This is a genomic window from Methanobacterium aggregans (assembly GCF_017874455.1).
GTDB classification, from domain to species: Archaea; Methanobacteriota; Methanobacteria; order Methanobacteriales; family Methanobacteriaceae; genus Methanobacterium_C; species Methanobacterium_C aggregans.
Genome location: NZ_JAGGLN010000001.1, coordinates 402,500 through 517,842 on the forward strand (window position 1 = coordinate 402,500; position 115,343 = coordinate 517,842).

At 37.5% G+C, this 115,343-nt stretch carries 100 protein-coding genes and 2 tRNA genes (1 of these 102 cut by a window edge); 43 read left to right on the plus strand and 59 right to left on the minus strand.

The genetic code is table 11. From position 1 onward, the window contains the following. Positions 1-163 precede the first annotated feature (163 nt). Positions 164-382, plus strand: a complete 219-nt coding sequence (locus J2756_RS02000; RefSeq protein WP_209581872.1) for a tautomerase family protein — start codon at positions 164-166, stop codon at positions 380-382. 111 nt (positions 383-493) lie between these two features. Here J2756_RS02000 and gshAB read toward each other — a convergent pair whose 3' ends face one another. Beyond that, positions 494-1,483 carry a bifunctional glutamate--cysteine ligase GshA/glutathione synthetase GshB gene (gshAB, locus tag J2756_RS02005; RefSeq protein ID WP_209581874.1) on the minus strand — a complete coding sequence of 330 codons (990 nt, stop codon included), beginning with the start codon at positions 1,481-1,483 and terminating at the stop codon, positions 494-496. Positions 1,484-1,485: 2 nt separating this feature from the next. Then, positions 1,486-2,958: a glutamate--cysteine ligase gene (locus J2756_RS02010; protein WP_209581876.1), complete on the minus strand. Its 1,473-nt coding sequence runs from the start codon at positions 2,956-2,958 to the stop codon at positions 1,486-1,488. Between the two features lie 429 nt (positions 2,959-3,387). Between J2756_RS02010 and J2756_RS02015 the strand changes: the two genes are divergently transcribed. The 3 genes from J2756_RS02015 to J2756_RS02025 all read left to right on the plus strand — a co-directional run bounded on the left by J2756_RS02015 (position 3,388) and on the right by J2756_RS02025 (position 7,065). After that, entirely contained in the window at positions 3,388-4,749 is a 1,362-nt protein-coding gene (locus J2756_RS02015) for an MFS transporter (RefSeq protein WP_245315882.1), read from the plus strand. Between the two features lie 147 nt (positions 4,750-4,896). Beyond that, a complete protein-coding gene (locus tag J2756_RS02020; protein WP_209581880.1) occupies positions 4,897-5,499 on the plus strand; it encodes a TetR/AcrR family transcriptional regulator in 603 nt (200 codons plus the stop codon). 132 nt (positions 5,500-5,631) lie between these two features. Then, positions 5,632-7,065: a DHA2 family efflux MFS transporter permease subunit gene (locus J2756_RS02025; protein ID WP_209581881.1), complete on the plus strand. Its 1,434-nt coding sequence runs from the start codon at positions 5,632-5,634 to the stop codon at positions 7,063-7,065. A gap of 171 nt (positions 7,066-7,236) precedes the next feature. Here J2756_RS02025 and pheS read toward each other — a convergent pair whose 3' ends face one another. The 5 genes from pheS to J2756_RS02050 all read right to left on the minus strand — a co-directional run bounded on the left by pheS (position 7,237) and on the right by J2756_RS02050 (position 12,651). Continuing rightward, the gene (pheS, locus tag J2756_RS02030; RefSeq protein WP_209581883.1) at positions 7,237-8,787 is read right to left on the minus strand and encodes a phenylalanine--tRNA ligase subunit alpha; all 1,551 of its coding nucleotides are present in this window, start codon (positions 8,785-8,787) and stop codon (positions 7,237-7,239) included. A 37-nt stretch (positions 8,788-8,824) separates the two neighbouring features. Continuing rightward, complete coding sequence (locus J2756_RS02035; RefSeq protein ID WP_209581887.1) at positions 8,825-9,739, minus strand: triphosphoribosyl-dephospho-CoA synthase; 915 nt, start codon at positions 9,737-9,739, stop codon at positions 8,825-8,827. 136 nt (positions 9,740-9,875) lie between these two features. After that, complete coding sequence (gene hemB, locus J2756_RS02040) at positions 9,876-10,856, minus strand: porphobilinogen synthase (RefSeq protein ID WP_209581889.1); 981 nt, start codon at positions 10,854-10,856, stop codon at positions 9,876-9,878. Positions 10,857-11,007: 151 nt separating this feature from the next. Then, the gene (locus J2756_RS02045) at positions 11,008-11,868 is read right to left on the minus strand and encodes a 4Fe-4S ferredoxin (protein ID WP_209581892.1); all 861 of its coding nucleotides are present in this window, start codon (positions 11,866-11,868) and stop codon (positions 11,008-11,010) included. A 78-nt stretch (positions 11,869-11,946) separates the two neighbouring features. Then, on the minus strand, positions 11,947-12,651 hold the full coding sequence (locus tag J2756_RS02050; RefSeq protein ID WP_209581896.1) for an endonuclease III domain-containing protein: 705 nt from the start codon (positions 12,649-12,651) through the stop codon (positions 11,947-11,949). 162 nt (positions 12,652-12,813) lie between these two features. On the opposite strand from J2756_RS02050, the gene J2756_RS02055 reads away from it, so the two are divergent. The 3 genes from J2756_RS02055 to J2756_RS02065 all read left to right on the plus strand — a co-directional run bounded on the left by J2756_RS02055 (position 12,814) and on the right by J2756_RS02065 (position 15,975). Continuing rightward, a complete protein-coding gene (locus tag J2756_RS02055) occupies positions 12,814-13,320 on the plus strand; it encodes a GNAT family N-acetyltransferase (protein ID WP_209581899.1) in 507 nt (168 codons plus the stop codon). Positions 13,321-13,345: 25 nt separating this feature from the next. After that, a complete protein-coding gene (gene aroC, locus J2756_RS02060) occupies positions 13,346-14,437 on the plus strand; it encodes a chorismate synthase (protein ID WP_209581902.1) in 1,092 nt (363 codons plus the stop codon). A 137-nt stretch (positions 14,438-14,574) separates the two neighbouring features. Next, complete coding sequence (locus tag J2756_RS02065) at positions 14,575-15,975, plus strand: AlbA family DNA-binding domain-containing protein (RefSeq protein ID WP_209581907.1); 1,401 nt, start codon at positions 14,575-14,577, stop codon at positions 15,973-15,975. A 66-nt stretch (positions 15,976-16,041) separates the two neighbouring features. On the opposite strand, the gene J2756_RS02070 is transcribed toward J2756_RS02065, so the two are convergent. Then, positions 16,042-16,115: transfer RNA gene (locus tag J2756_RS02070), tRNA-Thr, on the minus strand. A 567-nt stretch (positions 16,116-16,682) separates the two neighbouring features. On the opposite strand from J2756_RS02070, the gene J2756_RS02075 reads away from it, so the two are divergent. From J2756_RS02075 to J2756_RS02085, 3 genes are all read left to right on the plus strand, one after another. After that, complete coding sequence (locus J2756_RS02075; RefSeq protein WP_209581911.1) at positions 16,683-17,627, plus strand: ATP-binding cassette domain-containing protein; 945 nt, start codon at positions 16,683-16,685, stop codon at positions 17,625-17,627. After that, a complete protein-coding gene (locus J2756_RS02080) occupies positions 17,624-18,352 on the plus strand; it encodes an ABC transporter permease (protein ID WP_209581914.1) in 729 nt (242 codons plus the stop codon). The genes J2756_RS02075 and J2756_RS02080 overlap by 4 nt, the downstream gene beginning before the upstream one ends. 89 nt (positions 18,353-18,441) lie before the next feature. After that, positions 18,442-19,068, plus strand: a complete 627-nt coding sequence (locus J2756_RS02085; RefSeq protein WP_209581917.1) for a TetR/AcrR family transcriptional regulator — start codon at positions 18,442-18,444, stop codon at positions 19,066-19,068. Between the two features lie 134 nt (positions 19,069-19,202). Here J2756_RS02085 and J2756_RS02090 read toward each other — a convergent pair whose 3' ends face one another. From J2756_RS02090 to uvrB, 4 genes are all read right to left on the minus strand, one after another. Further along, positions 19,203-19,979: an MBL fold metallo-hydrolase gene (locus tag J2756_RS02090; RefSeq protein WP_209582309.1), complete on the minus strand. Its 777-nt coding sequence runs from the start codon at positions 19,977-19,979 to the stop codon at positions 19,203-19,205. A gap of 184 nt (positions 19,980-20,163) precedes the next feature. After that, positions 20,164-21,093, minus strand: a complete 930-nt coding sequence (locus J2756_RS02095; RefSeq protein WP_209581933.1) for a DUF2121 family protein — start codon at positions 21,091-21,093, stop codon at positions 20,164-20,166. A gap of 495 nt (positions 21,094-21,588) precedes the next feature. Continuing rightward, positions 21,589-24,489, minus strand: coding sequence for an excinuclease ABC subunit UvrA (gene uvrA, locus J2756_RS02100; RefSeq protein WP_209581935.1), 2,901 nt, complete (start codon positions 24,487-24,489; stop codon positions 21,589-21,591). A gap of 266 nt (positions 24,490-24,755) precedes the next feature. Continuing rightward, complete coding sequence (gene uvrB, locus J2756_RS02105) at positions 24,756-26,717, minus strand: excinuclease ABC subunit UvrB (protein WP_209581938.1); 1,962 nt, start codon at positions 26,715-26,717, stop codon at positions 24,756-24,758. A gap of 551 nt (positions 26,718-27,268) precedes the next feature. Between uvrB and uvrC the strand changes: the two genes are divergently transcribed. The 3 genes from uvrC to J2756_RS02120 all read left to right on the plus strand — a co-directional run bounded on the left by uvrC (position 27,269) and on the right by J2756_RS02120 (position 31,334). Then, positions 27,269-29,044 (plus strand): excinuclease ABC subunit UvrC, encoded by a 1,776-nt coding sequence (gene uvrC, locus J2756_RS02110; RefSeq protein WP_209581941.1) that lies wholly within the window; start codon positions 27,269-27,271, stop codon positions 29,042-29,044. A 157-nt stretch (positions 29,045-29,201) separates the two neighbouring features. Beyond that, entirely contained in the window at positions 29,202-30,461 is a 1,260-nt protein-coding gene (locus tag J2756_RS02115; RefSeq protein ID WP_209581944.1) for a methanogen output domain 1-containing protein, read from the plus strand. Positions 30,462-30,617: 156 nt separating this feature from the next. Then, positions 30,618-31,334, plus strand: a complete 717-nt coding sequence (locus J2756_RS02120) for an ATPase domain-containing protein (protein ID WP_209581947.1) — start codon at positions 30,618-30,620, stop codon at positions 31,332-31,334. Positions 31,335-31,574: 240 nt separating this feature from the next. On the opposite strand, the gene J2756_RS02125 is transcribed toward J2756_RS02120, so the two are convergent. The 4 genes from J2756_RS02125 to J2756_RS02140 form a co-directional block, all read right to left on the minus strand. Next, positions 31,575-32,051, minus strand: coding sequence for a hypothetical protein (locus J2756_RS02125; RefSeq protein WP_209581951.1), 477 nt, complete (start codon positions 32,049-32,051; stop codon positions 31,575-31,577). A 756-nt stretch (positions 32,052-32,807) separates the two neighbouring features. Then, on the minus strand, positions 32,808-33,836 hold the full coding sequence (locus tag J2756_RS02130) for a M42 family metallopeptidase (RefSeq protein WP_209581954.1): 1,029 nt from the start codon (positions 33,834-33,836) through the stop codon (positions 32,808-32,810). Positions 33,837-34,062: 226 nt separating this feature from the next. Beyond that, complete coding sequence (locus J2756_RS02135) at positions 34,063-34,278, minus strand: hypothetical protein (RefSeq protein ID WP_209581957.1); 216 nt, start codon at positions 34,276-34,278, stop codon at positions 34,063-34,065. Positions 34,279-34,383: 105 nt separating this feature from the next. Continuing rightward, entirely contained in the window at positions 34,384-34,797 is a 414-nt protein-coding gene (locus tag J2756_RS02140) for a class III signal peptide-containing protein (RefSeq protein ID WP_209581958.1), read from the minus strand. Between the two features lie 231 nt (positions 34,798-35,028). On the opposite strand from J2756_RS02140, the gene J2756_RS02145 reads away from it, so the two are divergent. From J2756_RS02145 to J2756_RS02180, 8 genes are all read left to right on the plus strand, one after another. Next, on the plus strand, positions 35,029-35,928 hold the full coding sequence (locus J2756_RS02145) for a hypothetical protein (RefSeq protein ID WP_209581960.1): 900 nt from the start codon (positions 35,029-35,031) through the stop codon (positions 35,926-35,928). Between the two features lie 30 nt (positions 35,929-35,958). Then, positions 35,959-38,040, plus strand: coding sequence for a hypothetical protein (locus J2756_RS02150; protein WP_209581962.1), 2,082 nt, complete (start codon positions 35,959-35,961; stop codon positions 38,038-38,040). Between the two features lie 11 nt (positions 38,041-38,051). Next, positions 38,052-39,119 (plus strand): hypothetical protein, encoded by a 1,068-nt coding sequence (locus tag J2756_RS02155; RefSeq protein ID WP_209581963.1) that lies wholly within the window; start codon positions 38,052-38,054, stop codon positions 39,117-39,119. A gap of 8 nt (positions 39,120-39,127) precedes the next feature. Continuing rightward, positions 39,128-39,559: a hypothetical protein gene (locus J2756_RS02160; protein ID WP_209581965.1), complete on the plus strand. Its 432-nt coding sequence runs from the start codon at positions 39,128-39,130 to the stop codon at positions 39,557-39,559. A gap of 9 nt (positions 39,560-39,568) precedes the next feature. Continuing rightward, positions 39,569-39,988 carry a PepSY domain-containing protein gene (locus J2756_RS02165; protein ID WP_209581968.1) on the plus strand — a complete coding sequence of 140 codons (420 nt, stop codon included), beginning with the start codon at positions 39,569-39,571 and terminating at the stop codon, positions 39,986-39,988. Positions 39,989-40,061: 73 nt separating this feature from the next. Beyond that, positions 40,062-40,865, plus strand: a complete 804-nt coding sequence (locus J2756_RS02170; RefSeq protein WP_209581972.1) for a hypothetical protein — start codon at positions 40,062-40,064, stop codon at positions 40,863-40,865. A gap of 230 nt (positions 40,866-41,095) precedes the next feature. Beyond that, on the plus strand, positions 41,096-41,779 hold the full coding sequence (locus J2756_RS02175) for a diphthine--ammonia ligase (RefSeq protein ID WP_209581975.1): 684 nt from the start codon (positions 41,096-41,098) through the stop codon (positions 41,777-41,779). 116 nt (positions 41,780-41,895) lie between these two features. Then, positions 41,896-42,285, plus strand: coding sequence for a DUF5518 domain-containing protein (locus tag J2756_RS02180; RefSeq protein WP_245315884.1), 390 nt, complete (start codon positions 41,896-41,898; stop codon positions 42,283-42,285). A 14-nt stretch (positions 42,286-42,299) separates the two neighbouring features. Here J2756_RS02180 and J2756_RS02185 read toward each other — a convergent pair whose 3' ends face one another. From J2756_RS02185 to J2756_RS11685, 17 genes are all read right to left on the minus strand, one after another. Then, positions 42,300-42,674 (minus strand): RNA-binding domain-containing protein, encoded by a 375-nt coding sequence (locus J2756_RS02185; protein WP_209581977.1) that lies wholly within the window; start codon positions 42,672-42,674, stop codon positions 42,300-42,302. Continuing rightward, positions 42,652-43,230, minus strand: a complete 579-nt coding sequence (locus tag J2756_RS02190; RefSeq protein ID WP_209581981.1) for an AAA family ATPase — start codon at positions 43,228-43,230, stop codon at positions 42,652-42,654. Before J2756_RS02190 ends, J2756_RS02185 begins: the two co-directional genes overlap by 23 nt. Positions 43,231-43,232: 2 nt before the next feature. Next, positions 43,233-43,982, minus strand: a complete 750-nt coding sequence (locus J2756_RS02195) for a 4-phosphopantoate--beta-alanine ligase (RefSeq protein ID WP_209581985.1) — start codon at positions 43,980-43,982, stop codon at positions 43,233-43,235. A 211-nt stretch (positions 43,983-44,193) separates the two neighbouring features. Next, positions 44,194-45,105 (minus strand): DUF2101 family protein, encoded by a 912-nt coding sequence (locus tag J2756_RS02200; protein WP_209581988.1) that lies wholly within the window; start codon positions 45,103-45,105, stop codon positions 44,194-44,196. Positions 45,106-45,148: 43 nt separating this feature from the next. Then, positions 45,149-45,598 (minus strand): class III signal peptide-containing protein, encoded by a 450-nt coding sequence (locus tag J2756_RS02205; protein WP_245315886.1) that lies wholly within the window; start codon positions 45,596-45,598, stop codon positions 45,149-45,151. 50 nt (positions 45,599-45,648) lie between these two features. Next, positions 45,649-46,806: an A24 family peptidase C-terminal domain-containing protein gene (locus J2756_RS02210; RefSeq protein ID WP_209581990.1), complete on the minus strand. Its 1,158-nt coding sequence runs from the start codon at positions 46,804-46,806 to the stop codon at positions 45,649-45,651. A gap of 163 nt (positions 46,807-46,969) precedes the next feature. Beyond that, positions 46,970-48,601: a glutamine hydrolyzing CTP synthase gene (gene pyrG, locus J2756_RS02215; RefSeq protein ID WP_281063372.1), complete on the minus strand. Its 1,632-nt coding sequence runs from the start codon at positions 48,599-48,601 to the stop codon at positions 46,970-46,972. A 359-nt stretch (positions 48,602-48,960) separates the two neighbouring features. Further along, a complete protein-coding gene (locus J2756_RS02220; protein ID WP_209581992.1) occupies positions 48,961-50,166 on the minus strand; it encodes a cofactor-independent phosphoglycerate mutase in 1,206 nt (401 codons plus the stop codon). Positions 50,167-50,338: 172 nt separating this feature from the next. Continuing rightward, entirely contained in the window at positions 50,339-51,349 is a 1,011-nt protein-coding gene (locus J2756_RS02225; RefSeq protein WP_209581994.1) for a homoserine dehydrogenase, read from the minus strand. 164 nt (positions 51,350-51,513) lie between these two features. Next, positions 51,514-52,002: an amino acid-binding protein gene (locus tag J2756_RS02230; RefSeq protein WP_209581996.1), complete on the minus strand. Its 489-nt coding sequence runs from the start codon at positions 52,000-52,002 to the stop codon at positions 51,514-51,516. A gap of 151 nt (positions 52,003-52,153) precedes the next feature. Next, positions 52,154-52,369 carry an Asp-tRNA(Asn) amidotransferase subunit GatC gene (gene gatC, locus J2756_RS02235; RefSeq protein ID WP_209581998.1) on the minus strand — a complete coding sequence of 72 codons (216 nt, stop codon included), beginning with the start codon at positions 52,367-52,369 and terminating at the stop codon, positions 52,154-52,156. Between the two features lie 226 nt (positions 52,370-52,595). Continuing rightward, positions 52,596-54,116: an asparagine synthase (glutamine-hydrolyzing) gene (gene asnB, locus J2756_RS02240; RefSeq protein ID WP_245315889.1), complete on the minus strand. Its 1,521-nt coding sequence runs from the start codon at positions 54,114-54,116 to the stop codon at positions 52,596-52,598. A gap of 294 nt (positions 54,117-54,410) precedes the next feature. Continuing rightward, positions 54,411-54,806: a transcriptional regulator gene (locus tag J2756_RS02245; protein WP_209582000.1), complete on the minus strand. Its 396-nt coding sequence runs from the start codon at positions 54,804-54,806 to the stop codon at positions 54,411-54,413. Positions 54,807-55,256: 450 nt separating this feature from the next. Continuing rightward, positions 55,257-55,970, minus strand: a complete 714-nt coding sequence (gene cysE, locus J2756_RS02250) for a serine O-acetyltransferase (protein ID WP_209582004.1) — start codon at positions 55,968-55,970, stop codon at positions 55,257-55,259. 118 nt (positions 55,971-56,088) lie between these two features. Then, positions 56,089-57,069 (minus strand): cysteine synthase A, encoded by a 981-nt coding sequence (gene cysK / locus J2756_RS02255; protein ID WP_209582007.1) that lies wholly within the window; start codon positions 57,067-57,069, stop codon positions 56,089-56,091. Positions 57,070-57,215: 146 nt separating this feature from the next. Beyond that, positions 57,216-57,440, minus strand: coding sequence for a NifB/NifX family molybdenum-iron cluster-binding protein (locus J2756_RS02260; RefSeq protein WP_209582010.1), 225 nt, complete (start codon positions 57,438-57,440; stop codon positions 57,216-57,218). Next, a complete protein-coding gene (locus J2756_RS11685) occupies positions 57,419-57,622 on the minus strand; it encodes a NifB/NifX family molybdenum-iron cluster-binding protein (RefSeq protein WP_342593087.1) in 204 nt (67 codons plus the stop codon). The genes J2756_RS02260 and J2756_RS11685 overlap by 22 nt, the downstream gene beginning before the upstream one ends. A 321-nt stretch (positions 57,623-57,943) precedes the next feature. Here J2756_RS11685 and J2756_RS02270 point away from each other — a divergent pair, with 321 nt between their 5' ends. From J2756_RS02270 to J2756_RS02280, 3 genes are all read left to right on the plus strand, one after another. After that, complete coding sequence (locus J2756_RS02270; RefSeq protein WP_209582013.1) at positions 57,944-58,219, plus strand: MoaD family protein; 276 nt, start codon at positions 57,944-57,946, stop codon at positions 58,217-58,219. Between the two features lie 89 nt (positions 58,220-58,308). Further along, entirely contained in the window at positions 58,309-58,608 is a 300-nt protein-coding gene (locus tag J2756_RS02275) for a hypothetical protein (RefSeq protein WP_209582017.1), read from the plus strand. 326 nt (positions 58,609-58,934) lie between these two features. Beyond that, the gene (locus J2756_RS02280) at positions 58,935-59,834 is read left to right on the plus strand and encodes an ABC transporter substrate-binding protein (RefSeq protein WP_209582021.1); all 900 of its coding nucleotides are present in this window, start codon (positions 58,935-58,937) and stop codon (positions 59,832-59,834) included. Positions 59,835-59,969: 135 nt separating this feature from the next. On the opposite strand, the gene J2756_RS02285 is transcribed toward J2756_RS02280, so the two are convergent. Beyond that, positions 59,970-60,737, minus strand: a complete 768-nt coding sequence (locus J2756_RS02285; RefSeq protein WP_209582024.1) for a hypothetical protein — start codon at positions 60,735-60,737, stop codon at positions 59,970-59,972. A 183-nt stretch (positions 60,738-60,920) separates the two neighbouring features. On the opposite strand from J2756_RS02285, the gene J2756_RS02290 reads away from it, so the two are divergent. Continuing rightward, complete coding sequence (locus J2756_RS02290; protein ID WP_209582026.1) at positions 60,921-61,745, plus strand: hypothetical protein; 825 nt, start codon at positions 60,921-60,923, stop codon at positions 61,743-61,745. 265 nt (positions 61,746-62,010) lie between these two features. On the opposite strand, the gene hdrA is transcribed toward J2756_RS02290, so the two are convergent. From hdrA to J2756_RS02330, 8 genes are all read right to left on the minus strand, one after another. Beyond that, entirely contained in the window at positions 62,011-64,362 is a 2,352-nt protein-coding gene (hdrA, locus tag J2756_RS02295) for a ferredoxin:CoB-CoM heterodisulfide reductase subunit HdrA (RefSeq protein ID WP_209582029.1), read from the minus strand. 169 nt (positions 64,363-64,531) lie between these two features. Continuing rightward, the gene (gene hdrB, locus J2756_RS02300; protein ID WP_209582030.1) at positions 64,532-65,479 is read right to left on the minus strand and encodes a ferredoxin:CoB-CoM heterodisulfide reductase subunit HdrB; all 948 of its coding nucleotides are present in this window, start codon (positions 65,477-65,479) and stop codon (positions 64,532-64,534) included. A gap of 140 nt (positions 65,480-65,619) precedes the next feature. Continuing rightward, a complete protein-coding gene (gene hdrC / locus J2756_RS02305) occupies positions 65,620-66,243 on the minus strand; it encodes a ferredoxin:CoB-CoM heterodisulfide reductase subunit HdrC (RefSeq protein WP_209582033.1) in 624 nt (207 codons plus the stop codon). Then, positions 66,240-67,256, minus strand: coding sequence for a ThiF family adenylyltransferase (locus J2756_RS02310; RefSeq protein ID WP_209582038.1), 1,017 nt, complete (start codon positions 67,254-67,256; stop codon positions 66,240-66,242). The genes hdrC and J2756_RS02310 overlap by 4 nt, the downstream gene beginning before the upstream one ends. 136 nt (positions 67,257-67,392) lie before the next feature. Continuing rightward, positions 67,393-68,742: a GMC family oxidoreductase N-terminal domain-containing protein gene (locus J2756_RS02315; RefSeq protein ID WP_209582041.1), complete on the minus strand. Its 1,350-nt coding sequence runs from the start codon at positions 68,740-68,742 to the stop codon at positions 67,393-67,395. A 294-nt stretch (positions 68,743-69,036) separates the two neighbouring features. Next, positions 69,037-70,422: a cysteine--tRNA ligase gene (gene cysS, locus J2756_RS02320; RefSeq protein ID WP_209582044.1), complete on the minus strand. Its 1,386-nt coding sequence runs from the start codon at positions 70,420-70,422 to the stop codon at positions 69,037-69,039. Between the two features lie 227 nt (positions 70,423-70,649). Further along, a tRNA-Cys gene (locus J2756_RS02325) sits at positions 70,650-70,720 on the minus strand. A 273-nt stretch (positions 70,721-70,993) separates the two neighbouring features. After that, positions 70,994-71,389 (minus strand): pyridoxamine 5'-phosphate oxidase family protein, encoded by a 396-nt coding sequence (locus tag J2756_RS02330; protein WP_209582047.1) that lies wholly within the window; start codon positions 71,387-71,389, stop codon positions 70,994-70,996. A 531-nt stretch (positions 71,390-71,920) separates the two neighbouring features. On the opposite strand from J2756_RS02330, the gene J2756_RS02335 reads away from it, so the two are divergent. The 4 genes from J2756_RS02335 (at position 71,921) to nifU (ending at position 76,692) form a co-directional block, all read left to right on the plus strand. Next, entirely contained in the window at positions 71,921-73,228 is a 1,308-nt protein-coding gene (locus J2756_RS02335) for an O-acetylhomoserine aminocarboxypropyltransferase/cysteine synthase family protein (RefSeq protein WP_342593088.1), read from the plus strand. A gap of 269 nt (positions 73,229-73,497) precedes the next feature. Continuing rightward, positions 73,498-74,967, plus strand: a complete 1,470-nt coding sequence (metX, locus tag J2756_RS02340; RefSeq protein WP_209582053.1) for a homoserine O-acetyltransferase MetX — start codon at positions 73,498-73,500, stop codon at positions 74,965-74,967. A gap of 173 nt (positions 74,968-75,140) precedes the next feature. Next, complete coding sequence (gene nifS / locus J2756_RS02345) at positions 75,141-76,301, plus strand: cysteine desulfurase NifS (RefSeq protein ID WP_342593092.1); 1,161 nt, start codon at positions 75,141-75,143, stop codon at positions 76,299-76,301. Between the two features lies 1 nt (position 76,302). Continuing rightward, the gene (gene nifU, locus J2756_RS02350; RefSeq protein WP_209582071.1) at positions 76,303-76,692 is read left to right on the plus strand and encodes a Fe-S cluster assembly scaffold protein NifU; all 390 of its coding nucleotides are present in this window, start codon (positions 76,303-76,305) and stop codon (positions 76,690-76,692) included. A 59-nt stretch (positions 76,693-76,751) separates the two neighbouring features. On the opposite strand, the gene J2756_RS02355 is transcribed toward nifU, so the two are convergent. From J2756_RS02355 to J2756_RS02380, 6 genes are all read right to left on the minus strand, one after another. Continuing rightward, positions 76,752-77,468 (minus strand): methyltransferase family protein, encoded by a 717-nt coding sequence (locus J2756_RS02355; RefSeq protein WP_209582074.1) that lies wholly within the window; start codon positions 77,466-77,468, stop codon positions 76,752-76,754. A gap of 776 nt (positions 77,469-78,244) precedes the next feature. Next, positions 78,245-78,397: a hypothetical protein gene (locus tag J2756_RS02360; RefSeq protein ID WP_209582077.1), complete on the minus strand. Its 153-nt coding sequence runs from the start codon at positions 78,395-78,397 to the stop codon at positions 78,245-78,247. An 882-nt stretch (positions 78,398-79,279) separates the two neighbouring features. Next, entirely contained in the window at positions 79,280-80,239 is a 960-nt protein-coding gene (locus J2756_RS02365) for a succinylglutamate desuccinylase/aspartoacylase family protein (RefSeq protein WP_209582080.1), read from the minus strand. Between the two features lie 263 nt (positions 80,240-80,502). After that, a complete protein-coding gene (locus J2756_RS02370) occupies positions 80,503-80,787 on the minus strand; it encodes a putative quinol monooxygenase (RefSeq protein WP_209582083.1) in 285 nt (94 codons plus the stop codon). A 153-nt stretch (positions 80,788-80,940) separates the two neighbouring features. After that, positions 80,941-81,918, minus strand: a complete 978-nt coding sequence (locus J2756_RS02375; RefSeq protein WP_209582086.1) for an ARPP-1 family domain-containing protein — start codon at positions 81,916-81,918, stop codon at positions 80,941-80,943. A 292-nt stretch (positions 81,919-82,210) separates the two neighbouring features. After that, positions 82,211-82,666, minus strand: coding sequence for a hypothetical protein (locus tag J2756_RS02380; RefSeq protein WP_245315890.1), 456 nt, complete (start codon positions 82,664-82,666; stop codon positions 82,211-82,213). Positions 82,667-82,870: 204 nt separating this feature from the next. On the opposite strand from J2756_RS02380, the gene J2756_RS02385 reads away from it, so the two are divergent. After that, positions 82,871-83,029: a hypothetical protein gene (locus tag J2756_RS02385; RefSeq protein ID WP_209582090.1), complete on the plus strand. Its 159-nt coding sequence runs from the start codon at positions 82,871-82,873 to the stop codon at positions 83,027-83,029. A 126-nt stretch (positions 83,030-83,155) separates the two neighbouring features. Here J2756_RS02385 and J2756_RS02390 read toward each other — a convergent pair whose 3' ends face one another. After that, positions 83,156-85,219 (minus strand): Coenzyme F420 hydrogenase/dehydrogenase, beta subunit C-terminal domain, encoded by a 2,064-nt coding sequence (locus J2756_RS02390; protein WP_209582094.1) that lies wholly within the window; start codon positions 85,217-85,219, stop codon positions 83,156-83,158. Between the two features lie 3 nt (positions 85,220-85,222). Then, entirely contained in the window at positions 85,223-85,570 is a 348-nt protein-coding gene (locus J2756_RS02395; RefSeq protein WP_209582096.1) for a PadR family transcriptional regulator, read from the minus strand. 495 nt (positions 85,571-86,065) lie between these two features. Between J2756_RS02395 and J2756_RS02400 the strand changes: the two genes are divergently transcribed. From J2756_RS02400 to J2756_RS11625, 5 genes are all read left to right on the plus strand, one after another. Further along, entirely contained in the window at positions 86,066-87,331 is a 1,266-nt protein-coding gene (locus tag J2756_RS02400) for a tetratricopeptide repeat protein (protein ID WP_209582098.1), read from the plus strand. Between the two features lie 286 nt (positions 87,332-87,617). Continuing rightward, a complete protein-coding gene (locus J2756_RS02405) occupies positions 87,618-87,806 on the plus strand; it encodes a hypothetical protein (protein ID WP_209582100.1) in 189 nt (62 codons plus the stop codon). Between the two features lie 210 nt (positions 87,807-88,016). Next, the gene (locus tag J2756_RS02410; RefSeq protein ID WP_209582108.1) at positions 88,017-88,721 is read left to right on the plus strand and encodes a tetratricopeptide repeat protein; all 705 of its coding nucleotides are present in this window, start codon (positions 88,017-88,019) and stop codon (positions 88,719-88,721) included. 741 nt (positions 88,722-89,462) lie between these two features. Next, positions 89,463-89,777, plus strand: a complete 315-nt coding sequence (locus J2756_RS02415) for a hypothetical protein (protein ID WP_209582110.1) — start codon at positions 89,463-89,465, stop codon at positions 89,775-89,777. Between the two features lie 914 nt (positions 89,778-90,691). After that, positions 90,692-90,823 carry a hypothetical protein gene (locus J2756_RS11625; protein WP_281063373.1) on the plus strand — a complete coding sequence of 44 codons (132 nt, stop codon included), beginning with the start codon at positions 90,692-90,694 and terminating at the stop codon, positions 90,821-90,823. Between the two features lie 243 nt (positions 90,824-91,066). Here the strand turns inward: J2756_RS11625 and J2756_RS02420 are convergent, their stop codons facing one another. The 6 genes from J2756_RS02420 to J2756_RS02445 form a co-directional block, all read right to left on the minus strand. Next, complete coding sequence (locus J2756_RS02420; protein ID WP_209582112.1) at positions 91,067-93,343, minus strand: Ig-like domain repeat protein; 2,277 nt, start codon at positions 93,341-93,343, stop codon at positions 91,067-91,069. 682 nt (positions 93,344-94,025) lie between these two features. Then, positions 94,026-96,998, minus strand: a complete 2,973-nt coding sequence (locus J2756_RS02425) for a beta strand repeat-containing protein (protein ID WP_209582114.1) — start codon at positions 96,996-96,998, stop codon at positions 94,026-94,028. 396 nt (positions 96,999-97,394) lie between these two features. Further along, positions 97,395-99,662 (minus strand): beta strand repeat-containing protein, encoded by a 2,268-nt coding sequence (locus J2756_RS02430; RefSeq protein ID WP_209582117.1) that lies wholly within the window; start codon positions 99,660-99,662, stop codon positions 97,395-97,397. 683 nt (positions 99,663-100,345) lie between these two features. Then, positions 100,346-103,105 (minus strand): beta strand repeat-containing protein, encoded by a 2,760-nt coding sequence (locus J2756_RS02435; protein ID WP_209582120.1) that lies wholly within the window; start codon positions 103,103-103,105, stop codon positions 100,346-100,348. A gap of 633 nt (positions 103,106-103,738) precedes the next feature. Then, the gene (locus tag J2756_RS02440) at positions 103,739-105,736 is read right to left on the minus strand and encodes a beta strand repeat-containing protein (RefSeq protein WP_209582123.1); all 1,998 of its coding nucleotides are present in this window, start codon (positions 105,734-105,736) and stop codon (positions 103,739-103,741) included. Positions 105,737-106,040: 304 nt separating this feature from the next. Continuing rightward, positions 106,041-106,475, minus strand: coding sequence for a hypothetical protein (locus J2756_RS02445; RefSeq protein WP_209582126.1), 435 nt, complete (start codon positions 106,473-106,475; stop codon positions 106,041-106,043). A gap of 264 nt (positions 106,476-106,739) precedes the next feature. On the opposite strand from J2756_RS02445, the gene J2756_RS02450 reads away from it, so the two are divergent. Then, positions 106,740-106,931, plus strand: a complete 192-nt coding sequence (locus J2756_RS02450) for a hypothetical protein (protein WP_209582128.1) — start codon at positions 106,740-106,742, stop codon at positions 106,929-106,931. A 111-nt stretch (positions 106,932-107,042) separates the two neighbouring features. On the opposite strand, the gene J2756_RS02455 is transcribed toward J2756_RS02450, so the two are convergent. After that, positions 107,043-107,438, minus strand: a complete 396-nt coding sequence (locus J2756_RS02455) for a winged helix-turn-helix transcriptional regulator (RefSeq protein ID WP_209582129.1) — start codon at positions 107,436-107,438, stop codon at positions 107,043-107,045. 185 nt (positions 107,439-107,623) lie between these two features. On the opposite strand from J2756_RS02455, the gene J2756_RS02460 reads away from it, so the two are divergent. The 4 genes from J2756_RS02460 (at position 107,624) to J2756_RS02475 (ending at position 110,790) form a co-directional block, all read left to right on the plus strand. Beyond that, positions 107,624-108,409, plus strand: a complete 786-nt coding sequence (locus J2756_RS02460; protein ID WP_209582131.1) for a carboxymuconolactone decarboxylase family protein — start codon at positions 107,624-107,626, stop codon at positions 108,407-108,409. A 188-nt stretch (positions 108,410-108,597) separates the two neighbouring features. Continuing rightward, on the plus strand, positions 108,598-108,813 hold the full coding sequence (locus tag J2756_RS02465) for a hypothetical protein (protein ID WP_209582134.1): 216 nt from the start codon (positions 108,598-108,600) through the stop codon (positions 108,811-108,813). A 77-nt stretch (positions 108,814-108,890) separates the two neighbouring features. Continuing rightward, positions 108,891-109,838 (plus strand): abortive infection family protein, encoded by a 948-nt coding sequence (locus J2756_RS02470; protein WP_209582136.1) that lies wholly within the window; start codon positions 108,891-108,893, stop codon positions 109,836-109,838. Positions 109,839-109,848: 10 nt separating this feature from the next. Next, entirely contained in the window at positions 109,849-110,790 is a 942-nt protein-coding gene (locus J2756_RS02475) for a hypothetical protein (RefSeq protein WP_209582138.1), read from the plus strand. Between the two features lie 343 nt (positions 110,791-111,133). Here the strand turns inward: J2756_RS02475 and J2756_RS02480 are convergent, their stop codons facing one another. Together J2756_RS02480 and J2756_RS02485 are read right to left on the minus strand one after the other, a co-directional pair. Beyond that, positions 111,134-112,675, minus strand: coding sequence for a hypothetical protein (locus J2756_RS02480; RefSeq protein ID WP_209582140.1), 1,542 nt, complete (start codon positions 112,673-112,675; stop codon positions 111,134-111,136). 61 nt (positions 112,676-112,736) lie between these two features. After that, positions 112,737-113,093 (minus strand): hypothetical protein, encoded by a 357-nt coding sequence (locus J2756_RS02485; protein WP_209582142.1) that lies wholly within the window; start codon positions 113,091-113,093, stop codon positions 112,737-112,739. Between the two features lie 279 nt (positions 113,094-113,372). Between J2756_RS02485 and J2756_RS02490 the strand changes: the two genes are divergently transcribed. From J2756_RS02490 to J2756_RS02500, 3 genes are all read left to right on the plus strand, one after another. Then, on the plus strand, positions 113,373-114,191 hold the full coding sequence (locus J2756_RS02490; RefSeq protein ID WP_209582144.1) for an outer membrane protein assembly factor BamB family protein: 819 nt from the start codon (positions 113,373-113,375) through the stop codon (positions 114,189-114,191). 90 nt (positions 114,192-114,281) lie between these two features. Next, positions 114,282-114,830 (plus strand): hypothetical protein, encoded by a 549-nt coding sequence (locus J2756_RS02495; protein WP_209582146.1) that lies wholly within the window; start codon positions 114,282-114,284, stop codon positions 114,828-114,830. Between the two features lie 34 nt (positions 114,831-114,864). Next, on the plus strand, positions 114,865-115,343 hold the 5' portion of the coding sequence (locus J2756_RS02500) for a transglutaminase domain-containing protein (protein WP_209582148.1). The gene runs 142 nt beyond the window's last position; 479 of the gene's 621 nt are visible here — the first part of the coding sequence; the start codon lies at positions 114,865-114,867; the stop codon falls past the right edge of the window.

Consider the following 115,343-nt stretch of genomic DNA (forward strand, 5'->3'; position numbering starts at 1 on the left):
TTTTTTTTTGAAAATAATGGAAACATTTTCTAATATTTTACAGATTTACTCTTTTCATGTTAAATTTAATAGATTTTTTTTTTGATTAGTAATTATTTGAATAGGAAATTACATATTTTATTTTTAATAAGTGAAAAATATCATAATATGGGAGTGTGATAAAATGCCAGTGGTTCATGTAAATGTGTGGAAGGGTTTTGAGCAGGAAAAAATCGACTATTTAATTGAAAACTTGACTAAAGTCTTTGTGGATATAGATATTCCAGCAGAAGCCGTGGAGATATTAGTACATGAGGTACCTCAATCCCACTGGGGAATAGGTGGAGTACCAGCTTCAGAAAAATTTAAGGGTGTGGACGTACCTGGATGGACCAAAAAATAATAATCCAAATCTTTTTTTGATTAAAACTCTGGAAAATTTTAGGGATTCATTTGGTTATCCCATTAAAGATCTCCAAAAATTTAGGAGCACGAGGTAGCCAAACTTATAATCTCAAAATCCTAATAAATCAAGTAGCTTCTTCTCAACGTGTCTGTTCTGACCCTGACATGGGAAATTGTGTGGATACAGTACCGGGTTAAAATTCAGTTCAATGATACTGTGATTGTGTTGATCAGGCTTTGCTTTTACATCCTGGATGATCATATCTGCCCCACATATCTTTGCACCTACAGCCCTTGCAGACTTCACAGCAATGATCTTGTACTCTTCTAACATCTCATCTGTAAAATCAATGCTGTCACCACCTGTACTGATGTTGGAATTTTCCCTGAGATACACAACCTCACCATTTTGTGGAACGTAATCTGTGTCTTTCCCCTGAGAAGCCAGGTGATTCACTTCTACAGTTCCTATGCTGATTTTTTCAAGCGGAGTAACATGGCCCTTACCCCTTAATGGGCTTTTATTTTTTTCAGAAACCAGTTCCCTGATACTGTGGAGTCCATCCCCCACAACATTTGCTGGAACTCGGTGCATTACTGCCACCACCTCATCCTTGATTACCAGAAACCTGTACTCCCTGCCAGGTATGAATTCTTCAATCATAACGGAACTATCGTATTCTAAGGCCTGTGCAACTGCACTTTTATAATCCTCCTGTGATTTCAGGTCCTTGAGTATCAAAACACCTTCTCCAAAATTAGTGGATTTAGGTTTTATCACGATATCCTTACCAAGGACGTCAGAATACTTTTTTAAAGCTTCATCCAGATCTTTCACATTTATACTCTCAGGCACATTGATACCCTGCTCCTTAAGAATTAACTTGGTCACTTCTTTGTTTCCCATGATTGATGGACTTATATATGTGTCTGCAGAGGTTTTTGTCGCCTGTTTCACATATTCAACCTTACTACCTTTTTTTAAACGGATGAAATTATCATCCCGGTCAAGTACATCAACCTCTACACCCCTAGTTAATGCTTCAGTTATAACAATCTGTGTTGAAAGTTCAAGTCCTTCATAGCTTTTTAGTGACATGATCAAGTCTTCCTCATGATATTTTTCTGTGAATTTTTTATCGCATATCTGGTTCCAAATTCTAAAAAGTTTTCATTGTTCTTTTTCATTTCCCTGTGCATCATTTCAGACGGCAGCAATGAAATATCAAAAAGCTTTTTGTATTCCTTTTCAACGCTCCTAAGATATCTTTCATTCCCGGTGCCTTCAGAAATCAGCTCTGCTACATCTTTAAGCCTTTCAAATATTTCTTCTCCCCACAATTTCAGACCAACTGCTCCTTTATTATATTTTTGGAGCATTAAATCCTCCTTCCTTCCATAGAGTGCCACTAAATGGTGATTTAAATTTATTACTCCATGTTCCTCCTCGGTGATGGTGGCACTTCCTTCAAACAAACAGAAAAGCATGAAAACTTGAAGGAAATACATCTCATCAATGCTTAAACCCATTTTTTCAAATGGATTCAAATCCAAAATCCTTAGCTCTACATATTTCACTCCTCGTTTTTCCAGTGCATCCAGCTGGGTTTCCCCTTTGTTGATATTTTGCTTCAGTCGAATTGAAGAGTAAAATTCGTTTTCTTTTTGCAAAGTATTCCCATTCAGCTGTATTTGAGAACCATTCCTGTATATGCCCAACTTTGAATACTCTGTATTTTTGGTTGCCATCAACTTACGAAGCTTTGCAGAGTATTCCTCCAAACCATTGAAATAAATACTATGCTTGTGTTTAAAAGTATTTGAGTACCCAAATCTGCTTACGCGTAGAGATGTTGCATATTTATTGAAATTTTCAATAACATCCACACAGCACTGACTGCATTTTTGGATTAACTTAATTTCATTGTTTATGACTGAATAATAGGTAGAATGGTAGAATGGTGATGCACCGAAAAGGTAAATCAACATCCAACGATAGCGCAAAAAGTTTCTTGCAAGTGCAAAATGCATTTCATCAATGAATAAACGTTTATCCTTTTCATTTCCAAATTGTTCATATAGATAATCAACCATTCCTTTGCCAAAGGAAAAATTATAGTGAATTCCTGATATCATCTGCATTTTCTTGCCATAACGCAGTGCCAACCCTTTTCTATATGTTTCCATATTTACTCCGTCCTCAGAATCAGAAAACCTTGCAATGGGGATACTATCTTCATTTGGAAGCTTTGGAGGCATACTAAGTGGCCAGAGCAGTTCATTGCCGATACCATCCTCAACCTCAATACTTATTGCATTTAATTCATCATATGCTTCTTCAATTGAATTGAAGGTTGGTGTTATCATCTCAATCTGACTTTCAGAAAAGTCCGTGGTGATACGTGGATTTTCGGTTTTATCCCCAAATACTGAGGGGTGGGGTGTCAGGGCAAGATCACCTGAGGACACAATCCTCTGACACTCTTTTTCTATGCCGAAATTGCCATCTACCAGTAGCTTTCCTTTATCCTCTTTTAAAAAAGACTTTGATACTTCTGAAAAATTCCAGTTCATAAAATCCTCTTTTTAGTTTTGGTAAAGTCCTACTCCAATTCAGCAAGAAAACGCTTGAAATAAAGAGAGGCATAAAAAAAATCGTGTGATACATTTGGTTTTGCGCTTAATTTGTCAATTGTATCCAAAATCAATGTTCTGGATACCAATGAATTGTTTTTAACCTGTTGACATTATGTGAGCGATTTAATTGAACATAGCTTGCAAAAGGAGATGTTGCTCAATTACAGGTGTTACTAATAATAATTGTATTAAAACATCAGTTTTCTTAACTATCGGTTATCCAATATTTATATTTATCGGTTACACATTACTGATCATCCTATAAATTAATGGCATAATTTCAGCAAAAAAATAAAAAACAAACCCTTTTTAAAGTTTAAAACAAAAACTCCACCTATGGAATCAACTGACAGCAAAAAAATCTTGATGGTACTCTTTCTCGGAGTTTTTATAGGATCACTCGACCTGGGCATTGTTGGCCCTGCACTGCCTGCAATTCAATCCTACTTCGGAGTGAACGAGAGAATGGGGTCATGGCTTTTCACCTTATACATCCTATTCCTCATGATAGGAACACCCTTAATGGCCAAACTATCAGACACCTACGGCAGAAAGACCCTCTACATAGTGGACGTACTCCTATTTGCCGTTGGTTCACTTGTAACCATATTCGCATTATCCTTTGAAATGATCCTTCTTGGAAGGGCCATTCAGGGATTTGGAGCTGGAGGCATATTTCCAGTTGCAAATGCAGTTATTGGGGACACATTCCCCCCAGAAAAACAGGGCAATGCAATGGGAATAACAAGCTCGGTATGGGGATTTTCAGGAGTTTTAGGCCCAGTATTTGGGGGCTTACTCCTTAAGTATGGCTGGCAGTGGCTTTTTGTTATAAACATACCCCTATCTATTTTCATAATAGTTGCAAGTATTTACATACTCCCTAAAAGTGAAAGGGTCGACGGAATGCACTTCGACTGGAAGGGACTCTCTGTACTTGGTGTTCTTGTAACCTGCCTTGCCTATGGAGTAAACCAAATCAACACCACCGATGTACTGTCAAGTTTATTTTCATTGGATGTTCTTCCATTCTTGCTTGTTGCCCTGGTGCTGCTTCCAGTTCTCTGGAAGGTTGAAAACAGTGAAAAGGACCCGCTTATCCAGATAGACCTCTTCAAAAGCAGGGAGGTTAAGCTCCTTGGAACCTTCTTCATTGGAACTGGACTAACCCAGGCTGCAACAGTTTTCATACCTGCATTTGCAGTGGTTGCCCTATCCCTCACAACCTCAAATGCCAGTTTAATGGTCATGCCAATGGCGATTGCAATGGCTATAGGGGCACCAATTGTAGGAAAACTCCTGGATTCACTGGGCTCTAAAATAATCATGATCACAGGAACATCAGTACTTGTAATAGGCCTTTTCATCATGGGGTTCTTCCCAGAATCATTTTACCTCTTCATAACTGCAGGTGTGCTCATTGGAGTTGGTATGGCCACGGTTATAGGCTCACCACCAAGGTACATAATGATCGTTGAGAGCCCACCAAAACACAGGGCTTCAGGCCAGGCACTCATCAACATAAACAGCAGCGCAGGGCAGCTTATTGGAGGGGCACTCATAGGAGCAATAATAGGATCCCAGGCAGGAATGATGGGAGGTTACCAATCTGCATTTATGATCATGGGATTCGTGGCCATCATAATGACAGTTCTGACCCTTGGACTTAAAACACGGGCTGAACAGCTTGAAACCATGAAAAGGAACTTTGAAAATCATTATGAATAAGATCAATGTGTTACGATTTATTAATTCGTGACCCCTTTATATATTCCTTTTTTTACTGCCATACCAACATCAACTTTAAATATGGTCCAGCACATAAATGATAGTAGTTTTTATATAGACCAGTCATTATAATTTGGTTTTGGTAATATGGATGAAGAGATCAGCACACGGGATAGAATAGTTAGGGCTGCAACACGCCTTTTTCAGTTAAAGGGGTATCATGCCACAGGATTGAATGAGATCCTGAGGGAAAGTAATGCACCTAAGGGTTCATTATATTACTACTTTCCAAATGGAAAGGAAGAACTGGCCCTTGAATCAATTGAGTTAACCAAGGTCTTCGTTGAAGAAACCATAAGGAAAAGGCTTTCAATGATTGAGGATCCTGCTGAATCCATTAAAAATGCCATTCAGGAGATGGCAGATTTCATTGACATGGCGGAAAACGAGAAAATCTCCCTTAGAAGTACTAAAAAGGTTTCCGTTAACCTGGTTGCACTTGAAACATCTTCAAGCAATGAAAATTTAAGGAAAGCCTGTGAATCTGCTTTTGATGCTTGGCAGAATGTTTATGCTGGAAAACTGATCCAGGGAGGTTTCACAAAGCAAGAAGCCAAAAAATTAAGTATGGTAATTCAATCCATGATTGAAGGAGCCATAGTCATGTCCCTGACCAAAAAAAGTGATGTACCCTTTTTTGAGGTTGCAGAAGTCATTCCATCCATATTAAAACTAGAAAATAAGAACTAAGGATCATTGAAGCCTTTTTTAATGATTTTTTTTAATAAAAATTATGTAGACCAATCTAATTAGTTTGCTGAACCGTTATAGAGGGGTTCCTAATATTATGTAGACTGGTCTAATACAGGAGAGTATTCAGAAATGGTTTTAAATTCAAATGAAAATAATTTCTCACTTAACAAAAATAACACTAAAAAAATCTTAGTTGTACTTTTAATAGGTGGATTTATATCCATGTTAAATGAAACTGCACTAAACATTGCATTTCCCAATATAATGTTACAATACAATATTTCAGCTGGAACTGTGCAGTGGTTAACCACAATCTATGTTCTTGTTTCAGGCATTGTATTCCTTATCAGCGCCTTTCTTATCCAGCGGTTCTCAACAAGAAAATTATTCATATCCTCAATGGTTTTTTTAATTATAGGAACTATTGTATCAGGCATTTCAACAAATTTTCCAGTTTTATTTACTGGACGGCTGATACAGGCAATTGGAACAGGTATCCTCGTACCTTTAATATTTAACACTGTGCTAATATTGATTCCACGAGAAAAAAGAGGATTAGTGATGGGACTTGTGAGTCTCGTAGTGCTCTCCGCACCAATGTTTGCACCAGTACTTATGGGATTCCTTATGGGATTTATGGACTGGCACTGGTTCTTTTTAATGGTTTTAGTCTTTTTTGTAGCGACATCAATTTTAGGACTATCTTCTTTAAGAAACATCACAAAAATTACACATCCTAAACTTGATATTCTATCTGTTATCTTAGCTGCTGTGGGATTTACTGGAATTATAACTGGTTTTAGCGGCCTAGGAGACTATGGATTAAGTCTAAATGTAACTATTCCCCTAATTATAGGCCTAGTTAGCCTTATCATATTTACAATACGCCAATTAATTGTGGAAAATCCTTTACTGGATCTTCACGTTTTTAAGTATCCTTTTTTCACAATAGGGATAATAATTAATGTAATTAATGTTATGGTAGTTTTTGCAATAGTGATTCTACTTCCAATGTACCTGCAGAATGCACTTGGAACCACAGCTCTTATTGCCAGTCTTGTAATACTGCCTGGAAGTATTTTAAACTGTTTCTTACCCCTTCTCTCAGGCCATATATATGACAAACACGGAACAAGAATTGTCATTAGCTCAGGCCTGGCCCTTATGTGTATTTCCATGATATTCTTCTCGCACCTTTCTGCTTCAACAACCCTTATAACCGTGTTAATTATAAATTGCAGTTTATATATAGGATCAGCCCTTTTAATGTCACCAAATCAGACAAATACTCTGGGAAACTTGGATTCTAAGTATTATGCTTCAGGTTCAGCCATAATGACAGCTTTACAGCAAATTGGAGGTGCAATTGGTTCATCTCTATTTGTAAGTTTCATGACCTTCAGCCAACAAAACTACCTTCAAAACATCATTAATCCAAATTCAACACAGCAAATATCTGCATTAATATCTGGTGTGAACTTTTCATTCACAATAGGAGCAGTGATACTTGGATTTGTATTTGTTCTGTCGCTGTTTTTAAAACGTGGAACACCACAAACATGAAAAAATAGCATGGTGATTTAAACCACTATTTTTTTTTAGTGTGAAAATGGGGTTTCATTAAAAAAAACATCTGATTTTCTATTTTTTAAAGAATTAATTTAAAAATAATCTTGAATTTAAAAATAATTTTAAAAAATGAAATATTTAATAAAAAAAGGATGTTTCAGAGCTTCAGTCTGTTTTAACACCCTGAGAAACTGGTAACCTGCGCAACCATCCAATATCACTCTTGTAGAGCATTCTTATGTCGCTGATACCGTAGCGTATCATTGCAAGGCGCTCAATTCCAAGGCCAAATGCCAGTACTGGTACATCGATACCCAGAGGCTCAAGTACTTCTGGTCTGAACATTCCAGATCCTCCAAGCTCTATCCAGCTCTCCTTCTCAGGCAGGTAGATCTCACACTCAGTTGAGAGGTAGGTGTATGGGAAGTAGGCTGGTCTGAATCTGACTTCGAATCCTAACTTCTTGTAGAACTCCTTGAGTATTCCAAGGAGGTTTTTGAAGGTTATATCCTCACCTGCAACTATTCCTTCCACCTGATGGAACTCCGGAAGGTGTTTGTAGGTTATGGTTTCCCTTCTGAAGACCCTACCAACTGAGAACATCTTGAGTGGTGGTTTGTTTTCAGCTAAAAACCGTGCTGAAAGGCATGTTGTGTGGGTTCTGAGTACTGATTGTTTTGCAATTTCCCTGTTCCATGGGTACTTCCATCCCGTGGATCCAGTGGCTCCACCGTTCTCATGAACTTCTCCAACCTTCTTCACAAGCTCTTCCCGTGGCAGCTTTGCGTATCTTGGGTTTTTAACGTAAAATGTGTCCTGCATTTCCCTTGCTGCATGATCCTGAGGCTGGAAGAGGCAGTCGAAGTTCCAGAATGCAGATTCCAGTATGTTACCTCCAGACTCTGTGAAGCCCATGTTAAGGAAAATATCACGTATCTCCTCAATTATCCTCTGAAGGGGGTGCATCTTACCTGGAAAAATTTCAGGGTGCTCTGCATTTATATCATAGCCCCTGTAGTGTAATGATTTCCATGCTCCAGTTTTAAGCTGTTGGTGTGTGAGCTGGGTTGCCTCTTCACGTATCTCAATCCCAACATCAAGGAGTTTCATTCCCTTGTCAAGAACTTTAAGTGTGTGACTTGTTTTTTTGTCGATCTTAATAATGTTCTTACGTTTTTTCAGGTTTTTAAGGGACTTTTTAAGGTCTCCTCCAAGGTCCTGGAGGTTCACCTTTCCCTGGGTAAGGGTATCTATGAGTTCCTCATCGCTGTCTCTTGTGGTGAGGGCAGTTTTTCCTTCCTCTGTGATTGTAACGTTTCCCTTATCAACAGATGCCCACCGCTTCCTTAAAAGCCAACCAATTGCTATTTTAACATCCACAGCTTCTAACCCTGATTTTTCCGGCATCTCATCCATTGAGATGGTTCCATATTTATCAAGGGCTTTTAGGAGCTGTTTTTCTGGCAGACCATTTTTTGAGTAGTCCAGGCCGATATCTGTTAGTCCTGCAAATTCCTGAACATCCTTTTCCACTTCTATGATGTCCTTGGATGCCATGGAACCTGCTGCACTCATAACTGATTTTATGTCCATATCTATGGACTCTGATATGGCTTCTGGTGAAGATTCGTAATTGAAGGATTCTAAGCTTTTTAGAACCTTCTTCTCGTAAATATGCAGTTCATCAATGACCTTTTTAAGTTTATCATCATTCATTTTTATCATCCACAATGTTAATTGTCAGTTCATAAATTTAATGATTGTCCCCAATCACACCATCAAGAATGGAGATCATGAGGGACGATGCCGTGAGATCCGCAGTTGTACCAGGATTCAAATGTTCGGATACCAGCATTTCATCAAAGGCCCTGACTTCTTCCATTCCATTTTCTGCCAGTATTCCACCAGCATCCAGGAGCTCTTTTGCATCCTTTGATACATCCCCTGCAACCTTTTTACCGTACTTTCTCTCGATGAGTGTGTCGGGGTAACGTGAGAGAATGGTTAGGAAGGTCTGAAGAGTTGCATCGTTGAGACTGCCCCGGGATTTAACCTCTTTGAATGTGGGGTATCCAACATCGAAGGTTATGGGCATTTTGTTTGTGAGTTCATATGCAAGTCTGTCCCATCCAGAGGATATTTCAAGGACATCGTACATGTTAAGGCCCTTCTCAATGAGTTCATCCTTTGCATCACTGCTTCCAACGTCCAGCTCATCTCTCTCACCCATACCACCTGCATCAGCTATGCTTATGGCATCGTAGAGATTTACAGCATCTTCAGGGGTTGTTGCCCTCATGAGGAGATCCACATTCTCCCTTGTGTTTTTAAGGTCTGTGCTCATGGCTGCTGCAGCACATATTGGGGTTAGGAGCATGATTATTCCAAGGTTGGTGTTGTTTGCAACCCATTTATTGGTTTCAATTACAGCATCCTTTATCTCTTTTCCAAGGCCTATTTTATGGAAGTTTTCAGGTTCCCTGTACTTCAAACCCTTCTCTGCTGTTTGTTGCATGATGTTTCCAATGACAACTCCGCTTATTAGGAAGTCTTCAAATACCATGTCGTCGAAGTCCTGGGTTCTGTGAACATTTCCAGGTTTAGGATGTCCGCTGACCTCAAGTACCGATGCTATCTGTGCAGCCTTTGCAATGTAATCTGGTTCCAAGTTTGATTCTCCATTTCTTTAGTTTAATGAAAAGATTATTTTTATTTCTTTGAGGTATTATCAAAAGATTATTTTGATTAGTTATATCAGGGGATCCTGCCCAACATGCAGCAAATCAAAAAAAAAGATGTTTTTTTTAAAGGCAGGTTTCAAGTCCCTCCAAAAAATCAGGAGCAAAGTGGCTCACTATAAGATCTGCACCAGCCCTTTTTATTGAAAGCAGGGATTCATGTACGGATGATTCTGTGAGGTATCCTGCAGCTATTCCTGCTTTGAGCATGGAGTATTCTCCACTGACCTGGTAACCAATCGTTGGCATGCGGAATTCATCCTTAACACCCTTCACAATGTCAAGGTAGGGCATTGCAGGTTTCACGATGATCATGTCTGCACCCTCCTCCACGTCAAGTTCAACCTCCCTCATAGCTTCAAGACTGTTTTGTGGACCCATCTGATAGGTTTTTCTATCTCCAAAGGATGGTGCTGAACACACCGCATCCCTGAAGGGTGCGTAGAATGATGATGCATACTTGGCTGAGTAGGACATTATTATTGTGTCGTAGTGTCCGTTCAGATCCAGTGTTTTTCTTATTGCAGCCACCCTGCCGTCCATCATATCTGAAGGTGCCACTATATCTGCACCAGCCTCAGCATGGCTCAGTGCTATCTTTGAGAGGTAGTTCAGGGTTTCATCATTGATGATTTCACCGTCGCGGATGATTCCGCAGTGACCATGGGATGTGTACTGGCACATGCACACGTCTGTGATAACTATGAGGTCAGTTTCCTCTTTAAGTTTCATGACTGTTTTCTGGACTATTCCATCCCTTGCATATGCAGAAGATCCCTTATCATCCTTTGAAAGAGGCATTCCAAATATGATCACAGATTTGAGTCCCATAGCTTCAAGTCTCTTTGCTTCAGAGACCAGGTCGTTTACTGAGTACCTGTACTGACCTGGCATGGTATCAATATGCTCCTTCTGACCATCTTCAAGTCCCTCCTTAACGTACATGGGGTATATGAAGTCCTCTGGATTGAGCCTGGTTTCACTTAAAATATTTCTCAGCTGGGGTGTTTTCCTTAACCTTCTCATTCTTGTAACTGGAAACTGCATTTTATCACCGGAGATTATTTTAAAATAAATTTGAATCCTAATTATTTTATCTAACAATATTTTATTTTAATATTGGTTTGAATAACTTAAAAATGTAAAGTTTTCTTTTTGATTTAATGAAAAATGGTAACCTAATGTTGCTTCTAATTATTTATGAACTTTCAACGTCAACAAGCCTTGCAACACGTTTAATAGAACGTTCTACAGCATCAACAGACATCTTAACACTCAAAGCATCCTTGTTACATGTTTCAGCACATCTTCCACATACTCTGCACTTATCTGCATCCACAACAGCTTTTCCATCATGGATATGGATGGCATCCACGAAGCAGATGTCTTCAGTGCAACTTCCACAGCCTGTGCAGATTTCAGGGTTGAATTCTACCTCAACACCTGCCATTGGGGTTAAACTACTTCCAATATTTTCTGGAAGTTCTTTTGCCATTTTCCAGAGGCAACAGCATGGGCAGCAGTTGCAGATTGATAGAAGATCCTCCTTTGGGCCTGTGTTCATCCATACACTGTCTATTTTGTTCCTGCCTATGATATGGACCAGCCCTGCTTCCTGGCACTGTTCAACATGTTTAATGGCTTCTTCCTTTGAAACCATCCTCCCCAGTTTGGTTGATATTCGCTTTGTTCCCCTGCCAAGGAATAAGCAGCCAAGATCATGGGGATAATCCTTACAATCATTTGAAACACGGCATATACACGAGTTCATCAGGAAGTGGTGGCTGGATCTTCGGATCATCTCCTTCAAAACATCACTTGGGAGAACAGAGTCCTCCATTACAGGGATGGAGGTATTCACGTTAATTTTTTCAAGCTTCATGATCTTAGAGGGTTTCACAGTACTGTCTCGTGGTAAAACCTGTATATCATCCCCCTCAAAGAACAGCCTATCTGCCATACTTGCAACTGGAGCTACTCTTCTGCAAAGCCCTGCAAGGCTAAACCTGAGTTTAAAGGTCCTTTTTATTAGTCTGATGCTTATGTCTGAGAAATCCATGGAAAACACTTAAATCTTCTTTTTTCTTAAAATTTTGTTTTTCTTATTTAAGTTCTGAATTTAAGTCATGATCATTGATCAATCCATTAAATCCCTCAACGGGTCATCAACACCGTAGGGCTTCTTCTGGTAGTGCCGTTTGGCATGTTCCACTATCAGTGCATGGTACTCCTGGTACACTGGAACCTCTTTTGGTAAATTGGATTCAAAGAGTTCCTTGACCTCCATGTAACCTGCCTTTTCCGGTATCAATCCAAGGTGGGAGAATATCCTCTTGGTGTAGGCGTCAACAACGAATTCAGGTTTTTTATAAGCGTAGAGAAGTATTGAATCTGCAGTTTCATTACCCACACCCTTAACACTTAAAATTTCCTTTCTACCAGGTGTACGACCTTTCAGGGATATGAAGAACTTTGTGACCTCCCTTAGATAGGTTGCCTTCTGGTTTAAAAACCCTGCACACCTTATTGCAGCTTTAAGTGTTTCATCAGATAGTTCCAGGAGTTTTTCAGGTTTTATGGCATTCAGGTCGTTGAGGTTCTTCAGAGCCTGTTCTGCTGATGTCCAGGTTGTGTTCTGGGTCAGTATGGCTCCGAGGATTATCTCATAGATCTCATCATCCTTTTTTGGTAATTCATAGTTTTCTGGATGATATCCTCGCAGTGAGCCTGTTTTTGTGGGATTTGAACCCTCATGGTTTGTCAAAGGCCACCAACCCTGCGGCCCGTAGAGATCGTAGAGTTTTTGATATATCTTGATCACTTGATGAGATCCTTTATTCATATTGTTAGATAGGATGGAGTTCTATATGTATCCATTCCTAATATTTCATGGAACGTAAAATCATATGAGTAGCTGTAGGATAAGCTGAAAATCATAGAAGAATTTAAAATAGGCATTATAGATAATATAAAGTAGATAAAATAATAAGAACAGAGGTTATGAATGATAATTAAATGTGATAAATGTATATTAAGGGAATGGAAGCGTTCTGACCTTGAAAATCTGGTTAAAAATGCCAACAACATAGATATAGCCAGCAACATGAGGGATGGCTTTCCATTTCCATACACCCATGATCATGGCAGACAGTGGATAGAAATTGCAGAGACCAATGATTGTTTTTTTGCAATAACAGCTAAGGGTGAAGCTGTGGGTGGAATAGGCCTTACCCTGGGTGAAGATATTGAAAGAATCTCTGCAGAAGTTGGTTACTGGTTGGGAAAAGCCCACTGGGGAAGGGGAATTATATCCTCAGCCTTAGAGGGCGTGGTGGACTACGGGTTCAACGAGTTAAAACTTGAAAGGATATTTGCAGTTCCATTTGAACACAATACTGCCTCAAGAAGAGTTCTTGAAAAAAATGGTTTTAATCTTGAGGGTATTCTAAGAAACAGTGTCATAAAATCTGATAAAATATACAATCAAGCATTGTACGCAAGAATTAAATAAAATATTTATTAAAGGATGTGAATTTATGTCAGGAAACACCACAGGCGAAATGTTTAAGGTTACAACCTTCGGTTCAAGTCACGGCACAGCACTTGGAGCAGTTATTGACGGCTGCCCTGCAGGACTGGAACTGAACGAAGAGGATATCCAGGCAGAACTTGATAAAAGAAGGCCGGGCACAAGTAAAATAACAACACCCCGAGGCGAAAAGGACCAGATCCAAATACTATCCGGGGTCTTCCAGGGCAGGACAGATGGAACACCCATAGCCGCAGTTGTCTACAACAGGGATGCAGACTCCTCAGCCTACGAGGCCCTTAAAAACACACCAAGACCAGGCCATGGAGACTACACATGGAAGGCACGATACGGCTCTTACGACTACCGTGGAGGTGGAAGGGGAAGCGGCAGGGTAACAATAGGACACGTTATAGGTGGAGCAGTTGCAAAGAAACTCCTGAAAACCATTGGCATAGAAGTGGTTGCCCATGTAACCCAGATAGGAAAGATAAAGGCCAAAAAGGTCAACATCAACCAGATAGCATCTAAGATCCAGGAAAATCCTGTTCGATGCGCAGACCATGTTGCAGCATCCTCGATGGAGGAATTAATTCTTGATCTGAAGTCCCAGGGAAACTCAGTTGGAGGTATAGTTGAAACACTTGTTCTGAACGCACCTGCAGGTCTTGGAGATCCTGTATTCGACAAGCTGGATGCCGACATTGCCAAGGCCCTCATGGCCATAGGAGCAGTTAAAGGGGTTGAAATCGGAGCAGGGTTTGAATCTGCAGAGCTCACAGGATACGAGATGAACGATGAATACTACGTATCTGAGGAGGGAATCCGAACAACAACCAACCAGGCAGGTGGAATCCTTGGAGGTATGTCCAATGGAATGCCCATCGTTGCACGCATGGCAGTTAAACCCACACCATCCATATCAAGACCCCAAAAAACAGTTGATATCGAGAAGATGGAAGATACTGAAATCGAGATAAAAGGAAGGCATGACCCCTGCATTTGTCCAAGGGTAACGCCTGTGGCTGAGGCTGCAGTTGCAATGGTTGTGGTGGATCATTTGATAAGGGCGGGTTTTATGGGACCTACAAAGGTATAATCCTATATCATTTTATGTTAAATTCTTAAAAGGTTTCTTAGAAATCATCATATGTAGATTTAATAAATTATTATAATATTTTTATTACAAATAAATCAATATACGATCATTGTTTTTACTTAAAATGTGAGGGCATCATGACAGATTATAATCCTTTTGGTAAAAAAGTTTCTGAGTTAGAAAAAGAAGATTTAGATAAACTAATTGGTAATGTTGCTGAAGGATGGTTTATTGAATATAAAGGTGATTTTCCATCTTCTACTAACAAAATATCTCATTCTCTTGCATCGTTTGCAAATAGTGATGGTGGTTGGTATATTATAGGAATCGATGATGAAGACGGCAGTAATATTGCAACGGAAATTGTTGGTTTTGATATTAATGTTCATTCTATGCCAAAGGAACAGATAAGAAATATAATAGCCAATAATATTACGCCAAAGCCCTTTTTTGAATCTAAACTTATTATGATAAATAATGAAAAAGCTGTTTTGGTGGTACATATAGAAAGTGGAGATGAAACTCCTTATGTAACTAACGATGGTAAAATCTATCAAAGGGTTGGTGAAGGTTCTGATCCAATAAAATTGAATGATCATTACTCTATCCAAAAGTTATACGACCGATCAAAAGAATCTAGATTATGGATTGAAAATTTTAGCCAAAACCGATTTGGTATATCCAAGGGTCAATCAAATCAAAATCAATGCTTTTTAGAGATTTATTTTTACACAATGCCCGTGAATAAATTTGAGTTCAATGATTTTAGTAGTGAAAACTTTTTTAAAGAGGTTATTAAAAATTTTTCAGAGAAAGTTCACATTTTATCTCAGTATTTTGTAGGCAGTATCGAACTAAATAATTATTATTCTTCTTCAAGTTCTTATATATTAAGGCATATTACTCCTGAAAATTCCATTGATTTAGGAACAACAATGGAACTTTTTATTAATGGAAATCTTAAAGTTATTCTCCCGGTGCCTACTATTTCTATAGAAAATTTGGATTACAGTGATCCAGATTATTTAGAGATTCTTGGAGATTTTTATGAATTATTATCTGAAAATGAGTATCAATACTTGGAAATCATTGATGCAAATAAATTTTTTGTAGAATTTATGGTATTTTATAAACAATATATTCAATTTTTAAAAAATAAAAATTTTAATGGTACTTTAGGTGTTCGATTTAAAATTACTAATAGTTGGCGTACTTTATTATTTTTTAATGATGAAAATTATCTTAATTTAATAAGGGAATATGGATGTCCTATATGCCTTAAATCAGGAATTGAAATACCTAACTTTAATAATGGGAACTTAATAGCCACCACATTAAATGAAGAAGAATTTTCTGTGCCTTTAGAAGGGGAAGGTTTAGAACCTGCTGTTATTGGGATAGATTCAATAGTTTTATTACAAACAATTTATGAAGCATTAGGAATTCCTAGACACTTTTCTACATATCTCTTACCGGGAATTGTAAAATACATTTTTAAATTTGGTTTAAAAGACTCTAATTCGGATAATGTTAAATAAATTTTTTTTGAAATTAATTAAAAAATAGTCATAAAAAGATCTTTTAGTAGTATATAAAAAAATTCAAGCCTCGAGGGGGATTTGAACCCCCGACCACGAGATTACGAGTCACGCGCTCTACCGAACTGAGCCACCGAGGCATAAAGAGCTGTTACTTAATTTGTTTTTGTTTGATTGGATTTAAAGTTAACTGTGAATTTTATTTAGTATATGTTAACTTAATAAATTTCGTAAATAAAGAAGTTAGTATTCATTAATCCCTTAATGTTTATGCATCCCATGAGTAATTTAATGTATAATTTATTATTTTGCTTAAAAAATGATTCTGAGAGCTTCTTAAAATGATATATCCCAATTAGATTAAACTATCTACAAAGGGCCATATTAATACCATTTTCAAAGAGTTAATGCTATTTAACTTTTTTAAGACTTTTTTATTAAAAACATTACTAATAGTCTCAAATAATTAAATAAAAAAGAATTATTTTTTAAATCCTCATTTAAAAACTCTATTCTCTTAAAAAATTAGACAGCCGTTTGGTTCAAATATTAGTATATATTAGCTGCCTATTTCGTAAAATTCTCAACTGTAACAGCCATATGACTAAACATAGTCAACTTAACGAATTAAGATAGTGAGGTTAATGAAAAGATTTAAATATTGTTAAATTAATACTGACTGACATCAGTCAATAAAGGAGGATACTATGAACTATTTGGCAAATGAAAATAATTACTCAATTCAGACTTTCGGTCTCACCAAGAAATATAAAGATCAAAAAGCAGTAAATGGCATCAATCTGGCGATTAAAAGAGGTGAAGTTTTCTCTTTACTCGGTCCTAATGGTGCAGGTAAAACTACAACCATAGAAATGCTTTGCTGTCTGCTAAAACCAACTGCTGGAACTGCAACTATCATGGGTTATGACATAAAGAAAAATCCTTCAGCAGTAAAAGAAGTTATTGATATTTCACCACAAGAAACTGCTATTGCTAGCCATTTGACAGCTTGGGAGAATCTTATGTTAATGGGCGGAATAAATGGTCTGAAAAAAGAAGAAACGAAAAAGAGAGCTAAAGAACTCATAGAATTAATGGGGCTGACTGAAAGAGCAAATGAACAGGTCCAGAATTTTTCAGGAGGAATGCAACGAAGGTTAAGTATAGCAATGGCACTGATTTCTGATCCTCCCGTACTCTTTCTTGATGAGCCGACCCTGGGTTTAGACCCTCAAGCCAGAAGGGCTATTTGGAAGCAGATCGAACGTTTCAAAGGGAAAAAAACAATCATTTTAACCACTCATTATCTTGAGGAGGCAGACGCTCTCGCAGATCGAGTTGCTATAATTAGCGAGGGTAATATAATAGCAATGGGGACGCCAAAAGAGCTCAAGAATGATATCTATGGGGTGCAAACCATGATAATTAAGGCTCAAAAACTTTCTTCTACTATTATGGAAGGATTGGGGAAGATGTATCTCAATGTAAAAGAGATAGATAATGGAATTGAGATAAAAGCAAGGGAATTAAATTTTGATGATATAGTTGACTACCTTCGCTCCAAAGGAGCAAAAATTGAAGGGATTTCTATGAAAGAGCCCTCTTTAGATGATGTATTTTTTAGCCTTACCGAAAATGAGGTGAACAAATGAGATTTATCAGCTTAGCCAATCGGAATATAAAAGAAGTATATAGAGATCATGTTTCTATGGGTCTGGGATTGGGATTGCCTATTGTATTGTTGGTACTTTTTGCATCCATTGGTAAAAATGCCCCAATCAAGATTTTCACTGCTAACGCACTCACACCTGCAGTAATTGTCTTTAGTTTCGGATTTCTAACATTATATTCTGCTATGCTTTTAGCAAGAGATCGTGAAAGTGCATTTTTAACAAGGCTTTTAACAACACCACTCAAACCGTCCGACTTCATCTTGTCTTATATTCTACCTTTCTTACCGATAGCACTCCTCCAAATTACAGTTTGCTTTGTAGTTGGGAGTTTATATGGCGTTACAATTAATTTAAGCATTATTTTTGCTTTAATTATTTTATTTACCCTAGCATTTGCCTGTATTGGAATAGGTATGATAATAGGATCACTCTTCTCAGAAAGTCAGACTGGAGGAATTGGATCTATAGTGATAGTTATAATATCCTTATTCAGCGGCGCTTGGATGGACTTAAAAATGGTTGGAGGAATATTTGGAGCTGTTGGATATGCCCTTCCTTTTGCTTATGCCCTCGATGCCACTAGGGGTATTTTAAATGGATCAGGGTGGGGAGATATCATTATAGATTTTTATTGGGTTCTTGGTTATGCACTGATCTTTTTTATAGGGGGAATTTTGTGTTTTAGATGGCGGACAAAAAGATGATCTTATTCCTTTCTCTCCATACAAAACCTTTTCTAAGATTGTTTCATATAATAAAAACAATCAAAATTTAGTCTGGGTGGAATAAATTGATGCGCGTGACAAAAAAACCTGAAATAAGGCGTAAAGAACTAATGAACGCCGCAGAAGACTTATTTATAGAAAAAGGATATGAACAGGTTGAAGTATTAGAAATAGCGAAAAAAGTAGGCGTAGTGAAGGGTACTTTTTATTATTATTTCAAATCCAAAGAAGCAATACTTGATGCAATTATTGACAAATACATTTCTATCCTTGTTGAAGATATGGAAAATATGGTCAATCAGAAGGATCTAACAGCATTAGAAAAATTGATGAACATATACCCCTTTGCTTTGTCATTTCCAGGTGGTCATAAGAGCATAATGCATCGTCTTCAAGAAGAAAAGAATGTTCATCTACGTATGAAGCTTGAACAAAGGATTCCACAAGAAACTGCTGGATTACTTACACGTATAATTAAACAGGGTATTGAAGAAGGTGTTTTCAATATTAAGTATCCTGAAGAAGCTGCTGGCGTATATATGGGAACAATGATTATACTCCAAGGAATAGAGAATCTTGACCCCAATTCTCTGGAATTTAAGAGAAAATTCATGGCCATGTTCTATTTTATTGAGCGGATTTTGGGTGCAGAAGAAGGTTTGATTATCAAATTTATGGAAAAAAATAGTTCTTAGACGCAGTCTTCTCCGGAGGTGGGGGGTGTGAAGGATGGTTTAAGTAATGCGAACTTCATCATATGCCTGTATATTACGGTAATTTCAACTTTTCCTTAAAAAAAAGAAATTAAATAACATTTTAAGTTTAAACCTTAAAATTCATCCAGTGTCTGCTGTTTCGGCATATATGCATCCAGGTTGATCTTCATCCCATCCCGTGCAGCCAGGGTTCTTATTCCTGTTTTCTCGGTTATCCTCCGGGCTTCAGAGTCTGGATGGTCCATTATGAACTTCATTCCAAGGTGGGTCATCACAGCAAGTTTAGGTGACACCTCATCCACAAGCATCTGGAAGTCATCTGCACACATATGGCCCCTTATCCTCTCACCATCTGCCCTTATGACACTTGCAATCAATATATCCGCACCCCTATGTTCTTCAGCCAGTTCCGGGAAGTACTCTGTATCTGAGGTGTAGGATATTGTGAAGTCCTGGTGGTGGAACTTGAAACCAACACCCTTGGGGTCGCCGTGAATTGTCTTTGTGGCCTTCACACGGATGTTGTCAAGCTTAACCTCATCACCGGGTTCCATTGCCTTAACTTGGGGTTTTGTCATGTGGTACTTGGATATGCAGGGGCCCCAATCTTTGTAGCCATTTATAACGCTCTGGTTTCCAATTAAGATCCCCCTTCTCCGGGTCATTCCCCGTGTTACAGCTTCAAGTAGAACCTCAGCATCTGTGTAATGGTCTGTGTGTGAGTGTGAGACCATGACGCAGTTGAGCTTGGTTGGGTTCAGTCCGAACTGGTAGGTCCGAACCAGTGCACCAGGCCCTGGATCCACGTGGATGTTTTTACCGTCAATACCATCTATTCTAAATCCGCCTGTCATCCTCTTCTGGGTTATGGTCGCGAAAGCGTCCGCCACCACTTCCTAAAAATGTTAACTGCATGTTAGGTCACCTTTTATTAGTTTTTTTTATTTAAATTCGTTATTTTAAGCTAATATTTTTATTAAATTTTAAATCTATTGCATAAACTTTTAAATCAATGACATAATCATCATTAAGATTAAATGAATAGCTATTTATGAATCAAACAAAAACATACTCCTATTTCTCTTCCCTGCAGAGTATCACAGAGCAGGTTAAACCTGTTTTATTTCCTTTGATGCAGAGGTTTTCCTTTTCTATAACCACTTTGTCCCCAACCTTTACAACCGCGGGATCTGCAACCTGCATTGTAACAGATTCTCCTGCCTTTTTAAGGGGCTTCCAGTCCATGTCAAGGGCTTCAACACCCTTTTTAAGGGTTACCTCAACTTCATCTCCATTGATGGTCTGGATCTTCCCCACTTCACCATGGTCAATTATCCTGGTGGCCATCTGTATTGTTTCTGTGGTTTTTAGAAGCTCCTCCCTCAGGGAATTTCTCCATTCGTTCAGTTCTTTAACATCCTGGATTATGGTGGTTCTTAAAAGTTCCTTTGCATCCTTATGGTTCAGGTTGGGATGTTTTATGAGTACATCATAGTCCTGGCTTACAGATGGTGTTAAGTGGGCCACATCTTCCATTACCTTGCTGAAGAGTTTTCCAATATCCTGGAGGTTGGTTTTATTCTTCCAGTTGTCTTTTATGGTTTTATTGGCAATTTCCTTGGTTACCTTGTTTCCAAAGACAACTATGGAGCTTTCACCACCTTTTATAGTCTTTATATCTGAACCGAGAAGTTCAACTATGTTGTAAGCCCCGGTTGTTCCGTAGATTCGCTTCCTCTTTGTCTTGAGTGGTGTTTTAAATCTAACCTCACCAACTGCAACATCTCCAATTTCACGAACTTTCTGGGCATCATCTGTTATTTTAAGTGTTATGTCAAGTTCTGAAGCTTTTTTCAGGAGCTCTTCATCTGTTCTGATCTCTCCAGAGTAGAGTTCTTCCTCAAGTTTCTCCCTCTGACTTTCATCACCGAAAAACCCAATTCTCCTTTTATCTCCAGCTATGACACATCCTTTGCTTCCAACGTACGTTATTATAAGACTCATGTGAACACCGTGATTTTATCTAAATAGAATGTTTAATTTGAGTTTTTATATAAGTTATGTTTATCCCTCTAATGGAAATTATTTCAGGAAAAAATAGGGCTGAAAACAGGATTTAATCCTACAATCATGAATTTTTAATAAAAAAATGACACAATAATTCTTGAAAAATTAAAGTAACATGCAGAAATGATTAATTTTAAATAAAAATTCATGAAAATTTTCAATTAAAAATTTAAGGGATGTAATAATGGCACTGTTTTTATATAAAATTATTTTTTAAAAAAATTAGAAAAATAATTATAATAATCCTTTCTATTTGAAAAATAAACCTTAAAATGATTTTTATCATCAAAAAGAAGATTTAAAAAATTCAATTAAAAGAAAATTAAAAGGTATATCTTATAAAAATATTTTATAAAAAGATCATGAAGAAAAAGGAAAGATAAGTGAATTGGGGGGGGGTGAAACCTGATTAATTTAAATAATAACCAGAATTCACTTATTATCCGATGTTGATTCCCCAACTTCCCCATCCAAAACTGTTCCCTCACCAAAACTTGGTGGAACACCCTCAAGAACATCCTTCAGGAATTCTCCAGTGTAAGTCTTGCTCTGTGCAATTTCCTCTGGAGTTCCCTGTGCTATAACAAATCCACCGTCATCTCCTCCTTCAGGTCCAAGGTCTATGATGTGGTCTGCAGTTTTTATAACATCCAGGTTGTGCTCTATAACAACAACTGTGTTTCCACTGTCCCTGAGCCTTCCAAGAACATGCAGTAACTTTTTAATATCTGCAAAGTGCAGTCCAGTGGTTGGTTCATCCAGTATGTAAAATGTTTTACCAGTACTCTGTCTGCTCAGTTCTTTTGCAAGTTTAACACGCTGTGCCTCACCACCAGAGAGTGTTGTTGCAGGCTGGCCCAGTTTGATGTATCCCAATCCAACATCATCAAGTGTTTTAAGCTTCTTATGGATACGTGGAATATTCTCAAAGAAGTGCACTGCCTCCTCAACAGTCATATCCAGAACCTCTGAAATGTTCTTGCCTTTATAGCGAACATCAAGTGTTTCCCTGTTGTACCGTTTACCATTACATACCTCACATGGAACGTACACATCCGCCAAGAAGTGCATCTCTATCTTAATGATTCCATCACCACTGCATGCTTCACATCTTCCACCCTTAACATTGAAACTGAACCTTCCAGGTTTGTAACCACGTTTCTTGGATTCAGGTGTTTCAGCAAATATTTCACGGATGTAGGTGAAGAGTCCTGTGTAGGTTGCAGGGTTGGAACGTGGAGTTCTTCCAATGGGTGACTGGTCTATGATTATGATCTTGTCGATGTTCTCAATTCCTTCAATCGCATCATGACGACCGGGGTTCATGTGTTTCTTGTTGATCTTACCATAGAGTCCCTTGTAGAGCACCTCATTTATCAGGGTACTTTTACCTGAACCTGAAACCCCTGTGATACATGTGAAAACTCCAAGGGGAAATGCAACATCTATATCCTTAAGGTTGTTCTCACTAGCACCCTTAACAGTTATGTACTTTCCATTGGGCTTACTGCGTTCGGATGGAATTTCAATCATTTCCCTCCGGGATATGTAGTTTCCTGTAAGGGAGTTGGGGTTTTCCATTATCTCCTGTGGTGTTCCCTCTGCCATAACAATTCCACCGTGCTCTCCAGCACCAGGACCAATATCAACAACATGATCCGCTGATAGTATGGTTTCTTCGTCGTGCTCAACAACGATAAGTGTGTTTCCAATGTCCCTTAGGCGTTCAAGTGTTTTTATGAGCTGTGCATTGTCCCGCTGGTGGAGTCCTATGCTGGGTTCGTCGAGTATGTAGAGCACTCCCACAAGCCCGGAGCCTATCTGGGTTGCAAGACGTATTCTCTGAGCTTCACCACCAGAAAGGGTTCCTGAAGATCTTTCAAGGGTTATGTAGCCAAGTCCAACATCTGCAAGGAACTTCAAACGTTCCCTTATTTCCTTAAGAACCTCCTTGGCAATGAAGAGTTCCATCTCAGTGAGTTCCAGTTCCTCGAAGAATTTCTTTGAGGCTTTTATTGGCATTTCAACAACTTCAGATATGGTTTTACCGCCAACAGTAACTGAACGGCTTTCAGGTCGCAGCCTGGTACCTTTACAGGCTGGACATTTTCTGTCGCTCATGAACTGGCCTATGTAGCTTCGCATGTAGTTGGACTTGGTGTCCAAGAACAAACGTTCCATACGGCTTACAACACCTTCAAATCTACGTTTCACCTTGTGGTGTCTGTTTTTACGGGTGAAGTTGAACTCGATCCTGTCAGATGAACCATAGAGAATTATGTTCTGGTACTCCTCTGGAAGATCCTGGAAGGCCGTGTCCATACTGAAGTCGTAGTGGTCTGCAACAGCCCGTAACATCTGGAAGTAGTAGTTGTCGTAGTTTTTAGACTTGCTCCATGGCAGAATAGCGCCCTCATTGAGTGATATGGTTTTGTCTGGAACTATGAGGTCTGTGTCTATTTCAAGTTTGCTTCCAAGACCGTTACACTCAGGACAGGCTCCGTGTGGGTTGTTGAAGGAGAACATCCTTGGACTTATCTCTTCGAAGTTTATTCCACATTCTGTGCATGCGAAATGTTCGCTGAACTTCTTCTCACGTCCATCATCATAGACAATGAGCATGAGTCCTTCACCGAGCTCAAGGGCTGTTTCCACGGAATCTGCAAGTCTTCTCTTGAAGTCCTCATCGTACCTGATAACAAGACGATCCACAACAACTTCAATTGTGTGTTTACGGTTTTTATCAAGTTCAAATTCATCATCAAGACTTGATACTTCTCCATCAACTCTCACACGTAAAAATCCCTTTCTGCGAAGATCTTCAAGCACCTTCTGATGCTCACCCTTCCTGTCCTTCACAACAGGGCCAAGCACCTGTACCTTGGTGTCTTCCTCTTCATGGAGTATGTTGTCAACGATCTGACCTGCTGTTTGCTGTGATATTTCCTTACCGCACTTGTAACAGTGTGGTGTTCCCACACGTGCAAAGAGAAGACGCAGATAATCGTATATCTCTGTTACTGTTCCAACTGTTGATCTGGGGTTTACACGTGTGGTTTTCTGGTCTATGGATATTGCAGGTGAAAGCCCTTCTATGTAATCAACTTCAGGCTTCTTCATCTGACCTAAAAACTGTCTTGCATAGGCAGATAATGATTCAACATATCTTCGCTGGCCTTCAGCATATATGGTGTCAAATGCAAGGGATGATTTCCCGGAACCACTGATCCCTGTAATAACAACGAATTTATCACGGGGTATGGTGATGTCTATATTTCTGAGGTTGTGCTCACGTGCCCCTTTTATTGTTATATTTCCTTTTTTAATCGTCATTAGATTTAAACTCCTTAAATTCAAATTTGAAATGTTTATATTTAGTTGTATTGATATTTGAAATTCATATTCATTTGAAATAATCAGGTTGCAATGTTCTTCTACAAATTCTTCAATTGATCCTTTAACCCATGAAGTTTATGATACTGCATTTGATAAGAACTACCTTTCTTTAGAATGATCCCAGTTTTTGGATGGTTTTATTGATGATTCCATTTTTTTTGTAGAAGTTATCATAGATCATCACATTTAAATCATCAACCAATTCACTCTGAAACACCCTCCAAAACATGGATCTTATCCCTTATCCTGGCTGCCCTTTCAAAGTCAAGTTTTTTAGCCGCAATCTTCATTTCAGATTCTAAATCCTTTATTAAAAGATGCAGTTCATCTTTTGGAATAGCTTCAATGTCTGTAACCTGTTCAAGTAATTCCTCTTCCTTCACTGGTTTTTCCTTAACTGATTTGACAACTGACCTTGGGGTTATTCCATGCTTCTTGTTGTAGTCCATCTGGAGTTTTCGTCTTCTGTTTGTCACATCCACTGCAGAACGTACAGATTCTGTTATTTCATCTGCGTACATTATGACCTGGCCTTCAACGTTCCTTGATGCACGGCCTATGGTCTGTATAAGTGATGTTTTTGAGCGGAGGAATCCCTCCTTGTCGGCATCCATTATTCCAACTAATGATACTTCTGGAAGGTCCAAACCCTCCCTTAAAAGGTTCACACCCACGAGGCAGTCAAATTCTCCCCTTCGAAGGTCGTCAATTATTTCTATCCTTTCAAGGGTTCCTATCTCTGAGTGAAGGTACCTTACCTTGATTCCAACCTTTGCATAATAATCTGTAAGGTCCTCAGCCATCCTCTTTGTCAGGGTGGTTACAAGGATACGCTGATCCTTTTTAACCTTCTCCTGTATCACTCCCAAGAGGTGGTCCACCTGTCCCTTAACAGGCTTGACAAGGACCTCTGGATCCACGAGTCCTGTGGGCCTTATTATCTGCTCAACTGTGTTTCTGCTTATTCCCAGTTCGTAGCTTGCAGGTGTGGCTGAAACATATATGATCTGGTTCTGCAGCCTTTCAAACTCATCAAAGCGAAGAGGTCTGTTTTCACGTGCCGATGGTAATCTGAAACCATAATCCACAAGTGAATTCTTCCTAGCCCTGTCACCAGCGTACATTCCCCCAATTTGAGGTACTGTAACATGTGATTCATCAATTATGGTGAGGTAATCTTCTGGGAAGTACTTGATTAAACTGTAGGGTGTTTCACCCCATTTTCGGCCTGATAGGTGCATTGAGTAGTTCTCAATACCGTTGCAGTAGCCCATTTCCTGAAGCATTTCAAGGTCGAAACGTGTTCTCTGCTCAAGTCTCTGGGCTTCCAGGAGCTTGTTCTGTGAATTCAGGGTTCGTAGACGTTCCTCAAGTTCCTCCCTTATATTTTTAATTCCCCTTTCAAGCTTCTTTTTAGAGGTTACGAAGTGTTTTGCAGGGAATATGGTTGTTCTCTCAACTTCCTTGATGGCCTTACCCCTAACAGGGTCTATTAAGGATATTCCATCCACTTCATCACCGAAGAGTTCTATCCTGATTGGTGATGCACCATCCACTGGGTATACTTCAATAACATCTCCACGCACACGGAACTTGCCCCTCATAAATTCAATATCATTACGATCGTACTGCATCTCAACGAGTTTGGTGAGTATCTCATCCCTACCTCTTGTATCTCCAATTTCAATGGATAATACGAATTCTCCATAGTCTTCAGGTGATCCTATACCGTAGATACATGAAACACTTGCAACCACTATGACATCATCCCTTGAAAGTAGGGACTGGGTTGTTGAATGCCTCATACGATCTATTTCCTCATTTATTGAGGCTTCCTTGTCTATGTAGGTGTCTGATTGGGCTATGTACGCCTCTGGCTGGTAATAATCGTAGTAGCTTACGAAGTACTCCACTGCATTGTCAGGGAAAAACTCCTTGAACTCCTCATAGAGCTGTGCTGCAAGTGTTTTATTGTGGGATATCACAAGGGTGGGTTTTTGAACCTCTTGGATGACATTGGCCATTGTAAAAGTTTTACCTGAACCTGTAACACCCAAAAGTGTCTGGTGTTTCAAACCGTTATTAACACCCTTTGAAAGGGATTTTATGGCATTAGGCTGGTCTCCTAATGGTTTATAATCTGATATAAGTTTAAATCCGCTCATAGTTTTAGATCCTCTTAGATATGATTTTTTTAAATAATACCTTCAATCTCTACAACGATTAAAAAAAACAAATTTTTTAGAATCTACACTTGTACAATGAAAAGAAATCTGTACAAAAAAAAGTATGTGATGATCAATATGATGATCTTGTAAAATATGTGAAAATATTCATAGTACCATTATTTCAATTAAATTCTCTTAATTTTTTCAGAATACTACTTCTTCAAAGATTTTTTTATAAATTCAAGGAATTGGATGACCCCTCTAATAATTACTAAGTTATTGATAAACCTAGTATTTAAATTCTTTTATATATAATGATAATATAACCATAAAAAATTGATGATATCATCCATGATAATTTCATTAGGAAATAACGTGCTTAAACTCCATTTCATGATTTAAAATATATTTAAAGATATTTCAATTAAATAGGATATAACAGAACTTTTAAAGTCTAAAAATTGTTTAAAAGGAAGGATGTTTTTAAATAATTGTTACAGAATGGATAAAAAGTAGTGTTGCCTAGAGCAGACATAAGAGGATTAAAATTGACGTTTCAAAGCAGAAATCCAGATGATCTACCAGATAAACCTGGCGTATACATCATGAAAAATGTTGAAGATACAGTTATCTACGTAGGTAAGGCTAAAAACCTGAAAAAAAGGGTTAAATCCTATTTCAGGGATGATCTGGAATCTCCAAAAACAAGGGCTCAGATGAGACAGTTCCATCATCTGGAGTACATGGTAACGGACACAGAGAAGGAAGCACTGATCCTTGAATCTAACCTCATAAAAAAACACATGCCCCGTTACAACGTGCGTTTAAAGGATGGAAAACGTTACCCATACATAAAGATAAGTAATGAAGATTATCCCAGGGTTTTCATAACCCGAAGAATTGTTGACGATGAATCCTACTACTACGGACCCTTCACAGATTCAGGTGCAGTTAAACAGATGGTTAAATATCTTAAATCCCTTTTTAAGATACGTGACTGCAAACGAATGGATGGACCCTGTCTCAACAGTCAGATAGATATATGCAATGCTCCATGTGCAGGGATAATAAGTAAGGAAGAGTACAAAAAAAACGTTGATAGAATCACCATGTTCTTTGAGGGTAAGTACAGTGAGATAGTACAAATTCTTAAAAAGGACATGAACCGTGCAGCTGAGAACCATGAGTATGAAAAGGCAGCAGTTTTAAGGGATCAGCTGAACTCCATAGACAACATGCTTGAAAGGCAGAAGATGGAGATGACAGGAGATCTTGACCAGGATGTTGTGGCATTATCCTCTCATGAAAATCTGACCTGTGTTGTTGTGTTCTCAATAAGGGATGGAAAGATCACAGGAAAAGAGGATTTTCTCATGAATGGGGCAGAGGATACTCCTCAAAGCAAGGTTCTCTCTGCATTCATAAAACAGTATTATTCAGGGCCCAGACATGTTCCAAAGGAGTTAATACTTCAAAGTGAGGTTGATGATAGTGATCTAATCCTTGAATGGTTGTCTGAGAAGAGGGAAAACAAGGTTACCTTAAAGGTTCCAAAAAAGGGCAGGAATCACCGTTTGATCCAGATGGTTGCTAAAAATGCAGATATAATCAGACAGCACCATAAAAAGGTAGAAGGAGCTTTGGTGGAACTTAAAAATTATCTGAGGATTCCTCAGCTTCCAAGGCGTATTGAAGCCTTTGATATTTCCAACATAAGCGGAAAGATGCCTGTGGGATCCATGGTTGTGTTTGAAAATGGAAAACCCAAAAAATCAAGTTACAGAAGATACAAGGTAAAAACAAAGGGACCTGATGATTACAACATGATGAGGGAAGTTTTAACACGGCGTTACGAAAAACTCCTTGAGGATTCCAGTGAGAATGGGGGAGATGTTCCTGATCTCATACTCGTTGATGGGGGTAAGGGACAGTTGAATGTTGCTGTGGAAGTTTTAAATTCTCTCAAACTTGATCTACCAGTTATTGGGCTTGCAAAGGAATTTGAAGAAATATTCATGCCTGAGGTTCCAACTCCACTCATACTGCCCCGTGATTCAGAGTCCCTGCACCTTTTACAACGAGCAAGGGATGAAGCACACCGTTTTGCAGTTAGCTACCATAAAAAGCTGCGTTCAAAGGAACAGGATCGTTCAGTTCTTGATGATATCCCGGGTGTGGGTGTTAAAAGGAAAATGAAACTTTTAAGACACTTTGGAAGTATTGATAATATTAAGAGGGCCAGTGTGGCTGAAGTTGCAGTGGTTGAGGGTATAAACAAAAACTTAGCAGCCACTATCCATGAATACCTACAAAAAACAGGTTGAAATCATCTAGATATAAGAAAAAGATATAATAAAGGACAGTGAAAGAAGAATTGATAAGAAATAAAAAAAAGGATATAACTCCATGGGAATAATTTTCTTGGAGTTGTGTTCCAGTCTTTAAGATTTCTGTTTACTAAAATTAAAAAAAGGGACTACCATGTCAAGTACAAAAATCCTTGTTGTTGAAGATGAAAGCATAGTTGCTATGGACATAAAACACAGGGCTGAAAGTTTGGGATATACAGTTACTGGAATAACTCCATCTGGAGAAGAAGCCCTCCAGAAGGTTTCTGAAAATTTACCGGATCTTGTTTTAATGGATATAGTGCTTAAAGGAGAAATGGACGGAGTTGAAGCAGCTCAAAGGATACGGGACAGCTTTGACATACCTGTTGTGTATCTTACAGCCTACTCAGATGAGCGAACCCTGAAAAGAGCCAAGGTAACTGAACCATTTGGTTACATAATAAAACCATTTGAAGACAGAGAACTTCACAGTGCTGTGGAAGTTGCTCTCTATAAACATAAAATGGAAAGTAAGCTTAAAGAGAGTGAAAAATGGCTTTCAACAACCCTTGAAAGTATTGGGGATGCAGTGATAGCAACCGACAACGAGGGTAGGATCAAGTTCATGAATCCAGTAGCAACAAATGTTACAGGATGGAAACAAGAGGAAGCCTTTGGTCACAGCCTTAAAGAAGTATTCAATACAATTGATGAGGTAACAGGAGTTCCAATTGAAGATCCTGTAACCAGTGTTGTTCAAAATAATATCATAGTTGAATCCAATCAACCCAAAATTCTCGTAACCAGAAGTGGGGATAGAATACCTATTGATGACAGCAGCGCCCCTATAAGAGACAAAAATGGAGATATTTTAGGGGTTGCATTAATATTTAAGGATGTAACAGGACGAAGAAAGGCTGAAAAGGAAAGGGAACAACTTTTGAAGGAAAAGGCACGGGGTGAACTTTCAAGCTTCGTTCTAAGTGCACTGCCACTTTTTGCATCCAACATACCTCCACAGATCAGAAACAACATTGCAAGAAACTTTTCAGACCGTTTTGAAAACAACGTGAAACACACCTTTGAGGAAGAACTTAAAAATTGCATTGAAGGCACCGATGAAAAGGATAAGGACATTATCTTTAAATGTTACAGCTCATGGTTATCTGAATTTTTACTGAACTTAGGTTTAAATTCTAGAATAACATCCAAAGGAAGTAAGGATTATCTAACCCTTGAAAACTGTCCATGGATACTTGAAGATGGAACCAGTCCAATGTTCTGTTTGATCTGCAGGGCAATAGTACTCAGGAGTTTCACATGGACCAAAATAGGGGGAAATGTTGAACAAACTGCATGCATGGCTGATGGTGCAGGTAAATGTAAATTTGAATTCATTTTCTCCCATTAAAACATGCAAATATAAATCTATTGAAGTCCATTGAGACACATTGGAGATGCAGTCACGAAATTGAACTTGGATCATAAAATTGAATCTTAAGCTTAAAAAAAGGATTAAAAAAAATCATTTGGGAAAAACTAAGAAATATTAAAGGAGATGTAAAACTTGAAAAGGATAGAAACAGGAATAGAAGGTGTTGACAAGATCACCGGTGGATTTCCAGAGGGAAGATCTGTCTTAATAACTGGAAATGCAGGTTCAGGTAAAACAATATTTGGACTCCAGTTTGCAAAAAAAAGCTGTGAACAGGGATTCAAAACAGTTTATATAACCACAGAAGAAGATTCTAATGATCTTTACACTCAAGCTGAGGCCTTTGGATGGGATCTCCATAAACTCAATGAAAATGGAACCTTAAGCTTTGTTGAACTTGCAAGTATAAGGGCCAGGGTTACAGAGGCAGAGATGAGTATAGATATTGAAGCAATGAAGGGAAACTTCTCTAAGTTTATTAACGACATCCCTGAGGATACACAAACAGTGATCATAGACAACATAGGAAGTTACACTGCAAAATTAACTCCCTACGAATTCCGTGATAGATTCGATCTCCTCATATACGAGCTGAAGCAGCGTAACATAACCACGCTGGTTATACTCGACAGTGCAACATCCAAGGAATTCAATGAAATAGCACTGTTCTCTGTTTACGGTGCTTTCAAACTTATGAAACGTGAAAATCCTTACACAGGACGCAGAGAACGTGTCATGGATATCGTGAAAATGAGAAGCACCAAAACACCAACACAGTTCATAACCTATGAAATAGATGCAAATGGAATTAAAATAGTTTCAGGTGTGGAATTAGACTCTGAAGAATAGTTGGATGAATTCCGGTTGAATCATCCCCTGAAAGACAAGTATTTAGAATGAATATTAAAATTTAAATCTTTATTTTATAAATAATTCCTTTTTTTAAGTTTTTTTTGATTTGAGTTGTTATATGAGCATTAAAATCTAAAATCCCTTAAATTTAAATCTTTCTTAAACATCTTAAAGAAAAGGTTTTAAACTAAAAATCAACTCTAAAAAAAAAGGATAAGGATTTGTTTCAGGATAGTATTATCCTAGGAAACTTCTGTCCTTGTACAAACTCAAACTCCGGATTATCTTGGTTTTAGGATCCTCTGGTTCAGGAGTCTGTACCTTAGTTTCCACTGTCTTAGCATGCACAATTTTTGGTGGTGTGTAGTGGGTTAAATAGTACTTGGTTCCACTTATTTTCTCTTTACCCTCTGCTGCACAGTAATCAGCATCACAGTGAGTACAGGTCCATTCACCTTCAGCTGTTCCCTTTGGGTTAAATTTAAGGCTTCCGTGGCTGTGACACTGTGGACAGTAGTTTTTAAAGCTTGCAGTGTGGTAATAGTAACCACTCTGACCACATGAGCATTTTGCTGTGGCTTTAACATAATCATCTGTTACCTGCACATTGTAGCCACCAGTGGCTGCTGCAGATGCAGGTAAAAAGGTTATTAAACATGCAACAAATAGCAGTGCATGTTTAAACTTCGGGTGTGGTTCAATCTCCTCTAACAAAGTATCAACTCTCTATTTTTTTTATTTTTCTCAATTTCTTTCAAAAGTACCATCTAAAAATCCTTCAAACATCTGAAAGATCCTATGGTTAAAAAAATCATCTGGGAGTAATTTAAAACCCAAAACAATTCTTAAAATCGATTCAGATCAATCAAAACTAATTTAAAGGATTATTATACGGATTTATTAGTCTAATTTTTTTTAGAATGATTTCAAAATGTGCATCTTCAAATAAGAACCTTTATTCATATTTTAACATTCCCTGAGGATGCATTAAAATGTTCATTTTTATCTTGATTTAAATAAGTCAAAAAAAGCAACAAAACTTATTTTTTAAATTCCAGTAAATCTTCAATTCAAATGTAATTAATTCAATGTCTCATTTGTCTTAACTTCATTTAATCTCAATTTATATTAGCTTCATGTACATGCACTTGCAGATATAAGTTAATAAATGCTCAATTCAGTTTTTTACGTCATTTAAATATCAAACAAATCCAGTTATCTGCGGGTACATCTAAACCCCTAGTATACTTTTCCTGTTTTTTTATTTTTTACAACTCACCTGTATGAACTATACGTAACATATCATCACATCTGTTCGTGTAAGTTAGAACTAAAGTAAGTCCATGATCCTATTTAAACTTTGCGGTTTTTCATGATTTGAAACTAGGATAAAATAAGACTTTAAGAATAAATAGAAGATTAAAAACCTTTAAAACTTTAAAAAAAAATTAAATATGATTTAATGTATCATTAAACCCTTTTTAAAACAGCTAATATGAGTTTAACTGCATTTTCAACATCCTCAACATTCACAACACTTACGGGTGTATGTATGTATCGTGTTGGTGGGGATATAACTCCAGTTGGTATTCCCTCCCTTGTAAGGTGTATGGCCGATGCATCGGTTGTACCTCCTTCGCTGACCTCCAGCTGGTAGGGTATACCTTCTTCATCTGCAGCAGATATTAATAATTCTTTGACCTTGGGATGGGTCAGGATTCCCCTACCACTTGCATCTGCAAGTATGATTGCAGGACCTTTTCCAGCCTTTGCAGGAGCTTCATCTTCTTTTATTCCAGGATGGTCACCGGATATTGTGACGTCAAGGGCTATGGCCATGTCAGGGTTTATCTTAAATGCAGATGTCTTTGCACCTTTAAGTCCAACTTCTTCCTGCACCGTTCCAACACCATAGAGTGTTGCATCAGTTTCTGCCTGTTTCATGACCTCAATGAGAACAGCACAACCAACCCTGTTGTCCAGGGCTTTTCCTTTAACCAGAGTTTTACCCAGTTCTGCGAATTCCTGGTTTATTATGATTGGATCGCCGAGTTTAACCATGCCTTCAGCTTCTTCCTTATCAGAAGCTCCAATATCTATGAACATATCCTCGTATCCGATTACTTTCTTTCTTTCAGCTTCTTTCATTCTGTGAGGTGGTTTTGAACCTATGACTCCTGTGACTGTTCCATTGGATGTGTGTATGGTTACTTCCTGGTTCAGGAGCATCTGATCGTTTATTCCACCGATCTTGGAGAATTTTATGAAACCTTCCTTGTCGATGTAGCGAACCAGTAACCCTATTTCGTCCATGTGGGCCGCCAACATCACTCTTTTACCGCCCTCTTTACCTTTTTTAAGGGCGATCATGTTTCCCATGTTGTCGACTTCCATTTCATCAACATGGCCTTCAAGTTCATCCATCATTAAATTTCGAATTTCATCTTCAAAACCGGAGATTCCCGGTGCTTCTGTAAGTTTTTTAAGCAGATCTCGCACTTTATTACCTTCTAAACTGTTTTTAAAGTCTATTTAATGGATCTCATTCAATGAAAAATATGTTTAATCTATTGAATCCTAGGAATTATATGTTTTTACATTAATTAACTTTATAGAAAAAATTGATACATCAGAACCTTCATTTTTTTTGTGGCCCCAATAAAATAGTAGTGAAAAAAATTTGTTGAAATTTTAAAAAAATGATGTATTTTAAAAATTGATGTTCCTACAAGGATTTTATCAGGATTATAATTCCTATTAAAACTATTACTATGGGTCCCAACTGTTCCTGAATGTACTGGTAGGGTATGATTCCCAGGTTAACTGCGTACCATAAAACACCTGCTATTATGAAACATAAACTGATATAAACGCCCCATATGTTGATCTTCCCCTTCATCTTTTTATTTTCAGGCTTATTTATTTTGATATCATCGTTCATTTGATTCACCTTCAATTGACAACTTAGTTTTTTTTTAAAAATTTCAACAATTATAAGTTATTCAATCCTTTTAACTTCTAAAAATACACGATTAAAACTTAAACCCTATGCAGTTTCAATTAAATAGTTATGTCTTGCTTTTTGTAATGTCACGTTACCCTTTAATTTATTTGTATCTGTGTAGTTAGATTCTGCATCATATCCCTGGGATATAAGTGAGGTTACCACTCCTTCAGCCACGTACTTTTGAGTATTGTAATCAATGGGCCTTGAAAAATGCAAGGTCATCACTATTGGGTCGCTTCCTGTAACATCTATACTTGTAACCCTCAGAGGTTGCATGCTCCTATCCAACAGTGCCATGGTTGAAGTGGCGTTATCAGCACCTAATTTCACAGAAGTTTCTATAATGTTTTTTTCATTGGCATCGGCTATGAAAGTAGCGAAGACAAGGACTATTGCCAGTACAATGGCCAGAAATAGTATCAATTCAACTGAAATTTGTGCCCTATCATCCATTCTCATGTTTCTCTTTTTTATTTATAATACAGTATATTTTTTACTATTTAATTCACTGAATTTTCATTTTTGTATCACCTTATTATCTTATGCTTGTTGATCACAGACCATAAAAATCAGTAATAAAAAATAAATCAATGATATTAATTCAAAAGGTATATAAACCTTGTGCCGCCATATAATTTATTAATTGGATAGATTTAATGATTTTAAAAAGTGGAGAGGACTGATTTGAGTATTAAAAGGGATTCAAGGGGCTATGCGTTTTCTCTAGATTTATTACTTGCACTCATACCCATCACAATAGTTTTGGGCATGGTTGCAGGTGATGTGGACAACATGATGTACCAGGTTCAGGACACTGTTTTCAGGGGATCAATGGATCGTGTGGCATTTGATACCATGAACACACTTCTTGAAACATCCGGAACACCTACGAATTGGGAGGAAACTGGTAATCCTTCAGTTGCAGGTCTTGCAATATACGATCCATCTGACGGACCATTAGAGGGGACTATAGATACAAATAAACTGCCTTCACTTACCCAAGGTGATGTTCAAAATTTAATTGGAGATGATTATGACTTTTTCATGAAGGTCACCTACCTAAAGGATGGTACACTTGTTAAATCATTGGGAACCTATAACTCAGGTGCAGAGGATATAGTCCGAGTTGAGAGGGTTGCAATTTATTCCAACCTTAAAATAGTATCCCAAGCGAAGGATCTTATAAGGTATACAGGAACTCCAAGGGTATACTCAAACCCCCCAGATCCTTTCCAAACCAGCAAATATTATCTGCAAACATATGATTATTATGTTCTCCTTGTTAACAGAGGGTACAGCTCCGTAGAAGTCAATATAAACAATGAGAGAGTATTTGATCCAAATGATATTCGTGGATCCCAGGATGAGTATGCCACTTTGGTTAAGTTAATTGATCCAAAAGCTTTGTACAACGAAACAGAGCTACAGAACAATACCGTGGATGTTAGGGGAACAAGTACTCCAGGATCTTCCCTTGATGTTTACATAGTGCAGGTTGTTAAGGGCACTCCTAAAGAGGATGTTAATTTAGACAGTGTTGTGCCTCAGAAGGTTAAATTTGAGCTTTATATTTGGCCCAGATGATTGTATAAGTAGTTAAAATGGTGATAAATAATGGATGATAAGGGTTTTATTTTCACAACGGACGCCGTGCTTGGTTTAGTGGTAGTAATAGTGTTTACTGCTTCTTTGATTACTTACTTCGCTCTGCCAGTGTACAATGGAGAGGATCATCAACATTTACAAGCCCTTGCTGATAGTGCCCTCAGTGTTATGGAACAGGATGGAAGTCTTCGACTTGCAGCAATCAAAAAGGCCAGGGGAGATACATCAGGAGCTCAATTAATTCTAAATTCAGAACTGGAAATATTGATACCTGATAGTACAGCTTACAATATTACTGTGGGTGAGGGTACAAATACTGTTTCTGCTTCAGATGACAGGGGTCTTCTCTACGCCACTGATACAGTAACCAAAGTTAAGGTTATATCCGGTCCAGAGGAAGGATGGATGGGAAGAGCTTGGTACAAAGTCGAAGAGGTTGAGTTTGTGAATCAGCAGCAGAACGTTACAACAACTGTCTGGAACTTCCACAACTGGCTTTCAAATTTCAGCCCATGGAATAATTATTATGGTCTTGATGATGCAGATTACTGGGGAATGAGTAACTGGCAACCTTATTCCATAAAATTCTCAATACCTGACAATGCTACAATAATTGGAGGAACCTTCCTCTTAGGTGCCAACAGCCATCGTAGTGATAGGTGGTATAGAGGACCAGCATATGGAGCTAACGTTCGTGTTAATAATATAGATCATCTTATATCCAGTTCAAATTTCACCTTCCTGAATTTAAGGCCAAATTCATACGAAACCATGTACAACTACCAGGGCAATTTAACTGCTGCTGAACTTAAAAATGGTGCCAATAATTTCTACGTTAACTTCAGAAGTCCTGTTGATAGGTACAGCGACATGCCATGGTTCTCGATGTTAGCAACTTACACAACAAATATAGCCCTTCCTCAGGGTATAACAACGAGTATTGACAATTTCACAGATTGTGCTGGAGTGGCAGTACCAAGTGCCCAGGATTTAGATGGAAATGGGGCATGGAATGAGTATGGATTTTCATACAACTTACAAACAGGACAAAAAATATTCTTCAACCAGTTAAGAAGTGTTAACTGGAATACCTACTTAAACAGGAACAGTATTTATTCTGATGGTACACCTTTCGTTTTAACAGGCATCCCACATGGCGCTTCAAGTGGATGTGCAGTCAGTAAAGTCGTTGATATAAACATACCTGAGGGTTCAAGAATCTTCGATAGTTACGTTGTTATAAATTCCTACGGTGGTGTTGACAACACCCTTGTTGAAGTTTGGGATGGTTCCCAGTGGCAAACTGCCTTCAGTTCATTTGACAACACCCAAGTTAATGATGGTTACGGTAACAACCCTGGTATTATATACGTTAGGGACTATCTGAAAAATGGAAACAACAAGGTTAGGGTAACAGTATGGGACCAGGCCCCTGGAAGTGATTACGATTTCGTTGGACTCACCAACTGTTACGCAGTTACAACCTACAGTAAGTTACCAATTAAATGGGAAAACTTCGCTTTTACAAGTTACCAGAGCGGCAACAATCAATTATCCCGAACCAAGCAATTTACAATAGGAAGTGATGCTAAGCAGGCACTTCTTTTCGTGGGTGTTGGAACGAGTACTAGGCACATCAAAGTTGATTACAACAATGGAACTGTTCTATATAATAGTGATACTGTTCCATTCGTTTTGGATCTAGCGGCACTTGATACTACTGTTGCAGGTGGTCATGTTATCACTTCAGGTACAGCAGGAAACTACACACTTAAACCAGGAAATTACACATTAAGGGTTACTGTAACGGGACCAGCTAATGCATGGGAATCTGGTGATAACAATGCAAATGCTGCATTATTCTCTGGAACCAGGGTTGCAGTGATCTATCCTAAGTTCCTCCAGAATATATGGGAAACTTCGTATGCATCAACAGCAGCACAGGCAGAGTACAATGCAGGTAAAAGCTTAAATAAAACTTTAAGTGATGCAGGAATAAGTGTGGATCCTAGTTTAATTAGAACAGAAGCTATGTACACTGGTGACCTTCCAAATGCCATACCTGTAAGATTGAATTTATGGAAACAGTAAGGTGATATAAGATGGATGAAAAAGGATATGCATTCACACCATTGGCATTCTTGCTCTTTATACCTGTAATAGTAATAGCATTATCCTATGGCAGTATAGTAAATGAATTAAATGATCTATCTGCACTTGCAATAGGTGGAGATGTCACATACAACACTGCTACGAATATATATTCTGCAATGGAGAAAGGTGCTGCAGATGCAGGTAGAAATGGAGCTTACAATGCAACGAGAAATGTTATTGATAACAACGCCTTTATGACAGACAGTAAATCCTACATAACCAACAATGTAATGAACAACATGAACGATTATGTCATCACTGCATGTCAGCGTTTAGAGCTGGAAACTGGCCGACAGATCTACATAAACAACATTTCAATTACAAACAGCACGTATCAGGTATTTAAATCTGGGGATGTTAGCATCACACAGGAAGATCCCTTTGGATTCTACGTTAACATCAAGGGAGGCATACCTATAAGGGTGGAACAGAAAGATCAGGTGTTTGAAGGTTACACTCCAGAGATGAAAGCATATGTTTCTATTGAAGGAATAGAAGACCCTTACATTTGGATAAATTCCAAAGAAAGGATAAGTACGGTTATATACAAATATCCTCATTTCATAAAGGATCCCCTGGGTAACGATTACCAGTTCCACTATTCAACAGATTCAGATGGGAAACGTTTACACTACCTTTGGGAGTGTATGAATGGTACGGGTAACCCCAGTGAGATCTATCCTCGTCCTTACTACTTCATTGACCCCAATGGATTATCTTTCTTTGATAGGTTAGAGAATAAAACTTCTGCCTCATCAACCAGTGCATCCAACAGTAGAATGAGCACATTTGTACTTGGTGATCCCCTCTATGAGGATCATGGAAGTAACGCAGCAATATCTCGCCTTGATCATGAGTACTTCGCAGGTGTGGGTGGAACACAAATATATTTAGGCACTGGCAGCAACCAGATAGAAATGAGAGAGCCAGATATTAATGGAACACCAAATGGGGACATATTTTATCTTTCAAGTGCATATAAAACCTTCTTTGATTTAACAGCTGCTCATTATTAGGTGATCATGTGAAAAAATTGTACCTCGATAACAAAGGATTTGCAACTGCAGAGTTTCTCTTTGTAACCTTGATAATACTGGTGATAATGGGTGGAATGTTATCACTCATATCTGGTGAAATGGACAAAACTCAGACTGGAAACCTTGGACAGGCCCGTATGGAAGGTGAAGTAATAGCAGAAGCCATAAACACTGCTTATATAAATAGTAATGGTTACACCATCAATTTAGATCTTCCCAAATATGATAAGGATAATTCTGTCCAGTTTACAGCCGTTGTAACAAGTACAGGAACCAACAGCATTCTTACCATCAATTATGGAACTCAAAGTGTTGATATCAAACTGATACCCAAAAATGTTGAAAACTACACAATGGACAGTGAACAAAAATACAAGGTAAAAAACAACAATGGAACCATAAACTTTGACACTTACTGAGGAGATATCATGGACCTTGATTTAACACCAGAAAAAAAAGCATTGATCGCCCTTGGAGTTGTGGTTCTGATCATCACAATCTACGCTTACAACCCCTTCTTCCAGACTTCCAACAACACAACAGTTAACAACACAACACCTTCCAATCCATCAGTTGTCCCGGTGCCATTCACACAACAGGGATCTGATAATACAACAGCGTCCAACAACACAACTGGAAATTCCACAAGTCAAATAACAGCAGAACAGGCCCAGAACATAGCTGCTCAGGCAAATTCAGGTTACACTGCAGGTCAGGCAACTCAAAGTTCAATAACAGTTAATGGACAGCAAACATCAGTATGGGTTGTTCCATTGTTGAAAAATGGTTCAATTAAAAAAACAGTTTACGTAGATTCTAATACAGGAAGTATAATACAGCAAACCTAAATACAGTAACTAAGAGACAATGATTAACATAAAAAAATAATTGATAACTTCTATTAACGATCACGGTGAAACCATGGGAACACTTGCAGTTATACTGATGATAGTGCTATTTTTAGTATTGATGGTCTTCATATTCTCAATAGCACTGTTAACACCTTTAATTGGTAAAAAAAATCTATTATTTGTCATATTTCTTGGATTCACAGTTGGAGTTGTGGGGGGTGCATTCTTCATATCTCCAATAATGGATGACATCCCAGATATGGGAAGATCCATCTACCAATTCACAAGCAACAGTTCAGAGGTTATAGAAGTTGATGTTGCAACAAATACCAACGTAACTCAATTCATTGAAACTACAAAAGGTATTGAGGGTGTTAAAAGTGTTAAAAGTAATGAAATAACCATTAAAACAGACCCCTTTTCAGACACCTGGAAGAATATAATAATGGCAAGGGCAGCTTCAGTTAACAGCAACATAACTTCAATTAGTATACCTTCAAACAACACCATAATAGTTAAGGTTAATGAAAACAGCAACCCTCAGAACGTTATAAATAATCTTGAAGAGTGGTTGATGTTTGCAGGGGGAATAAACATAAAATACAGCACAGTTCATGTTTCTGTGAATGTTGATTCATCCCAGGTTGATACTGTTGTGGCAAAACTCCCACAAGATCAGATTGTAATAACTGGGATTAAAGGGCCTGTGGAAGATAAGATCCAGTACTTAAATGCGGTACTGCCAAAAAAATCAAATGTAGTTCTGGTATGTGGAATTTTAGGCATGCTGGTTGGACTTACAGGTGTTTTCCTAGACACCATACTGGAAGTTTTAAGAAGGACCAGGGATAAATTTAGAAAAAAGGAAGAATGAATCACTCCTTTAAAATAATTCTTTTAGTTATTCTTCTCTTTTTCTAAGAGTTATCCATTTCAGAAGATTCATTTGTTCAACATGATGGAAAACCAGGAGTTCACTGAATTATTTTCTAATACAGGAAGCAGTTATATTATAATAATAAGTTATACCACTAATTAAAATCACTATAATTAATTAAAATAAGAATTTAACTTGATTCAACGATTAAAACAGGTGAAACTAATATGAAAGCAGCTGTACTATTTTCAGGAGGCAAAGACAGTACAATGGCAGCATATAAAGCCGTTGAAGAAGGTTGGGAGTTGGAATGTCTTGTTTCCATGTTCTCAGAAAACCCAGCATCCTACATGTTCCATGTTCCCAACATAGGTTTGACTGAATTATCCTCAGAGGCAATGGGTGTTCCACTCCTCAAAGCCAGGACCCCTGGTGAAAAAGAAGAGGAACTGGAAGATTTAAGGAAGGTTTTAGGGGAACTGAAGGAAAGGGGTGTTGAAGGTGTTTTTGCAGGTGCCCTGGAATCTGTCTATCAAAAATCAAGGATAGACAGTATCTGCAGTGAACTTGGACTTGAGTCACATGCCCCACTCTGGCACAGGGATCCCAGGGAGTACATGGAAGAGATCATAAACCTTGGATTTGAGGTTATAATAACCAGTGCATCTGCAGAAGGCCTTGATGAATCCTGGCTGGGTAGAAAGCTGGATCTGGAACTTCTGGATGAACTCATAAAACTCAATGAGAAGTACGGTATTCATATAGGATTTGAGGGTGGTGAAGCTGAAACCCTTGTACTTGACTGTCCTCTTTTCAAAAAACGTATAAATGTAGTTGAGGCACGAAAGGTATGGGAAAAAGACAGCGGATACTACTTGATAGAAGAAGCTGTTTTAGAGGATAAGAATTAAAAATAAAGAATAAATTTATATAATTTTCTTTATTGTATGATACACAAAAACTATACTCAAAACAAATGACCCCTTACATCTGGAATTAAAGTCAAAAAATACATATAAACTGGAGTTTGATCAAAATAAACCTGAAAATTATTGGAGTAGGTGCTCTCGTTAATGCAGCTTTAACTATTATTTTATCAAGAATCTTTTTCCCTCTCTTAGTCTTAGGCCCGCTTACTGGAGGATTCTTATCATCTTACCATAGCAGAGGATATGAAGATTACGATAAAATGGATAAAAAAGATGGAATGGTTGTAGGGGCAATTTCAGGATTAATTGGAGGTTTAATAACAGGTTTATTATTCATTCTGGGCATTGGAGATATAACATCCATTCTAGGAGTAATCTCCACTGGCAATACATTACTCAATGCATATATCATCATTCAACTGTCATTAATTATGAGTTTTGTTTTAGGATTAGTTGGAGGATTCCTCGGAGTCATTGTCAAAAAGTAAAGTTTTTTCATATATCATTTCTCTGTGATCCACTGGATCAATGCTTCAACTTCATCTGTTTCTATTTCTACTTCTATTTCTCCAAGTGGAGATAGGTAACCATCAACAAAGTTAGACACCCCAACAAGTGCTGCCTGTTTACTTAAAGAGAAGGTGATTTTAGTATCATGCACACCTTTTTCAAGTATTCTGGTTGCAGTGTCACGTATTCTCCTTTCTCTTAGTAACTCCTTTAAAATCTGAAGTGATTCTATACCTCCAGAAACCAGAACATAATCTTCACCTATTTCAATATCATCATAATCGAACATGTTAGAAAGAGCTTCGGTAACCTTTTCAAGATCCTCTGTTGGATTAATCATTGCTTTAGCCTTTACTTTGCATTTCATTTTTTAATACGCCCCTCACAACATTTTTAAGTTTCTTCACAGGCCCTTCATTGACGATCATGTAATCCGAAGTTGCGATCACATTTCCAATTCCAAAGTTAAGTTCGCGCTCGTCCCGCTTTTTAAACTGGGATAATTCCATTGAATCATCATCCCTCATACGTTTTTTAAGTCTTTTGAACCTTGTTTTGGGAGTTGAATGAACTGCTATTACCTTGAAATCCTTGAAGTTTTTTCTGAAGATTTCAACTTCGTAGGGACTTCTTATACCTTCTATCATGTAAACATCATCTGCTGAAGCAGTATCCTGATTCATGTTTGGATTATGTTTTTTATCCATAGATTTTATTGATTCAACACAGCGTTCTGCTACCACAAATTCACCGTACTCCTCTCTTAATTTAACTGCAACTTCTCCAGGTGTTGAACCTCTTTTTTCGGCCTCATCTCTGATAACATCCCCCATACGTACGATGGGTATTTTCAGGTTCTTAGCCACCCTTGAAACAACACTTTTACCAGAACCCGGCAGTCCCGTAACCCCAATAACCTTCATAATTACGCATCACCAATATAAGTTCTTGAAACTATCTTCAATGATTCTTCAAGATTCTGATCATTATTAAAATTTTCCAGTATCATTTTAAGATCATCATCACTGTAATTTTTAAACTCTGCAACTTCCTGGATGATATTTGGTAGTGCACGTACAACGTTGTCAACGATGGTTATACTCGAGGTTTTTGCAGTTCTTGAGAGTGGATTGAGATCAACTGTTACAACAGTCTTTCCATTTGCAACAAGCGCCTCTGCCCTGTCACCATCTTCAAGAGGCACCAAAACAACATCTGCACTGTAAACTCCCTCAAGACTTGCCCTTGCCCTTGGACCTTCAAGACCATCTATAATTCCCTTTTCTTCATCTTCTATACCCAGAACCCTTCTGGCACCAGCATCCTTAAGTGTTTCTTCAACTTTTTCAACCCTGGAAGCGGTTCTGTAGAATAGGTTTATTTCTATCTTTGCTCCAAGGGTTTCTGCAAGTTCCACAACCAATTCCGCTGCAAGAGCTGTTGTGTTACCATTAACTGATATAACCGGGTTTTCTGCAAGTAGAAGTGCTGCTGCACCTGCCCTTTCAGCTTTTCTGGCAGTTTCCGTTGTTTTCTCACCTATGAGGTAGTCAAATGCTTCACCCCGTCCATGGGCTATCATTCCAGAATCTGCAAGTATACCCTTTTTGTAGGCATCCACTATCTTTGCCCTTAACATGAGTGATTCATATCTTGGATGATCTTTAGGTATCATATGTATCAACTATGGAATTTAGTGTATATATTACTTATTAAATAACTCCTTTTTTCAAAATAACCTTTTTAAGTGGAAATATTTTTATTTAAAATAATAATAAAATGATTTTTGATATTTAAACCTACTTAGCCATAAAATAGTAAAAGGTACAGATCCCATTTTTTTTATTCACACACTGCAAATTGGGATGTCAAAAAAATGGATGGATTTAAAATTTTGTTTTAACTTTTTCTATTATGTCTGTGGGTTTGTTTCCAGTTAAATTCATGAACTTCTCTTCCAACTTAACCTTCACAAAATCTCCTTCAACTGCTCCGATGGTGTTTTCCACCATGTAAATATCAGGTTTAACATTTGAACGAATATCATATTCAATCTTTACATAAGCAACGTTTTTACCCGCTTCTACCACGTCACCATAGGTGTAGTTCCTGTAGTACCTGATTCTGAATATAAGGAATACAACAGCTACCAGTATCAATGCAAATATTAAAGTTGTCAGTGACGGGAAGAACTCAAATGAGAATGCAGTTACAAATGCAGAGTTGGTACTCACAGCAACCAGAATCAGTCCAATAACAACGTACATCAAAAAGAAGTCCCTGTAGGCTGGAAAATCATTACTGTACATGAGTTTTATACGTTTGTAAAGCAGGTAAACAATGTAGGCTACAGTTAAAATTCCCAGGATTGCGTAGATAATTCCAGCTATGAAGTTGAATATGTAGAGTATTGACAGTATGAGGAATACTCCAGATAATATTTGAAGCCTTAAGATGGTGTTTTCCTTTTCCTTGTAACTGAAACTTCCAGATATGAAAATGGTATCTTCCGAACCATCCATTTCCCTGCTTAAACGTTCAATATCTTCAGGTATGTCAAGAGGTTCCTCGGATTCATCTTTTTTACTGGTTATTTTGGATATTCTTTCCTCAAGATTTGCATTATCCTTTATTTTGTCAAAGTTTTCTTTGATGCCCTCAGTATCAATTTTGGATTTAATATCTCCCTTATCTATGTTTCTAAGTTTCTCTGGAATCTTTGGTATTGCAAGAATAATTATTCCAATAAAAGAAAAAAATTTTAAGATTAAATCCCCAAATTTATTGAACAAACCCATGTGTTACCCTTCTGATAGTTTATAATCATTGATTTCATTGATATTATGTTACACTAACTGTTATCACTTTTTCATTTTGTTTCCATTCCACAACAACGGTATGCCAACCTGCAGCATTAGAGTTAAGATCCTGATTGCTTAACTTGTAATCTGTATCCCTTGCAATGGTTTTGGTTTTACTACCTGATAGTGGCACTGTCATGGAAATTCCATCTGTCCCTGTTGTGAAATCATTGTGCTTTGGAATGTAAACACTCAAAGTTCTTTTTGAACCTGGTCCATTTGCATAAACCAGATCAGCAGCGTTTGCAATAGTATCTACAGCTGCCTTTGCATCTGATGCTTTGGAAACATCACTACTGGAATTTACTGAACTTCCAATCATGGGTATGGTAACTGTACCTAAAATAACTAGGATTACAAGAATCAAGAGCAAATATTCCACAGAAGCCTGTCCCTTAACGTCCATCTTTATCACATCTAATTCTATCATTTTACCACAATATAAATTTTGTTTTATAAATCTTTGATAAGGATTTTCCCCTAAATGATCGTGTACAAAATCTTCTCTATTATGAAAGCCAGATCTCCTATAAAAAGGGATATTAAAAGGCCTATCAATATGGATGGGGCAAATGGAACTCCTCTCTTTATTCTGAGATTGTTCTCTATTTTTCCTTCCTTAAAAATATTTTTTAAGTGTTCAATATCCTTATCTTGAAGGCCCGCTGCCATTGAACCTACTACAAGTTTTCCCCTAGGACCAGAAAGCTTGCTGACATCACCGGTTTTTATAGCTTCCTTGAATTTGGTGAAAAATCCCTTGTCATCAATTTGAATTTCTCCATCCAGTTCATACATGTTGTAAGCTGGTATCATTCCATCTTGGAGTTCACTTATTTTATAATCATCCTGCAGTGCCTCCTTGCTCACACTGGTTAAGATCTTCTTTATTATATTTATGAAGGTTATGGAGACCAACAAAAATCCAATGCTTATCAATGTAATCTCAAATCGGCTGTAAAGTGCAAAAGCTACTGTAACAGTTACAACAACTGCTTTTAATTTATCTGGAAGTTTGGATATTGCCAGTATCAAAACAATCGTTAAAATAATGGATATTATCAGGGGATAATCTATGAACTGTCTTATTTCAAGGATTATTGCTGCTGCAGCTGTTATAACTAGGGCTAAGAGGATATTTTTTGTGTAATCTTCTTTTATTGGGGCTAATAATTCATCCAGAAGGTAGGGCTTCTTTTTCACAGCTATGTAGAACACGAATATCAGGAGAAATGGGAGTATTGAGAGTATGCTGTTTATGATAATGGTCAGGGCAAATGGGTAGACTGCAAAAACTGGAAAACTCCATGAACCCACGTTGTAATTTAGGAGAACTGCTGGGAAGGGTAGAAGAGCTGCAAGTGCTGTGAATAATTTAACATCCCCCCCTGCCCAGGCCCCGAACTTCCAGAACAGGTAGCCCAGTGCAAAGATCACTGCAGTGCAGATCACACAGAGGATGAGGAACATTGGGTTAGAGGTCATGAATGCATAAATACCGTTTAATACAATACCAATTCCTATTAAAGGAAAGGTTAATTTGTTTTTAATAACACCGTCTTTTATATCAGAGTAACTAGCATAAACACATGCTAGTATTGCTATAACTGCACAGATAAATGGAATATTTATTATCATAAAAATCGTTGCTTTTAATTTTCTAATTATTTATTTTAGAGGTATCTCTGAATCCCTTTACAAATTTTTAGTAATGAGTGTGTTAAAGTTAAATTGAAGGTTTTTTTTATGGAAAGGGTTCCATTAAACTCTTCAAAACTCTTTAACCTTAAATTTTATTTTTTCAAACAATCTTACCCTTCTTATTATCAATAACCGCTTTTATAAAAGATTTGAAGATTGGATGTGCATTGTTCGGTCTTGATTTAAACTCAGGGTGGAACTGACAGCCTAAAAACCAGGGATGGTTTGGAAGCTCCACTATCTCAACAAGGAAATCATCAGGGGATGTTCCTGAAATTACAAGGCCTTTCTCTTCAAGCAGTTTTCTGTAGTCGTTGTTGAATTCGTACCTGTGCCTGTGCCTTTCTGAAACAATATCCTCCTTGTAAGCTTCCTGTGCAAGGGTTCCTTCCTTGAGTTTGCATGGATATGAACCCAACCTCATGGTTCCTCCCATGTTCTTTATCTGCTTCTGTTCAAGCATGATATCTATAACAGGATGTTTAGCGTTCTCATCAAACTCTGTACTGTTTGCTCCTTCAAATCCATTCATCCTTGCAAATTCTATTACCATGCACTGCATTCCAAGGCATATTCCAAAGAGGGGTACTTCATTTTCTATTGAGTACCTGACAGCATCAAGTTTTCCTGAAATTCCCCGTTCACCAAACCCTCCAGGTATGAGAAGGGCATCAACTCCACGGATCCTATCTGGGTTAAGGGATTCTTCAGCTTTTATCCATTCAATATCCACTTTAACACCATGATGGGCAGCAGCATGTTTGAGGGATTCTCTTATACTGATGTAGGCATCTTCAAGTTCCACGTACTTTCCAACTATACCCACTGTAACCTTGAAATCATCCTTCTTAAGTGAATCCACTATCCTGCTCCATTCATAGAGGTCAGGTTTTCTTGATTCCATGTTCAACCTTTTGAGTATGTACTCCCCAACATTTTCCCTGTTAAGCATTAATGGAACTTCGTAGATGGAATGGGCATCGGGTGCATTTACAACTGCATCCTTGTCAACATCACAGAAGTGTGCTATTTTTTCCTTTAGATGATTGTCTATTGGAAGTTCAGACCTGCATATGATCATATCTGGAGTTATACCAGTACTCCTGAGTTCTTTGGTACTGTGCTGGGTTGGTTTGGTTTTGAATTCACCTGCAGCACGCAGATAGGGTACGTAGGTTACATGGACGAACATGACATTTTCAGGACCTTCCTCATTTCTAAGCTGACGCAGGGCTTCAAGGAATGGCTGGCTTTCTATGTCTCCAACTGTTCCACCAACCTCAACCATCACAACCTCTGCCTGTGTTTCTTTTGCAATTTTACGCACCATAGATTTTATCTCATCTGTTATGTGCGGAATGATCTGTACACAGGACCCAAGATAGCTTCCTTTTCTCTCCTTTTTGATAACAGAACTGTAAACCTTTCCTGTTGTTATGTTAGATTTTCCTGAAAGGTTGACATCCAGGAATCGTTCGTAGTGACCCAGATCAAGGTCTGTTTCCATTCCATCTTCTGTTACAAAAACTTCACCGTGCTGATATGGATTCAGAGTTCCTGAATCCCAGTTCAGGTATGGATCTATTTTTATCGCAGTTACATCCACACCATAGGACCTCAATATTCTTCCAATCGACGCAGATGATATTCCTTTTCCTATTGAACTTACAACACCGCCTGTTACAACTATATACTTTGACAGATAAACCCTCTCCTTAAAAATATTTTCCATTAAACTTCGTTATCATTAATTAAATTTCATTATCATTAAAATTATCATTCATCATTTGATTTTTATTTAAAATGTTTATTAACTGAAATATTTATTCAAAAATTTTTATTAAACAATACATTAACTAAAATATTTTGTTTGAGCTATTAAATAAATCTTGACATTGAGATCAAAAATTTGCTCCAAATATAACCCTTAAACAAATATGCTCCCTAAAAAATTAGAGATATAATTTATAATAACAATTAAGGATTTAATGAAGTATCCATAACTTATTTCTCAGAATATCGTTGAATGATCATGTACTTAGTCAGAACACCTTCAAGATTAAAAAAAGGTCCCCTTCATCTTCCTACCAGTCAACCTTTACCAGCATATTCAATGAAATGTTCCATGAACCTGTAACCCTCAATAATTCCCTGGGAACCTTTTCGAGCTGATTCTTCATCATAGCACCTGGTTTCATCTGCTTCAGCCAGTGAAGAGAACATTGCATATGGAACTGGATCCATTGTATGGGTTTTAACATGCACTGGTGTTGGATGGTCTGGTAGAACTGCAACTGCATGTTCACCGAAGTCTGGAAGTTTTCCCAGGAGTTTTCCTATTATCCGTTTATCGATTCGTTCCATTGCCTTCATTTTCTCAGGCAGATCTCCTGCATGTCCTGCCTCATCTGGTGCCTCAACATGGATAAAAACCAGATCATGAGTTTTCAGTGCTTCCAGTGCATATTCAGCTTTTCCACAGTAATCTGTATCGTAGTAACCTGTTGCACCAGGTACATAAACATTTGTAAGTCCTGTGTAAACACCCAACCCTTTTATAAGGTCCACCCCTGTGATGGTGGCTCCCTTTAAACCATACTTCTCTTTAAATGATGGCATCTGTGGTTTAACTCCCTGTCCCCAGAGCCATATCATGTTCGCAGGGTTTTTACCCTCACGAACCCTCTTCTCGTTGACTGGATGACACGTGAGTAAATCCTTCGATCTCTGCATTATTCCATTCAGGAGCTCTGCATTTTTGTCATCAGAAGGTTTAAGGATGTTTGATTCAACTGGTTCTCCAACAACATCATGTGGAGGTGTTGATTTAAGATCTGCAGCACTTTCATCATGAGAGAGAAAGAGGTGTCTGTAGCTTGTTCCAAGGTAAAATTCACCGTAGCCTGAAAACTTCTGGTTCAGAGATTCTATGAGCTGTGAACTTTCCTCTGTGCTTATATGCCCTGCGTTGAAATCTGCAAGAATTCCATCCCTTTCTGTTATGAAGTTGCACCTGAATGCAACATCTCCCTCTTTAAGTTCTGCACCTATACTGGGAGCTTCAAGGGGACCCCTGCCGGTGTAATATTCTCTGGGATTGTATCCCATTATTGAAAGGTTTGCAACATCAGATCCTGGCCCCATACCCTCTGGCACAGTTTTAAGCATTCCACTAACACCATTTGATGCTATATAATCCATGTTAGGGGTTCTGGCACTTTGAAGTGGGGTTTTACCATTCAATTCTTCAAGGGGATAATCTGCCATCCCATCTCCTATTACAACAATGTACTTCATTTTTATATCCTCTTTATGAACGTTACAATAAGTTAATTCATCAATTAAACTCATTGATCATTTTTATTAAAAAATTTTATTTTAAATTCTTTTAGTTTCAATAAAATCCTAACGAAGAACCCTCTTAAATTTTTGACATGACAAAAAGGAGCTTATTCTTCTAAAAAGATAATTATCTGGATTTCCATATACTTATCAGGTCACTAAGGATTGCAGAGGCTGTTTCAACGGATCCTGCACCTTTTCCCACAACTGTTACATCGTCTGCAAGGTCTGTTTTGAGTGTTGCAACGTTGAGGGTTCCATCAACAGCAAAGGGTGATCCTTCACGAACCAGACGTGGCGAAACTTCAAGGGAGTCCTCTGATATTTCACCCACAAGCTTTATAAGGTATCCGTCCTTCTTGGCCAGGGCTATTGATTCCGGGGTTATCCCTGATATTCCCTTTACCTCAACATCTTCGTATGAAACATCCATCCCCATTATGGAATTTGCAAGTATAACAACCTTACATGCAGCATCTATTCCCTCAACGTCCTGGGTTGGGTTTGTTTCTGCTATTCCAAGTTCCTGAGATTCCTGGAGTATTTTTTCATAGGATGTTCCCTCCTTTGCCATCCTTGAAAGTATGTAGTTGGTTGTGCCGTTTAAGATTCCCAGAACTGAGTTTATATCACAGCCTGCAAGTGTTTCATGTGCGAAGTTCAGTATGGGCATAGCACCTCCTACAGACGCCTCAAACTTGAATTCAACGCCGTTGGATCCTGCTGTATCTGCAAGTTCCCTGTAGCACAGTGCAAGGGGGCCCTTGTTTGATGTTACAACATCTTTTCCATCATTGAAGGCCTTTAATATATGGGTTTTTGCTGGTTCGCCATCATCTATGTTGGTTGGTGTGACTTCAATCAAGCAGTCGTAATCCACATCATCCATAACTTCAAGACCTGAAACACCTGGAACTCCATATTCAGGGTATTCAGATATTCTGCCTTTCTTCGCCTTTGTTTCAAGGAGTAATTCAGGTTCAAGTCCTTCCAGGCATACTGCAGCTCCGGATGTATCTGTAACTGCAACCAGGTTAAGATCTAATCCGTATTTCTCTTTTATTTTGTCCCTTTTTGTGGAGAATACCCTTGCAACTCCCTGTCCAACTGCTCCAAATCCAAGCATAACTATCTTCATCAAATGTGCCTCCAAATTAGAAGTTAATAAGCAACTAGAAGTTAATAAAATTAATATCAGTTCATGAACTTGTTAAATAATTTTTAATTCATTTAAAATCATTCATACTAGTATAAACGAGTTACAACCATAATTCAGTTATAACCCTGAATATTGAAATTTGTTTATACCTCGTTGATAACTAAAAAACCCTTTGAACTTCCAATGTTTTTTATCAAACGCATTATGTCCCTTTTTTTACCGTAATCTGCTTCTACTATTATTTTTGATGCAGATTCCTCTGGATGATCTGACATCTTCAGATCAAGGTCTGCAACCCGTACACCCTCTTCTCTGTTCAGGATGGCAACTGTTTCATTTAAATCCTGTTCAACTATGTTCCCAATTATGACTGTTGTTATTTTCTCCTTTCTCACAACACCGTCAACTTCCATTATCTGAATATCCTGGGCTTCTAAAGTTCTTAAAACCATTTTAAGTGTTTCTTTATCCCCTTCTATTGTTATGTGAACAGGTACTGTTCCGCGTTCCGTTTTAACATCACGCTGGTGTATTACAGCAACTATGTTAGCTCCAAGCTTTCCTATTGGCTCAAGTGCGTCTAAAAGCTGACCTGGCACATCCAGAAGTTCTAAAACAAGGTTAAGTCTCATTTTTTTTATCCCCAACCAAATTATTTCAATTTATTATGAAGTTTTATTAGATGATTATTAATTAACGTGTCTTATCTGTACTGTAAAATACTTAATCCCATATCAGTACAATGGATACGTTAATTTGAACGTATGAACTTTGGTACAACAGTTATTTTACCCATTTTCCTTTTTCAGCTATGAGATTACCTTCCTCATCTAAATGAGCGTTTCTGAGGATTTTTTCAGGATTTTTGTCTTCAGCTCCATCTTCACGTGACAAGTTAACGTTGTCCACTATGTAATAGGTTTCTTCAAGTTCAGGGATGTCCTGAAGTTCCTTTGAAAATTTTTCCAATATTTTTTCTGCTTCTTTCTCTATCTTCAAATTATATTCCCCCAAATTCTAAAAAGATGCTCAAAATCATGGTATTAGTAATTTTAAGCTGTAATTTTTAATTTTTTTTATGAGTAACCTGAAGTTAATTTCTTTAAAAGGGGTTACACATAATAATTTATAATTCCTTTAAAGATAAATTGATTCTAAATATTGATTCTAAACCTTGATCAATGTATATTTGATTATTAAAATTTAAGGTACCCCGAAGTTTTGGTTAAATCAAGTCTGTGGGCTGTGGCCCCAATGATCTTTCAAGTTTATTTTTATAGGTCTCATCATTTAAAACCTTCTTTACCAGAATTTTATGAATACCTGAACCGTACTGTGCTGCTTTTTTTGGGCGTTTAACAATGTCAGCCATAACACCAATATCAGCTGCAACTTCCCTTAATATACATTTTCGCAGTTTATCCTCTTTGTTATTTATTTTGTACTTCATAGGTATCTGCATTGCCAGATCCACAACTTCCAAGTCAAGGAATGGAACACGAAGTTCCACACTGTTTTTCATTGTAACTGAATCATCCCTCTGAAGGTTCACATGGTAAAGGTTGAGAACATCCCCCTTAAGGTCTTTCTGAGCAGTTTCTCCCTTTTCATGGTAGAACTGGAGGTACCTGTTGTAGCCTGCAAAGAGTTCGTCTGCACCCTGACCTGAAAGCATCACCTTCAAACCATGGGAATGGGCCATCTCCGATGCAATGTAGGATGGCATTCCCACCCCTAATTTCATGATGTTGAACTCCTCAATGGCATTTAACACAAGCCCTGTGTAACCTCGAACCATTGACTCGTCAACTGTTTTGATGTGTAGTGGAAGCTGCATATATGAAGCTGCTTTTTTTGCAAATTTCACATCCTGTGAATTTTCATTCCCCACTGTGTAAAGCTCAGTTTCAACTCCCATGTCCATGCAAAGTTTTGCAAGTATTGTGCTGTCAACACCACCTGAAAATATTATTCCAACCCTTGAGAGTCCTTCTATCCTTTTTTCAACAGATCTTATGAGTAACTCCTTCAATCTGTTTTCAAATTCTTCTCTGGATGTTCCAGCTGAACCTAGATTTGAATTGTTACTAACTTCATTGTAAAGATTGATGTTCAGTCTGCTGCCAATGCCAACGGGTCTTCCATTGTAGAGAACTTCATGTGGGGGCAGGGTTTCAACTTTTTCAATTCCAACCTTCCACAGGGCCTTTCTCTCAGATGCAAATGCAGAAATATCACTGCTTTCCCCGTAGTAAATGGGTTTAACACCAAGGGGATCTCTAACCACAGCACAGTCCTTTCCATCGTAGACTGCAAAGGCATAATCACCATCAAGGTGTGAAATAGTCTCCTTAACAGATTCTAAAAGAGAATTTTCCAGTTGGGTGTTGTAGAACTTTTTTACAAGATGTAATATGATTTCACAATCAGAATCTGTTGTGAATTCTTCATCCAACTTTTCTTTAAGTTTTTTATAGTTGTAAATTTCGCCGTTGCAGACCATGATGAATCCATCACATTCAAGGGGCTGAACCACCTCAGATCCAACTATTGAAAGCAGGTTGTGACCCATACCCAAGGAACCATCAGGAATGTTGAGACTGTCCAGGTTACCCTTTATGATTTTACCATCCACAAAAACACCGGAACCATCAGGACCCCTGTGTTTTAAGGTTTCAAGCATCATCTTAAGGTTTTGGCCTGTGAAATTTCCCCTTAAACCCACTATTGCACACATAATTATCATTTACTCTTAAATTCAATATTAAATTAATGATCTTGATGTATTTTCTTTGAATTTGGCGAATTTAAAATGCAATTTTTATTTATGTTTCTTAATCCCTTTTAAAATACTAATCCCATCTAAAAAGAGTCAATTCTTAAAAATTCTTAAAAATGTTGATTTATATTAACTAATTATTTTAATTATTCGTTTAATTATCCCTTTTAAAAAAATCAACATCAAAACTATTTTTTAGGGCATAAAAATTTTTTTTGCGGGTTGATTTAAATAAAAAAAACCCTGTGGGTGAAGCTGAATTTATCCACAGGGGTGTGAACCGTCTTTAGATTCTGAACTCATACAGGCGTTGCAGTTTACTGGTATGTTGTCCTTTTCCTTGTGTAACTGGCATACTACTTCTTCAGTTTTAACCTTTCGACATACATCACAGATTCTGGAGATTATACCACTTTGATCCAATTTTCCATCCATTAAATCCTTTGCAAACTCCCTTATGAGTTCCTGGGTTTCAGGGTTGAACTTGATTCCATGACCCCTTTTATCGCTTATGTACTGGGATACTGCAGGTTGGGTTATATCCAGAAGTTCTGATATTTCTTTTTGTTTCATTCCCAGGTTCAGAAGTTCCTTAGCAAGTTCTGACCTTATTGTGGGAATAACATACCATACAACTATTTCACATGGTGGTCTCATCTTAATCACATCTCTATTAATTTACAATCCTAAATTTTTATAATCTTCCTATAGGATTATTTTTAATAATACTTAGTTTAAATTATTGTATTGAGGATATAATGCTATTTTTTAAGTTATTTCTTAATTCATCATAAATCAAAGTTTTTTTTAGGCTTTGCCCTCATTTAATTGATTTTTTTATGATCTTAATATATTTTTAACCAGTTATTTTTACTTAACAATTGTTTATTTGAATTTTGTTTTAAAAGTATCTATATCTTGGCATTCACTAGAATCTTTCAAGATTTAATGGGTTGAATAATTGGTAATTCACTCACAAAGTTTTTGGGGTTTTTTTGAATTTAGTAAGGTTAAAATGCCTTTAATTTATTTTAATTCATTTTTATAATTTTTTTAAATTTCAATGCTTAGTTGGAAAAATAGTAATTGTTAAAATTAATAAAAAAATTAGATTCCTGCTCCCTCTGAAAATATTTCTTCCATCTCTGATTTCTTGGTCATGAATCCATTTACCTTCAGAACATCAGCAGATATTCCCAGTTCATTTATCTGTCTTTCAAGTTCGTCCTGGCGCTGCAGTAAAAGGTTTATAACTTCTGCAACGGGATCCGGGAGTGTTCCATGTTCAAGGTCTATTGCACATTTACGTTTTTCAGGCACAGTCCTTCCAGGTATTCCAACAATTGTGGAACCTGATGGGGCCGATTTCAATACAACTGAACCTGCACCGATCTTCGAACAGTCACCTACCTCTATATCTCCTATGACCTTTGCTCCAGAACCTATGACAACACCACTGCCAATTGTGGGGTGTCTCTTCTTTTTTTCAAGGCTTGTTCCACCTAAAACAACACCCTGGTATATGAGTACGTCATCACCTACCTCTGCTGTTTCTCCAACAACAACACCCATCCCATGGTCTATGAAAACCCTTCGCCCTATTGTGGCCCCGGGATGTATCTCAATACCTGTTAATAATCTGTTGATGGCTGATATGAAACGTCCAAAGAGGAGATGATTGCGAGTCCAGAACCAGCTGGCCAGTCTGTGCAACCAAATTGCATGCAATCCAGGGTAGAAGAGTATAACTTCAATTTTGCTTCTGGCTGCAGGGTCTCTGAAAAAAACAGTGTCTATATCTTCTTTTAAACCATCAAACATATTATCAATCACCTGAAAAATTTTAATTAAAGACACATGATTAAATGGGGTTTAAACGCCTGATTAATATCCATGCGCCTTCCCTTATATAAGTTCAACTAAATATTTAGATGAACCTTTAGATGAAAACATCTTCGTTTTTTTTGAATATTTCTTCAAATACCCAATCAATACTTAAGTATCTTTCTCCAGTATCTGGAAGAATTACAACTATTTGTTTTCCTTTATTTTCAGGCCTTTTTGCAAGTTCAATTGCAGCCCATGTTGCAGCTCCAGAGGAGATACCTGCAAAGATTCCTTCTTCCCTTGCAAGTCTGACCAGAGTTTTTCCAGCATCTTCATCTTTAACTGTTATGATCTCGTCAATTATATCTTTGTTGAGTACTCCTGGCACGAAACCAGGTCCAATACCCTGGATTTTGTGGGGTCCACCCTGTCCAGTTGACAGTACTGGTGATGTTTCAGGTTCCACAGCCACAGCTTTAAATTCTGCTTTTTTTTCTTTTAGAGCTTCTGCAATTCCAGTTATTGTACCGCCTGTTCCTGTACCAGCAACCAGGATGTCCGCCTTTCCTTCGGTGTCCCTCCATATTTCTTCAGCAGTAGTTTTTTTGTGTATTTCAGGGTTTGCAGGGTTTTCAAACTGTTGTGGGCTGATGGCGTTTGGTATTTCTTCAACGAGTTCTGCTGCTTTAGCTACAGCTCCTTTCATTCCGTTAGCGCCTGGTGTTAAAACTATCTCAGCTCCGAATACAGCAAGGAGTTTTCTTCTCTCAATGGACATGGTGTCCGGCATTGTTAATATGAGCCTGTATCCTTTTGCTGCAGCAACAAATGCAAGTGCTATACCTGTGTTACCACTTGTAGGTTCAACTAGAACTGTGCCCTCCTTAATCTTTCCCTGTTTTTCTCCTTCTTCAATAAGTGCAACACCTATTCTATCTTTAACGCTGCTTACAGGGTTAAACGATTCAAGTTTTACTAAAACTTCTGCATCAAGTCCTTCTGTTAGTTTGTTAAGCCTGACTAAAGGTGTGTTTCCTATTGTTTCAGTTATATCGTTTGCTATTCCCCTTGTAAGTTCTGGTATATTTACCATCTCTTTCACCTTCTTTTTTCTTATATGTTTTACACATTTATATAACTATCGTTATATAACAATGGTTAATTGTTGTCTTAATATAAATGTTAAGTATGGCTAGTTTCAGTTTATTTTAGGATAAAAAAAACTGAAAAAACATTTCTTTAAAAATTAAGCCCTGAAAAATCAGATAAAATCTTATAGAGATGGATATAACCCTTTTTATCCTTTTGCCCCATTAAAACCGCTAAATCCCTAAGGGCATTATCTATAAAATCAGTCATCATAAAGGGTTTTATACCATTGGAAACAAGGAAATTTACAGCTCCCTCACCGATGCGGCTCACAATAACTGCATCACAGTCTTTTATAAGTTGTAATGTCCCCATCCTTGAACTTCGTTTGCTTCTCCACCTTTGCAGGAGGGAACATTTTCACGCAGCTCAAGAAACTCATAGTTTCCACTACGATCAACATCAAATATTAAAAACTGTCCTGCATGCCCAAAATGCTGGTTAACATACTTACCATCACTGCTTGCAACTGCCACCCTGATTGAAATTGGAAACACCTCAATTAAATTAATATTTTTAATAATTTACCCCATATAGATTAACAAACATATATTTTAATACTCAATATTCATAGTATAACAATAGTTATATATATATGAGTTTTTTGTAACTGAAGTTCAAAAGTTATAAGGAAGGTTTTATATATTTTTCAAAGAATCTAAAAAAATAAATTATTGTTAAGTTTTATTTAAATAATTAAATTATAGAGATAATAGCTATAAAATTTTAAATAAAATATGAGATTTAAAAGATAAAAGTAAAGCTTATTATTGTTCTCCAAGAGAATGATAAAAAAACAGCACTATGGAGATGTAACGTTGATTGAAGTAAAATTTCTAACCCGTTTTTTAGATATCACTGGAGAAAAAGTCATAGAAATAGAAAGAGTGAAAGATATGGCCACATTAATTAATCTGCTATGTCAAAAGTATCCAAAGGGATTTAAAGAAACTCTTTTTGACGATAATGGAGAAATAAGAGATTACCTTAAAGTAGTGGTTAATGGAGAGGATGTAAGATCACTGCAGGGTCTTGAAACTCCCCTAAATGATAACGACCAGATCGTGATGTTCCAAACGATTGCAGGTGGATAAAAACGTTAAATCTCTTTTATGTATCTAAAATTTTTAAAAATAGATTTTTAAGATTTTATTAAACAAAAAAAATAAAAATTGGTGGTTTTGTGGTGAACTATCATTACATAAGAGGTCATAAAGTTTGTTTCAGCGATAAAACTCCTGAAAAAGAGTTTTCTAAGGAGTACTATGAAGATGATGGTTGTGAAGTGCTTGATCGCACGGAAAGACCATGCATAAAATGTGGGAAAAAACCAAGCCCTGAGGGGTATGATGCTTGCATTGGCGAGTTACCTGGAGTTAAATATGCCTGCTGCGGCCATGGAGTTGAAGATGGACATATAATCTTTGAAAACGGCACCACATTGAAGGGATATTTCACTGTAACCTATAGGAAAGAAAAATAAGTTTGTTTTAAATAATTTTCTAGTTTTCCTCATTTTTAATCCAATTTATCCCATTTTATTCTTCTTTTTAGTTTATATCTTGTTAAATGCTAATTTTTAGTGGTTTTTAGATTAATTGAACCTTTTAGTTTAATCATTATTTTTTTTTATCCTAAGGCTATCTTCTCATTATGATAGGATTCAAATTTTTAGTTCAATTTAAATATAACAATTGTTATATTACTATTGTTACATTGTTTACCTGGAGTTTTCATGAAAATAAAATTCAGTTTCAAAAAATCAGAAGTAGGTTATCCATGAAAAAAGAAAATTGAGGAGGATGTTAAATGAAAATTGGGTACTTATCAACGATTTATCACACCTCGTTCCTACTAAAAAGTGGGAAATTCAAATTCCAAGGATCAGATAATATTGAATGGACATTGTATCCAACAGGACCCGGCATGATGAAGGCCTTTGAGTCCGGGGAGATTGATTTAGGTTACATAGGTCTTCCACCAGCTATGATAGGGATTTCAAAGGGCATGAGAATAAAATGCATTGCTGGAGGACACATAGAAGGTACCGTGATGGTTGCACCTGGATCATACAGATCATATAAAGAAATAGGCAATTTGAGAGAAGTATTGAAACAGTTTGAGGGAAAAAATATTGGAACACCCTCCAGTGGATCGATACACGATGTGATCATCCGCAGCATGATAAAAGGGTTTGATATAAACCTAAAGAACTATCCATGGGCAGATTTCATTCCAGATGCTATAATAAGCAGTGAAATTGCAGCAGGTGTTGGGACACCATCCCTTGCAACTGTTGCTTCCATGCAGTTTGATTCTAAGGTGGTGATACCTCCAGAAAAGCTCTGGCCCAACAATCCAAGCTACGGAATAGTTGTGCAGGAAAAATCGATAGATGAAGCTCCAGAATTCATAATGAAATTCTTAAAGGCCCATGAAGATGCATCCAATTTTATAAGGGAATATCCAGAAGATGCAGCAGAAATAGCAGCATCTGAAATGGGAGTTGTTGATAAAGACTTCGTGCTCAAGACCTACACTGTATCTCCACATTACTGTGCAAGTCTTCCAGAGGATTATATTGAATCTACACTTGATTTTACACCCATTTTAAAGGAACTAGGATACATTGAAAAGGATTTAAAAAAGGAAGATATCTTCAACCTGGATTTTATAAGAGAAATCCACATGGAAAATGCACATTACTGATCAATCATGTATCAATGTTGAAGGTAATTTTAAGATTCTGAAGTAGAAACACTTAAAAAATATATTTTAAATTAAAAAAAATGGAAAGTATGAAATAAGAAGCAGTGCATCGAACTTTTATCAAATTGATTGAAATCAAAGCTCAAATGGTTTTTCAGAAGCAATTGAGTTCAGTAATTTCGTTGCTGATTTAACCTGTTCTTCAATTCCTGTAACTCCCAGCCATATGGATCCTTCAGCTCCGCAGACTCCTCCACCTGCAATTAGATCAGCCTCTGCACCTGTTAAGGTTGAAATTGCCTCAATTTCAGTGAAGATCTCACCTGGAACAGGTAGAAGCCTGGGGCCCTGTGATTCAATGCTGTTGAGCTTCAGGGCCATTTCATTGAGATCAGTCCATACACGTTTCTCCACACCAACAGGAAGGATCAAGCTAACTCTACGCCCCACAACGGCTTGAAGTGCTGTACCGATGGTTCCACCATGAGTGTCACCTATGTACACTGCAGATTGTCCCTTTTCTCTGTTGAATGCATTGGCACCCTTCAATATAACATCTCCAGGCCTTAGATCATCTGCAACATCGAAGATAGTTGCCCCCTTCTCCCAAACACCATCTTCAATTATTACATCCCCTGGAAATCCAGTTTCATCATTTAGGGTTCCTTTTTCAGTTACGGGCTGTCCAGGCGGCATTACTATCCCCCTGAAGAATCTTTTCCTTGAAAAACCATCTTCCTGATGGATGCTGGATAATATTTCCTCTGCAACGTAACCATTGCTTGTGCCTGCAATAATCACTATCCTTCCAGATTCGAGAGATTTTTGAATTAAAGGATGTTTGCTCATTCCCTTAGCTATCAATCGTTTTCCAGCTGCAGGTGTTATTAAAAACTGTTTCATATCAACAATCTCCCCTAAAAATTTATTTTCATTAATTTTTTTTATAAGAATATGTATGATTTAACTAATCAATTTGATGCATTTATATGAACAATTTATTAATAGGTAATCTAATTTAGAAAGTTATAACCACAACTTAAATAATTCAAATGTACAAACAATAAAAATAAACGGCGATGTTAAATGAAAAAATCATTAGAAATCATACTTATAGTCATGGGAATCATAGCAATCATTGCAATGTATTCCTATGCCGTGGCTGCAACAGGCCCTGTTGAGCCACTTGGAAGAGCTTCATTCGTTAAACTTTTAAATCCAGATTTTTATCCGGATCATCCACATTCCCAGCTTCTTGAGAAGTATGCTGCAGACCGAGGATCCGCCTGTGCCCTTGTTGTGCACTATGCAGGTACTTCAAACTACAGGAGTTACCAGGACGGTAGTGTTTACATAATTGAACTGGGATTTGTATCATCTGCAGGCCCTGAAACTGAGATAGACTGGGGTCAGGCCTTACAGTACGCCATCTTTGGAGTTCCAGATGGCACATGGAAGTTTAGAATAAACGGTGTGGATTATGATAACTTCGATGATGCCTGGGCTGAGGTAATGGAAGAAGCCCAAGCACATGGCCAGCAGGGGCCTATACCCATGGTCTGGCATGGAAGTGCAAGGTCAGGAAATCCAATGATCAATCCGGGATGCGGTTTCCCACTCTATTACTACGTGTGCTGGAAACAGTACGGCCGTTTTGCTGCATACTACTACGCAGTTTCAGGGTTGATATTCCCATACCTTAACAGTCCCTTCAAATCCTTTGAACTTAAAAATTACAAGGTTCTACAGAGTGCCTACACATCTGGCCGTTTAGATTACACAAAACTCAGTGAAAACGAAATAGAAGGTATCAATGCTTCCCTAACGGATCCTTCCATATTCACAAGTGTTTATATGAACATTCTCTCGAAAAGACAGAATGGACAAAAGGCAATCTACTTCACAGAGTAGGATATGGAGAAATAGAGATAGAAGGGTGAAATGAAAATTTCACCTTCAAATCCTTTTTTTTAGAATCTAAATTTTTTTTATAATTGAAAATTTCATAAATTCTTTATTTTCATGTTTTAGGCTAAAAAAACTCATAATATCAGTACATAACTCTAAAAAAATATAAAAAAGGGATTTTAAATCAAATTTAAGGTTTATTCATTAAAAAAAATGTGTTTATGAATCTATCTGAACTTGAATCATCTGAATCTAATTAATAACTTATTCATGTTTTTGATTCAATACATTTTATTATCCTATCGAAGTTCCTGAATTTCTTTGCAAGGCCCCTGAAGTAGGGTATGTAAACCTTGTAGAATGCCAGTCTCTTTGGATCTATCCCATTTTTAACAAGTTCATCCCTGAGTAATTCAACCTTCTCCTGACTTTTCTGGTACATTGGATTGTCTGGATATTCACCAAGAATTATACCGTCTGCACCTTCCTTAAATGCATGGAGAATGTGTTCAGGTGTTAACCTGTTTATTGAGGATATTTTAATGATCCTGATTGAATCTGGACATTCAACCTTGTTTATGCCCATGTTGTCTGCTGAAACGTATCCAACATCATCCAGAAATGCCAGTATCCTTACCTCTTTCTCCCTTTTATTTTCAAGCATTCCTGAGATCATTGCAAGCATGGCCTCATCACTCTGCCCCCTGATGGATACAGCTCCACTTTCACATACTGATATGCATGCTCCACAGCCATTGCAGGATATTGGATCAACATGTACAGAATCTGCCGGGATGTAGATTGCCTTGTATTTACAGACATCCCTGCATTTTCCGCATAGGTTGCACTTTGATCTGTCCATTTCTGCAATGAATGGTTCAGACTCCAGGCCTCCATTCATGAGTTCTGAAACCTTTGAACTTGCAGCATTCGCCTGAACTATACTATCTGTAATGTCCTTAGGTCCCTGTGCAGTTCCACATACATATATCCCCTTGATGTCTGTGCTCACAGGTTTCATCTTTGGATGTTTCTCCTTGACGAAGAGTTCCTCTGTTAAGCCCACGTTAAGTTTCTCTGAAACCTCCACTGTTCCAGGGGATGGTTCCATTGCAGTTGATAAGACCACAAGGTCTGTTTCAACCTCAAGGGGTGTTTTTTCAAGTGTGTCTTCAACCCTTACAATGAGGGTGCCGTTTTTATCAACAACTTCACCTGGACGTCCCCTTATGAACTTGACTCCATTGGACTGTCCATACTTGTAGTACTTCTCGTACATTCCAGGGGTTCTCATATCTGTGTAGCAGATTATAACCTCAGTATCTGGGTAATGGCTTTTTATTATGTTTGCATGTTTCATTGCAACCATGCAGCACACTTTGGAGCAGTAACGTCTTCCATCTGGTTTTTCATCCCTGGAACCAACACACTGTATCATAACAACCCTTTCTGGTACTTCTCCAGAGGAGGGTTTTTGGAGTTTTCCATTGGTTGGTCCGTTAACACCCATGATCCTTGCAAGTTCCATCTGGGTCACAACGTCAGGGTACCTGTTGTAACCGTATTCAGGCCTTTTTTCCATATTGAAGGTTTTGTGGCCAGTTGCAATGATCACAGAACCCACAGTGAGTGGTATGATCTCAGTTTCCATCTGCAGATCTATTGCATCCATCCTACATGCTTCCTGACATTTTCCACATTTTTTACAGTTCTCATCATCAATTGTGTACATATCAGGAACTGCCTGTGGAAATGACTTGTAAATGGCTTTTCTTATGGTCATTCCCTCATTCCAGGAGTCTGGAACCTTCACTGGACAGACATTTGCACAGCTTCCACAGCTTATGCATCTGTCTTCAATTACTCCCTTTGGCTCTTTCTCAAGGAGTAAGTTGAAGTTTCCAGCTCTCCTCTCTGCCTTCTTCAATCTGGTGTTTGTGAGAATTTTTATGTTCTTGTGCTGCACAGCCTCATTCACTATTGGGTTCAAGAGGCACATGGCACATTCTTCTGCCATCTTCTCAGGTGAGAATACCTTGCCCACCTGAACCATTGACCCTCCAACTGTGGGTTTTTCCTCAACGATACAGGTTTTTATTCCCTGTTTTGCAAGTGAAAGTGCAGCAGTTATACCGGATATACCACCACCAACTACAAGTGCACTTTTTCTTGTTTTCCTAAGCACAGGGTCAAGGGGCTGGGAATATTTAACCCTTTCAACAGCTGCATTAACAAGAGAAATTGCCTTGTCAGTTGCCCTTTCCCCATCACTGTGCACCCATGAGCACTGCTCCCTTAAATTTGCCATCTCCATTAAATATGGATTGAGGGGTGTCATGTAGTTTTGAAAGGTTTTTTCATGTGTTATGGGCGAGCATGCTGCCACAACCACTCTTTCCAGTTTGTTCTGGATTATATTGTCCCTTATGAGTTTTCGTCCGTTTATTGAGCAAAGATTTTCAAATTCCTCAATGACTGTGGCATCTAATGAATCTTTGAGTTTTTCCATGTCTATTTTATCAGATATGTTTCCACCGCAGTGGCAGAGAAAAACACCTACACGCGGCTTTGAGGTGATTGGAGCTTCTTTGGAAGCTTTTGAAAGAGAATTGTCCTTCATGGTGTAACCTTCAAAAAAATGATTGTTTTAGTGACTTTTAATGACCTTCAATTTTTTTTAGTAATTTTTTAAGTTAATGAATTCTTAATAAACCTTTTTTAAAAATAAATTTGTGGGTAGCGATTATTCTTAAAGTTTTTATTGCTAAAAATAATCATTGTCCACGCTTTTATTGAGGTCCATATTCTATTCCCAGTTTATCAAGAAGTGGCTCAACTCGTACTGTGTGGGTCTGGATACCTAAAACCTTGTAGGGGTCTGCACCCATTGCAAGGGCTAAAAACTGGGCTATGTTCAAGTGGAATATGTTGAATTTCGTGTCTAGTTTCTCCTCTATTTTTGGCTGGTACCTGTCGAACTGCATATGGCAGTTGGGACACATGTGAATGAGAACATCAACATCTTTGTCCTGTAACGCCTGAAGTTTGTCTCCTGTTACTTCAAGGGATGTTTCGTTGTTTGTGAACCTCTGCCTGAAACCTGCACCACAGGTAACCCTCTTGTGATCGTACCATCCAATTGTTTCCACCCCACATGCCTTTAAAAGTTCATCGAGAAGGTTTGGATCCGCCACTCCTCCAATTGTGTCTTTGTAATGAACCTTGCAGTAGTGGCAGGCATGGTGGGATGCAATCTTGAGATCTGAGAAATCAACCTTAACAAGTGGTGCAATATCCTCCCTCTTGTTGAAGAGGATCTCTGCAACATGGAATATGCTGTTTCTTGGATCAACGGTTCCCCTCTCATACTCCATTTTCTGGAGTCCTGCGTCATGGAAGATGCCGTTTATCTTTTCTCGGACCTCATCGTTTTCATTGAGGAGTTTAGCTGATTTTTTGAGTATTGCATAGCATGTTGAACACATGGTTGCTATGTTGTGATGGCCTGAATCAGCTGCTATGTGAAAGTTTCGAGCTGCGAGGGCTGTTGTTGAAAGCTGGTCAAACAGATCGTAGTAATGGCCAAGTCCTGTGCAGCATGACTGCCTTTCATCCACATGGTACTCCACACCAATTCTATCAAATAAGTACTTGGTTGAGGATTCAACACCAGGATATTCCACATTCACAAGGCAGGTTCTGAAGAGTAGGATTTCTTTATCGGGTATCTTCTTCATTTATTACATCTCTTTACGGATTTTTTTAAAATAAAATCATTTAGACTTAATTGTTCATTGGATTCAATTCTTGGAAAAAAATTTTTTAAAATAAAAATTTTAATTAGGATAGATTCTTCTTTTAAAACACATAAAACCATTCATTTATTCTGCTTTTTATGCTTCTTTATTTCCTCAAGCCTGTCCTTAAAGAGTGTTCCATCAAGTATGTCTCCAACCTCTTTCAGGGACTCTCCCTTCATTATGTAGCTTCCAAGTCCCAGATCTGAACGTATGTCATCAAGGTTTATCTTCAGATCAAGGTACCCAGTTCCAACATCCCTTACCATGTCGTCAAAGAATGCGCTGGGTATGGATCCCATTCCAAATTCAAAGAAACTGTCACCGTAGGTTGTAAAGGAATCTATTTTTTTAACACCGGATCCCTCCTTAATTGCCATCTGCCTCAGGATCTGGTTCACCTCACAGGCACTGTTTCCAGAGGGGCAGATACTCTGACAGGTGTAACAGTAGAAGCAGTTCCATATTTTATCATCAAATATAACATCTCTATCATTTTCAAGGACTCTTTTGACCATTTCCCGGGGGTCGTAGTCTGTGTGCCTTGCTCCAGGACATGTAGATGTGCACATTCCACATTGAACACATTTAAAGAGCCCTAAGTCTGGAGATGCTTTTATATTGTTTAAAACTTCTTCTGGAAGGCTTTTATGCCCTTCAGATCCTTTTCTCTCGGATTTACTTTCAAGTTGAATTTTTTTCATGTACCGATATACCTCGCGTAGATGGATCTTGCAACTTTTTCATCATTCGTACCCTTTACTATTGCCCTTCCATCCTTAAATACTGATATTTCAAATTCACCTGTTTTGAAGATCATGATGAAATCTGCACATTTAACTTTCCCCAGTTTCTCGAGTTTTGAAGCTAGTTCCCGAAGCAATATCTCCTTTGGATCTGCAGGAGTTATCTGTATGGCGTTTCTTCCACAAAGTGATGTTATAATTTCCCTCTCTTCAGATTCCAGATATTCAAAGCTTTCATCAACACAGCAGCCACAACTATCATTTTTCTTCACGGTTATACTGTCGTAGGAGTTGTTCCAACCATCGTAGACTATTAGTTCACTTTTTGTATCTTCAACTTCATTGTATTTGCCCAGAAGTATTTTTATAGCCTCTGTGCTCTCCATTGACCCCATGATCACAGTTATGGTGTTCAGTACACCCATGGTGTCACAGGTTGGGAGGGATCCAGGCTTTGGAATACCAGGGTAGAGACATCGCAGACATGCTTTTCCTGGAAGTATTTTCATCATCATTCCAGAGGTTCCTATGGCACCTGTGTACACCCATGGAACACCATTTTTAACACAAACATCATTTACAAGCATTCTAGTCTGTATATTGTCTGTACCGTCCAGTACAATGTCCGCACCACTTAAAAGTTCTTCAACATTGGTGTGGTTCAGATCCTTTATAACTGGGATTATCTCTATTTCTGAGTTTATTGCACTGGCCTTTTTGGCGGCAGCCACGGCTTTAGGTTCTCCAACATCCTTCTCATCAAAGAGCATCTGCCTCTGGAGGTTGTTGAGCTCCACAAAATCCCTGTCAATTATGAATATTTTTCCAACTCCGGCACGTGCAAGGTTGTTTGCAGCAACTGTTCCAAGGGCACCACACCCCACAATAACCACACTGCTCTTTAAAAGCTTTTCTTGACCTTCTTCTTTAATATTCTGTAATATTATCTGTCGCGAGTATCTGCTCTGCATGTTTCCATCTCTAAAAAGATTGTTAGAACTTTATTATTTCTTATTAACAAAACCTGGATTATTGATTTAACCCAATGAAATTATTTTATCTTGTTTCCTCTGGGAATACTTCCTTAAATTCCTGGAATTTATATCTCTATTCCATATCTTTCAATAGGTTCTTTGAAAGCTTCTTTGCAATGGCCGTTATTGTGAGTATTGGTGGTCTTCCAGGTGCCTGAGGTATTACACTTGCATCTGATACGTACAATCCAGTGATACGTGTTTCAAGGTTGGAATCAACAACAACCCCTATTGCAGCTGTTCCTCCAGGATGTGCACCTCTTATAGCTGTTGAGCTGATTGATTCCAGGGCAACACCGAGTTCCAGAAGTATTTCAACAGCCTTATGATATCCCTCCCTGAGGAGGTTCAGATCCCTTGCTGTAAGGGTTTTCTCAGCACTTCCATCATCGTGCACTCGTCCATTGGCTTCATCAGCTATCTTAACCATGAATCCAATGATATCATCGTAACTTGCATCAAAACCTTTTCCTTTAATTGAAGGTAATATCTGGGTTGAAAAGTGGGGAGAAATAAAGTAGGGACCGAATTCTGATTTAACTCCCATTGGAATTTCTTTATTTAACTTTGCATCCTTCAGGAAACCTCCAACAGTTATGAACATATCTGTGAAAAGTCCTTCACCTACTCCCTCTGTTATACCAGAATTCTTAAGTATAACTGGTGTGTTTAATGCCCCTGCTGCAAGCACAACTCTTCTGGCTTTGAATTCTTTTTTATTTCCAGCATCATCAAATCCCTCAACACCTTCAACTTCCTGGCCCTTGTGAAGCACCCTTGTAACTTTAAAATCAGTTATTAATCTTGTTTCACCATTCTTTGATGAATCATCCGATTTTTCAATTAAATCTTGTATAAAATCTGTTGAATCCCATTTAGCGCCCCTTTTACACCCATTTATACATTCTCCACATTTGTTGCATTTTTCAAAGTCAAGGAACTTGGGCATGGGTTCCATGAAGTGTCCGAGCTTTTCACCTACTTCAACGATTTTACGGGTTGAGGGTCCCATCATATCAGCTGGAAGTGCACCCACCTTGAGGTCCTTACTGGCTTCGATAAGTTCCTCAAAAAGGTCCAGGTCGTGTAGCTTGAACTGGGCTGTCACAGAATTTGCATAACAACTTGTACAGGCATAACATGCATTTGCAAGGGCCACTGGGGTTGTGCCCCCAAGTGCTTCTATGTGCATGAGTTCTGCAGGTTGATGCATGAAATTGTAGTGTTCATCTTCTTCATATACCTTTAATTCATCATCTACTTTCAGGGATAACTTTGAATTTAAAATATGCTTAACTGCAGTTCCCCTAGGGTATTGGGAACCTTTTTCTAGGATTAAAATATTTAAGCCTTTGTTTGTAAGTTCTCGTGCAGCAGTTGCTCCGCCTGCACCTGTTCCAACCACTATTACATCGTAGATCATATACTTTCACTTTTCAATTTATAACTCTGGAATAACAATTGTTATAAGAATTTTCATATAAGCTTTGTGTTCAAGGTGAAATTAAAAAAAAAATTTTGAATGGATTAAATTTTTCTTATTAATTAAAATTTAATTCAAATGTTACTAATACAAATTAACTTATTTACGAATTTATTTTATAAATGAATTAATAATAACCCCATATTAAAAATCTTAAGGGTTATCAAAATGTTAATGAAGTTAATATTGAATTAAATTACAATAAAATTTTTATAAAAGACTTTTAATGAGGGATCATTTATCCTCAAGGTTTATGCTAAGATCTCCTAACTGGCTCCTTATATCATCTGCAAGGTCCCATTGCTTCTTTTGACGTAGTTTTTCCCTTGTATCCTTCAGGATATCAATGAGACTATCTTGAACATCATTAGCACCTGTTTTTGTATTGGAGAAATTAAACCCAAGTAACTTTCCAAATTCAATTATTACATCTTTTATTCGTGTGACGGACTTTTTTGAGAGGGTTTTACTGTTTATTTCCCTGTTAACATTCCTTATAAATTCAAATAGAGTTGATAATGCCAGTGGTGTGTTGAAGTCGTTGTCCATTGCATCCAGAAATTCAGATTTGAATTCATCAAGTTTCTGAAGATTTTTTCCATCGGCACCATTTGTATCTGGAACTTCGTCTTCAACTTCATTTAAGGTTTCAAATACCTTGTAAATTCTCCCAAGTCCATTCTTTGACTGTTCCAGTATCTCTGCACTGAAGTCTATTGGACTGCGGTAGTGGGTTGACATGACAAAGAACCTGAAAACCTCGGGATCATATTGTTCAAGGAGTTCCTTGATAGTTATGAAGTTTCCAAGGGATTTGGACATTTTTTCGCCCTTAACATTCAGGAATCCTGTGTGCATCCAGTAGCGTACCATTGGCTTTTGGCCAGAGGCTGCTTCCATCTGGGCAATTTCTGCTTCATGATGGGGGAATATAAGGTCCAGACCCCCACCATGGATATCGTACTGGGGTCCGAAGTAGGTTTCTGTGATGGCAGTGTCTTCAATATGCCAGCCTGGCCTTCCACGGCCCCATGGTGAGTTCCAGCTTAACCCTTCTTTATCATCCCGTTTTTTCCAGAGTGCGAAGTCACCCGGGTTTCTTTTCTCGGTGTCGGGACCTATCCTGTGAACTGTTAGATCTTCCAGTTGGCGGTTTGAAAGTTTTCCAAAGTCTGGAAACATGGATTCATCGAAGTAAACACCTTTGTGGGTTTCATAGGCAAATCCCTTTTCAAGGAGGGTTTTTATTTGAGCTATGATTTCATGAATGTGTTCTGTTGCCCTGGCGTAGAGGTTGACGTTTTCCACTCCAAGGGTCTTCATATCTTCAAGATATTTCTCTTCAAACTCCCTTGCAAGTTCCAGTGGATCTGACCCAACTTCTTCTGCCCTTTTAAGAATTTTATCATCCACATCTGTGATGTTCTGCATGTAAAAAACACTGAAGCCCCTGTACTTCAGGTAGCGTGCAATCACATCGAAGGAGATATAGGTTCTTGCATGACCTATGTGTGAGTTATCATAAACAGTTGGCCCGCAGACAAATAGTTTTACCCTGTTTTCGTTTCGAGGTTCGAATATTTCCTTTTTACGAGTCATGGTGTTGTAGATCTTTATCATACGGCATTACCTGTCTATAATTTTTATAATAGTTTATAAGTTGATTTAATTTCATAATATATTTCTAAATTTTTATTTAAATTAATTTTATTCAAATTTTATATTAACCACATTCATCAAACTGGATTTCCATTAAATCCTTTTTTGATGTATCTGATTCAGTAATTCAATATACATAAAAAAACCATTAAAAGATTCAATATTAGGATTGAAATTAAATAAATTGAGGCCAAGATTGGGATTTGAACCCAAGTATCGTGGTCTGCAGCCACGCACCTAGCCGCTCGGTCATCTTGGCAGAAAAATCGCTGAAATTCAGCTCACACTACATAGGTTAACAATTGTTATATAAATAGTTTGTGTATGATGTGCAGACCTGCTGCACTCTTTGATAGTATCTAATCCATTTAAAATATATTTTTCGGTAATTTAACATTTGAAAATTATTCTGATTAACTAAAAAACGTCTAAAATTCTTTAAAAATTCCAGTTGATTTTATTTAGTTTACAGTACTCATCTCACAAGAATATTGTATCATAGTTTCAGGTTTTCGTTCATTTTATTTTCTCTTCAGTCAATTTTTTTACCTGCATCTGGACCCGGCTGAATTGAGTACACCTCTTCAACCTTCATGAGAATTGCAGCTTTTGGGCTGAGTTTTGTCATGGCGTTTTGGCCCCACTCAGTTACAGTTTCGAAGTATTTTCCATCTGTGAATATCTCAACACTGCCCTTAAACTGGTATGGACATTTTGTTGAGTCTTTTGTGACAATTGAAATTTTTGGGTTTCCTTCAAGGTTTTCACGGGTTTTTTTCATGTAGTTATCTGCTATGAGTATGGTGTTCTCATCCAATGGCCTTGCAAATCCTATTGGAACAACATTTGGTATTCCCTCTGTGTTTGCAGTTGCAACAAATACAAGATCCTTTTCTACAGCTTCCATCATTTCATTCGTCATTGACATTTAATCACCAAAAGTTATATAACAATTGTTAATTATATAAATATTGTGTTTAATTTAATTATTCCAGAATGTGAATCTCGGAATATTCATTGAAAAATAGGATTAAATGAATTTGCCTCAGAAAGAACCTGTTTTAACTTTCTAAGGAATTTTAGGGGAACCCTAGAACAAAAGTATAAATAGTAGAAAAATATAACAATTGTTATATTTCCCGTGGGAAGTTGATTTCATATACTAAGTCCAGAAACAAGCTTTTTATATTGAAGTTACACGCAAAAATCCTCAGAGGAATATGAAACCTTCCACAATCAAACATATAAAGTAAACATCCATTATAAACATTTTAAGGTTTTGTTGAATCATTATAAAACCCCATAATAAAATTTAAGGGATGATTGTGGGAAAATTGGAAAAATTAGAAATAAATAAAAAATTGTGAGACAAATGGTCAAAGTTAAAGATTTGTTTAGAAGGAATAAAGAAGAAAAGGAAAAAATAAATAATGAAGAATTATATGAAGGAGAGGATAGCGTGACAGAAGAAAAGAAGAGAGAATTTGGATTAAGTACAATAGGATTGCACGTAGGACAGGAAGAACCTGATCCAACAACAGGTTCCAGGGCTGTGCCCATTTACCAGACATCATCATACGTTTTTAAAGACACTGCTGAGGCAGCAAATCGTTTCGGACTTAAGGAGTTTGGAAACATATACACCAGGATCATGAACCCAACCAACGATGTCTTCGAGAAAAGGATAGCTGCTGTAGAGGGAGGCCACACAGCACTTTCAGTATCCTCAGGAATGAGTGCAATATTCCTTGCAACATTGAACGTGACGGAACTTGGAGACAACATAGTATCTGGTGATAACCTCTATGGAGGAACCTACGAGTTATTCAACTACACACTCCCACGTCTCGGACGTACAGTAAAATTTGTGGACTCAAGAAAACCTGAAGAATTCAAAAAAGCCATTGATGAAAAAACCAGAGCAATATATGTGGAATCCATTGGAAACCCTAAAATAGATGTTCCTGACTTTGAAAAACTGGCAGAAATTGCCCATGAAGCAGGAATACCATTAATAGTTGATAATACCTCTGCTGTAGGGCTTGCAAGACCTATAAAATACGGAGCAGATGTTGTGGTGCTTTCTGCAACCAAGTACGTTGGAGGACACGGAACATCCATTGGTGGAGTTATAGTGGATTCTGGTAACTTTGACTGGGGTAACGGTAAATTCCCACAGTTCACAGAACCAGATCCAAGTTACGCTGGCTTGAAATATTGGGAAACATTTGGAGACTTTCCTGAACTCGGCAACATTGCATTCACAATCAGAGCAAGGGTTTTACTCTTAAGGGATTTAGGACCAGCACTCAGCCCATTCCATGCATTCCTGTTCCTTCAGGGACTTGAAACCCTTGAGATAAGAATGGAAAAACACTCAAAAAATGCACTTGAAGTTGCAAACTACCTTAAAAACCATGAAAAAGTTGAATGGGTTTACTACCCCGGACTTGAAGATGACCCCAGCCATGAACTTGCAAACAAATACCTCAAAGGAGGCTACGGTGGACTGGTAAGTTTCGGTATCAAGGGAGGACTTGAAGCAGGCAAAAAATTCATAGAAAGCGTTGAACTCTTGTCTCACCTTGCAAACATCGGAGATTCCAAAAGCCTTGTTATACACCCAGCATCAACAACCCATCTGCAGCTCACCCCTGAAGAACAGGCAGCAACAGGAGTTACACCAGACCTCGTAAGGTTATCCATTGGAATAGAAGATATTGAGGACATCATAGCAGATATAGAACAGGCATTATCCAAAGTATGATCATATAAATAGATGGATATTGGATGCTTTGCTCTTCTAATCATTTACTCATAAAATTGGATATACAAGGAATAGGATGAATTCAGATAAAAAAAAGAGGGTTCCAATCTGAATCTGACTCAATCAACGTAACATGGAACCAAAATAACTTAAAGTGTATAAAATGCCCTTAAAACTAAAAAGATTTCTAAATGATGAATTCAGTTCTATATCCTTTGAGTGTAGACTGCTCTAAAAATTAAGATAATAAAAAGAATAGGAGATTTAAAATGAAAAGCGAATCAATCGGAGATGTTAAAACAGAAGAATACAGTTTATCCGATGATTTGATCCTTGAAAGTGGAGAAAAGCTTAAAACTCCCACCATTGCCTATGAAACCTACGGCAGGCTTAACAAAGAAAAAAGTAATGCAATCTTAATCTGCCATGCACTCACAGGAGATGCACATGTTGCAGGATGGCACGAAGAAGATAGTAAGCCAGGATGGTGGGATATAATAATAGGCCCAGGTAAGTGCCTTGACACCCAGAAGTACTTCATAATTTGCTCAAACGTCATAGGTGGCTGTAAAGGGTCAACAGGCCCTTCTTCAATAAATCCTGAAACTAAAAAACCGTATGGATTGGATTTTCCAATAATCACCCTGAAGGACATGATCAATGCCCAGAAAAAACTTGTGGATCACCTTGAAATTAAACAGCTATTTGCAGTTATAGGAGGTTCCATGGGAGGAATGCAGGTGCTTCAATGGTGCGTGTCCCATCCTGAGATGGTTAGATCTGCAATTCCCATTGCAACAACTGCTTATTCTTCTCCACAGCAGATAGCCTTTAATGAGGTTGGTAGAAGGGCCATAATATCAGATCCCAACTGGAACCATGGTAACTACTATGGAAAAAAACTTCCAGACGACGGCCTTGCCCTTGCAAGGATGATAGCCCATATAACTTACCTCAGTAATGAATCCATGTACCAGAAGTTTGGTAGAAGACTGCAGGACAAAGAAGAGTACAGCTTCGACTTTGAAACAGACTTCCAGGTTGAAAGCTACCTCCACCATCAAGGAAACTCCTTCACAAAACGATTCGATTCAAATTCCTATTTATACATCACCAAGGCAGTGGACTACTTCGATCTTTCAGGGGGAGGATCCCTTCAAGAGGCCTTTAAAGATGTGAAAGCCAAATTCATGGTCATATCCGTGGATTCAGATTGGCTCTACCCACCATCACAGTCAAAGGACATAGTAATGGCTTTAAGTGCAAATGATGTGGATGTGCAGTACTGTGAAATAAAATCAAGCTACGGACACGATGCATTTCTACTTGAAGCAGGACAGCTCAATTACCTCATTACAGGATTCCTCACAGACACAACAGTAGAAGACGTTATGACAAGTGAAGCTGCAGTTATAAGTGAAAAATCAAGTATAGTGGAAGCTGCAGAGATGATGCTCAAAGAAAAGGTAACACACCTACCTGTTATAGCCACAAATGGTCAGTTGAGAGGTATTGTAACAGCATGGGACATTTCCAGATCTGTGGCCTTAAAATATGATAAACTGGACGATATAATGGTTAAAGAAGTTGTTGTGGCAAGACCTGAAGACTCCATTGAAAATGCGGCCCGTAAAATGAAGGAATATAATATTTCATCCCTTCCAGTTGTGGATGACAACGAAATGGTTATAGGAATTGTGACAAGCGACCACATGAGCACTTTAATTGCCAAAGACTGATATCTACTAATAAAAAAAGTATTTTACTTAAAATAACATAATTAAGTTAGATTAATGTTAAATGCGTTCTAAAACTGAATTTATTTAAAAAAAATTATTAAAACATTTAATTTCACAGGAAAATTAATTCAAAATCATAAAAAATAAGAATACTAAGAGGTGGATTAAACATGATTTACATGGATCATTCAGCAACATCCCCAGTGGATCCAGAGGTTTTTGAGGCAATGAAACCCTACTTCCAGGAGGAATTTGGAAATGCCTCAACATTGTACAAACTTGGAAGAGACAGTAAAAGGGCAATGGAAGATGCAAGGGCACAGGTAGCATCAATAATTGGTGCAGAACCTAAAGATGTTATCTTCACAAGCGGTGGAACAGAATCTGATAACATTGCAATTAAGGGTACAGCTTACAAACTCAAAAACAAGGGTAAACACATAATCACTTCAAACATAGAACACCCAGCAGTGCATGAAACATGTAAATACCTTGAAAAGAAGGGATTTGAAGTTACATACATTCCTGTAGGTACAGATGGAATTGTAAAAGTTTCAGATGTTGAAACTGCAATCAGGGACGACACAATACTCATAACCATAATGCATGCAAACAACGAAATTGGAACAATACAGCCAATCGCTGAGATAGGAAAAATAGCCCATGAAAAGGGAATATTGTTCCACACAGATGCAGTTCAGTCCGTTGGAAAGATTCCAGTTGATGTGAATGATTTAAATGTTGACATGTTATCAATATCCTCCCACAAACTCTACGGACCCAAGGGTATTGGAGCCCTTTACATAAAAAAAGGTGTTCGCCTTGAACCTATAATTCACGGTGGAGGTCATGAAAGGGGATTAAGACCAGGTACAGAGAATGTTCCAGGAATCGTTGGCTTTGGAAAAGCCTGCCAGCTTTCAGAGGAAAATCTTGAGGAGGAATCTGCAAGACTCACAAGACTCCGTAACAAACTCGTGGATGCAGTTCTTAAAGAGAATGAAAAAGCCTACCTGAACGGTGACAGGGAAAAACGTCTACCTGGAAATGCAAACTTCCGTTTCACAGGTATAGAGGGAGAATCTTTGATACTTCACCTTGATTCCAAGGGAATTGCAGCATCAACAGGTTCAGCATGCTCATCAACCAAACTCGAGCCATCACAGGTTCTCATGGCAATAGGACTTGAAGAGGTGGAGGCCCATGGATCCCTGCGTATCAGTATGGGAAGGGAAAACACAGAAGAAGATGTTGAACATGCAATTGTGGCCATTAAAGAGGTTGTTAGTACTTTGAGGAATATGTCACCATTATGGTGTAGTAAGGAGGAATAATATGTACAGCGAAAAGGTTATGGACCATTTCCAGAATCCTAGAAATGTTGGGGAAATAGAGGATGCCGATGGTGTGGGAACCGAGGGAAACCCCACCTGCGGAGACCTTATGACCATATACATAAAGGTTGAAGATAATGTTATCACGGATGTGAAGTTCAAAACCTTCGGCTGCGGTGCTGCAATAGCCACAAGCAGTATGATAACAGAGATGGCAGTTGGAAAAACCATAGAAGAAGCCCTGAAGATAACACGTAACGATGTGGCTGAAGAACTTGAGGGACTGCCACCAGTTAAAATGCACTGCTCAAACCTGGCTGCAGATGCCCTTCGTGCTGCAATTGCAGACTACAAAATGAAACAGGCTGAGGAAGAACAGGCAGAAAGCTGAAATATTTCTTTTTATCTTCTTTTTTTATTTTTATCCAAAACCTTCTTTTTATTGTTAGTTTACCAAACCCTTGGTATCAAACGGTAGCGCGTTGTTTTAGTGTATCCCATATACCCTGGCAACTCTTTTTTTAATGTACGATCTTCTAATACAGTGCGAATCACTAACATAATGGTTATTACAGTGCTGGGCACAAGCCCCCACCACGAGCCCAAAATGAGCGGAGCTGCCAGCACAGAAACAATCCCAGCAGCATATCCCGGATGTCTCACAACCCTGTAGGGACCAGATTTGCAAACCTGCTGGTCTTCTTGAACCATAACCGTGCACTCGAAGTATGAATTAGCATACATTGCCCAGAAAGATATGTAAGAGGCAAATGTAACCATAAACAAACCTAAAACAGTTAACCACAAGGGCATTGTTGACCATCCGTAACGTACTGCATCAAATCCCGATATAATGAGTACCATAAAATACATGGGTATATAAGAAACAGCAAAAACTTTGTCAAATCGTTTGGCGCCTTTTTTAATAAGTTTGGCACGCTCATTGAGCAATTCCGGATTTATTCTCATTAAAAAAAGAGTATATACAATCTCATAACCTATCATAAACCCAAAATACATCCATCCATTGATCCAGTATATATCATTTGCTGAAATTAACAGCACAATAAAAGCCAGGATAACTGATAAAAAATTAACGACCACACCCCTTCCGCCGTCTCGATTTAATTTGGAAGTTTCACTGTTTTTAGTTGTTGATTCTGGCATAAATTCCTCCAAATAATGCATATAACTCCATTATATATTATTAATTTATTAATTATAGAAAATAAATTTATCCATCCAAATAATCATTGAAGTTTAAAAAAACAACCTATTGATTCACGCATAAATTCACCCACCTACTACAGGATTTATTTCTTTTTCATCTTCCTGGAAAATTGAATTTTAATCAGTTGGCTTTCGGCCTTTAAACGCCAAAATAAGACCCCACAATATTTCAACAAGATAAAACAAAAACGATTTAATCAATTAAATGAATTAAAACATAACTATATCTGTCAAAAAATTAATAATATTAATTAGAATACAAAGGAATTGCTGTAGAGTATTAAAAAAATAAGGAGCGAAAAAATGGTAGAAACTACACAAGCGACTGGTGGATCGATGGTGGGACTTGCTATTATTTTCTTAATTATTTTCCTATTATTCCCAGCTTTCGCAATTTGGCTACTTTGGATCGCATTGTTAGTCATGATAATTGGCGGAATTATTAGCATCTTGAGTTCATAATTCCAGTTATCGAAACTCGGATATATGAAACTCATAAATCTTTTTTTTTAACTCCATATCTGAAGATAATTATTGGTTTCTATGCTTAGATGTCCTGAAAATATTAAAAATTAGTAAATACACATTCAGGTTAGGAAAGTTGGAATAACTTACAGATTCCCTTTTTTTCATTTTCAATAGATGTAAACACTCCCCAAGAAAAGGTTTCTTTTTTTAAAATTTTAATCCATAAAAAAAAATAAATTAAAAGATCATCCAAATCTCTTCTTCAATGCCCTTATAACTGCCGCCATATCATCTTTACTCATGCATGCAACTGCATCATCCAGTTCATCCCATAACATTCCCTTGAAGTTTTCAACAAACTCCTTCACTTCACTTTCACTCATACAGGTTTCAGCCATACAATCACCATCCTTTTTATTATTTATGTTTTGGATGTGATTTATTAGTTTTTGTTGATTACCTCCAGGAACTAGAATCAATCATAAACCTTGAAATCTGTTAATATCTCTATTTTAAGATAATAATAAAACAGCTTGAACTCATCTTCACATGATGATAGTTAAAGCCCTGAACTCTGCAGGTGACACATTAAGATGGTTTAGAGACTCCATTTATGCCAGAAAGGTTTGGTTATGGAGATCTGAAGAAAAAGGAAGAAATTCTATTTTGTAAGTTTTCAATCATATCTGGATCTTTACAGACAAGGAATTGCAATTCTTAACATATCCATATATTTATTAAGGGGATCATCTAAAACTCTTGATCAGAACTTATTAAAAATCGAATAATTGGATGGGGCTGATCTCTATAAAATCAGTTGAAACCCATACAATAATAATATTAAAGGCAATGATTGGATAAAACCAAAAAATACAAAGAAAACACTATTAAAAAATTTATAACCATCACAACTGTTGTGAGCAATGAGCGATATGATTTTTTTCACATAACACTTCAGTTAGGACATGACTTTTACAGTGACACCTACCACAGACAAGAGATACCCAATTCTCATCCATTTTCCTCCTTACTATATGGATAGGGATGTGGTGAGTGAAACAGGTTCCTGGATATTATTCCAGGGACTTTCACATTCATTGTAGTGATCTGTTGTAACCTATTGCATATCTAAGCCAATTTCATAGAATAAAAGCAGAAATTAATTATAAACTGTTGATTTTAAAATAAGAAAAACTTGAATAAATTTTCTTTTTAACTTAAATTTAAAAATAAAAAAAAATATTTGTTGTTTCATCCCTTAATTGGAATGAAATCAACGTTTAACCTGGGAATCCAAAGAATTTACATGCAGCTTTGATCATTTTGAGCTCAACTGCTGCGTAACCTGCTGTTGTTCCAGAGTCCCTTTCAACTTCAAGGGTTATGGTGCTGATACCGTAGTTGTGTCCCTGGTTTCTGACCATTCCATTCTGGCCAGAACCGTACTCAACTTCACAGCCTGTTACACTCTTAACGTAGTTTGCCCATTTGCTCTCACCAGAATATGAGGATGCTGCTGTTGGTGTTGTGGCGTATATAACTCCCTTGGTGTAGGAAGTTAAACCTCCGCCGGAGTGAACATCGAGTATGTTGGTTATACCATGGTTTTTAGCGAATTGAACAACGTTCCATCCTGGAGTTCCCTGAACATTGGCAACCCTGTTTGGATCCACATATTTGTAGCCTGTCTTCTTCACGTATTTGTAGAGCCACTTGTAGGTCTTTTTGTAGTAGGTTTTTTTAACCCATTTGTAGTACTTCTTTCCATGGTACCTGTAAACCTTTTTGTACCACTTTGTGTAGGCCTTTTTGTACCACACCTTCTTGTATTTAACTTTTACAGTGTAGGTGTATTTCATTGGGCCGTAGTACCTTGAATTCAGTGAAGTATCCTTTGGAATTGCAAAGGGAACCACGTAAAGAGTTCCACTGAAGTTCGTGTTTTTGATGTACTCCAGGTACTTCATTGTGGCTATGTTGGCCTCTTCTTCATTTCCATGAATTCCAGCCCATATTAAAAGTTTATTACCACTACCATTTCCAAACTGAAGAACAGCTGAACCCTGTTTCTCTTTTTCAAGTATCTGGTTTGCAAGATCTGTTCTAGGAATGTTGGTTGTGGATGCAATTTCAGGGTTCTTGGTTACATCTGCACCAACATGGCTGTCTAATGTGGAGATGGTGTAGGGTGTTGCATTTGTGGTGTTGTTTGCAGCAAAACCTGCAGGCATCACAATCATCAACATCGCCAGTAAAGCAAGAAAACCAATTATTATGGACTTCCCCTTAATATCTAAAGTTATATCTCTATTTTTAATTCAATCATCCCCCGCCTCAAGAAAGATTTTAAAATATGTAATACGTATTCATGATTTGTTGGTAGTCATTAATAATGGTTTTCTTCTGGTGGTATAAAATAAAGTTGTTTAAGTTCTTATTAAGTAAAAAAAGTATATTCCTGACCTTTAAAGGTAAAAAAAGAGTTTAAAAGATAAAAATAGATTTATATTTTCCTGTAAACGTTGATTTCACCTTCTTTTTCATAGAATTCATTTAAACTTGGCACGATCCTCTTGAAGTGTTCTGATGCCATATGATCCCCAAGTGAATCCATGTCTTCCCATTCTTCAATTATAGTAACTACCCTTGAATCGTTCACATCTTGATAGAGTCCGTAACTGATGCATCCATCCTCTTTCAGGCTTGCTTCAACGAGTTCAGCTGCATTTTCTAAAAAATCGTTGATTCTAGATTCTTCTATGAAATGTTTGGCAACAACTTTGATCATGATTTTCCTCCATTGAACCCTATTGATTTGAATTTTAATATTTCTTTTGGTAAAATAAATTCATAGCACATGGCCTTTACTCTTAGAACTAGTTGTTTCAATCCTTGTTTTAGTGGAATCACTTCTGCAACGAGTTAAGCTCTTCCTAATGACCTACCTCACATCCCTGAAGCTCCTCCTCTCCCTGTAACCGGACATACCCGGTTTTTTCTCATTTTTGTTGAAGAAAGCTGCATGTAAAACCCTGTCTTCATGGATTAGGGCAGATCCCAGAGTTCCTGGACTTTCAAAGCGGTGATCGTAGCCGTAACCAACTGATTTATGTGTTTCCTCCAGGGATGACTTCAGATCCTCCAGAAAGTTGTCAACAGCTTCAGAAATATTTTCTTCACTGTTATCTTCTTCATCTAGAAGGGCTTCAATGGCGTAGCTTTTCACAAGCTTCTCATGTAGGAGTTTGTAGGCTGCAGATGAGGACACCCTATCCATACCTGCAACTTCTCCCTTTATGAGAACCATAACTCCTTTCTGATCATCCATGAGTGGGAACGCTTCCATGTACTCTTCCATATCTTTCTCCCTTGAGCTGTAAACATCCCTCATTGCACCTGTTTCTGACATCACCATTGCTTCATGGGAGAGTTCACTGATCTCATCCCAGACCTCCATCTGGTTGGAACGGTAACCCTCGTGGTTTCTGAGGGACTGGCACACTGATGCATTTTTGCTGCGGCGAACACGGTTTGCTGCCACGTGTCCAGAATCAGCAAAACGATCCGAGGTGTAACTCCATCTTCCATGTTCTGTGCAGCTTACAGGGATTACAGTCTCAGAACCCTCCTTAAGGAGTATGGTGGTGTTCAGGACCCTGTTCTGCTTTGCACCAACCAGTTCCTCACCATCAAGGAGCAGGACAGGGACATCACCCAAGTTATGAACCTTTAACTCAGGAACTGCACCATGTTCATCTAATTCTGTTATAACAATTGATTCTAAGTCCAAAGCTTCTTTCAAGGTAATGTAACCTGAATCTTCTGTACCATCGAAGAGTGGGATCACGGACATTCCACCGTGCACCTGTGTTTCCCCAAGATCCATACCATCTATATACTCAACCATTATAGCGTTCACATTATCACCTCTAATCTATATTGTATATTAGTCATTAATAAATGTATTTATGTCCAATAAATATTAGAATTTATAATGGTTGGTATAGAATAAATAGAAGTTAAAGGAAGTTTAGTGAAAAATTTCTAGGGAGTAATGAGATGTTTTAATGGTAAAAAAGCTGTTGAATAAATTCTCAAATCATATAAAAGAAATATTCCTAAAAAAATAAAGATTAAGTTGTTTAAAAAAAGTTTAAGGTATAAAAAAAGAGTTTAAGGAAAGATATGTCTTTCCCGTACTTTTTACTCAATTAAGACGTGAGTATTTGAATAAATCCCTTGGCGTTTACGTTGACAATTAGAATGCCCTTTGTCTGTGTATTGTCGAAGGTAAAGGTCTGTGATACTGGATTGGTTTCATTGGCTAAATTAATGGTTTTCTCTTCAACAACGCTTTTGTTGTAAGTTGCCACAATGTTAGTGTTGTTCCCAGTTAGGGTAACAGTCACTGGAACCGTGTTTAAGAGGTATATGTTCACGTACGAGGTATTCAAATTAGAATTGAGTCTGGTCAAGTTTTCGCACTGAACCTTAACCGTGCTTGTTCCATTGGGCACTGTAATGTTCTGTGCACCTACATAATTTGGAGATTGGCCCGATGATAAGTTGTATTGATACAATACCTTTTCATTGCTTGTGCAACCCGATGCAAAAACAACAACCATCAGTATAGCTACTGCTCCTATAACTGTTATTCCAGCTTTCAAAGAATCCCTCCTTTTATTATTACTTATAATCTATAAAATAATTGATAAATATTTTTTCATAAAATTTTATTAAAAAATTATAAAATAAGACTGAAAATAACTTTTTTTTACTTAAAAAACTTTCTATTTACGCTTCAAAATAAATATATTTCCTATTGTATGACATAAAAAGAGTTAGGGATTAAACTGTATGGAGGTGAAACAATGGAACCTGCAAAAATGAGCGGTAGCGCAATGCTAATACTAGGTATCATTATTGCAATCGTCATCTGGTTAATTCCAGCCTTTATATACATCTATGCCTGGTTAGCAGCAATATTCCTTATCATTGGTGGCCTTGTTACCATGCTGTCAGGAGGCTAAGATAATTAGCTAACCTTGAAAACTCAAAGATCTTTTTTATTTTTTAGACATTTTTAAGTAAATAATCAGAATTAGATAATTCAAAAAAAATGGAAAATAATTTAAAAAAAGTAGGTTTTAAAATTCTTAATCTTCAAGACCCTCTCTAACCTCATTGAGGAATTTTGTCTGGCCAACACGTTTCATGGTTGCAGCCAATCTTTCCCGTTGTGGTTTATCTGCGTACCTACTGTAAACCCTGAGTACACTGTCTATGTAGGCTGTTATTTCATCAACCGTTTGTACCTTGGTGCTCACACCTTCAACAAGCTCCCTACCAGCTTTACCTCCAATGTATAGCATGAATCCTTCTTCTTTAACTTCCCTTGCACTGTGTGGACAGGCCTTCATGCACTTTCCGCAGCCAACACAGATGTCGTAGTTGGTGTAGGAGGTTTCTCCCCGGATGTTTATGGCCTCAACCTTACAGACCTCTGAACATCTACCACAGCCGTTACAGTTGTCTTCATTGGTTTTTGGGAACTCTATACCTGCAACACCCGCATCGTGTATCTGGGGCCTCATACATTTATTGGGACAGCCACTGACTGCAATTTTGAATTTGTAGGGTGTTGGTCTTTCCTTGAATCTGTCTTCAATGATACTGCATATCTCCGTTGTGTCTATGAGGCCACTGCCGCAGTTCTCCTTACCTGGGCATGCAAGTGTTGCCCTGACAAGGGGGCCCTCTGAACCTGTTACAAGGCCCATGGAGTTGAGTCTTTCTACAACTTCCTCAACATCGAAGCCACTGATTCCGTGAAGTTCGTAGGCACCCCTGTTTGTGAGCTTGATCCTTGCATTGTACTTATCTGCAACATCAAGAACCTCTTTTATTTCATATACATCGTACCATCCTGCTGGTTTTGCCCTTATCCTTATGAAGTATGTGCCATCAGCCCTCTTTGAAACACCTGCATAGTCTGAAGTCCAGTAAAAGGATATGTACTCATCATTTTCCTTTCTCCTTTGAAGTTCCCTCTGGAACCTTTTAAGCTTGAATCCCCTGAGTTTTTCCACCTCATCTGTGTTAACACCTTCTTCAAGTTCCATGGCTTCCTTGATCTCTTCACCCTTATCTGTTCTTATGACAATGGTTGAGTAGCCCTTTGGACTTCCAACGGATCCAATTGAAACATCTGCAAGTTCTGCATCGAAGTCCCTGCACATTTTACATCCGGTACAGAGTTCTATCTTCTTAAGATCGATCTTTTTCTCTTCCCCATCCACGTGTACAAGGAGTTTTCCCTTTTTAACGTTGAACTTTTCAACATCTTCCATTTTTATATTGTTCTGCCTCAGGATCTTCTTCATGTTTCCGTAGTCGAATTTTTCTGTGCAGAAGAGGCCTATGAGGTATTCAATTTTTGGTAGTTTCACGGGTTTGCCTGTTCTTCCAAGTTCCTCCTCGTGCTTTGCAAGGTATGGGAAGTACTGGAGTTTACGAAGGCCGTTTATCTGGCAGGGCAGTGCAACTATTGCAACCCTCTCAATTCCCATGTTACCAGCAGTTTTCAGGGCTTCAAGGGTTGATATGGTGTACTTGGACTTGGATGTTTGAGCCAGGTCATCTGCACTCTGAACTATGAGTGAAACTGGTTTCCAGTACTCATCACCAACAACTATGGCCCCATCTATTTTATCATTCTCAAGGAGGTGTCTCAGGAAGGTTGTGACAGCTCCACCGTCCTGTCCACTGGAGGATCCCCTTCCATAGTACATCTCCTCCCTGAAGTTCTCCCTTATCTTTATCTGGTACTTTCCAGATGAAACCCTTGGACAGACCTCGAAGCACATTCCATGACCGTTTCTAAGGCATTCTTCAGTTAGTTCAGGTTTACCGTCAAAGGACAGGATGTTGTTGGGACATATCACTGCACAGGTACCGCATTTGGCGCACATGTCGCTTCCAACTATTTCATCGAGTTTCCAGATGTTTTCTAGCTTCGGGTACATTTTTGCAAGTTTTTCTGGAGTTCCCATCCTTGAGATGGCCTCTAAGATTACGTTATCATCAACTTCAACGTTTCTTTCATGGGCAATGGCATCTGCACTGTCCAGGATGTGAGTTTTGAGTTCTCGAGCAACTTCCTTTTGCTGATCTGGACCCATGCCCTTTGTTACTTCCTTTATATAATTGTCTATGTGCATCTTTCAGTCACCTTCTCCATTGTTCAGGTTGGTTTCAAATTCTTCAACAGATTGATTGATTGATTTAAAAAATTCCAGCCAGTTCTCCCTGACATCTCTCCCGTAGTCTGTTACCACGTAGTATTTTCTGGGTCTTGAATCTCCAGTGTCCCATCGGCTCGAGAGGAGTTCGTCCTTTTCAAGACGTCTGAGAAGGGGATATAAAGTTCCTTCTTCCACTTTGAGCCCAGAATTTTTAAGGCCCTTTGTGATTTCATAACCGTAATGCTCCTCTTCAAGTAAACACATCACTGCTACCTGTATGGCTCCCCTCCTCATTTCCTTCTCGAATCTTTCAAAGATATTGCTCATTTTCACTATCCCCCACATACCATGTGGTACAATGACTTATGTTACACACATTACTGTGTGGAACACAGTATATAAGTTTTTGTTGCGCAATGAAAAATGTATTAAAAAATACTGAAATTTATGCAATATAATGGTTTTTTGGATCTTGCCGAAGCCCATAAATGACCCCTGTCAGTGGGGGAGGTGGTGATATTGACGTTTAATACTACGTGATCATGAATTAGAAGAAATAGCATTGTTAAAAGTAGTGCCTCTCTTGCCTCATCCGATTCCAAAAGAGGGAAATCCTCGAACCCCACTAACATGATAATTATAACAATAAATATATCAACGAATGGCATTATGAAATCTTTAGATTGTAGTAAAGGAATGAATGGGGTGGAAACAGTTATTGTGAGATATAACATTTTGAAATAAAAGATTAACTTTTTATATTATCTTTTATCAATCTAATTTTAATTAAAATTCGTGAATTAATTTTTTGGAGTAGTTTAAATGAAATTTAACCTTAAACATAAAATCTTTGGATTTTCAGTCTTTTTGGCAATCATTTTATTCTTCATTCTTTCTGCGTCCGTTAATAAAGTTCTAGAGTTATTTTTGTTCATAATTTTAGTAATGGTCATATCAATTTTATTCCAAATTTTCAATTACAGTCTAAAGGTTTATTTAAGTACTGTAATCATAGTTTTAACGGGTTTATCTGTTCTAATTTTTATACTAAATCAAGCATATAGTTTGGTTAATATAGGAACGTATATATTCCCTATATTGGGGGCTTTAGTATGTGCTATAGAGTTTATTCCAATTTTCAAAAAGAAAGCACTTTTCATGGAATCTGTTTCACTTGTTGAAATGAATAAATTCCTAGAATCTATTGCTATTTCAGATAAAATACTGGAATCTTATCCAGAATATTTCAATACTATTTATTTTAAAGCATGTACGTTGAACATCTTAAGGAAGCACCAGGAACAACTGGAATTAGTGGACGAGCTCTTGAAAATGAAGTTGAATAAAAAACAGAAAATGTTTGTTTTAAATTTAAAGGTTTGTGCTCTTTCAAATCTTGGAAGGTATGATGATGCAGAAGATATTGTTGATGAAATTCTTGAAGAAGATCCAGATAATTCAGTTACACTTTACTATGAAGCAGAAATACTTTCAAGAATAGGTTATAAACAGGAATCAATGGATTATTATGTGGATTCATTAGAATCAATCAATAATGAACTATTAAAACATCAAAAATCATTAATTAAGAAAATGAGTGTTTCTAATGATAATCGAAATAGAATGTTATTGGAACTTTGGACTTTGGAAGGATGTATTCAAATTAAGTTACACCAGTACCCTGAAGCATTAGACTCTTTCAGTGAAGCATTAAAATTAAACCCAAATAAGTCTATGGTGTGGAGTAATAAGGGCTATGCCCTTGCAAAGTTAGGGCAGTATGATGAAGCCTTAAACTGTATTGACAGATCTCTGGACTTGTATCCAGAGAATGATTTTGCATTAAATAGTAAAGGTTATATCCTTGCAGAATCTGGAAAACCAGAAGAATCATTGCAATACTACCAAAAAGCAATAGAAATAGCTCCTCTTGATGAAGAAAGATATTATAATAAGGGGAAAGCTTATCAGAAACTCCAACAATACACAGAAGCTTTAAAATGTTACAACAAAGTCCTTGAATTAAATCCTAATTGTGAATATGCAAAAAAAGCCAGAGATGAAGTTCTAAAGGTGATGGAAAACTAGTTTTTTCCATTAAAACTCTTCAAATCATCTTAAAATAATATCTACATATATATTATCTTCCAAACAAAAAAAAGAATCCATGACCACTTTTTTATAAAAACATTACCAAAATAATTAATCTAAATTCATCAATTTTAGAGACAAGATTTGAAAGTCCTTGACCATCTTCAAAAAAACTTCATAAACCACATATCCAAAAAAACAAGTTTCTCCTTCTTTTCCCATAACTTAAAAATCAGCGTTTTTGTCCTATAATAAACAAACACCCCCAACAAATGGGCCACCCATGCGGGAGCCGTGTGGAAACACATATCATTCAGCCCTTCGTTTCTTTCAAGTCCAGGCTCCGCAATTTAATCCCCCACGGGTAGGTCCAGATTATGCTCTACTATCTTGGATAAGCCCGCAGTCTGTCACCCTGCACCCGGCCCAAGCTCCAGTTTCTCCAAAGGTTGCGGTTCCAGGTAATCACTAAAAAACTGAACCCCTCTCTTTTGAAAACTCAAAAACTGGCCTCAGCTTTATATGAAAACATGCCATGCCCCATTGTTCAAGCTGAAATATTTAAAAATAACGGTTGAAAGTCCATAAATTTCAAATTCATTGTCCCTCTGATAGCAAACTTATTTTAATATCAATATTTATAATTGTTCTATGGTTTTATTTGGTTAAGATGTGATTTTTTATGTTTTTTAGGAAGAAGAAGAGATTAAAAACTTTACCCAATGATCAAAGGGATTCTTTACTAAATAATGGTCTTGAACTTTTAAAGCAGCGTAGGTTTGAAGATGCAGAGGATTGTCTCGATGAAATCTTGAAATTGGATCCTACTGACTATGAAGCATGGTATCTGAAGGGTGTTGTTTTAATGATTAGGAATAACTTTGAGGACGGACTTAAATGCTTGGATCACTCTTTAAATATAAATTCTAAGAACGCAGATGCATGGCAACGCAAAGGAGAAATCTTCTGGAGATCTGGTCAGTACAATGAATCCTTAGAAAGTTGTGAAGAAGCATTAAAATTAGATTTAAAAAATTACAAAGCACTTTTTAATAAAGGCCGTAGCTTAATGGGCCTTAAAAAGTATGATGAAGCCTTGGAGTTCTATAGTAAGACCCTTGAACTTAAACCCGAATATTCTGAAGCATGGCTTTACAAAGGTTTGGCTTTGAATCTGCTTGAAAAAAACCCTGAATCACTTAAATGTCTGGAAAAGGCTTTAACTTTAAATCCCAAAAACGCTGAAATATGGCATGCCAAAGCTTTAACATTTGAAAAACTTGGAAAAACAGAAGAAGCTTTAAACTGTTACAAAAAAGCACTTCAAATCAATCCCAATTTACAAATCTCCAAACAAAAAATTAAAAACATCCAATCAAAAACATGAAAAAAAGGAAAATGTTCAATTTTCAAGTTAAAACAGAAATCTTCACTGGCTGCCTTAAATATTAAAAATAAATCGGGCCGAAGGCCCATAAATGCCCCTCGCAGTGGGAATGGGAGGCGGAGGGGAAGGGTTGGGTTATATCATTTAAGCTGGAAAACCTCTCATCACCATCGTCATCTGCGTATTCATCTCCATCTTAAACAAAACTCAAATTCAACCTAAACCTGCACTTGAGCTGCTCCCCTGCCTCAAACTCAAGCTGAAACTCAACCTGCAACTTAAACTAATCTTAAACCTAATCTCAAACCAATCCCCAACTGAAACTTAAACTCCAACCCAAGCGTAAACTGAATCTCCCGTGCTCCAGTTTCAAAACCGTCCAGCCCTGAGGCGGGCTTGCCCCGTCTATAATACAATTTATGGCATGAAAACCCTGTGTCAGTGTATACAACTTCGTTAAACTGCCGAGTATGGCGAAATTTCCCACCTCCAGCCCCCGTAAATCATAGAAACCGCAAGAATTGAATTTTCATCTCCCACATCCCGCTGCCCCCGCCCTAGCGGCCCCAGCAACCCATGGTGCTGGAACCCTTGAAAATTCGATTCATTGCCCCTATGATTTGAATCCCCTGAGCGTGATACCCTAATTTTGTTATACGACAGTTTAACGACGTTGTTATACGCTCCGCAAGATGATAAATAAATAAAAAAAAATAAGTCTTTATCATCTTGCGAATATCCATGGTTCAATCTGAAATGGTAAAAATCGGGATGAAGGTTCAAAAATGCCCCTCAAGGTGGGAATTACATAGTATAATAAATGTTATTACACTTGAAATTGTTGACTGCAAACAATATTGTAAAAGTAAAAATGTGGGGGGTGAAGGGCAGTGCAGCTTATGGGGTAAAGATTTGGGGCTCAATACACAAATAAGAATAATAGGGTGCTGCACTGCCTCCAATTCAAAAAGTGTTTCACAATTATTAATATCTATTTTATTATCCCATGAAAATGTTATGTTTAAAAGATTTAATCCATTAAACTTTTGTTCTTAATTTTATCAAGAAAAATAACGTTTTTACAGTAATTATTTAATTAAGGTTACCTTTTTTACTAAAGAAAAGTTTCAAACAAGGGATTTAGATCATTTATAACATAATTTAAGGTAATATTGCTAACATTTTAATTTTTAGTTAGTCTCGTGGCAACTTGACTAATTTTACCACAAGTTTATATATTTTAGAGAGGATTCAAAGGTTGAGCTTTAATCCTAAGGTATGGATATGATTTGTTCTTCGGATATTTGAATTAATTATATATAAAAGTATTACATAATTTTTATTATGGATGATATTAACCAAGAGATGTTTAGAATATTGAGAATTACAGTTATTTTCTATGGATCTATTCTTTTATTAATTTGGATTTACTCTCAAATCACTAATTCGTGGGGGAATCTTTGGTTAAAAAATTTAATGATTCTATTAATAATTCTATTAATTTTTTCAGCATCCATTAAATATATTCTTGAAAATAAAACAATAATAAGAACATTTAGTAGTACAAAGAAATATTTAGAAAATCACCCAAGTTTATTAAAGATTTTCCAGACAGTTGTTGCGTATTTTAAAATTAAAAAGGGATTCAGAAAATATTATTTAATAATCATCTTCTTATATCTAATAATACTGATTATATGGATTATAATAAACCATTATGTCCAATGAAATGTTATAGTGGAAAGAAAACAGGACATAAAATAGTCAATTCTTTTTATATTTCGTTTGACCTGATATTACATATAAAAATTTAAAAAATTCTATTTCTTCCATGTTTATAGGATGTAATAAAGAAAATATAAAAAAAATTGAATTATGTCAAAAATGAATATCCTCTTAATTTAATATTATTCCCACTTTTTATTAAATAAATACCATCTGCACGATTAAGAATATGTCCAGCCCTCCACTTGCAACTGTCCAGCTCCAATTTAACACTGCCGAGCCTGCACTCTGCAATGATTATTGGACGAATTACAGGTCCTGCGGTGCACCCTGCGGGGGGTTCAGCTTCCGGTCTTTACCGAGTCAGGCCGAATTGAGCAATTCTTTGCTACCCCAGGGGGATCGGATCATCCTTCAAATACACTTTAAACAAGTTTAAAATAGTCTTTAGATGGGTGAATTTGGGGTCTGTCACGTGCACCTGCTGGTTATCCTTATTAAATTATGAAAATAGTAATTCATCGTTTTTATTGTAAAGTTCAAAATTCGATTTATCATCTCTTCACGATTCAATTATATTTGATCCTTAAAAAAAGAATAAAAAAGGGGTAAATTGGTGTTTATTTTTTCCTTGGTGCCAGTGTTCCTCCAAGTACAGCTAGAATTGCAAGTACTAATCCTGCTACAGGCATACCCGTGGTTTGCATTGGTACTGTTTTGGTTGTAGATGCAGCGTTCACTGTGCTACTATTAGAGTTGTTCTCTGCTTTTACACTAATACTGAAAGGCATTAATGGATCTGTATTCCCATTGAATGTCTCTGAGGTTATCGTTGGTGTTATAGTGTAGCTTCCAGTTCCCAATGCCCTAACTGTGAGGTACAAATAGGGATCTCCTACTTCTACATTGGTTAAGGTCCATGTTACTGTCCGGTTGGTTGGGTTGTAGGTAACTGTTCCGTTGTCAACAGTTGCATTTACAAATTCCAAACCAGCTGGTATCTGGAATGATACTGTAACATTGGTTGCATTGTCGGGTCCGCTGTTACTGAGTTTGTAGGTTAATATGAATGTTTCCCCAGTAGTTGGGTTCTTTTTGGATGTTGTAGTGTTCAGGTACAGGTAAGAAGATGGCTGCAACGTTAACAAAGTACTATTTGTAGAAGCCAAGTAGTTGTTGCTTCCAGAATAGTCTGCAACGACACTGTAGTTACCAGCAGTCCATGTAGTTGGTATTGCCCATGTTATTGAGGCTGTGCCATTAGAAACAGCCACAGTGCCATTATTGGTGTTGTTCACCCTGAATGTTACCTGTCCATCAGTTACTGGGTTTCCATTAGAATCCACCAGATTAGCTGTGAAAGTCACATTCTGACCAGCATAACCACTAACACCTCCCACAACAATAGTTGTAGGGTTTGGAGTTACAGTTAAGTTCGTACCATTGGAAGAAGCCAAATAATTACCACTACCAGAATAGTCTGCAACAATAAGGTACTCACCAACACCAAAACTGGTTGGTATTGTCCAATTAAGGGCAGCTATGCCATTATTCACAGGGACTGGGTTTAATATGATGCTGCCTGTGTTACCTGCCACAGTGAACCTAACAGTTCCTTCGTTTACAGGATTACCATAGCAATCCACATTAGCTGTTAAAGTCACATTCTGACCTGCATAACCAGTAACACCACCCACAGTAGTAACGGTAGGTCCTTGGTTTACTGTTAACCTTCTTGAAACAGTTTGATCATCATTAGTTGCATAGAGATAATCAGTTCCTGACTGGTTTGCAGTGAACAGTGATGTTGCAATACCATTAACCGTTGTAGCAGTTATAGGATTGAAATTTCCCAGGGTACTGCTGTAGGTTATAAGTGTTCCGTCTGGTATGTGGCCTGTACTAGGATCGAAGGAAGTAACTGTAGTACCATTGTCACGGTTGTTGAAGCTAACTGTGACTAAAATAGTCTGAGTATTGTTGATAGTGGGTGGTATGGCATTCATTGTCATGTAAAGCCATGTTGAAGTATCTATTGTTCCACTGACTTTTGCTATGAGGTCTGTCCATACAGGATTATTAGAACCCCACCAATTATCAGTAGCATTCAGATAACCCTGATTGTAAATAACATTACCCATTGAGGCTGTGTTTCCAATTAAACTACAATAATGGATCTCAATATGACTTGATGGGTCCGTAACGATAGCCCCTCCCCAGTTGTCTGCGTGGTTACCTATGAAAGTACTGCTAGTCACATTCAAAGTACCAGCATCGCCTATAACCCCACCGTTTGTTGTTGCCGTGTTATTTATGAAAGTAGAGTTTTCTACTGTGCAAACACCAAAGTTAAGGATGGTACAACTCCAACCTGCAATGTTATCTCTGAAATTAGAGTTAACAACCTTCAGAACACCACTCTGGTCATTATAAATACCTGCACAAGCAGGATAAGTGTTAGAATTAGTGTTGGCTGTGAAACTACATCCATTTAAGGTCAGATTACCCGAGTTGGAAATAGCACTACCCCAACTATTTTTAGTGGCATTGACTATTGTCAGGTTCTGGATTGTGACGTTTATTCCACTTGGGATGTTGAATATCCAGTTTGTGCCTGTTCCGTTGATTATGGTTCCTGTTTGGCTTTGACCAGTAATGTTCATACTTTTACTGATGGTAATGTTTGTGTTGCCGGTTCCGTTGTAAACACCATTTGCAATGTATACGGTTCCATTTTCATCTACACTACTTATTCCTTGGTATATTGTTTGATAAGGACTGTCACTTGTTCCACTGTTGGCATCGTTACCTCCTGTTGCGTTAACATAAACAGTTGGAGTTGCACTGACACTGGATACTGAAATCAAAATAGCAAAAATGGTGAGTAAAAGGAACATAACTCGTGCTTTAGGTTTTGTTTGTTTTTTCAGTTTTTCACCTCCTTCATGCTCGTTCCGGGTATGAAATTATAATAATTCATATCCATATCCAAATAATACATTCACAATAAATAAAACTTCTGATTTAATCCTCAAAACACGGATAATCAAAGCGAATAAAAACAATTCACAAAAATTATCAACCCCATAAAAGATAATACTCCCAAATTAAACAGTTACACAACATAGTAACTGAAATATGAAAACAAAAATCATACACTGCCCTCTAAATTGGTAAATGAATACAAAAAATATCCAACAAACACGAAAACTGTTCAACCACCAGAAAAATTAGTATTCACAAAAAACACATTATAAAAAAAAGAATTCCAGGTCCTGTGGTACACCCTGAGGGGGGGTTCAGCTCCAGATCTTTACCGAGTCAACCGATTGACCAAATCTTTCTACCCCGAGGGGATCAGGTTGCCCTTCCAAATACAGGTTAAACGAGTTAAAAATAGTCTTTAAAGGAGGCATTCAGGGTCTGTCACGTGCACCTGATGGTTATCCTTATCCAATTATGGAAGTGGTAATTCAACTTTCAATTTAGAATTTAAAACTAGATTTATCATCTCTTTGCGTACACGATTTAATTTATCTTGATCGTTAAAAAAAAAGAATGAAAAAGGTTTAAATGGGTTTATTTCTTCCTTGGAACTAGTATTCCTCCGAGTACAGCTAGAATAGCCAGTACTAGCCCTGCTATCGGCATTCCTGTGGTTTGCATTGTTACGGTTTTTGTTGTTGATGCAGCGTTCACTGTGTTGCCGTTAGAGTTGTTCTGTGCTTGTACGTTGATGCTGAATGGTATTAATGGGTCATTGTTCTGGTTAAATGTCTCTGAGGTTATCATTGGTGTAATTGTGTAGCTTCCAGTTCCCAATGCCCTAACTGTGAGGTACAGGTAGGGATCTCCTACTTCTACATTGGTCAAGTTCCAGGTTACTGTCCTGTTTGCGGGGTTGTAGGTAACTGTTCCATTGTCTACAGTTGCATTTACAAATTCCAAACCAGATGGTATCTGGAAAGACACTGTAACATTGGTTGCATTATCAGGACCCTTGTTACCGAGTTTGTAGGTTACTAAGAATGTTTCACCGGTTTTTGGGTTTTTGTTGTCGGTTGTAGTGTTCAGGTACAGGTATGATGCTGGATTTACTGCTAAATATTTTGTAACTGTTTGGTTGTCAATTGTTGTGTTAATACTTGCTGTACCAGCACGATTTGCTGTGAACAATGCGTTAGCTTGACTGTTAATTAATGTGGTTGTTGTCGGGTTGAGATTTCCATTGGTTGCTGTGAAAGTTACTGGAGTTCCATCTGGTACGTGACCATTAACTGGATCATGGTACTTTCCAGTGTTGTCATGCAATAAATCAACAGTAACAATCGAATTACCACCATTCAAGATACTGGTAGGATTTACTGTGGCATTCAAAACCAACCAGGAGGTTACATTAACAATACCACCAGTACCGTTAGACACATGAACTGATGGATCAAGGTTTGAACCCCACCAGTTAAGCGTAGCATCCACCACACCCAGTACACTGTAAATCTGACTGGTATTTGGACTATTTCCAACAATCCTGTTGAAATGAACAACAACTATAGAAGTACCACCATAATTCCAAATAGCACCACCATTCATTAATGCGGTGTTGTTTGTGAGTACACTGTTAGTCACAGTTAAGTTCCCCACGTTGTAGATAGCACCACCAAATCCTATAACTGTGTTGTTGATAAGCATACTGTTACCCATAGTTAAAGTTCCCAAGTTGTAGATAGCACCACCAAAATTGGTTGCATTGTTACCTGTGAATGTACTGCTGGTCAAATTTAAGATTCCTGTGTTGTAGATAGCACCACCATAACCATAGGATACTTCAGATAATTCAGTACTGTAGGATATTGCATAAACTGTGTTGTTGGTAAATGTGCTGCTAACTACAGTTAAACTTCCACTATTGGAAATGGCACCACCATAACCACAGGCTCCACCCTCACCGGCATAGGATGTTGCATAAGCAGTGTTATTGATGAATGCGCTGTTAGTTACAGTTAAAATTCCATCAACATCATTGCAGATGGCACCACCATAACCATTAACTCCCAAATCCTCAGACCCCATGGCATAAGATATTGGAGAGGCCGTGTTACCTGTGAAAGTACAAACACTCACATTTAGAGTTCCATCATTGAAAATGGCACCACCATATCCATAAACTGTGTTGTTGGTAAGCGTACTGTTACCCACAGTTAAGCTTCCACCATTGTAGATAGCACCACCACTGTTTAATGCAGTGTTTTTAGTGAATGTGCAGTCAGAAATGGATAATACTTCTCTGTTGTAGATAGCACCACCATCATTTGCAGTGTTACTACTGAGTGTACTGTTACCCACAGTTAAATTTCCCACATTGAAGATGACACCACCACTATATTTTGCGATGTTACCCTCGAGTGTACTGTTAACTACAGTTAAAGTTAAGCTTCCACCATTGTAGATAACACCACCATAACTTGCTCTGTTGTTTCTGAGCGTACTGTTAGTCACAGTTAAATTTCCCACATTGAAGATGACACCACCATAACTTGCTCTGTTATTGTTCAGCGTACTATTCACTACAGTTAAAGTTCCCCAATTGTAGATAACACCACCATAACTTGCTGTGTTGTTTGTGAGCGTACTGTTAGTCACAGTTAAATTTCCCACGTTGTAGAGGACACCACCAACTCCTGCTGTGTTGTTTGTGAATGTACTGTCACTAACAGACGAAGTTCCATAATAATTGTAGAGGACACCACCATCGGTTGCTGTGTTGTTTGCGAGTGTACTGTTACTAACAGACGAAGTTCCATAATAATTGTAGAGGACACCACCACCAAGTCCTGCTTTGTTGTTTGCGAGTGTACTGTTAACTACAGTTAAAGTTCCCACATTGTTATTGTAGATGGCACCACCGTTCATTGTTGCTGTGTTGTTTGTGAGCGTACTGTTAACTACAGTTAAAGTTCCACTATTACAAATAGCACCACCAAGTCCTGCTTTGTTGTTTGTGAGCGTACTGTTAACTACAGTTAAAGTTTCCCAATTGTAGATAGCACCACCATCGGTTGCTGTGTTGTTTGTGAGTGTACTGTTAGTTACAGTTAAAGTTCCCCAATTGTAGATAGCACCACCATAACTTGCTGTGTTGTTTGTGAGTGTTAGGTTGACTATGTTGAGTGTTATTCCGTTTGCAATGCTGAATATTGGGATTCCGCTTTGTTGTCCGTTTATTATGGTGTTGTCCTGGTTTTCACCTGTGATTGTCATGTTCTGGTTGATGTTTATTCTGGATTCGTTGTAGGTTCCCTGTGCTATGTGAACCGTTCCGTTTGTTGCAACGGTACCTACGGCATTTGCTATGGTCTTTTTTGGCCCGCTTGTACCATTGTATGTGGCATTTAATCCGTCCCATATATCATTTCCACCCGTACTAACGTATATTGTAGAATTATCCGATGTACCAGCTGCACTTACAGCACTAACACCAAAAGATAACACCACCACACACATTAGTAACAAGAAAGGAATTTTAAGGATTGAATGTTTATTTTTGGTTTCCATTGGTCTTTTTCACCTCCTTCATGTTCGTTCTTGGTATGAAATTATCATATTATCATATCCATATCAGAATAATACATTCACAATAAATAAAACTTCTGATTTAATCCTCAAAATACGAACAATAAAAGCGAATAAAAAGAATTTACAAAAAAAATCAAGCCCATAGAAGATAATACTTTAAATTAAACAGTTCCACATTATTAACTGGAATATAAAAACAAAAATCACATATCATTCTTTAAATTGGTAAATGAATACAAAAAATATCCAACAAACACGATAACTGTTCAACCACCAGAAAAATTAGTATTCACAAAAAACACAAAATTCATGTCTGTTTCTTACACAATTTAATTATCTTTCCTTAAAAAAGAATAAAAAGGGGTAAATTGGGGTTTATTTTTTCCTTGGTACTAGTGTTCCACCGAGAACAGCGAGAATAGCCAGTACTAATCCTGCTATTGGCATTCCGGTTTTTTGCATTGGTACGGTTTTTGTTTTTGATGCAGCGTTCACTGTATTGCCGTTAGAGTTGTTCTGTGCTTGTACGTTGACTGTAAATGGTGTTATTGGGTCATTGTTCTGGTTGAATGTCTCTGAAGTTATCGTTGGAGTGATGGAGTAGCTTCCAGTTCCTAATGCCCTCACTGTGAGGTACAGGTAGGGATCTCCTACTTCTACATTGGTCAAGTTCCAGGTCACTGTCCTGTTTGCGGGGTTGTAGGTAACTGTTCCATTATCAACACTTGCACTTACAAATTCCAAACCAGCTGGTATCTGGAAAGATACTGTAACATTGGTTGCATTGTCAGGTCCGCTGTTGCTGAGTTTGTAGGTTAATATGAATGTTTCACCAACAGTTGGGTTCTTTTTAGATGTTGTAGTGTTCAGGTACAGATAAGAAGATGGCTGCAACGTTAACAAAGTACTATTTGTAGAAGCCAAGTAATTACTGCTACCTGAATACTCTGCAACAACACCGTAGTTACCAGCAGTCCAATTAGTTGGTATTGTCCACTGCAAAGTAGCTACACCATTGGAAACATCAACAGTACCGATATTGGTATTGTTCACCCTGAATGTTACCTGTCCATCTTTTACTGGGTTTCCATTAGAATCCGCCAAATTAGCTGTTAAAGTCACATTCTGACCAGCAAAGCCACTAACACCACCCACAGTAATTGTGGTAGGGTTTGGAGTTACAGTCAAATTCGTACCATTGGTAGAAGCCAAATAATTACTACTTCCAGAATAATCTGCAACAATAGTGTAATTACCAGCAGCCCATATAGTTGGTATTGTCCAGTTAAGGGTGGCTAAACCATTAGTTACAGTAACCGGCGTTAACGTGGTGCCGTCCACAGTGAAAGTAACAGTTCCTTCGTTCACAGGAGCACCATAACAATCCACATAAGCCGTTAAAGTCACATTCTGACCTGCATAACCACTAACACCACCCACAGTAGTAACGGTAGGTCCTTGGTTTACTGTTAACCCTCTTGAAACAGTTTGATCATCAGTAGTTGCATAGAGATAACCAGTTCCTATGTGGTTTGCAGTGAATAGGGTTGTGGCAATACCATTAACAGTTGTAGAGGTTACAGGATTGAAATTTCCCAGGGTACTGCTGTAGGTTACAGGCGTTCCATCAGGTATGTGTCCTCCAACTAGATCACCACCACCATTGATATGGTTGAAATCAGCGGTAATGGCTGATGTTTCACCGTTGTTGATGGTGCTGGGGGTTGCATTGACAGTTAAAATAACCCATGGATTAGCATCCACAGGACCATATATGAGGTTAGGGACCGTTGTTGGATCAACATTAAAACCCCACCAGTTATTCTCCGCGTTTATTAAAACGTTCGAATCCGTATTAAATGCAAAAGCATTACCTAACCTGGCGGAATTATTGTAGAACCTGTTAAAATTAGCTGTTAAAGTGGCATCATAAACGTAGATGGCACCACCACCGAAACTAGTAGAAACTAGATCTACAGAGTTTCCAACAAAGGTACACCCAGTAACAGTAGAATTACTACCCCTATATGCACCGATAGCACCACCGCACCAGGAAGTCGCACCAGTTACAGAGTTATACATGAAGGTACAGTTAGTTATATTGCAAATACTTAGATATGCAATAGCTCCACCACCATGTAATGCAGTGTTTTCGGTGAGTGTGCAGTCAGAAATGGATAATACTCCATTGTTGAAGATAGCACCACCCCAATTAGTTGCAGTGTTTTCGGTGAATGTGCAGTCAGAAATGGACAATATTCCATGGTTTAAGATAGCACCACCGTCATATGCGATTCCGTTGGTAAATGTCAGATTCAAGATGGTGACATTCACACCAGATGTGATACTGAATATCCAGTTGGTGTCTGTTCCGTTGATTATGGTCCCGTTTTGGCTTAGGCCCTGTATAATCATGTTCTTATCAATCGTGATGTTGGTGTTGCCTGTTCCAGAGTAAACTCCATCTGCAAGTTGTACCGTCCCATTCTCTTCAATACTAATTATTCCTTTCTGGATTGTTTGGTAAGGATGGTCAATTGTTCCAGTGTTGGAGTCGTTTCCCCCGGTTGCGTTAACGTAAACAGTCGAAGCCGCACTAACACTTGAGGCCGTTAAAACAGCACAAATGCCAATCAAAACCATCAATATCAACATTTTGGTTGTTGTTGTTTGTTTTTTCAGTTTTTCACCTCCTTCATGCTTGTTCTGGATAGGATATTATCCTAATTTCGTATCCATAGTTAAGTAATACATTCACAATAATAAAACTTCTGATTTAATCCTCAAAAATACGGATAATCAAAGCGAATAAAAACAATTTACAAAAAAATCAACCTCCTAAAAGATAATACTCAAAAAATTAAACAGTTCCCCAATATATTAACTGGAATATGAAAACAAAAATCATACACTACCCTCTAAATTGGTAAAGGAATACAAAAAATATCCAACAAACACAAAAACTGTTCAACCACCAGAAAAATTAGTATTCACAAAAAACACAAATAGAAAAAAGAGAATTCCAAGCCCTGTGGTGCACCCAGAGGGTGGGTTCAGCTCCAAGCTTTACCGAGTCAGGCGGAAACAGCCAAATCTTTGCACCCCATGGGAATCAAACTGTCCTTCAAATACAATATAAACGGGTTTAAAATAGTCTTTAAAGGAGGCATTCAGGGTCTGTCACGTGCACCTGCGGGTTATCCTTATTTAATTATAAAAATAGTAATTCACAATTTTATGTAGAATTCAAAATTCGATGTATCATCTCTTCACGATTTAATTATATTTGATCCTTAAAAAAAGAATAAAAAAGGTTTAAATGGGTTTTATTTTTTCCTTGGTGTGAATACCCCTCCAAGTACAGCGAGAATTGCCAGTACGAGTTCTGCTATAGGCATACCCGTGGTTTGCATTGGTACGGTTTTGGTTGTTGATGCAGCGTTCACTCTGTTACTATTAGAGTTGTTCTGTTCCTGTACGTTGACTGTAAATGGTGTCAATGGGTCTGTATTTCTGTTGAATGTCTCTGAGGTTATCATTGGTAGGATAGAGTAGCTTCCAGTTCCCAATGCCCTCACTCTGAGGTAAAGGTAGGGATCTCCTACTGCCACGTTGTTAAGTGTCCATGTTATGGTCCTGTTGGTTGGGTTGTAGGTAACTGTTCCGTTATCAACACTCACATTTACAAATTCCAAACCAGCCGGTATCTGGAAAGACATTGTAACATTGGTTGCATTGTCTGGTCCCTTGTTGCTGAGTTTGTAGGTTACTAGGAATGTGTCACCAACAGTTGGGTTCTTTTTGGATGTTGTAGTGTTCAGGTACAGGTATGAAGATGGCTGCAACGTTAACAAAGTACTATTTGTAGAAGCCAAGTAATTGTTGCTTCCTGAATACTCTGCAACGACACTGTAGTTACCAGCAGTCCATGTAGTTGGTATTGCCCATGTTATTGAGGCTGTGCCATTGGAAACATCTGCAGTGCCTATATTGGTATTGTTCACTGTGAATCCTACCTGTCCATCAGTCACCGGATTTCCATTAGAATCCACCAGATCTGCTGTGAAAGTCACATTCTGACCAGCATAACCACTAACAGAATCCACAGTAACAGCAGTAGGATTTGGAGTCACAGTCAAATTCGTACCATTGGAAGAAGCTAAATAATTACTGCTTCCTGAATACTCTGCAACAACACTGTAATTACCAACGGCCCATGTGATTGGTATTGTCCAATTAATGGTAACTAAACCATTACTCACAGAAACAGGGTTTAATGTAATGCTGCCAACAGTGAAAGTAACAGTTCCTTCATTCATGGGATTACCATAGTAATCAGTTACATGTGCTGTGAAGGTCACATTCTGACCAGCATAAACACTAACAGGTTCCAGGGTAGTAGTGGTAGGTGCTTGGTTTACTGTTATTGGTGTTGAAACAGTTTGATGATCTATTGTAGCTGTGATGTAAGCATTACCCAGAGTATTAGCTGTGAAAACAGAACTTGCAGTACCATTCACCAGCACAGTAGATAATGGGTTCATGGTTCCAATATTATTTCCAAAATCAACTATTACTCCATCGGGCACATGACCATTTGCAGGATCATGGTAAGCTCCATTGTTATCATGCTGTAAATTTACTGTTACTGTTGTATTTCCATTGAAAGTTGTTGTAGAATTAGCTGCAGTAATATTCAAAACCAACCAAGAACTTACATCAACAACACCACCACCAGTGCTAGATACATAAATTGATGGATTACTGTTTGAACCCCACCAGTTAAGCGTAGCATCCAAAGTACCAAATAGACTGTAGATCTGACTGTTATTGGGACTATTTCCAACAATCCTGTTGAAATGAAAAACTCTAGAAGAAGCATCATCACCATAGTTCCAAATAGCACCACCTCTACCCAAAGTTGCGGTGTTGCCTGTGAATGTACTGTTAATCACAGTTAAACTTCCACCAGTATTATAAATAGCACCACCAAAATCTGCGGTGTTGCCTGTGAATGTACTGTTAATCACAGTTAAACTTCCACCAGTATTATAAATAGCACCCCCATAATCTGCGGTGTTGCCTGTGAATGTACTGTTAATCACAGTTAAACTTCCACCAGTATTAGAAATAGCACCACCAACAAATGCAGTGTTGCCTGTGAATGTACTGTTAATCACAGTTAAACTTCCACTATCACTACCAATAGCACCACCATCAGTTGCGGTGTTGCCTGTGAATGTACTGTTAATCAGAGTCAAAGTTCCACTATTCGAAATAGCACCACCACTAAATGCAGTGTTGCCTGTGAGTGTACTGTTAATCAGAGTCAAAGTTCCACTATTCGAAATAGCACCACCAACAAATGCAGTGTTGCCTGTGAGTGTACTGTTAATCACAGTTAAACTTCCACCATAGTTCCAAATAGCACCACCATCATAACTTGCGGTGTTGCCTGTGAGTGTACTGTTAATCACAGTTAAACTTCCACCATTCCAAATAGCACCACCAAACTTTGCAGTGTTGCCTGTGAATGTACTGTTAATTACAGTTAAACTTCCACCATTCCAAATAGCACCACCCCTATAATTTGCGGTGTTGCCTGTGAATGTACTATTAATCAGAGTTAAACTTCCACTGTTCCAAATAGCAACACCACCATAATCTGCGGTGTTGTTTGTTAGTGTTAGGTTGGTTATGGTAACTATTATTCCAGGTGCTATGTAGAATATATTGTTTCCGCTTTGTTGTCCGTTTATTATTGTGTTGTCCTGGTTTTCACCGGTTATTGTCATGTTCTGGTTGATGTCTATTCTGGATTCGTTGTAGGTTCCCTGTGCTATGTGAACTGTTCCGTTTGCTGCTACTGTGCCTGTGGCATTTGTTATGGTCTTTTTTGGCCCGCTTGTACCATTGTATGTGGCATTTAATCCATCCCATGTATCATTTCCCTGTGTACTAACATAGATTGTGGAATTATCTGTACCGGCTGCACTTACAGCATTAACACCAAAAGATAACACCACCACACACATTAGTAACATCAAAGGAATTTTAAGGATTGAATGTTTATTTTTGGTCTCCATTTTGTCTTTTTCACCTCCTTCATGCCCGTTCCGGTATATGAAATTATTATATCATCATATCCAAATCATAAATAATACATTCACAATAATAAAACTTCTGATTTAATCCTCAAAAATACGGATAATCAAAGCGAATAAAAAAGATTTACAAAAAAAATCAAGCCCATAGAAGATAATACTTCCAAATTAAACAATTCCACATTATTAACTGGAATATAAAAACAAAAATCACATATCATTCTTTAAATTGGTAAATGAATACAAAAAATATCCAATAAACATTAAAAATGTTCAACTACAACAAAACATGGCTATTCACAAAAACACACAAATAGAAAAAAAAGAATTCCAATTCCTGTGGTGCACCCTGCGGGGGTTCAGCTCCAAGCTTTACCGAGTCAGTCCGAATTGACCAATTCTTTGCTACCCTAGGTGATCAGGACGCCTTTCAAATACAGTTTAAATGGGTTTAAAATAGTATTTAATGAGTGAATTCAAAGTCTGTCACGTGCACCTGTTGGTTATCCTTATCCAATATGAAAATAGTAATTCTCATTTTATGTAAATTCAAAATTAGGGTCACGATCTAGTTATCTTGTTCTTTAAAAAAAAGAATAAAATGGGGTAAATGGTTTATTTTTTCCTTGGTGTGAATATTCCTCCGAGTACAGCTAGAATAGCCAGTACGAGTCCTGCAATTGGCATACCTGTATTTTGCATTGCTATGGTTTGTGTTGCTGCGTTTACTGTGTTTGTAGTGTTTTTTCCATTAGTGTTATTATTATTGTTAGACTTGTTAATTATGATTAATGTTGATTCAAGTTGATTGTCAACTGTTGCTGTAACATTTTCATTACCAATGTTTGCTGCTGTGAACTTTGTTGTGGCTTTGCCGTTTTTTAATATGGTTGATATTGTGTTTAAACTGCCTAGACTGGTATTTGATAGGTTGAAGGTTACAGGGGTTCCATCAGGCACATGACCCTTAACAGGATCATAATACTTTCCTGTATTGTCATGGAGTAAATCAGCAGTTACAGTTGAATTACCACCATTAGAGATACTTGTAGGGTTTGCAGTAATATTCAAAACTAACCAAGAAGTCACATTAACATTACTATTCACATAACTTGATGGACTACTGTTTGAACCCCACCAGTTAAGCGTAGCATCCACAATACCGAATGAATTGTATATTTGATTGGTATTTGGACTGTTTCCAACAATTCTATTAAAATGAACAACACCTGAACCACCCTCATTGTAGATTGCTCCACCATTCTGTTGTGCGGTGTTGCCTGTGAGTGTGCTACTGGTAACTGTTAAATTACCATGATCACTGCAGATTGCTCCACCATAACCTGCAGTGTTGTCTGTGAGTGTGCTGTTAGTAACTGTTAGAGTACCATCAATATTGGCGATTGCTCCACCATAACCATCGTTTGCGGTGTTGCCTGTGAGTGTGCTGTTGGTTATTGTTACATTACCAACCTGATTGAAGATTGCTCCACCATATGTTGCATTGTTACCGGTGAGTGTGCTACTGGTAACTGTTAAAGTACCATAATTGTAGATTGCTCCACCATAATCTGTTGCAGTGTTGCCTGTGAGTGTGCTGTTGGTAACTGTTAAATTATCACCACTATTGTAGATTACTCCACCCACACCTGCAGTGTTGTCTGTGAGTGTGCTGTTAGTAACTGTTAAAGTACCAGCATTGCAGATTGCTCCACCATATGTTGCATTGTTACCGGTGAATGTGCTGTTGGTTATTGTTACATTACCTAGCTCATTGAAGATTGCTCCACCATATGTTGCATTGTTACCGGTGAGTGTACTGTTGGTTATTGTTACATTACCTTGCTCATTGGCGATTGTTCCACCATATGTTGCATTGTTGCCTGTGAGTGTACTGTTAGTAACTGTTAAAGTACCATGATCATTGAAGATTGTTCCACCACAACCTGCAGTGTTGCCTGTGAGTGTGCTACTGGTAACTGTTAAATTACCACCATAATTGTAGATTGCTCCACCCCAATATGTTGCAGTGTTGTCTGTGAGTGTGCTACTGGTAACTGTTAAATTACCATGATCACTGCAGATTGCTCCACCACCATTAGATATTGCAGTGTTGTCTGTGAGTGTGCTGTTGGTTATTGTTAAAGTACCATGATAATTGTTGTAGATTGCTCCACCCACATCTGCGGTGTTGTCTGTGAGTGTGCTGTTGGTAACTGTTAAAGTACCATAATTGTAGATTGCTCCACCATAAGTTGCGTTTCCGTTGGTTAGTGTTAGGTGGGTTATGGTAACTGTTACTCCATTTTTTATTGTGAATATCCAGTTGGTGTTGGTTCCGTTTATTATGGTTCCTTGTTGGCTTTGTCCTGTGATGTTCATGTTTTTAGTGATTGTGAGGTTTGTATTCCCTGTTCCACTGTAGGTTCCATCTGCAATGTACACTGTTCCATTTTCAGTAACACTGTTTATTCCTTGACCTATTGTCTGGTATGGATGATCTATTGTTCCATTGTAGGAATCGTTTCCTCCAGTTGCGTTAACATAAACCGTTGACGCTGCACTAGCATTAGATACAGAAATCAGAACAACAAAAAGACCTAATAAAATCATTACTAACGTTTTATTGGTTATTACTTGCTTTTTGATATTTTCACCTCCTTTTATATTTTATTACAAGCAATTAACCTTAATGAAAGGATTATATAAATAATTTTCTAAATTCATCGGAAATAAGAGCATTATAATTAATTTTAATCCATAAAACAAAATAAAAAAAATGGGATGGAATGCTAATCTCTCTTTCAACTGTTAAAAAACTAAATTACAAAAAAAATAAAATAAAATCTCATTCTTAAAAATCGGATCCCTAATATTTACTATTTTTTTAAAAAGAAAAAAAAGAAGAGATATGTTTTTATTGTTTTCTTCTTGGCAACATTCCATCGAATATGGCTAAAATTGCTAGTACTAATCCCGCAATTGGCATACCTGTGTTTTGCATTGTTATGGTTTGTGTTGCTGCGTGGACTGTGTTTGTAGTGTTATTTCCTGTGTTATTTTCAGTTGGATTGTTGTTGTTTGGTGTTTGTACGTTGACTGTAAATGGTGTTAATGGGTTTGTGTTTCTGTTGTATGTTTCTGAGGTTATTGTTGGTATGATTGTGTAACTTCCACTTCCTAATGCCTTAACTGTGAGGTATAAGTAAGGATCTCCCACTGCCACGTTGCTGAGTGTCCAGGTTGTCCTGTTTGCGGGGTTGTAAGTCCAGGTTGTCCTGTTTGCGGGGTTGTAAGTCCAGGTTCCGTTATCAACACTCACATTTACAAATTCAAAACCAGATGGTATCATCTTGCGTCCATTCCAATTCAAGCTGAATATAAAATAGGGATAGGCTCCTGGGGCGCGGGCCCCTGGATAGGTTCCTCAAATTTTATAGGACAATCTGGTGGCAGGCAAGGGACTATGAAACGAAATGATTGTTAGAAAACCTGAATTTCTGCCATGGCCCAAGATCCATCCAGCTGCAGGTGGAATTGTTGAGAGCAATGGATATTGTTCAAATCAAGCAATGTGATGAAAAGAGAGTAAATTGTTGATTAAAGGAAATAGGGGGTGAGGAACGGTGCAGCTTTTTTCAGGGTAGATTGGGGTTTGATACTTGAAAAAATAGGGTGCTGCACAGCCTCCAATTCAAAACTCGTTTTCACAGTTATTTATATTTTTTTACTAAGAAATTGGGCTGCTGCTCACAATGAACCTGTACAGCTCCAGAATCACTCAGTCACAGGGCCAACTGCAACTTAATGCCAACGCATGAAATGTAGTAAAATCGAGCCGAAGGCTCAAATATGCCCCTCAGCCGTGGGAATTTAATAGTAAAAAAAGTTGGAATTTATGAAAATAAATGTAATTAAATTATTTTATGTTTAAACAAGCTCTTAGCTTTTTTTTAGATTCATCTTTTTGTTTAAAATCTCCATTTTTAATTTCAACTTCATCTAAAGCGAAATTAAAGAGTTCAAACATTATTTTATTTAATCTAAGACCTTTTTCAGTTAAATGGTATTCTGTCTGGCCTGAAGCTGTGTTTAAAACTGTTTTTTCAAGTATACCTTCCTGTTCTAATTCTTTCAATCTTTCAGAGAGAACTTTGCTGCTGAGAGTAGGGTGCAGTTCTAAAAAATCTTTAAAATGTTTACACTCACAGAATAACCCTTTAATTATCTGAATATTCCATTTTTTCCTGAGATAACTAAATGTATCATCTATAGCTTGGTATAATGCATTACAATAATAATCCTCTTGAATCATATTAATTCCTCCACTTACCTTAAGGTAATTACTCAAAGGTTAGAAAAATTACTTTAATTTAAATTAACACTCTCTGATTAATGGTTTGTAATTTTTCTATTTATAATCTTTCAAGAGTATTTAGAAAAAAGACTCTAAGATTCATCCCAGAGAACAATTTACAATAAAAAAAGAAGGTAAAAAAAATGAAAAATAACAACACTCAAGCGAATAGATATACATTAGGTTTAGAAAAACTGAAAGAAATTGATGATAAAGCTGGAGAAGCTGTTGTTGAAAGTTTAAAAGATATTGCTCCAGATTTAGGTAAATACATCATTGAATTCTCATTTGGGGATATCTACTCCCGTAAAGGCACTGACCTCCAACAGAAAGAAATAGCAGTGGTAGCTGCATTAACAGCCATAGGAAATGCTGCCCCACAGTTAAAAGTCCATACCCAAGCTGCATTAAATGTAGGATGTTCACCAGAAGAACTTGTAGAAGTTATGATACAAATGGCAGGGTACAGTGGTTTTCCAAGCGCAATCAACGGAATTAACACTCTCAAGGAGGTTTTAGAAGAAGAAAACTTAAGTATTAATCCTGTGGAAGAAGATGAAAATGAAGACAGATTTAATTACGGTGCAGAATGGCTTTCAAAATTGGATAAAAATCAGTTAAGTGTCTTAAAAGAGAACTTTAAAGATTCAGCACCAGACCTTGTTAAATTCACTGTTGCTTTCGGTTACGGAGATGTGTTCTCCAGAAAAAACCTGGATCCTAAAATGAGACAAATTGCAACCATAGCTGCACTCACAGCCCTAGGAACTGCCCGACCACAATTAGCATTCCACATCAAAGGAGGACTGAACATAGGTTTAACAAAAGAAGAAATACTCGAAACAATACTGCTCATGACAGTATACTCCGGCTTCCCCTCATCTATCAACGGCATAAACACAGCAAAAGAAGTTTTTAAAGAGTTCTAAATTCATTCCACATAATAAATAGAAAAATTACACTTGACTCACCACAGACAATATTGTCAACGACAAAAAAATGGGGGTGAAGAGCAGTGCAGCTCCTTTGGTATGAATTGGGGTCATTACACAAGTAATTAAATAGGACGCTGCACTGCCTCTAATTGAAAAGTCGTTCGTCAAAGTATAAACATTTTATGAAAAAGTGTCCAGCCCGCCAGATCCACCTGCAACTGTCCAGCTCCCTCCTCAGTACCCGGGCCAGCTGCAATTTAACACCGACGAGCCTACAGTCTGCAATGAATATTGGACGAATTCCAGGTCCTGTGGTGCACCCTGAGGGGGGGTTCAGCTTTAAGTATCTGGGGATTTGGACGGTAGCTTCCATATCTTTGGTACTTGGAGGGGATTGAATTTGACTTGAAATACAATTATATTCATTATATTAAGAGGGTCATAATAAAGTATGATCATTAAGGTTGTGGATATCATGTTAGAACCAATAGAAAATTTATTTACAAGAAGAAATGAAGGTAAGGATTCCCATTCGATTACAGAACCTATTAGGTTTAAATTACTCAAATTAATTATAAAGTATCGAATTGAGATAGGAAATAAAAGGTCTGCTTTAGTTATGTCTGGATTCACTCCTTATTATAATGAATTAGAAGAATTTGTAGATTCTTTAGAGTTTGAACTTGGTATTCCAATTAGTAATCCATATGATCCTGTTGAAAAGAGAATAACTGATTTTTTGTTTAATTGTAAAGATAATGAGTTTTTAACCAGCTTAGAAATTTTAATGGCTATTAAATTCAAGGCTGTTCGAAGATTTCAATATGAATCTTATAACCTAAAAACTCAATTAGATAAGTTTATTGAAATAATAAATAAAATTTTTAGAATTGATGAAGTGCCCTATGAGATTTTGGAATTTTCAAACGAAGATTTACCTTATATGATCATGCCTCTAGATTCCCATTATCTCCATGAAGAATCTATTAAGAAACCTTTGTCTTTACTATCTGATCTAAATTTTGAAGGTGCTTTGGATGAATTTGAGCATGCATTAGATGAATATAGAAAGGATCATTATAAAAATTCAATACGTGACGCTCAAAAGTCTTATGAAAGTACTTTAAAATCAATATTAACTAAAAAAGGTATAAATTATGATGAAAAAGATAAAATACCTTCTTTAGTAAAAAAAGTTCAAAATAATGCAGGCCTTTTAGATAAAACTACTCAAGCTGCTTTTGAATCTCTTTGGTCGATATTTATTCATGGCACTTCAAAAATAAGAAATCAAGAAGGAGTTGGTCATGGACAAGGTTTGAACATCAAAAATATTAATAAAAGTTATGCACGTTTTGTTTTGAACCTTGTGGGTAGTTATATTGTGTTTTTAATTGAAAGATATGATGAAACTGAGGATTGAAGTGATTTAAATGGATTGGACTCAGATATCAATTACAATAATCGTTTCATTATCAGTTTCAATTTTTGTTTGGATGTTGACTTATGTTATACCTTATATTTGGCCTACATCTATCTCCAAAATTTTGAGTAGTTTTACAAAAATTTCTTCAGATTATATTGAAATTAAAATCTATATTAACCAATTTTTAAAATATGATGATTGGAAACGTTTAACAGCACGAGATAGATTAAATAAAATTTTTAAAAACAAAATTAGAGAAATTGAAGAATATCAATTGAAAAGATGGAATAAATTATCTAAAAATGTGATTTCCAAACCCATTAACGAAGTTTATAATGATATTAAAGAATTAAACTCTTTTTATAGTAAAGATCATGTAAGTTCAAGTTGCCCACTACTTAAAAATCCAGTGTGGATGGATATTAAAGAAGTGGAACCCTACTTTGGAGGATTTAAAACAAAAAAATTTAAACAATACCTTGAAAAAGAACTATCTGACTTAGAAGAATCCCTATTACAAAATGAAGATGGAAACATTTGGTTTTATGCAGATGACCAAGATCTAGATAAATGGGGATGTGAGAAAAATTTATTTGAATTTCCTCAATTAACTCCGAATGAATCACTCATTTTAATACATGAAGGAAATTATAAAGTAGATTCAAAAAATAAGTTTGATATTAACGAAATTTTAATCAAAGTTTTTAAATTTAAAGAAGAACCAAAAATTAGCAACGAAAACGATTTGAAAATAAAATTTGATCAACTGATAGAATACATTGATAGCCCTCGTGAAAGATCAGAACAGGAGGAATTAATATTCAAATTAGCAAGGGGGTTAAGTGACCAAACGGATTCAGATAATGTTCTTTTATCCTTATTAAATAATATTGAAAGTGAAAAATATTCCAAGAGATATAAAGAATTATATGAATTTATTGATCAATAAGATAAGCGATAATGTTTCTTTGTATCTCACCACCTCCATGTTCTCTTATTCACGTCCTAACTTTTGAAAACTGCCCATTCAAGGTTCCACCATATTTAAAGCTATTTGTCAATACTTTCAGGCCAAATAGAATTTAACACCAACGAGCCTGCACTCTGCAATGACTATTGGATGAATTTGAGATCCTGTAGTGCACCAGAGGGGGGTTCAACCCCAGGTCTTTACTGAGTCAGGCGAGAATAACCAAATCCTTGCTACTTAGAGAGCAAGTTGTGCTTGAAATACAATTATATCCATATAATCAAGATTTTTAACATTCTTCAAATTGGAAGTTTTTCAATACTTAATTATCAAATAATTTTACTAATTGCTCAAAAGATTCTATCGCAATCTTTGCATCTTCCTCAAGATTCTCTTGAATTTCATTTCCATGTGCAACCTCATTTCGTCTTTTATTAATTTTAGAGATTAATCTGTTAATTTTTTTCTTACCACTTGGAAATGGAACCAATTTATGGCATTTGCTTATCATTTGATATATAGTTGGGTAAAAAGTAGGTATTGCATTTGAAGCTATTGCTTTTTCAAAAGAATCTTTATCCATGTACTTTTTAAGTTTATGCTCTTCATATTTGATTTTTCCTGCAAAAAATTCTTCAACTTCTTCATCTTTTAAAGCATCCCTGAGTATTTCTCTGGCTTTTTGATTTAAAAAGTTCTCTAAAGCCCCATTAATCGCATAAATCGATTCTCTATAATTTCTACGAAGTAAATAATCTTTTGAATCAAGTAATAAAGTTTTCCATAAATCTAATCTCTCTTTTTTAAGATTATCATTAAGTTCCTCTAACTTTTCGGTAGATAACCAAGGAACTCCTAATTGAATTTGGACCAATTGATTATTCATCATATTAATATTATGAATTTCAAATGTTCCAGCAGTAACTGTACACAAATACTTGGTAATCATTTTATGAAAAATATTTTCTAGCCAATATTTCTTAGAAACAAGCCGATATCTCTCAATAAAAAAATTCATCACTTTAATTGTTTCAAGGAATATACGTTGTATTCGTTTATCCTGAGCTAAAATATCTAATTCAACTATTTCATGAGGATTAATATACCTAAAAGAAGTCAATTTTATTTTTGATCTACGAGCAATCCCATACTTATCTTCAACAATCTCAGAAAAAAATCCTCCACTTGTAGGCATGGGGTTTAAAGGGCTTTGAATAATTTCTATTTCAATAATATGTTTAGTATTTTCATATTCAAATTCAATAGGTTGATCTGTAACTATTAATGGAAAAGGAATTTCAAATTCCATTATAGTTTTAATGTCATTTCTTTCCCATGCTTCAATAATTTTTTTATCATCTAAAACTTGTTTTTTTAACTCACCAGAAGTTATTTTACCTGAATTGTGAATTAATTTTTGGTTTAATTCTTTAGCTTCAAGTATTAAGCTCTTAGATCCACTACTCAAGCCCAAAAATAATTTAGAGTAACAGATGTATTTGTTAAGTATGCACTTAGTTATAGTATCAAGATTTTCATATTCCGGCATATCTCTTGCTATTTTTAAATGATTTAATGCCTCTTCATATTGATGATCATTAATTAATAATCTTACAAGTTCTAAACATAGACTATATGAACCACTATTAAATTTATCTTTAAATTCTGGAGATAGTGTTTTTATTTTTGAAAAAATATTTTCTATGTATGATTTTTCACTAATCACATCACCATTTTCAGCTGCTTCTTTACTCTTTTTTGATAATTCGTGGATTTGTTGGACATTAATTTGATCCATGATATATCTACATTTATAATTGATTTCAATAGGTTTTTTTAAATATTCTTTTAGAGAAAATTTCATAGTTTTTACTTCACTATAATAAATTATTCTTTTTTTAAAGCATATTACTTTTATCTCTTATTTATTCTGTTAAATCATTAATCATATCAAATTGGTGCTTTAATCTTTCGTAGAATTCTCTAAACCCCTTAATATGATCTGCAAATATTTGAACAGAATCTAATAAATTTCCTTTTGGGACAAGATTATCTGGAATTGTAATAATGATACTTATGAGTAATGATCCTGTAACTTTATTATATTGGGTATCTGAAATCATTTTCCAGCCTGTTGGTAATTTTAGGATATAATCATCAAGTTTTGGATTTATAAATCTATATTTGTATTCAGAAACATTATTATCCTCAAATTTAAGGATTATATCTGTTGCAAAAGGTTTTGTTTTACCTAATAACTGACTATCTATACATTTGAGCATTAAATCACCTCTTTATTTTAATTTTATGTTTTATATTAAATAGTTTTATGATTTGCTATCAAAATCAAATAGAATGGGTTATGGTACTTCCAAAGAGCGCTATAATGAAATAAAATTAAAAAATAATAATATTTGATTTGTTTTATATTATTCTATCAAATATGCTTAAACTCCATAATCTGTATTACTCCATATATAAACCTGTGCCCTCCAACGGTTTTTAGGCATGTCATCCTTAGATATTCCTTGTCTTTTAGAAACTTCCAGGGAGGTGAAAAATTGATCAAAAAAAGACATGGGATAATGTTTCTCTGCGTACTCATAGCCACAATGAGCTGCGGATTCGCATTCCAGCAGGCATGGACCTCAGACACCGGACAGCCATCTAAGATCACAGGGGACGGACAGAACATACTCGTCACAACCTCCTCAGCCATCAAGGAGATCGACCCCACAGGTGCACAGGTCTGGAGCCAGGACATAGCAGTCTCAGGAAACGGATCCGCAGTTAAAGCAGGAAAATACGTCTTCATAGGAACAGCTAACGATGCAAGGGCACTGAACAAGGCAGACGGTTCAACCAAGTGGACCAAGACCGACGTCCTCGGTGCAGCACAGCCTGTTAAATACGTTTTCGTGAAGGGCACATGTGTGATCTTCTCAAACAGCGAGAAAGCAATAGTCCTTGATCGCGAAACCGGAAACAACCTCACAGCAGTTCAGGACGCCCCCACAGCATCTGAACCCTCAGTCTTCGGAGGTTACTACCTTGCAGGAACAGCAAACGGAGTCACAGCCTACAAAGGATTCATGCTCCCAGACCTACGCGTTAAGAGCATAACCAAAGCCAGCGACAAGACCACCGCCAAGATCGAAAATATCGGGCTCTCCGACGCTTCCAAAGTACTTGTTAAATTCGTTGTCAGGAAAACAGACGGTACATATCGTACGATACATCTCAACGCAGGAACCATTGCAGCAGGACAGAGCAAAGACGTTGTCATAAACGGTGCATTCAGCAGAGGGTACACAATAGTTGATCCCTACTACGCCATAACAGAACTGAACGAAGGCAACAACCAGAGATACTTCAGTTAAAACGCCACCAGAACCAATTTTAAAACTTTTTTTCTTTTTTTTGAAGTTTAAAGGACTGTTAAAAAATTTTTATTAAAAGGAGGAATTAAAATGGATTTAGATGAAATTCCGAGGGTCCCACTGATTTTTGGGCTCCTGATACTGGCTTTGGTCGCTGGTGTGGCTGGCTACTCCTACTTCAATAATTCCAGTTCCCAACAGATTGCCGCCCCTGCCCCTGCGGCTCAAGAGCCATTAACGGATGAGCAGATGAAGGAAAACCTTGAAAACCCCACTTTGGATATGAACGAAACTGCAGACGATGTTCTAGAATCTGAAAGCGTTGACTCCGGCACCGTGTATGAGGGAACTTCTTCACACACCACAAGTAAAAGAACTGTTTCTGCAGTGGCCGTTGTGAAACCAAAACCAGCTGCACACCCTTCAAAACCTGCACAGCCACAGAACCCAACCAACACAAACCCAACCAACCCCACAAATCCAACCAACCCAACAGAACCTGCAGAAGACTCTGAATACACAGATGAACCATGGGACCCACTAGAACCCCCAGTAGTGAACCCTGACGACCCTGGTGACTACGGTGGAGATGACGACCCAGAAGGTGACAACGGAGGACAGGGAGATTTAATGCCTTAAATTACTTAAATCTCCCATTTTTTGGTGGTATTATATGAAAAGGGTTTTAAGCCTTCTGATCCTCTGCTGTTACTTCGGCATAATCGGATTTTCAGGAACTTCACACGCTGCTCAAGTCTCTGAGGTTGAGATCCCGGATGATCAATCAGTTGATCTGGATGGATCCAACTTCGACAAGATGAAAGTGGGTGAAGTGTTGATAGACGACACAGACAACATGGACAGGACTTTAATCGACCAGAGTTACGCTAAGGATTACAACTATCAAAAAGGTTCCGTGCGTATCTCTGACAGCAGGCTCTCAAACCTCCATGGCCGCCAGGGACTGAGAAAACTTGCATTCTACATTCAGCAGAACTTCGACCACCGTAGGGGTGCAGCCAAGACAGCTCATGGTGTAATTGAAACAGGATACGGTGACTGCTGGGGTCTTTCAGATTTTGCACTCAAGGTCCTCACAAAGAATGGTTACACTGTGAAACTCGTTCAGGGACGAAGCTCCCAATCGAATGC

Coding starts and splice junctions, on each gene's coding strand:
- J2756_RS02000 (WP_209581872.1), top strand. CDS start 164: ATGCCAGTGGTTCATGTAAATGTGTGGAAGGGTTTTGAGCAGGAAAAA.
- gshAB (WP_209581874.1), bottom strand. CDS start 1,483: ATGTCACTAAAAAGCTATGAAGGACTTGAACTTTCAACACAGATTGTT.
- J2756_RS02010 (WP_209581876.1), bottom strand. CDS start 2,958: ATGAACTGGAATTTTTCAGAAGTATCAAAGTCTTTTTTAAAAGAGGAT.
- J2756_RS02015 (WP_245315882.1), top strand. CDS start 3,388: ATGGTACTCTTTCTCGGAGTTTTTATAGGATCACTCGACCTGGGCATT.
- J2756_RS02020 (WP_209581880.1), top strand. CDS start 4,897: ATGGATGAAGAGATCAGCACACGGGATAGAATAGTTAGGGCTGCAACA.
- J2756_RS02025 (WP_209581881.1), top strand. CDS start 5,632: ATGGTTTTAAATTCAAATGAAAATAATTTCTCACTTAACAAAAATAAC.
- pheS (WP_209581883.1), bottom strand. CDS start 8,787: ATGAATGATGATAAACTTAAAAAGGTCATTGATGAACTGCATATTTAC.
- hemB (WP_209581889.1), bottom strand. CDS start 10,856: ATGCAGTTTCCAGTTACAAGAATGAGAAGGTTAAGGAAAACACCCCAG.
- J2756_RS02045 (WP_209581892.1), bottom strand. CDS start 11,868: ATGGATTTCTCAGACATAAGCATCAGACTAATAAAAAGGACCTTTAAA.
- J2756_RS02050 (WP_209581896.1), bottom strand. CDS start 12,651: ATGAATAAAGGATCTCATCAAGTGATCAAGATATATCAAAAACTCTAC.
- J2756_RS02055 (WP_209581899.1), top strand. CDS start 12,814: ATGATAATTAAATGTGATAAATGTATATTAAGGGAATGGAAGCGTTCT.
- aroC (WP_209581902.1), top strand. CDS start 13,346: ATGTCAGGAAACACCACAGGCGAAATGTTTAAGGTTACAACCTTCGGT.
- J2756_RS02065 (WP_209581907.1), top strand. CDS start 14,575: ATGACAGATTATAATCCTTTTGGTAAAAAAGTTTCTGAGTTAGAAAAA.
- J2756_RS02075 (WP_209581911.1), top strand. CDS start 16,683: ATGAACTATTTGGCAAATGAAAATAATTACTCAATTCAGACTTTCGGT.
- J2756_RS02080 (WP_209581914.1), top strand. CDS start 17,624: ATGAGATTTATCAGCTTAGCCAATCGGAATATAAAAGAAGTATATAGA.
- J2756_RS02085 (WP_209581917.1), top strand. CDS start 18,442: ATGCGCGTGACAAAAAAACCTGAAATAAGGCGTAAAGAACTAATGAAC.
- J2756_RS02095 (WP_209581933.1), bottom strand. CDS start 21,093: ATGAGTCTTATAATAACGTACGTTGGAAGCAAAGGATGTGTCATAGCT.
- uvrA (WP_209581935.1), bottom strand. CDS start 24,489: ATGACGATTAAAAAAGGAAATATAACAATAAAAGGGGCACGTGAGCAC.
- uvrB (WP_209581938.1), bottom strand. CDS start 26,717: ATGAGCGGATTTAAACTTATATCAGATTATAAACCATTAGGAGACCAG.
- J2756_RS02115 (WP_209581944.1), top strand. CDS start 29,202: ATGTCAAGTACAAAAATCCTTGTTGTTGAAGATGAAAGCATAGTTGCT.
- J2756_RS02135 (WP_209581957.1), bottom strand. CDS start 34,278: ATGAACGATGATATCAAAATAAATAAGCCTGAAAATAAAAAGATGAAG.
- J2756_RS02140 (WP_209581958.1), bottom strand. CDS start 34,797: ATGGATGATAGGGCACAAATTTCAGTTGAATTGATACTATTTCTGGCC.
- J2756_RS02150 (WP_209581962.1), top strand. CDS start 35,959: ATGGATGATAAGGGTTTTATTTTCACAACGGACGCCGTGCTTGGTTTA.
- J2756_RS02155 (WP_209581963.1), top strand. CDS start 38,052: ATGGATGAAAAAGGATATGCATTCACACCATTGGCATTCTTGCTCTTT.
- J2756_RS02165 (WP_209581968.1), top strand. CDS start 39,569: ATGGACCTTGATTTAACACCAGAAAAAAAAGCATTGATCGCCCTTGGA.
- J2756_RS02170 (WP_209581972.1), top strand. CDS start 40,062: ATGGGAACACTTGCAGTTATACTGATGATAGTGCTATTTTTAGTATTG.
- J2756_RS02175 (WP_209581975.1), top strand. CDS start 41,096: ATGAAAGCAGCTGTACTATTTTCAGGAGGCAAAGACAGTACAATGGCA.
- J2756_RS02185 (WP_209581977.1), bottom strand. CDS start 42,674: ATGAAATGCAAAGTAAAGGCTAAAGCAATGATTAATCCAACAGAGGAT.
- J2756_RS02190 (WP_209581981.1), bottom strand. CDS start 43,230: ATGAAGGTTATTGGGGTTACGGGACTGCCGGGTTCTGGTAAAAGTGTT.
- J2756_RS02195 (WP_209581985.1), bottom strand. CDS start 43,982: ATGATACCTAAAGATCATCCAAGATATGAATCACTCATGTTAAGGGCA.
- J2756_RS02200 (WP_209581988.1), bottom strand. CDS start 45,105: ATGGGTTTGTTCAATAAATTTGGGGATTTAATCTTAAAATTTTTTTCT.
- J2756_RS02205 (WP_245315886.1), bottom strand. CDS start 45,598: ATGATAGAATTAGATGTGATAAAGATGGACGTTAAGGGACAGGCTTCT.
- J2756_RS02210 (WP_209581990.1), bottom strand. CDS start 46,806: ATGATAATAAATATTCCATTTATCTGTGCAGTTATAGCAATACTAGCA.
- pyrG (WP_281063372.1), bottom strand. CDS start 48,601: ATGGAAAATATTTTTAAGGAGAGGGTTTATCTGTCAAAGTATATAGTT.
- J2756_RS02220 (WP_209581992.1), bottom strand. CDS start 50,166: ATGAAGTACATTGTTGTAATAGGAGATGGGATGGCAGATTATCCCCTT.
- J2756_RS02225 (WP_209581994.1), bottom strand. CDS start 51,349: ATGAAGATAGTTATGCTTGGATTTGGAGCAGTTGGACAGGGAGTTGCA.
- J2756_RS02230 (WP_209581996.1), bottom strand. CDS start 52,002: ATGAGACTTAACCTTGTTTTAGAACTTCTGGATGTGCCAGGTCAGCTT.
- asnB (WP_245315889.1), bottom strand. CDS start 54,116: ATGATAATTATGTGTGCAATAGTGGGTTTAAGGGGAAATTTCACAGGC.
- J2756_RS02245 (WP_209582000.1), bottom strand. CDS start 54,806: ATGAGACCACCATGTGAAATAGTTGTATGGTATGTTATTCCCACAATA.
- cysE (WP_209582004.1), bottom strand. CDS start 55,970: ATGTTTGATGGTTTAAAAGAAGATATAGACACTGTTTTTTTCAGAGAC.
- cysK (WP_209582007.1), bottom strand. CDS start 57,069: ATGGTAAATATACCAGAACTTACAAGGGGAATAGCAAACGATATAACT.
- J2756_RS02260 (WP_209582010.1), bottom strand. CDS start 57,440: ATGGGGACATTACAACTTATAAAAGACTGTGATGCAGTTATTGTGAGC.
- J2756_RS02280 (WP_209582021.1), top strand. CDS start 58,935: ATGAAAATTGGGTACTTATCAACGATTTATCACACCTCGTTCCTACTA.
- J2756_RS02285 (WP_209582024.1), bottom strand. CDS start 60,737: ATGAAACAGTTTTTAATAACACCTGCAGCTGGAAAACGATTGATAGCT.
- J2756_RS02290 (WP_209582026.1), top strand. CDS start 60,921: ATGAAAAAATCATTAGAAATCATACTTATAGTCATGGGAATCATAGCA.
- hdrA (WP_209582029.1), bottom strand. CDS start 64,362: ATGAAGGACAATTCTCTTTCAAAAGCTTCCAAAGAAGCTCCAATCACC.
- hdrB (WP_209582030.1), bottom strand. CDS start 65,479: ATGAAGAAGATACCCGATAAAGAAATCCTACTCTTCAGAACCTGCCTT.
- hdrC (WP_209582033.1), bottom strand. CDS start 66,243: ATGAAAAAAATTCAACTTGAAAGTAAATCCGAGAGAAAAGGATCTGAA.
- J2756_RS02310 (WP_209582038.1), bottom strand. CDS start 67,256: ATGCAGAGCAGATACTCGCGACAGATAATATTACAGAATATTAAAGAA.
- J2756_RS02315 (WP_209582041.1), bottom strand. CDS start 68,742: ATGATCTACGATGTAATAGTGGTTGGAACAGGTGCAGGCGGAGCAACT.
- cysS (WP_209582044.1), bottom strand. CDS start 70,422: ATGATAAAGATCTACAACACCATGACTCGTAAAAAGGAAATATTCGAA.
- J2756_RS02330 (WP_209582047.1), bottom strand. CDS start 71,389: ATGTCAATGACGAATGAAATGATGGAAGCTGTAGAAAAGGATCTTGTA.
- metX (WP_209582053.1), top strand. CDS start 73,498: ATGAAAAGCGAATCAATCGGAGATGTTAAAACAGAAGAATACAGTTTA.
- nifU (WP_209582071.1), top strand. CDS start 76,303: ATGTACAGCGAAAAGGTTATGGACCATTTCCAGAATCCTAGAAATGTT.
- J2756_RS02355 (WP_209582074.1), bottom strand. CDS start 77,468: ATGCCAGAATCAACAACTAAAAACAGTGAAACTTCCAAATTAAATCGA.
- J2756_RS02360 (WP_209582077.1), bottom strand. CDS start 78,397: ATGGCTGAAACCTGTATGAGTGAAAGTGAAGTGAAGGAGTTTGTTGAA.
- J2756_RS02365 (WP_209582080.1), bottom strand. CDS start 80,239: ATGATTGTGATGCCTGCAGGTTTTGCTGCAAACAACACCACAAATGCA.
- J2756_RS02370 (WP_209582083.1), bottom strand. CDS start 80,787: ATGATCAAAGTTGTTGCCAAACATTTCATAGAAGAATCTAGAATCAAC.
- J2756_RS02385 (WP_209582090.1), top strand. CDS start 82,871: ATGGAACCTGCAAAAATGAGCGGTAGCGCAATGCTAATACTAGGTATC.
- J2756_RS02390 (WP_209582094.1), bottom strand. CDS start 85,219: ATGCACATAGACAATTATATAAAGGAAGTAACAAAGGGCATGGGTCCA.
- J2756_RS02395 (WP_209582096.1), bottom strand. CDS start 85,570: ATGAGCAATATCTTTGAAAGATTCGAGAAGGAAATGAGGAGGGGAGCC.
- J2756_RS02400 (WP_209582098.1), top strand. CDS start 86,066: ATGAAATTTAACCTTAAACATAAAATCTTTGGATTTTCAGTCTTTTTG.
- J2756_RS02405 (WP_209582100.1), top strand. CDS start 87,618: ATGCGGGAGCCGTGTGGAAACACATATCATTCAGCCCTTCGTTTCTTT.
- J2756_RS02410 (WP_209582108.1), top strand. CDS start 88,017: ATGTTTTTTAGGAAGAAGAAGAGATTAAAAACTTTACCCAATGATCAA.
- J2756_RS02415 (WP_209582110.1), top strand. CDS start 89,463: ATGGTTCAATCTGAAATGGTAAAAATCGGGATGAAGGTTCAAAAATGC.
- J2756_RS02420 (WP_209582112.1), bottom strand. CDS start 93,343: ATGTTCCTTTTACTCACCATTTTTGCTATTTTGATTTCAGTATCCAGT.
- J2756_RS02425 (WP_209582114.1), bottom strand. CDS start 96,998: ATGGAAACCAAAAATAAACATTCAATCCTTAAAATTCCTTTCTTGTTA.
- J2756_RS02430 (WP_209582117.1), bottom strand. CDS start 99,662: ATGGTTTTGATTGGCATTTGTGCTGTTTTAACGGCCTCAAGTGTTAGT.
- J2756_RS02435 (WP_209582120.1), bottom strand. CDS start 103,105: ATGGAGACCAAAAATAAACATTCAATCCTTAAAATTCCTTTGATGTTA.
- J2756_RS02440 (WP_209582123.1), bottom strand. CDS start 105,736: ATGATTTTATTAGGTCTTTTTGTTGTTCTGATTTCTGTATCTAATGCT.
- J2756_RS02445 (WP_209582126.1), bottom strand. CDS start 106,475: ATGATACCATCTGGTTTTGAATTTGTAAATGTGAGTGTTGATAACGGA.
- J2756_RS02455 (WP_209582129.1), bottom strand. CDS start 107,438: ATGATTCAAGAGGATTATTATTGTAATGCATTATACCAAGCTATAGAT.
- J2756_RS02460 (WP_209582131.1), top strand. CDS start 107,624: ATGAAAAATAACAACACTCAAGCGAATAGATATACATTAGGTTTAGAA.
- J2756_RS02465 (WP_209582134.1), top strand. CDS start 108,598: ATGAAAAAGTGTCCAGCCCGCCAGATCCACCTGCAACTGTCCAGCTCC.
- J2756_RS02470 (WP_209582136.1), top strand. CDS start 108,891: ATGTTAGAACCAATAGAAAATTTATTTACAAGAAGAAATGAAGGTAAG.
- J2756_RS02475 (WP_209582138.1), top strand. CDS start 109,849: ATGGATTGGACTCAGATATCAATTACAATAATCGTTTCATTATCAGTT.
- J2756_RS02480 (WP_209582140.1), bottom strand. CDS start 112,675: ATGAAATTTTCTCTAAAAGAATATTTAAAAAAACCTATTGAAATCAAT.
- J2756_RS02485 (WP_209582142.1), bottom strand. CDS start 113,093: ATGCTCAAATGTATAGATAGTCAGTTATTAGGTAAAACAAAACCTTTT.
- J2756_RS02495 (WP_209582146.1), top strand. CDS start 114,282: ATGGATTTAGATGAAATTCCGAGGGTCCCACTGATTTTTGGGCTCCTG.